Below are 115,343 nucleotides of genomic sequence, written 5' to 3' on the forward strand. Positions count from 1 at the left end.
GGGCACTTCATTCACAATCCGGACCTGGAGTTCCCGGCCCAACGTCTTGAGAAGGACATCGAGGGTGCCGTGGGCAAGCTGGCGATGCATCCGCTCGATGCGACACGATTGGCCGAACGACTGCTGGGCGATGCCATAGCGGCCAACGCGCTGCTCCTGGGCCATGCATGGCAACTGGGCCTCCTGCCGTTGCAACGGGAATCGATCCTGCACGCCATCGAGCTCAACAATGTCGCCGTGGACCTCAACAGGGAGGCCTTCGAATGGGGCCGGTATGCCGCCCATGATCCTGATGCGGTGGCACGATATGCCGGGCTGGAGACGCAGGCATGCGAGCAGACCCTCGATGACATGATTGCCCAAAGAACATCTTTCCTGCTGGCCTATCAGGATCGGGCCTATGCCGAGCGCTATTGCAACCGGGTGGCAGCAGTCCGCCATGCCGAGCGCAGTGTCGACGATTCGAGCGAAGCGTTGTCACGAACCGTGGCCCGCTGCCTCTTCAAGCTCATGGCGGTCAAGGACGAGTACGAGGTGGCGCGCCTCTATACCGACGGTTCGTTCCAGCGCCAGCTATCAGCACAATTCGAGAGCTACGAACGGTTGGAGCTGCATTTGGCTCCGCCACTCCTGGCCAGCCGGGATCCGGCCACCGGCCACCTCCTCAAGAAGCGATACGGTCCCTGGATCTTCAGGGTGTTGCCACTGTTGGCGCATATGCGTCGCTGGCGCGGCTCATGGTTCGACATCTTTTCGCGCACGGCCGAGCGTCGTCGCGAACGTGCGCTCATGGCCGGATACGAGGTTTTGCTGGATCGTCTCATGCGGGAACTCACATCGCGAAATCTCGCCGCAGCCATCGCGCTTGCCGGCGTTCCCGAACAGATCCGGGGCTTCGGCCATGTGAAGGAACGCCACATCGAGCGTGCGAAGAAGCGGGAGGCCGATCTGCTTCGCGCTTTCGATGAGGCGAACCGGCCCGCTCCATATCGGTGCAGTCAATCCCTGCAATCGTGAACGTCCGTCAAGCGGGGTAATTCACTCCCGGTCCTTGCGACTCAGTTCGTAGAGAGCAACGGCGGCGGCCGTGGCGACATTCAGGCTTTCCATGCGCCTGTCCATCTCGATCCGGACGATCTCGTCGCAACTCTCCCCGACCAGCCGGCGGATGCCGCTGCCTTCGGAGCCCAGGACCAGCACCCGTCGCCGGCTCGGCCCGGTTTCGGCCAATGTCCGGTCACTTTCGCCGTCCAGGCCGGTGATCCAGAAATCCGCCTGTTTGAGGCGTTCGAGCGCACGTGACAGATTGACCACCTGAACGATGGGGACCATGTCCAGTGCACCTGCGGCGGCTCGGGCTGCTGCACCGTTGAGTTCGGCGGACCGGCGTTCAGGAACGATGACTGCGCGAACGCCGAAACCGGCCGATGCGCGCAGGATCGCTCCGAAATTTCGGGGATCGGTGATCTGGTCGAGGGCGAGGAACAGGCTGCGTTCCGGCTGGATGGCGATCACTCGTTCGAGCGTGAGTGTCGGCAGTGGCTGGACTTCCACGGCCACACCCTGATGAACGGCATCGCGTGGCAGTCGGCGGGCGAGATCTTCCGGCGAGACGGGGGTGATGCGTAGTCTGGCCTTGTGCGCCGCGTCACCCAGCCGGCCCATGCCTTCCTCTGTCGCCAGCAAGGCCTGAACCTGCCGCCGTGGATTGCGGATGGCGGCGGCTACCGCGTGCAGCCCGTAGAGCAGGAGGCTGCCGGATGAACGTTCCCGACGTTGTCCGCCGGCGGCACCGGTGCGCCGCCCCTGATGGCGTGGAGGCGCGGTTTCGGCATTGCCGGACCGTGGTGATGCTCTCGGTCCGGTTCGGTTGCCACCGGCATCACTTCGCTTGCCCGGGTGATCGTGAGGAGCGGATCTCCTCCCGGTTCGGGAGTTTTTGTCTCTTGTTCTGTTGTTATCGGCCATTGCGGTTGACATCTCTGTGAGAACGGCGATATTCCGCGCGCGTTTACGGCCCGGACCGGGAACGGAGGGGTGGCCGAGTGGTTAAAGGCAGCAGACTGTAAATCTGCCCGCGACAGCGTACGTAGGTTCGAATCCTACCCCCTCCACCAACCGGAACCATGCCGGGCCGTTCGTCGGTCATCAGCGGGTGTAGCTCAATGGTAGAGCAACAGCCTTCCAAGCTGAAGATGAGGGTTCGATCCCCTTCACCCGCTCCAGCTCGACGAAACTGACAACGTCATTGCGCGAACGCAGGTAACTCGGGAAACCGGCCATGGCCAAGGAAAAGTTTGAGCGAACGAAGCCGCATGCGAATATCGGGACGATTGGGCATGTGGACCACGGGAAGACGACGCTGACAGCGGCGATCACGAAGGTTCTTGCGGAGTCGGGCGGTGCGGCGTTCACGTCGTATGACAACATCGACAAGGCTCCCGAGGAGAAGGCTCGCGGCATCACGATCAACACGGCGCATGTCGAGTACGAGACGCCGAGCCGCCACTATGCGCATGTGGACTGCCCTGGCCATGCGGACTACGTGAAGAACATGATCACCGGTGCGGCGCAGATGGATGGTGCCATCCTGGTGGTTTCGGCGGCGGACGGCCCGATGCCGCAGACGCGCGAGCACATTCTGCTGGCCCGCCAGGTTGGTGTGCCGGCGCTTGTGGTGTTCATGAACAAGGTTGACATGGTCGACGACGAGGAGCTGCTTGAGCTGGTGGAGCTCGAGGTTCGCGAACTTCTGTCGGCGTACGAGTTTCCCGGCGACGACATTCCGATCATCAAGGGTTCGGCGCTGGCCGCTCTCGAAGGCAGCAACAACGAGATCGGGCACGATGCGGTCCTCGAACTGATGAAGGCGGTGGACGAGTTCATTCCGCAGCCGGAGCGTGCCGTGGACGGGACGTTCCTGATGCCGATCGAGGACGTGTTCTCGATTTCGGGTCGCGGGACGGTGGTGACGGGCCGTGTGGAGCGTGGCGTGATCAAGGTCGGCGAGGAGATCGAGATCGTCGGCATCCGTCCGACGACCAAGACCACCTGCACGGGCGTGGAGATGTTCCGCAAGCTGCTGGACCAGGGTCAGGCCGGCGACAATGTCGGCGTTCTGCTGCGCGGCACCAAGCGGGACGATGTCGAGCGTGGCCAGGTGCTGTGCAAGCCGGGTTCGATCAAGCCGCACACGAAGTTCAAGTGCGAGACCTACATCCTGACGAAGGACGAAGGGGGGCGTCATACACCGTTCTTCTCGAACTATCGTCCGCAGTTCTACTTCCGGACCACCGATGTGACGGGCTCGATCAAGCTGCCCGAGGGCACGGAGATGGTGATGCCGGGCGACAACGTGACGATGGAAGTCGAACTGATCGCCCCCATCGCCATGGAACAGGGCCTTCGCTTCGCCATCCGTGAGGGCGGACGTACCGTCGGTGCCGGCGTCGTCGCCAGCATCGAGGATTGATCTTGAATAAAAAGCCGTAAAAATCAGGGCTTTTTGTCAGGCGGGGCTTGCAAGCCCCGCCGTGAGGCCCTAGAAGACGCCGGCGTCGGCGACCGGAATGTCGTCGACGGTTGCCGTTCGGGCGCTTAGGAGTGTAGCTCAATTGGTAGAGCACCGGTCTCCAAAACCGGGGGTTGGGGGTTCGAGTCCCTCCACTCCTGCCATGGCGTCCAAGAGAGTCCCTGTTGATCGGGGTGGCTATTCGGGTGGGAGACGATGGTAAAGACATCGCCGGCAAAGTTCGTCCGTGAGGTTCGTCAGGAACTCGCGAAGGTCACGTGGCCTTCGCGGCGCGAGTTGACGTTCACGACGATCAGTGTCTTCGCCATGTCGGCGTTGGCCGCATTGTTCTTCTTCGTCGTCGACCAGCTCATAGCCTTCGGAGTACAGTTGATCCTGGGATTTGGCGGCTGATGGCGATGCGTTGGTACATCATCCATGTGTATTCGGGTTTCGAGAAGAAGGTAAAGGAATCCATTCTCGAACAGGCCGAGCAGAAGGGCATGAGCGATCTCTTCGATGACGTGCTGGTGCCGGTCGAGGAGATTGTGGAAGTACGTCGCGGCAAGAAAGTCAATGCAGAGAGAAAATTCTTCCCGGGCTACGTTCTGGTGAAGATGCAACTCAATGACGAGACATGGTCCCTCGTGCGCAATACGGCAAAGGTGACGGGTTTTCTCGGCGGCGGTGGCAAGCCGCAGCCCATTCCCGATGCCGAGGCCGAGCAGATCATGAGCCAGGTCAAGGAAGGTATCGAGCATCCGAAGATGTCGGTCATGTTCATGGCTGGCGAACGGATCAGGGTCACGGAGGGGCCGTTTTCCACTTTTGAAGGTGTTGTTGAGGAGGTGGAGGAAAGCAAGGCGCGCCTCAAGGTGTCGGTATCGATCTTCGGGCGGGCAACTCCCGTCGAACTGGAATATTCGCAGGTCGAGAAGCTCTAGGCCGGGCTTTCGACAGTGTGTCAGCGGGAGCGTTCACGCAGGTGGGCGCGCTCGAACCGCAAGCAGGAGTAGTACATGGCCAAGAAGATCCTCGGTTACATCAAGCTCCAGGTGCCGGCTGGCAAGGCCAATCCTTCGCCGCCGATCGGTCCGGCTCTCGGTCAGCGCGGACTCAACATCATGGAGTTCTGCAAGGCGTTCAACGCGGCGACGCAGGGCATGGAGCCCGGTATGCCGATCCCCACGATCATCACGGCGTTTGCCGACCGCTCGTTCACTTTTGTCACCAAGACCCCGCCGGCGAGCTACTTTCTCAAGAAGGCAGCTCAGCTGCAAAAAGGTGGTCAGACGCCCGGTCGGGCGGTCGCCGGCAAGGTGACGGTTGCCCAATGCCGGGAAATTGCCGAGCAGAAAATGAAGGATCTGAATGCCAATGACGTCGAGGCCGCAACCCAGATGATCATCGGCTCGGCTCGATCAATGGGCCTTGAGGTGGCGGAGGGCTGAGAGCATGGCGAAAGGCAAGCGTTTCGAGAAGGCGGCTGCATCCATCGATCGGGCGAAAGTCTACGCGATCGATGAGGCGGTTGATGCGGTCAAGAGTGCCGCAAGCGCCAAGTTTGACGAGACTGTCGAAATCAGCGTCAATCTGGGCGTGGATCCACGACATGCTGACCAGATGGTGCGCGGTTCGGTCAATCTGCCGCACGGTACGGGCAAGACCCTTCGGGTTGCCGTCTTTGCTCGTGGCGACGCGGCTGACGCCGCTCAGGCAGCCGGTGCCGATATTGTCGGTGCCGAGGATCTTGCCGACAAGGTCCAGGCTGGCGAGATCAACTTCGACAGGGTCATCGCGACACCGGACATGATGCCCTTGGTCGGGCGTCTTGGACGTATCCTGGGGCCGCGTGGGCTTATGCCCAATCCCAAGCTCGGGACTGTGACGCCCAACGTCACGGAGGCGGTCGAAGCCGCGAAAGGTGGTCAGGTGCAGTTCCGCGTTGAAAAAGCCGGGATTGTTCATGCCGGTATCGGCAAGGCCAGTTTCGATGCCGACAAGCTGGTCGAGAATGCCCGTGCATTCGTCGACGCAATCAACAAGGCGAAGCCTTCGGGAGCCAAGGGCACCTACCTGAAGAAAGCGCATCTCAGCTCCACGATGGGGCCGGGCGTCAAGGTCGAGGTGGCCAGCGTCGTCGGCGTTTCCGCATAATCGGGCATTGCTGGCGAAAAAGAACTTGCGTTGCGTTGCGTGGTTATTATGGTGCGGTGGTTCAGAACAGTGACAGTAAGCACCTGCCTTGATTCGCTGCAGGCGAATGGAGGGGTTTGCCGTGCTCGCACGTTTCCTGAAGCTTCAAGGAGAACTCGGCGGGCGGCATAGTCAGCTGGTTCAACATTCGGTGTTTGGAGGCAATCGGTGCTTCGAGGCGAGAAGGCGAAGATCCTCGACGGTCTTCACGAGGTCTTTGCAACAAGTGGCGTGGTCGTGGTCACCCATTACATGGGGCTGTCGGTGCCGGAGGTCACCGGGTTGCGCGGTTCGATGCGTGACGCCGGAGGGGTATTCCGGGTTACCAAGAACACTCTGGCCAAGAGAGCCATCAAGGGAACTGCGTTCGAGCATCTCGAACCCCTGTTCACGGGCCCGACCGCCATCGGCTTCTCCAGCGATCCCGTGGCTGCTCCGAAGGCCATCGTGGATTTCGCGAAGAAGAACGACAAGTTGAAAATCATTGGCGGCGGGCTGGATGGTTCGTTGCTGACCGAAGCTCAGGTCAAGGCGTTGGCCGAATTGCCGTCGCTTGATGAGCTCCGGGCCAAATTGCTGGCTCTGCTCAATACTCCGGCGACACGCATCGCCGGCATTCTGCAAGCACCTGGCGGCCAGATCGCCCGTGTGCTCAAGGCGCATGCCGAAAAGGTGTAGGCGCCGCGTTTCATGAACACGATCCGGTACGGGTCACAAGGTTTTCGCGTTGGAGGAATGAAGATGGCGAACTTGGAACAGATTGTAGAGGATCTCTCGAGCCTTACCGTTCTCGAGGCAGCTGAGCTGTCGAAGATGCTCGAGGAGAAGTGGGGTGTGTCGGCGGCTGCCCCGGTTGCTGTCGCGGCCGCTGGTGGTGGTGCTGCAGCCGCGGAGGTGGTCGAGGAGAAGGACGAGTTTGACGTGATCCTTGCCGCTGCCGGTGACAAGAAGATCAATGTCATCAAGGAAGTCCGCGCAATCACCGGCCTTGGCCTGAAGGAAGCCAAGGATCTGGTTGAAGGTGCGCCCAAGGCTGTCAAGGAAGGTGTGTCCAAGGACGAGGCTGCCAAGCTCAAGGAGCAGCTCGAAGGCGCGGGTGCCACTGTCGAGGTCAAGTAACTCGCGATTACTGGCGTCGACCTGGTCGCTCGCTCGGTTGGTTGGAACGAGAGTTCGAACCGACCATTTGAGTGGGCGGTAAGAAAACGCATCGATCTTCATGGAAGGCGGCCGGATAGTCCCATCTCTGGCGCGCCTTCTTCGTCGTGAAAATTTCACCGGTCCGACGTCCGATGTAGCAGGCGCGGACCCGAGCGAGCGAGAGCAAGCCATGCATCAGTCGATCACGGCCAAGAAGCGTATCCGGAAGAGTTTCGGGCGCATTCCGGAAGTGACGACCATGCCGAACCTCATCGAGGTGCAGAGGCAGTCTTATGAAAACTTCCTGCAGATGCTGGTGGCGGCCGCGGACCGGACGGTTTCAGGTCTGGAAGAAGTCTTCCGAAGCGTGTTTCCCATTCGTGATTTCGCGGATCGTGCAGCCCTTGATTATGTCAAGTACGAGCTGGAGCCACCGAAATACGATGTGGAGGAATGTCACCAGCGCGGCCTGACCTTCGCTGCTCCGCTGCGTGTCACCTTGCGGCTGATCGTGTGGGATGTCGATGAGGACACCGGCGCCAAGAGCGTTCGGGACATCAAGGAACAGGACGTCTACATGGGCGACATGCCGCTCATGACGGCCAACGGGACCTTTGTCGTCAATGGCACGGAACGGGTCATCGTGAGCCAGATGCACCGGAGCCCCGGTGTCTTCTTCGATCATGATCGCGGCAAGACCCACAGTTCGGGCAAGTTCCTGTTTTCGGCACGCGTCATTCCCTATCGCGGGTCATGGCTGGATTTTGAATTCGATGCCAAGGACCTGGTCTATGTGCGCATTGATCGGCGGCGGAAGCTTCCGGCAACATCCCTGCTTCTTGCGCTCGGTTTCGATCAGGAGGGTATCCTGTCGGCCTTTTATCACGAGCTTGTCATCAAGCGTTGCGGCGAGGGCTGGAAGATACCGCTGAGGGGAGACCGGCTGCAGGGACAGAAGATCGTCAGCGATCTGACAGATGCCGAAAGTGGCGAGACACTTGCCGAAGCGGGAACGAAGATCAGTCCGCGACTGTTGAAGCGGATTGCGGAGAAGGGAGTCACCGAACTCTACCTGAGTGCCGAGGAGGTGGTCGGTCGCTTTGTCAGTCGTGACCTGGTCAATGACGAGACCGGCCTGATCTTTGCCGAGGCCGGCGAAGAGGTCACCAGCGAGATGCTCGGACGGCTGGCCGAGGCGGGTATCGACGAGCTTCCCGTGCTGGACATCGACCATACCACGATCGGACCCTATCTCCGCAATACACTGGTCCTCGACAAGAGCAGCAATCGCGAGGAGGCCCTTCTCGAGATCTATCGCGTATTGCGGCCCGGCGAGCCGCCGACGCTGGAGACTGCCGACACATTGTTCTCCGGTTTGTTCTTCGACCCCGAGCGTTACGACCTGTCACCTGTCGGTCGCGTGAAGATGAATGCCCGTCTCGGTCTGGAGACCGACGACACGGTGCGGGTCCTTCGCAGCGAAGACATCCTGTCCGTTGTCAAGCACATGGTCGAGATCAAGGACGGTCGGGGAGAGATCGATGACATCGATCACCTGGGCAATCGTCGCGTCCGTTCCGTGGGTGAGCTGATGGAAAATCAGTTCCGCATCGGACTGCTCCGCATGGAGCGTGCGGTACGTGAGCGCATGAGTTCCGTCGAGATCGACGCGGCGATGCCGCATGACCTCGTCAATGCCAAACCTGTCGCGGCGGCTGTCCGGGAGTTCTTCGGATCCTCGCAGCTTTCGCAGTTCATGGACCAGACCAATCCTCTATCGGAAATTACGCACAAGCGGCGCCTTTCCGCGCTTGGTCCCGGCGGTCTGACCCGCGAACGGGCGGGCTTTGAGGTGCGCGACGTGCATCCGACTCACTATGGCCGCATCTGTCCGATTGAAACTCCCGAAGGGCCGAACATCGGGCTCATCAACAGTCTTGCGACTTATGCCCGTATCAACAAATACGGTTTCATCGAGAGCCCCTACCGGCGGATTGTCGACGGAAAGGTGGAAGGCGATGTCATCTATCTTTCGGCCATGGAAGAGGGGCGGTACACGATTGCTCAGGCGAATTCGGCATTGACGCCGGATGGCCGCTTCGCCGATGAGCTGGTGAGTTGTCGGGAGAATGGCGACTATCTGCTTTGCCGGCCGGAGACGATCGATTTCATCGATGTTTCGCCCAAGCAGCTGGTTTCGGTTGCGGCAGCGCTCATTCCATTCCTTGAGAACGATGACGCCAATCGTGCGCTCATGGGTTCGAACATGCAGCGGCAGGCCGTTCCCCTTCTCTGTGCCGAGGCGCCATTTGTCGGTACTGGCATGGAAGAGGTCGTGGCACGCGATAGTGGTGCCGCCGTCGTGGCCCGGCGGACAGGTGTCGTCGATCAGGTCGACGGGGGGCGCATTGTCGTCCGGGTAACGGATGAAACGGCCCGAGCTGATGCCGTTGTCGATATTTACAACCTGCGGAAATTCCAGCGGTCAAACCAGAATACATGTATCAATCAGCGACCTTTGGTGAAGGTTGGCGACAAGGTTGATGCCGGAAGCATTATTGCCGATGGCCCCTCCACCGAGCTGGGCGAACTGGCGCTCGGTCGCAATGTCCTTGTCGCGTTCATGCCGTGGAATGGCTACAATTTTGAAGATTCGATCCTGATTTCGGAGCGGATCGTCCGCGATGACGTCTTCACCTCGATCCATATCGAGGAGTTCGAGGTCATGGCGCGCGATACCAAGCTCGGACCGGAGGCGATTACCCGCGATATTCCGAACGTTTCGGAAGAAGCACTTCGCAATCTGGACGAGGCGGGCATCGTTTATATCGGCGCAGAGGTGAACGCAGGCGATATTCTTGTCGGCAAGGTTACACCCAAGGGTGAGACTCCGATGACGCCGGAAGAAAAGCTGCTGCGCGCCATCTTCGGCGAAAAGGCGGCCGATGTTCGCGACACGTCTTTGAAGGTGCCGCCCGGGGTGACCGGCACGATCGTCGAGGTGCGGGTATTCAACCGTCGTGGTGTCGACAAGGACGAGCGCGCCATTTCGATCGAGCGCGGTGAAATCGAGCGTCTGGCCAAGGATCGCGACGACGAGCGGAACATCCTGGAGCGGAACATCTACGGCCGTCTGCGCGAAGTTCTCGATGAGCAGACCACCACGGCAGGTCCGAAGGGGATCAAGGCTGGCGTGAAGATCGATGGTGGGTTGTTCGAAACCCTCCCGCGCCGTCAGTGGTGGGAACTCGCTGTCGGCGACATCGACCGGATGACCGAGATCCAGAACCTCAAGCGGCAACTCGATGATGGGCTCAAGCATCTTGAGGAACGCTTCGAGAACAAGGTCGAAAAGCTGCAACGTGGCGACGAGATGCCTCCGGGCGTGCTCAAGATGGTCAAGGTCTTTGTCGCCGTTAAGCGCAAGCTGCAACCGGGCGACAAGATGGCCGGGCGTCACGGAAACAAGGGGGTCATTTCCAAGATCGCCCCGCTTGAGGATATGCCCTATCTGGATGATGGTACCGCTGTGGATATCGTTCTCAATCCGCTGGGTGTGCCATCGCGGATGAATGTCGGGCAGATCCTGGAGACCCATCTGGGCTGGGCCTGTTCGAACACGGGCCGGCAGTTGGGGCAACTGGTCGACAGCTATCAACGGCAAGTCGAGCGCGAGGCCTTCGTCGAGCGGATCACGGCCATTTACGGTAACGAGACGGGGCGTGAGGTCGCACATTACAGTGACAGCGAGTTGCTGGAACTGGGCGAGAACCTGCGCAAGGGCGTGCCGATTGCTACCCCGGTTTTTGACGGCGCCCATGAGGCCGACATTGTCCGGATGCTGGAAGATGCGGGGTGTGACGCCTCGGGGCAGGTGACACTGGTCGATGGACGAACGGGCGAGCCCTTCCACCGCCAGGTAACGGTCGGGTACATCTACATGCTGAAACTCGGCCACCTCGTGGATGACAAGATCCATGCCCGTTCGGTCGGTCCCTACAGTCTTGTCACGCAGCAGCCGCTGGGTGGCAAGGCGCAGTTCGGTGGTCAGCGTTTCGGCGAAATGGAGTGCTGGGCATTGCAGGCCTATGGTGCTTCCTACACCTTGCAGGAAATGCTGACCGTCAAGTCGGACGATGTTTCGGGTCGGACCAAGATCTACGAGGCGATCGTTCGCGGCGAGGATACGTTCGAGGCCGGAGTTCCCGAAAGCTTCAACGTTCTCGTCAAGGAGCTGCAGGCGTTGGGCCTGAATGTCGAGCTCCAGCAGGAAATGACGGCAGACTGACCGGTCATTTTTTTCTTGATGGTGACGGGAGGGTCGGCAAGTCCTCCCGTCGATTTTCCGTTCTATTGCCGGCGACAGGACGCAGGATCTCATGAACGATTTGATGTACCTCTTTGGCCAGCCCGCTACCGGACAGAAATTCGACCAGATCCAGATCTCGATCGCGAGCCCCGACCAGATTCGCGAATGGTCCTATGGCGAGGTGCGCAAACCGGAGACCATCAACTATCGGACGTTCAAGCCGGAACGGGATGGTCTGTTCTGTGCCAAGATCTTCGGGCCGATCAAGGACTACGAGTGCCTGTGCGGCAAGTACAAGCGCATGAAGTACAAGGGCATCGTCTGCGAGAAATGCGGCGTCGAGGTCATTCAGTCCAAGGTGCGTCGCGAGCGCATGGGCCATATCGAACTTGCCGCACCTGTGGCGCATATCTGGTTTCTGAAGTCGGTTCCGACGCGTATCGGCATCTTGCTCGACATGACGCTGCGCGATCTGGAGCGCGTTCTCTATTTCGAGAATTTCGTGGTCGTCGAGCCAGGGCTGACGCCGCTCAAACAGCATGAGCTCCTGAACGAGGAGCAGGTGCTTCGTTATCGCGACGAGTTCGGTGATGATTTCCAGGTGGGGATTGGTGCCGAAGCTGTGCAGTCGATGCTCAAGTCGCTCGACCTGCCGCGCGAGCGCGAACAGATGCGTGCCGACCTGGTCGAAACGACCTCCGAGGCCAAGCGCAAGAAGCTCGTCAAGCGCCTGAAGCTGGTGGAGACGTTCCTGGAGTCGGGAAACAAGCCGGAATGGATGGTTCTTGAAGTCGTTCCGGTCATTCCGCCGGAACTGCGTCCGTTGGTGCCGCTTGACGGAGGCCGTTTCGCGACCTCGGATCTGAACGACCTCTACCGCCGTGTCATCAACCGGAACAATCGCCTCAAGCGCCTCATGGAACTGCGTGCGCCTGATATCATCGTGCGTAATGAGAAGCGCATGTTGCAGGAAGCCGTGGATGCGCTGTTCGACAATGGTCGTCGCGGGCGCGTTATCACCGGTGCGAACAAGCGGCCGCTCAAGTCGCTTTCCGATATGCTCAAGGGCAAGCAGGGCCGTTTCCGCCAGAACCTGCTCGGCAAGCGTGTCGATTATTCGGGGCGTTCGGTGATTGTGGTCGGACCGGAACTGAAATTGCATCAGTGCGGCCTGCCGAAGAAGATGGCGCTCGAACTGTTCAAGCCATTTGTCTACGCAAAGCTGGAACTATACGGCAAGGCGCAGACGATCAAGGCGGCCAAGCGCATGGTCGAGAAGGAGCGTCCCGAGGTCTGGGACATCCTTGAGCAGGTCATTCGCGAGCATCCGGTGTTGCTCAACCGCGCGCCGACGTTGCATCGCCTGGGCATTCAGGCATTTGAGCCGACGTTGATCGAGGGCAAGGCCATCCAGCTGCACCCATTGGTTTGCACGGCCTTCAACGCCGATTTCGATGGCGATCAGATGGCGGTGCATGTTCCGCTGTCGCTGGAGGCCCAGCTGGAAGCCCGTGTGCTCATGATGTCGACCAACAACATCCTGAGTCCGGCCAATGGCAAGCCGATCATCGTGCCGACGCAGGATATCGTTCTCGGCCTGTACTATATCTCGCTGGAGCTCGAAGGGGAGCCGGGCGAAGGTCTCGTGCTGGGGGATGTCGACGAGGTGCAGCATGCCCTGCTGGCCGGTCAGGTGTCGATGCATTCCAAGATCAGGTGCCGCATCACGGAGCTGGATGATCGGGGCGAGGAACATACAAGGGTTGTCGATACGACTCCCGGTCGCATGATGCTGTTCGAAATCATGCCGAGGCACCCTGCACTGAAGTTCGAACGGTTGTTGAACCGTACCTTGACCAAGAAGGAGGTCAGCCAGGTCATCGACGAAGTCTACCGTTTCTGTGGCCAGAAGGAGACGGTCATCTTTGCCGACAGGTTGATGACGCTTGGTTTCGGGAATGCTGCCAAGGCGGGTATTTCCTTCGGCAAGGACGACATGATCATCCCGATGGGCAAGGAGGCGCTGGTTTCGAGAACCCAGGATCTCGTCAAGCAGTTCGAGCAGCAATATGCCGACGGTCTGATTACCAAGAACGAAAAGTACAACAAGGTTGTCGATGCCTGGCAAAGCTGTTCGGACAAGGTTGCCGATGAGATGATGCTCGGTATTCAGGCGCAGCAGAAAGTCCGCCGCGCTGACGGTCGCCAGTCGCAGCCCAATGCCATCTGGATGATGGCTCACTCGGGTGCTCGCGGTTCGGCTGCGCAGATCAAGCAGTTGGCCGGTATGCGCGGCCTGATGGCCAAGCCATCCGGTGAGATCATCGAAACGCCGATCATTGCCAATTTCAAGGAGGGGTTGTCGGTTCTCGAATATTTCAATTCGACCCATGGAGCCCGCAAGGGATTGGCTGACACCGCGTTGAAGACGGCAAACTCGGGCTACCTCACCCGGCGGTTGGTCGATGTCGCGCAGGATTGCATCATCGTTGAAGATGATTGCGGTACTTCGCGTCACCTGACGATCACCGCCGGTACGGACGAGGATATCGGCGAAAGAGTGCTGGGCCGCACGACTGCCGCGGATGTGCTTGATCCCCGGACGGAAGAAGTCCTGATTCCCGCGCAGACCATGATCGTCGAAGAGATGGCGAGGCGTATCCAGGAGGCCCATGTCGATACCGTCCTGGTCCGTTCGGTGCTGACGTGCGACAGCAGCGGTGGCGTTTGCGGTCGATGCTATGGTCGTGATCTTGCACGAGGAACGCCGGTCAATATCGGCGAGGCGGTCGGCGTCATCGCGGCGCAGTCCATCGGCGAACCAGGAACGCAACTTACCATGCGTACCTTCCATATCGGAGGTGCTGCCCAGGGGCAGGCCGAACAGTCGCAAGTGGAAGCACCGGTCAACGGCTTGATGAAAATTGTCAACCCGCGGTTGGTGAATGATAGCCAGGGTCGTCAGGTGGTGCTGGGACGCAACTCCGAACTGGTGGTTTATGACGAGGTCGGTCGCGAGAAACTTCGTCACAAGCTGCCAAATGGTACCCGTTTGAAGGTCAAACCCGACAGTGCGGTCGAAAAGGACCAGGTACTGGCCGAATGGGATCCGCATACGTTGCCAGTGGTTACCGAGACCAATGGTACGGTGGTATTCCAGGACATGGTCGAGGGAATCTCCTTCCGGGAAGTGGTTGACGAGACCACCGGCAAGGCCAGCAAGGAGTTGATTGACTGGCGTCAGTCGGCTCGTGCCGGCAATTTGCGCCCATCAATCCTGTTGCAGGATGACGATGGCAACCCGATCATCCTGCCGTCGGGCAATGAAGCTCGCTACTATCTGCCAGTCGCGGCCTTTCTCAATGTTGATGCGGGAGCGAAGGTCCATGCGGGTGACGTTCTTGCCCGCTTGCCCAAGGAAGCCTCGAAGACCCGTGACATCACGGGTGGTCTGCCACGCGTGGCAGAGTTGTTCGAGGCGCGCAAACCGAAGGATCCCGCGATCATCGCCGAGCTCGAGGGCAAGATCGAGTTTGGCAAGGACTACAAGAACAAGCGCCGTCTCAAGATCATTCCTGCCGACGAGGATCTTGAGCCGGTGGACTACCTGATCCCGAAGGGGCGACATGTCATCGTGCAGGAAGGTGATATCGTGAAGCCGGGCGACCTTATCGTCGACGGCAACCCGGTCCCGCACGATATCCTGAGGGTCCTTGGTGTAGAGGCGCTGTCGGCCTATCTCGTCGATGAAATCCAGGAGGTCTACAATCTTCAGGGTGTGCGTATCAATGACAAGCACATCGAGGTCATCGTCCGCCAGATGTTGCAGAAGATCGAGGTCGTCGATCCGGGCGAGACGACCTTCCTTGTCGGTGAGCAGGTTGACCGTGTCGAGTTTGATCGGGTCAATGAACGTGCCATTGCCGAGGACAGACGCCCTGCCAGTTGCTTTGCGGTACTTCAGGGTATCACCAAGGCGAGCCTGCAGACCCAGTCTTTCGTTTCGGCTGCCTCCTTCCAGGAAACCACTCGTGTTCTCACCGATGCGGCATTCTCGGGCAAGATCGACCGGCTTGCCGGACTCAAGGAGAATGTTATCGTCGGCCGATTGATACCGGCCGGCACGGGTGGAGTATTGCCGAGGTTGAAGAAGCTCAAGGCGGGCGATGACCGCTTTGCAGCGCCGATGGAACTCGAAATTGATGAACCACCGATGCGCATCCCCGAAATGACCGACTTCCCGCCCGCGGAGTAGGCTGGCTGGGTTGATCGGTTAGATGCTGTTGGCTGTTCACGAACCGATCCAGGCCTTCGCCTCGCAGGCGAAGTGCTTCGGCGTGAAAGAAGAGGTGTTTATATCCCGGGACCGAGGATTCAGGCTTCGCCATCCTCGGTCCCGGGAGATGGGATTTTGCAACCGCATGGCTTGCACAGATGCGGCGCATCGTGTTCCTCCGCTCAAATGGTCCAAGGGGAGGTTTGACGAAAAATCAGCCATAAACAAACGCTACAAAATCAGTAGAATCATCACTGTATCGGGATCGGTGGGTCGTCGGCTTCGGTTTCCCACCATTCATGAAGATCGACAGTCCGGCGTGCGCCGAGGCGCTCCAGCCCCCGGACCAGAGCCATGCCGGTTCGTGACGCCACGAAATGGGATGGGTGTCTCTTGCCCAGAAAATGAAACTCGTGCATGAGGGTGGAGGCCTGCGCTCTCAGCCCCGAGACGCTGGAGGCCGTCATCAATGGCACCACGTCCTCAATCGGTTCGACACGTTCCCATGTGGCATGAGAGCGCTCCCTCGCAGCCCGATAGCCGGTGCGGTCCTGTTCATTGATGATGGCGCGATGCAGCTCGGGGTCGGAAACCCAGAGGACGCCACGCGCCCAGTCGGGGATGTCAATCTCGTCGACAGCTCTGAGGGCGGACCTCACCTCGTCCAGGGCTGCGTGCCAGGCGTCGCAGGTCGAGATAAGCCGAGCATCCGAAGCGGCATGGTGTGCCACCGTCGGGCCGAGGAAACCGAGTCCGAGAATGAATCCGTCCATCAATCGGGGCAACAGTTCGGGGTCAAAGTACACGGTGCGGGTAGCAAGGGCTTGCGCCTGAACCATGAGTCCGGCCAGGTCGGTCGCGACCTCCGCACAGATTCCTCTGGATGCCGCCCATTGTCGCTTCAATGCCTCGCTTGCCTTACTTTCGGCGTGGTCAAGACCATTCAGGCGGCACCATTCGTCGACGGCGGCCTTTGCCGCATCATCGCCCGGTGACAGACGCTCGGAAAGGTCCGAGGGAATGGCGGAATCGATTTGCAGCGCCCGCTCGTTCCACCACTCGTATTCGTCCATCGCCTGCACCAGCTCTCTTCCCAGCTGGGCAAGCGGGGAAGAAGAGGCCGGCGATGAGGTGCCGAGCCAGGCTGCAGCCGGCACGCCGGCACCAACCATCGTCAGTGCCGCGCGGCGGGTCAGATATCCGCATCCGGCCCCCTGCCTGTCACTAAGGGAATCACTCGCGGACATCGTACCGCTACTGTGTTCCGTCAACGCTGCCGTACGGCTGGTTTTCTTGCGGTCGCGCATTGGATGCAGGCCCTTTGTTGATGGAGTGGAATTCTACCAGATCAGCCGGTCCGGGCCAAATATGACCGACTGCAACCATTTGATTCGCCGTCTATTTTAGCGATTTTTCGACATGAATTTTTCTTTTCTCGTGGTGGGACGGAAGTGCTGAAGGGCAGGAAAACCCTGCCCCGATGGGTGTACCGGAGGCTCCAACTCCTGAGGCTGAGACAGTGGGGAGCAGCACGGGATTGCCGGTCGGGTCAGGCGGATAGCCTGCTGACCTGGACGAGGGCCCTTGCCATGTCCCCGATCATGTTCCCCATGGTGGGATCGTTGAACGATCCATCTTCGCCAAGCACTTCGTAGACATTGCCAACTGCAACCTGTTGCGGAATGACGAGCACTCCCAGATTGACCAGTATCTGGCGCAGATGGACGAGGCCGCGCATGCCGCCGAACTTGCCGCCCGATGCGCTGACGATGGCAGCTGTCTTGCCAGCATAGGCCACCAGAGGTGCCGGATCATCGGTTTCCCTGCGGGAACACCAGTCCAGGGTGTTCTTCAGCAGTGGCGTGAATCCGCCATTGTACTCGGGCGATCCGATGAGGAGACCGTCATGTTCGGCCATCAGCCTCTTGAGGCGCCGGGCGCCCTCGGGCACGCCGTCGCGTTCCTCAAGATCGCCGTTGTACAGCGGCATCTCGTAATCCTTGAGATCAACCGGGGTGACATGCGCACCCTCGGCTTCAAGCAGCGGCACGATGGCCTCGACCAGTCTGCGATTGATTGATCCGGCTCGCGTGCTTCCGGCAAAGGCCAGAATCTTCGGCATCCCATCCTCCTTCGGCAATTCCTGCCAGAAACGTAGGAGCCGGCTGACGTGTTTGCGATGTCCGTTACGCGAACAATATGTTGCCAGTGAAAGAAAAAAGGGATGCGCAGGCACGATTTCCACGCGCATCCCCGGTTCAGTCAAGGTCAGGCGAACCACCAGCGCTCGACGCATTTCTGCCCGTCGAGATCCCAGTTGCTGCCCATTTGCTCGTCGTGGGCGATCTTGCTCGAATGGGCGAACACGTAGTTGGCGAACATCGAGCAGACGAGTCCCCCATCGTCGCGCAGGATTGCCTGCATCTCATAATACATGTCGCGACGACGCGCTTCATCGAGCTCGGAACGGGCTTCGTGCAGCAGCGTATCGAAACGCTCGTTCGACCAGAAGGTGTCGTTCCATGCCACTCCGGTTTCGTACGCGGTCGAGAACATCCAGTCCTCGGTGGGACGGCCACCCCAGTAACAGGCGCACCAGGGTTTCTTCATCCACACATTCGACCAGTAGCCGTCGTTCGGTTCACGGACGATATTGATGTCGATGCCGGCGGGCGCCGCATGTTCGCGATAGAGCGTGGCGGCGTCGACAGCCCCGGCGAAGGCGGCATCCGCCGCGGACAGGTTGACTGTCAAATTGGTCAGTCCTGCTTCCTTGAGGTAGAATTTCGCCTTGTCCGGATCGTAATGCGTCTGTTCCAGTTCACCATTGTGGAAGCGCATCGTGGGTGCGATCGGGTGATCGTTCCCGACGACTCCGTGCCCACGCAACACGGTCTCCACCAGCGCTTCCCGGTTCAGGCCCCACTTCAGCGCCCGACGGACATTGGCATTGTCGAACGGAGCCGTGTCGGTCCGCATGGGGAAGGTATAGTGGCGCGTGCCGGTCGTTTCCTGCACCTTCACATTCGGATTGCGCTTGAGGAGGTGTACCGTTTTCAGGTCGCAGCGATCCATCACGTCGATTTCGCCCGTGGACAACGCATTGGTGCGGGCTGTGACGTCGATGATCGACAGGATCTCCACCTCGTCGAAATGAGCGCGGTTCTTCTTGTGGTAATTGGGGAATTTCTTGAAAAGGCCACGAACGCCAGGCTCGAAACTGTCCAGCACGTAGGGTCCGCAGCCGATGCCGGAAAGGTCAGGCTTGCCATCGACGGCCGGCATGATCGGCAGGTGGTAATCGGAGACGATATAGGGGAAATCGGCATTCCCGCCATCGAGCACGAAGCGGACGGTGCGGTCGTCAACCTTCACGATCTCCTTGATGGGGGCCACGATCGGCTTGGCCGCCGATTTGCTGTCCTCTCCCCGGTGATGGTTGAAGGACACGACCACATCGTCAGCCGTGACCGATTTCCCGTTGTGAAACTCCAGCCCATCCTTGAGTTTGAATGTCCACTCCGCAGCATCGTCGCTGGCTTCCCAAGTCTCGGCCAGCTCCGGCACCAGCGTGTCGTTTTCATCCACCTCGGTGAGATAGTTGTGGATGGTGTAGGTGAGCTGCAACATGTAGCCGTTTTCGAAGGTCGCAGGGTCGAGCGTGTCGGTGGTCGACCCGTGGCCCATGCCGATGCGGAACCGGCCGCCCTGATTCGGCTCCGCCCGGACGGCACGCGGCAGGCTGACGGCGATGCCGAGCGCACTGGCACCAGCCAGGAATTCACGTCGCCCGATACGGCCCCGATGCAGCGAATCGAGGAGATGATCATAGGACAGGGTCATGTTTTTGCCTCCTTTGATTGTACCTGCATCTCGTCAAGCCATTGAAACAACGACTTTCGAGCCGCAATTTGGCAGTTTGATGGCAGGAACTTAGCCACAGGGAGAAATAAGGCAAGGCGCACAACCCCAAATGACCGGAGACCCACCGCGGATTCGGGCAGGTTGTGTGTCCATCAGAGCGCTTCCCGATCAGGTGCGATCGGTCTGACGCTCCATCCCGTTGTTTCGCCGCATTTCCTTGCCGCTCATGTGTTTTGTCTGAGCGGGAAAAGCTTGTCGTTGAGAGTCGGCCGAAGTCCGGTTCATTCCTCTACCCTCCAGTCCTCGACCTGAAGGGTGACGGGAGCGAGGTGGCCGGTGGGAGTGATGTTCTTAATCCACCGGGGCCAGATGTGGGCATCCGAGCGAAAATACAAAGGGATGGCGGGCAGGTCTTCGGCGTAGATGCGCTGGAGTTCGTGCCACATTTTCGCGCGCGAAGGACGGTCGAGTTCGACCTCGATGGCGTCGATCAGTTCGTCCATGCGCGGATTGGCATAGCCCGTGTAGTTCTGTCCGGACCAGCCATTGGCCTCGCTCGGGATCTCGTCGGAGTGCAGGGTCGAGCGTGGTACGTTTTCCGGAGGTGAAATCCAGGCGAACATCGCCATGTGGGGAAAGGCGCGCCTGCTTACAGTCTGCCCGAAGAAGACCCGTGCCGGCTCGTTCTTGATGGAGACGGCGATGCCAAGCGGCTTCCACATGCTCTGCAGCACCTGCTCCACCAGTTCACGGGTACGGTTGCCCGCAGTGGTCATGAGCGTAAACCGCAGGGCTTCGCCTTGCGCGTTGTGACGCACACCGTCATGCATGACGTTCCAGCCGGCCTGGTCCAGCAAGCTGGCGGCGGCTATCGGGTCATAGGCGTATTTGGGCACGTTCTGATCGTAAACCCAGTCCAGTGGATTGATACTGGTATCGGCCACCGGCTGTCGTCCGGCGAACAGTTGCTGGCTCAGCGCTTCCCGGTCGATGCCAAGGACCAGTGCGTGGCGGACCCGGACGTCGGCGAGGATCGGATTGTCGAGCATCAGGTCGATATGCTCATAGACCAGTCCCGGCTTGTAAAATACCTGCCATTCCTGTCCGTGACGTTCATCGAAGGCCAGGGCCTGATCGAGGGAAAGGCCGAGGGAGCCCTCGATCATGTCGATTTCCCCGGAAAGGAGATTGGCTTCAAGTGCCGCTGTGTTTTCAATGGTCTTCACGACGATTTCATCAAAGTCAGGCGTCTTTCCCCACCAATAGGGATTGCGGCGCATGACGACATGACTGCCATTGACGACTTCGGCGATGACATAGGGGCCGAGCCACAGTCCTTCATGGGTGGTATCGCTCTCGTAGAGCGAGCGGTTGCGATAGGTTGCGGGATCGGCCTCGAAGATCTCGCGTTCGAGATGGGCCGGCAGCAGGCGAAAATCGTCTATGCCCTGATAGTCGAAGGTGAGCTTTGAGATCGTGAGCGTGAATGTCTTGTCGTCGACGACTTCGATATCGGTGATGCGGCGGTAGAGTTCGGCGTTGGAAACGCCGCTTTGCGGGTTGCTGCCGACCTCGCGGGTGAAGAGGACGTCCTGGGTCGTTACGGGCACGCCATCGCTCCAGCGGGCCTCGGCGGGGAGGGTGTAGGTGAGGCGGATGCCCTTGGTGCCGTCAGGGTTGTCGATCACCACCGCGTCGCCATCCTCGATCGAGGGCAGTTTGACGCAAAGATAGCATTGCAGCTCCCAGGCGGCATTGTCGCGGGTGATCGGGCGATGGGTGAGGCCATGGATATAGGATTTGGCCGCCATTGAATCGATGTTCGGATGGAAGGTCGAGGGAAACTGGGTGATGCCGATGACCAGCCTGTCGCGGGCCGAGGCGGGCAGGGCAAGGGAGATGAGGGCCAGTACGAGCAGGAGTCGTTTCATCGGAGATGCTCCACGTCCGGGACATGTTGCCGACCTGTAACTCAATCCGGGGGCATGTTGAAAGGTCCACCTGCCGGGCTCAGTCGTGATCGCTGCCCAGATAGATCTCCCGGACCATGCGATCGGCCCGGACTTCGGCGGGCGATCCGGTGGCGATCAGTTCGCCGCGCGCCAGTACGGTGATCCGGTCGCTGTGATTGAACACGACATCCATGTCATGCTCCGTGAACAACACCCCGATTCCGCGTTGCTTGCAGAGGCGTGCGGTCATGGCCATCAGCTCCAGCCGTTCGCGCGGGGCCATGCCGGCGGTGGGCTCGTCCATGAGCAGCAGTTTGGGCGCATTGGCCATTGCGATGGCCAGTTCCACCCGCTTGAGGTCGCCATAGGCCAGCACCGAGCAGGCGCGGTTGGCATGTTCGGCTATGCCGACATCATCGAGCAGGCTGCGTGCCTCATCGACAAGCATCTGGCTGGCGCGACCCCGCAGCGAGCTGGTCAGGCGTCGGTATGACAACAGTGCCATCTGGATATTCTCGATGACTGTCATCGAAGCAAAGGTGGCGGTGATCTGAAAGGTGCGGCCGACACCCAGGCGCGATATCCGTCGCGGTGGCCACCCGGTAATGTCCTTCCCGAGGAGATGGATGCTGCCGCGATCCGGTGTCAACTGGCCGCCAACCATGTTGAAACAGGTACTCTTGCCGGCGCCATTGGGACCGATCAGGGCCAGCAATTCGCCTGCGGCGAGGTCGATATCCACACCGTTGACCGCCTTTACTCCGCCGAACACCTTGGTAAGGCCGCGTACTTCGAGAAGATTGGTCATGCCGATCGTCCGGGGCCGATCGTCCGGCGCAGATAGCCGACAATGCCCTGTGGGAAGGCCATCACCAGAAGGATGATGACCAGTCCCAGCAACAGCCGCCACATGGCGATGCGTGCCAGCCAGTCATGCAGCGCCGTGAACACGCCGGCTCCCACCCACGGTCCCGACAGGGTCTGGATACCACCCATGAGCACCATCATCAGCGCGTCGAACGAGCGGGGAATGCCCATCTCATCCGGAAAGACGCTCCCCTTGGAGAAGGCAAACAGGGCACCGGCAAGGCCCGCCGCGGCACCGGCAAGGATGAAAGCCATCCATTGCTGTCGGGCAACGTCGATGCCGATGGCTTCGGCGCGCAGGATACTGTCCCGCCCCGCTCTCAGGGCGAAGCCGAACGGCGTGAAGACCATGTGCCGCAACAGTGCTATGGCAGCCACGGTCAGGGCCAGTGTGATATAGTAGAAGTCGAGTGGCGTCTTGGCCCATTCCGCCGGCCAGATGCCGAGCAGACCGTCGTCGCCGCCCGTGACCTCGGTCCATTGGAATGCCACCGACCAGCATATCTGCGCGAATGCCAGTGTCAGCATGGCGAAATAGACCCCGCGCAGGCGCACGCAGAACCAGCCGATCACCAGCGCCAGCATGGCGGCGGCCAGGGGGGCGGCGAACAGCGCGATCTCCATGCGTGCATCGAGCCAGGTCACGAGCAGGGCTGCTGCATAGGCTCCGCCACCGAAATATGCCGCATGGCCGAAGGAGACCATGCCGCCCGGTCCCATGATTGCATGTAAACTGGTAGCAAACAGTGCCATGATGAGAATTTCAGTCGTGACCACCAGAGTGAAGGGATCGGCGACCGACGGCAGGGCAATGAGGGCAACGACGATGCCGGTGAACAAGGCCCGAACCCACGGTCCGAGCGGCCGCAACGGTTCATCCGGTATCTCGTGAGAGGCTCCATGCGGGACTTCCGGCTTGCCCAGGAGACCCCACGGGCGAAAGATCAGCACGACGGCCATGACCAGGAACATCAGCACCAGTGTGCTTTCGGGGAACAACAGGATGCCGAAGGCGCGCAGCTCGCCGATGATGACCGATGCAAGAAATGCGCCCGTGATGCTGCCCATGCCGCCGATGACCGTCACGACAAAGACATCGGCAATGATGCCGAAGTCCATGAGCAGATTGGCCCCGCCCTTCGGCAGCTGGATGGCTCCGCCGAGCCCGGCGAGGCAGGATCCGAGGAAGAACACGGAGGTGAACAGCCAGCGCTGGTTGACGCCGAGAGCGCCGACCATTTCCCGGTCGGCGGTTGCTGCCCGAACGAGAATGCCCCAGCGTGTTGTCTTGAACAGAAGGTTGAGCAGGATGAGCACGACCGGGCTGATGACGATCAGCACGATGTCGTAGAGCGGCATGCGCTCACCGAGAATGCCGATCGAACCCCTGAGCCCCAGTGCGCGCGGGCCGAGTTGGTCCTCGGCACCCCATATCCACAAGGCGGCATCCTGAATGACGAGAATGACGCCGAATGTTGCAAGCAGTTGAAACAGTTCCGGTGCACGGTAAATGCGCCTGAGAATGGTCATCTCGACAAGGAGGCCGATGCCCCCGACAGCCAGTGACGCGAGGATGATCGATGCCCAGAAGGGAACGACTCCGCGTGGCATCCAGTCGATCAGCGACAAGGCGATATAGGCACCCAGCATGTAAAATGAACCATGAGCGAAGTTCACCACGCGGGTAACGCCAAAGATGATCGACAGTCCCGATGCGACAAGAAAGAGGGCGGCAGCACTCGAAAGACCGGTGAGAAACTGTACAAGGTAAAAGCTCAACGATCCGGTCCCGATTCGTTCAATGGGCGCTCAGGCAGTCATGCCGCGTTCTCGCGAACGCCGGCCATCAGCAGGCCGATGCGACGTTCGTCGGCCTCGTCCGCCGACAGTTCTCCGGTAATCATGCCGTCGAACATCACGATGATGCGATCGGCCAGTGAACGGATCTCATCCAGTTCGACGGACACGACAAGGATGGCCTTGCCGGCATCGCGCATTTCGATGAGCCGTTTGTGGATAAACTCGATCGCGCCGATATCGACTCCACGGGTCGGTTGCCCGACGAGGAGAAGTTGCGGGTCGTGTTCCATTTCACGCGCGAGCACGAGCTTTTGCTGGTTACCGCCGGAAAACGAGGTGGCTTCGAGAAGGGGATTGTCCGGACGGACATCGTAGCGGTTCATCCAGTCATGGCAAATGTGCTGGATATATCGCAACCGGAGGAAGCCGTGGCTGGAATAGTCCGGCTTGAGCTGGTAGCCGAGAATGGCGTTTTCATAGGCGCTGAAGCCCCGCACAAGGCCGCAGCGCAGCCGGTCCTCGGGTACATGTCCGAGTTTGCTGACCCGCGCCTGATGTGCGGAAACGACCGGCACGCCGTCGATCCGCACCGACCCTTTCGCCCCATGACGGATGCCGGAGACCGCGTCGAGCAACTCCGACTGGCCATTGCCGGCGACCCCCGCAATGGCGACGATCTCGCCTGCGCGCACATCGAAGCTCACATTCTTGACACGGCGGACGCCCATCTCGTCGACGACATCAAGGTCCTCCACTTCGAGGATTTTACGAGTCGGGGAGGGTGGTTTCTTGTCGACCCTCAACAGCACCTTGCGGCCGACCATCAGTTCGGCGAGTTCCTCCGTCGAGGTGTCGGACGTTCTGCGATGAGCAACCATCTCGCCCCGACGCATGACGCTTACCTGATCGGTCGCTGCCATGATCTCGCGCAGCTTGTGCGTGATCAGCAGCACGGTACGGCCCTGGGAACGCAGGTTGTCGAGAATGCGGAAGAGATGGTCGGCTTCCTGCGGTGTCAGCACACCGGTGGGCTCGTCGAGGATGAGAGTCCGTGCACCGCGGAACAGGGCCTTGAGGATCTCCACACGCTGCTGGATGCCGACGGGAAGATCTCCCACAACTGCATCGACATCGACCTCCAGCGCATAATCCTGCTCGAGACGGACCAGTTCGGCCCGAGCCCGTTCGGCTCCGGCCCTCAGGGTGAAGCCACCTTCCGCCCCCAGCAGGATATTCTCCAGCACGGTAAAGGGCTCCACCAGCATGAAGTGCTGGTGGACCATGCCGATCCCGGAAGCGATGGCATCCTCCGGACGGGCGATCTTGCGGACCTTGCCGTCGACGCTGACCGTGCCGCTATCGGCCTGATAGAAGCCATAGAGGATATTCATCAGCGTCGACTTGCCGGCACCATTCTCGCCGATAATGCCGTGAATGGTTCCGGCAGCAACCGTAAGGTCGATGTTCCTGTTGGCGTGATTGTTGCCGAAACTCTTGTTGACGCCGCGAAGTTCGACAGCTGCCGGCGTGCCCGCCTTCATGGGTCAGTTCTGCGTCGAGTAGTAGTCCTCGACCTTGATGTCGCCGGCGATGATCGCGGCCTTCGTCTCTTCCAGCTTTGCTTCCATCTCCGGTGTGATCAGTTCGCGATTGTCGTCATCGAGCGCGTAACCGACTCCATCCTCAGCGAGGCCAAGATTCTGTGCCCCCGGCGTCCAGGTGCCGTCCATCGCATCCTTCATTGCATTGTACACGGCAACATCGACACGCTTGACCATTGAGGTCAGCACGCTGCCCGGGTGCAGATGGTTCTGGTTGCTGTCCACGCCGATCGAAAGCTTGCCCTGGTCGGCGGCGGCCTGCAGCACACCGAGCCCGGTCGCTCCCGCAGCCGCATAGACGACGTCCGCTCCACGGTCGAACTGGCTTATGGCGAGTTCCGCCCCGCGCGCCGGATCGTTCCAGGCAGCTGGCGTGGTGCCGGTCATGTTGACGAAGATCTCGTCGTCGGGAGCGGTATATTTCACGCCTTGTTCATAACCGTAGGCAAAGTTGCGGATCAGGGGGATATCCATGCCGCCGACAAAACCGACCTTGCCGGTTTCGGAGGCGAGGGCTGCGGCCATGCCGACGAGAAACGAACCTTCTTGCTCCTTGAATGTCACCGATTGCACATTGGGTTTGTCGACCACCATGTCGATGATGGTGAATTTCTTTTCCGGTTCCTCGTCGGCCACGGCTTCCAGCGGTGTGGCGAAACCGAAGCCGACCACTACGACAAGGTCGGCTCCCTTGCGAATCATGCGGCGCAAGGCCTGATCGCGCTGGGATTCATTGGTGATCTCGAACTCCAGATAGTCGATGCCCGTTTCGGCCTTGAACTTTTCAGCTCCGTTGTAGGCGGCTTCGTTGAACGACTTGTCGAACTTGCCACCCATGTCGAAGATGATGGCAGGCGTGAAATCCGCCGCGTGGACACTGGTCGAAAGCATGAGACCGGCGGCAAGTGCCGCAAATGAACGAAGCATATCGGGCGCTCCCGGCGTATTGATTGAGACCTCGTCAAGCCTAGGTGCGCTCCCGCCAATTGCAAGGAGGATTCGCGGCCTGTACCGGTCGGCCGGAGTGTCGCGCGGTTCAGGCGGCGTCGGCCTCTTCGGCGGGAACGGCGGCACGGCGCAGGCGGTCGTTGATGGCTTCTCCCAGCCCCTCCGGCGGAATGGGCATCACTGCGATGCACCGGGTTCCGCTGCTGTCGAGCCGTCGCAGCATGTCGTAGAGATGGTTGGCAGCCTCGGCCAGATCGCCTGAGGGGCTCAGATTGAGCGTGACTGCGGCGCCTTCCACCGGTGCCGGCCCGAAGGCGAGCAGGGCTTCGTCGTCGGCCACGCGGGTCGCATCGAGGCGCACGCGGGTTGCCGGCGAATAGTGGCGCAGCATCATTCCCGGCGCGCGTAGCGGGGCCAGCGGGTCGGCCTTGCCAAGCGGGCCGGTCAGTGCCTCGATCCGGGCCCGGTCAAGTCCGCCGGGGCGCAGCAGGCTGACCGATCCGGAGTGGCTCAGATCGACCACGGAGCTTTCCAGACCTACCGTACAGGATCCGCCATCGAGAATCAGGTCGACGGCATCGCCGAGGTCCTGGGCGACGTGGGCGGCGGTGGTCGGGCTCACGTTGCCCGAACGATTGGCGCTGGGAGCCGCCACCGGCAGTTCGACGGCTTCGAGCAGGCGTCGGGCTACCGGATGTGCAGGGGCGCGTACGGCTACGGTGGAAAGCCCTGCCGTCATCACCCGCGAGATGGCTGACGGCACCTTCAGCGGCAGCACCATGGTGAGCGGCCCCGGCCAGAAGGCTTCGGCCAGCCGGTCGGCATGCTCGTCGAAATCGGCAAAGATGGCTGCCGAACTGCGGTCGGCGACGTGGGCGATCAGCGGATTGACGCTCGGCCGTCCCTTGGCGGCGTAGATACGGCCCACCGCACGGTCGCTCGAGGCCAGGGCGCCAAGGCCGTAAACCGTCTCGGTGGGGAACGCGACCAGGGCACCATCGAGGATGGCCTTGGCAGCGCGACTGACGGCGCGCGGATCTCGGGCATCGATGATGGCAGTCATGGGAGTATCAATCCTTGGTGCAGGGGGCGACAGGGTTCGGTGAGAACCTAGCACAGGGAATAAATGGATAGAACCCGATGGCGAGGCTGCCCTCTCGGTGATCGTCCGGATCGGCACACGACGATCTCCCGGACATGTTAACTCTTTGAGCTTCGTCTTCTTTCGAGTGCGCGCCAGCCAATGTCGTGGCGAAAGAAGCCGCCAACCCAGTCGATGCCTTCGATGGCGGCATAGGCGCGGTCGCGGGCCTGCCGCAGATCATCGCCCAGGCCGGTAACGCTGATCACCCGGCCGCCATCGGCGTGCCATATATCGCCATCACGGCGTGTGCCGGCGTGGAAGACCATCACTTCGTCATGAATGTTGACGGTTTCCAGGCCGCGAATTTCTCCGCCTCGCACATAAGTGCCCGGATAACCTTTGGCGGCCATGACCACGGTGAGCGCATGACGGTCGAACCAGCGGATGTTCATGCGTCGCAACTGGCCATCACAGGCACCCACCAGCAGCTGCGCCAGGTCGGTCATCAGCCTGGGCAGGACCACCTGGCATTCCGGATCGCCGAAGCGGACGTTGAATTCGATGAGCTTCGGCCCGCTCTCCGTGATCATCAGCCCGGCATAGAGGAAGCCCCTGTAGGGCGTGCCTTCGGTCGCCATGCCGTCCAGTGTCGGCCGGATGATCTCGCGCATGACCCTTTCGACCATGACGGCGTCCAGCACGGGTGCCGGTGAATACGCGCCCATGCCGCCGGTATTGGGGCCGCGATCGCCATCGAAGGCGCGCTTGTGGTCCTGGGCCGTGCCGATCTCGAGTGCGGTCGTGCCGTCGCACAATGCGAACAGGCTGGCCTCCTCGCCAATGAGGCATTCTTCGATCACCACATGTTGCCCGGCGTCTCCGAAGTGGCCATCGAAAGCGTCATTGATCGCTTCACGGGCGGCCTCGGGTGTCTCCGCGACGACCACGCCCTTACCCGCGGCAAGGCCGTCCGCCTTGACGACGATGGGTGCTCCCTGTGCCTCGGCATAGGCAAGTGCCACCTCGCGTTCGTCCCGGCCGAAAGCGCGCCAGGCCGCGGTGGGGATGCCATGGCGCTCGGCGAAGGCCTTCATGAAGACCTTGGAGCCTTCAAGCCGGGCAGCAGCCTTGGACGGTCCGAATACTCTGACTCCGGCAGCTTCGAGACGATCGGTCAACCCCAGCACCAGCGGCAATTCGGGTCCGACGACCACCATGTCGATGCCATTGCTGATGGCGAATGCGCACAGGCTCTCGATATCATCGGCACGAACGTCTACAGGTTCCGCGACGCATGCGATGGCGGCACTGCCGGGAGCGCAGTAGAGTTGATCGATGAGGGACGATCCGGCAAGCGACCAGCACAACGCATGCTCCCGCCCGCCCGATCCGACGACCAGGACTTTCATGGATCCATCCGATGCCGGGAAGCGAATGAAGGGATTTCATGGCAGGCTTCATCAACATGCGCAAGGGAGCCATGGACAAGGGAGTACCAAGGCGATGAGACGACCCCGGCTTGCCGATATCGAGGCAGCGGCGCGCGCGCTGGACGGACAAATCGTGTCCACGCCGATGCTGCCGTCGCGTACTCTCGCGGCGATGACCGGCGCCCGTGAGCTGTGGCTCAAGTTCGAGAACGGCCAGTACACGGCCTCGTTCAAGGAGCGCGGCGCATTGAACCGGCTTCTCAAGCTGACGGACGAGGAACGTTCGCGCGGCGTGATTGCAATGTCCGCGGGCAATCATGCGCAGGGTGTGGCCTATCACGGCACGCGTCTGGGGATCGAGACCACCATCGTCATGCCCGAGGCCACGCCGTTCGTGAAGGTCGACAACACCGAACGTCTTGGTGCCCGGGTGGTGTTGTACGGCGAAACTGTCGACGATGCCGCCACTCATGCGTTCGAGCTTGCGGCCGAGCATGGCTGGACCTTCATTCATCCCTTCGACGACCCCGACATCATTGCCGGACAGGGCACCATCGGCCTTGAAATGCTGGCGGCTGCCCCGGAACTGGACATGCTGGTCGTTCCGGTGGGAGGCGGTGGGCTCATCAGCGGCATCGCCACTGCTGTCCGCGCGATCAGACCCGGCATTGGCATTCTGGGAGTCGAGGCCGAGCTCTATCCGGCCGTGCGCCAGACCCTGCACGACGAGCCGGTGATGGCCGGTGGCAACACCATTGCCGACGGCATTGCCGTCAAGCGACCGGGAAGACTGACCCTGGAAATCATCCGCGAGCAGGTGGACGATGTCCTGCTGGTGAGCGAGTCTGCGCTGGAACGCGCGATCCTCGACCTGCTGGAAATTGAAAAGACAGTGGCCGAAGGTGCCGGCGCTGCCGGATTCGCCGCCGTGCTCAGCCATCCCGAACGGTTCCGCGACCGCAAGGTCGGACTGGTGATCAGCGGTGGCAACATCGACAGCCGGTTGCTCAGTGCGGTTATCATCCGTGGTCTGGTGCGCACCAATCGCCTCGTGCGCTACGCCATCGCCGTACCAGACAGTCCCGGCAGTCTCGCCTCGGTGGCTTCCACAATCGCCGAGGCGCGCGGCAATGTCGTCGATGTCGCTCACCACCGTGCCTTTTCCGGCCGGTCGGTACGCGAGGCGGTGGTCGACTTCACACTCGAGACCCGAAATGAAGCTCATGCCCGCGCGGTCTCCCGCCACCTCGAGCACAAGGGTTTCATGGTCGTTGCCCGCAAGCGCATCGAAGAATAAGGGCCGCACGCGACGATCTTGACGATGCCGGAATGTTGGCTCAAAGGGCTTTGGATGGAAGTGTCCGGGCGATCCCGGAGGCTTGTGGGAAACCTGCCGACGGGAGAATTCCGCCGATGGCGATCAGGGTCACGGTCTGGAACGAGAATGTTCACGAACGGGAGAACAGGGTGGTTGCGGAACTGTATCCGCAGGCGATCCATGGAACGATCGCGGCGGCCCTGAATGCCGATGATGACATCGTGGCCACCTGCGCCACCTTGCAGGAGCCGGAACACGGCCTTTCGGCGGAACGTCTGGCAGCGACCGATGTGCTGGTCTGGTGGGGGCATGCCGCCCATGGCAAGGTCGAGGACGCGGTGGCCGAGCGCGTCTGCGAGGCCGTCTGGAGTGGCATGGGGATGATCTTCCTGCACTCCGCGCATTTCTCCAAGCCGTTCAAGCGGCTGATGGGATCGCCTTGCAACCTTACCTGGCGCGAGGCAGGCGAGCGCGAGCGGTTGTGGGTCACGTCGCTCAATCATCCGATCACTGCCGGCATCGATCGCTTTTTCGAGCTCGAGAACGAGGAGATGTACGGTGAGCCGTTCGGTATTCCCGAACCGCTGGAAACCGTCTTTGTGAGCTGGTTCCAGGGTGGGGAGGTATTTCGCTCGGGTCTTACCTACAAGCGCGGTGCCGGCAACGTCTTCTACTTCCGTCCCGGTCACGAGACCTACCCCACCTATCACGACGCCAATGTCCAGCGCGTGCTGCGCAATGCGGTGAAATGGGCCTGCAATCCGGCTGTCCGGGTGAGCGAGCCGACCAAGGCGCCCAACGTGCCGGTAGACAAGGCACATGAGCCCATCGAGGAGCGTGGTCCGCAACTGCACAAACCGGGCGAAGCGGGGTTGCGCTGACCATGGCGGAGGGCTCCACGCGACCGGTCCGGATAGCCGTGCTCGGCACGGGGCGCATGGCCGCCAATCACGTGGACCATTTTCGCTCCATCGACAGCGTGACCGTTGTCGCCGGCATTGACACCCGCCAGCCGCAACTCGCGAGCTTTTGCGACCAGTACGGTATCGCCAACCGCTTTTCCTCGCTTGAGGATGCCCTGCATTGGGGAGAATTCGACGCGCTGGCGAATGTCACCCCCGATGCCGCCCATCATGCCACCACCCTGCCGGTGCTGGCGGCGGGCAAGCACATCCTGTGCGAGAAACCGCTGGCGACCAGTGAGGCCGATGCGATCGAAATGGCCGAGGCGGCCAGACACGCCGGCGTGGTGGCGATGGTCAATCTCAGCTACCGCCGGGTCGAGGCGCTCCAGAAGGCCGCGCGCATTGTCGCTTCCGGTGCGCTGGGTACGGTGCGTCACTTCGAGGCGAGCTACCTTCAGAGCTGGCTCACCCAGCCGGCCTGGGGAGAGTGGAGCGAGCAGCCGGAATGGCTGTGGCGACTGTCCACAGTGCACGGCTCCAAGGGCGTACTCGGCGATGTCGGTATCCATATCCTCGACTACGCCACCTATGTGGCCGGTCAGCAGGTGAAGGAAATCTCTTGCAGGCTCGCCAATTACGACAAGGCCCCGGGCGGCCGGATCGGCGAATATGTGCTGGATGCCAATGACAGTGCGACCATGCAGATCACGCTGGAAAACGGTGCCCTCGGAACCCTTTCGGCTACGCGCTATGCCTCCGGTCACATCAACGACCTTCGTCTGCGAATATATGGCGAGAAGGGAGGGCTTGAGGTGATGTTCGAAAAGTCGTCCAGTACCCTGAATGGCTGCTTCGGCGAGAATCTGCTCACCGGTACATGGGAGGCCATCCCCACCGAACCGGTGCCGACCATCTATGAAACCTTCATCGCCGCCATTCGGGGCGAAGCGTCGGCTGATCCCGGCTTCGAGCGGGGAGCGCAGTTGCAACGACTGCTTGACCGGGCCGAGCGTTCTGCCGAACAGGAGGGACTTACCCTCCTGGTCTGATCCCGTCCGTCTGACCTGCCGGACAGGAACGGGGCTTTGTCAGTATCGGGTGACGGCGAAGCCCTTTTTCTTCAGCATGGATGGTACGCTGTCCTTGCCGATGAGATGTGCGGCACCGACGACGATCAGGGCTTGCCCCTTGCCCTCCATCAGTTCGGAAATTTTGTCGGTCCAGTTGCTGTTGCGGTCGACAAGCAGGGCGTCGTAGACCGAGGGACTCATGGGCTCCTCCTGCAACAGGGCTTCCATTCCGTTGGCGTCGCCCCGGTGCCATGCCGTGACCAGCCGGTTGAACAGGTCGTTGCGGCTATCTTCGTCAATCGTGTCGAGGTATTTTTCGAGGTCGGCCAGGGCTTCGCTTTCAGGGGCGGCGGAAATGGCGCTGATCTGGTCGTCCGCGGTCTCGAGATAGCGGATGTCCTTGTGTGCGGCACCGGCCTCGCGCTTGATGACGTAGTCGACTCCATACTGGGTCCTCGCGCCGGTATCCTCTGCCCGGGCGTCCCGTATCAGCTTTTCAGCGTACCATGGCTGGACGAAGTAGAAATCGGCAAGGTTGAGCCCTTCCTCTTCGACGACCTTCTCCAGTTTGCGCCAGCTTCCCGGCTTGAGCTTGTAGCTGAGGTCGATCACCCTGCGGTCGTTGCTGTAGCGCAGCCAGGCATCGCTGATCGACCTGTAGGCGGTCTTGTCGACGTCGGTTTCGAAATAGACGATGGGCGATGTGCGGATGAGCTCGTCGATCTTCGGTGTCCGCCATTCGACCTCGCGGGGCAGGGCATGAACCGAACCCAGCATCCAGACCCGGGAATCGCTGTCGGAGACTTCCCACAGGATCGGCCTGGCCGTGGCGCTGGCCAGGGAAAGTGCGGGTGTCGTGGCCCGGCCCTGCGACAGTGCGCTCAGGATGAATGCAAGGGCGATCACGATAACTCGCATGTGAGGCGGCTCCGGACTGACTGCGACAATGCGGACCAGAATAGCATCCGGCCGGTTAACCCGGGGTAAACGAGGAGCCGGAAAAACAGTGCCGGGTCGTCATCCGGCCGGCGGTCATCAGGCGCCGGAGCGGGTCATTACCCAGGCAACGAAGCCCGGAACGCCGGAGACGATGAGGAAGTAGGGCAATTCTTCCATGAAGCTGTAGCCCGCCGAGATCATGCCAATGGCCATGTTGATGGCCGAACATGTGAACCATGTGGCGAGAAACCTGTTCAACCATGGGCCGAAGGCATGTCCCTTCGAGTGAGCGATGAACCAGAAGACCGCGAGCAGGGCAAGGCCGGCGACAATCAGGGCAAGTGTATGCATGAACGCGCGTTTCTCCGGGATGCGGGGGCCGGGCGGGCTTGTTCGTCCGCCTCATGGGTTACCACGTGGAGAGGCGTTTTTCCTTCCATTTTCGCGTGTACGTATAACAACTGATCACCTTCAGGTACGGCTGGCAGTGCTCGCCATGAGCCCGTGGTGGACACTTGCACATTGGTTGAATATCTGTTCGACGACGAGAGACGCGGCAACTTGTTGCATCCCGACGCGGACGGATCGCCAGGGTGCCATGTTCAAGCGCGAGAGCTTTTGGGGAAGCGTCGTTGTCATCTGGATCGGAACAGCCGCCATCGACCTATCTGACGACCCGCGAGGTAGCCGAGCTCATTCGGGTCAAGGAGCGCAAGGTCTATGACCTTGCCGCGGCGGGAGAAATTCCCCACCGCAGGATAACCGGCAAGCTGCTCTTCCCCCGTGACGAAATCCGGGCCTGGCTGCACGGAGACGTCCCCGAGGACAGTCAGCAGCGTCCGTCCGTCATCACCGGATCGCACGATCCGCTGCTCGAATGGGCTATACGCGAATCAGCTTGCGGTCTCGCAACATTGTTTAACGGCAGTTCCGACGGGCTCGACACCTGGATCTCCGGGAAGGCCGGCGCCTGTGGCCTTCACCTTCGCGAGAATGACGACTGGAACATCTCCAGGCTGGATCGCGCAAACCTGCATGGCGCGGTCCTCGTCAACTGGGTACACCGCCGCCGTGGCCTGCTGCTGGGTGAAAGCGCTCGGGACAAGGTGACGGGAATCGCGGACCTGCGAGGTTGGCGTGTCGCACGGCGGCAGGAAGGGGCCGGGGCGCAGATGCTGTTTGAAGAACTCCTGCGACGAGAGAATATCTCGGCAGAGGAAATCCTGCCCGTCGCGGGTCCTGCCCATACCGAAAGCGATGCCGCCGCCGCCGTGGTCTCGGGCGAGGCCGATGCCACCCTTGGCATCGAGGCCATGGCACGACGTTTTCGCCTTGAATTCGTCCCGGTCATTGATGAGGTCTTTGACCTGCTCATCGATCGGCGGACCTATTTCCAGCCTCCCATGCAGGCCCTCCTCGACTTTACCCGCACGCCGAACTTCACAGGCAAGGCCGAAGCCATGGGCGGCTACGATATTGCCGATCTCGGCCGGGTTCGCTGGCTGTCGGCCTGATGGAAGGGAGAGGGAGCAGGGGGTGTGGCCCTTCCCATGGGCCGGCGAGCGAATGACGGCACGGCAGTTGCGGCTCCCGGATCAGACGATTGTGAAGCCTCCGCGCCTACAAATATTGTTGGTTGCGTCAATGCGCGGTTGGGTCTGGTATCCTTGATGGCTTCGTGCTCAATTGTCGATGTGATATGTGGCGGGGTCAACCAGTGTTTACCTGTAGTCGGTTCCCGTCAGGTTGTTAGATGCGCCCTGCTGTCCTCGCAGTGATTTTGCCGGAATGCAGGGAGAGTGGACAGTGCAAAGGGCCCCATGACCTGGTCAATCATCGCTCTTGACAGAAAGAGCGGAGCGCTGGGTATCGCTATCGCCACGAAGGCCCTTGCCGTAGGTGGGCTTTGCCCGCACGGCGAGGGCGGAGTAGGGGTGATTTCGACCCAGGCCACCACCAATCCGATGTATGGCGTCCGCGGGATACGTCTGCTGGCCGAGGGCGTGACCCCGGCCAAGGTGGTGGAGCGACTGGTAGCTGAAGATGAGGGGCGGGAACATCGTCAGTTGCATATGATCGACGTCAAGGGGAGGGTAGCGGCGCGTACAGGCAGTGCTTGCGTTCCGTGGTGTGGTCAGGTCGGCGGCAAGGGGGTGTCGGTGGCCGGAAACATGCTGGCGGGACCGCAGGTGGTCGAAGCGACGCTCGAAAGCTTTCTCGATGATGATAGCCGGCCGTTCGGGGCACGTCTGCTCAAGGCGCTGCGAACGGGTGAGGCCGCAGGTGGCGACAAGCGCGGGCGACAGTCGGCGGCCTTGCGCATCTACGGTGATCGGCCTTATCCGCTGCTCGACCTGCGCGTCGATGACCATCTTGATCCCCTGCGTGAACTGGCAAGGTTGTATGTAAGCGCTGCCGATACCTATCTGGGGTTCATACAGGCCATGCCATCCGTGGATAATCCCAGCGGCGTATTCGAGCCAGAGGCGCTGCAGGCGAGCATGCGCAATTACCGGGAACATCCGGAAAAGACACCGCTTGCCTGGATCTGAAAAAGGGATCTACCGAAGTCACATCGCTATATTCGAAATTGAAATCAAATATTTCGAAAACGAAAAATCCATCTCCCGATATTATCATGCTACGTTGACGAAACCTGGGCTCGCTGCCATAACCGTCCGGTTATTTCTTCGATGAAAACGGGGCAGTCATGGGGGAAACAGTTTACGATCTGGCAGTTGTCGGCGGTGGCATCAACGGGTGCGGTATCGCTCGCGATGCGGCCGGTCGCGGTCTGTCCGTTTTCCTTTGCGAAAAGAGCGACCTTGCTCAGGCGACGTCCTCGGCCTCGACCAAGCTCTTTCATGGCGGTTTGCGCTATCTCGAACATTACGAGTTCCGACTGGTGCGCGAGGCGCTGGTCGAGCGCGAGACGTTGCTGCGGGCGATGCCGCATATTTCCTGGCCGCTGCGTTTCGTGCTGCCGCATCATGCCGGCCTGCGGCCCGCCTGGCTACTGCGGCTGGGGCTGTTCATTTATGATCATCTGGGTGGGCGCAGGATCCTGCCCGGAACGCGCAGCCTTGACCTGACAAGCGACATTGCGGGCAAACCGCTGAAAGATATCTACAAGCGTGGATTCGAGTACTCCGATTGCTGGGTGCAGGATTCGCGACTTGTCGTGCTGAACGCCCGCGATGCGGCAGCGAGGGGTGCGACCATCGCGGTACGCACAGCGATGGTGACCGCCAGGCGCGAAGGCGGTTTGTGGCAGGTCGAACTTGAAGATGCGTTGACCGGCGAGCGCCGGCAGATCCGTGCGCGCGGTCTGGTCAACGCCGGCGGACCCTGGGTCAGCGAGATCATCGACGACCGGTTGCACCTGCATGCGGGCGACCGCATACGGCTGGTGGGTGGGAGTCATATCGTCGTCAGGCGGATCCATGACCATGATCGGGCCTACATCTTCCAGAATGCGGACAATCGCATCATCTTCGCCATTCCCTACGAGCAGGACTTTACCCTGATCGGCACGACCGACCGCGATCATGAGGGGGATCCGGGAGAGGTCGCATGCAGCGCGCAGGAGGCGGCCTATCTGTGCGCGGCGGCATCGGAATATTTCAGCAAGCCGTTGTCCACTTCAGACATCGTCTGGCGCTATGCCGGAGTGCGGCCGCTCTATGACGATGGTGCCAAGTCCGCGACATCGGCGACGCGCGACTATGTGCTGCGGGTGAATGACGAGGGCGGCAAGGCTCCGCTGCTCAACATCTTCGGCGGAAAGATCACCACCTACCGGCGGCTGGCAGAATCGGCATTGGCCAAGCTTCAACCGTATTTCCCGCGGATGAAGGCACCGTGGACCGCCGGCGTGGCGATGCCTGGCGGCGATTTTCCGGTCGACGGAGTGGAGGATCTGAAGCAACAGGTTCGTGCGCGTTACGACTTTGTCGATGCGGCTTTTGCGGACCGGCTGGTCCGTCACTTCGGTACCGAAGCCTTTGATGTCCTGGGTACAGCGCGGCGGTTCGAGGATCTCGGACGGCATTTCGGCTTCAATCTCACGGAGGCGGAGGTGCGGTGGATGATGCAGCGCGAATGGGCGTGGCGGGCGGAGGATGTGGTCTGGAGGCGCACGCGACTGGGCCTGCGGTTGACGAAGGAGGAAATCGAGAACCTCGATCGGTGGATGATGGAGCAGGTCGTAACTGTTTCAGCCGGACAGGCGACCGATAGCTGACGCCGTTGCCCGGTACCGGCAATGCTGGCCGTGGCAGAGATGCCTCAACGTGTAAGATGCCGGTTGCGACGGGCGATAATCGCTGGTTGTCTGAACCGGAGGCAGCGTGCAGTCGCTTGACCGCTGGAAGGGAGGCCGCCTGATGGACAAGCCGTGGAACAATCGCGCATGGTTCATGGTCGTGCCGGTTCTGCTGATCTTTGCCATGAACGCAGTCGTTCCACTGATGACTTTGGTCAACTACTCGGTACAGGGTGCTTCGGGCAGCAGTGTGTTCTCCTTCGAGCACGTGCGCTGGTATCGTGAGGTTCTGTTCTCGGACGGCTTCCATGGTGCGCTGTTGCGCCAGTTCGCCTTTACCGCGATCATTCTGGCCATTGAGATCCCGCTGGGTGTTGTCATTGCCCTGAACATGCCCCGTTCCGGTCCGTGGGCATCGGTTTGTCTGGTATTGACGGCATTACCGCTGTTGGTTCCGTGGAATGTCATCGGAACGATGTGGAACATCTATGCCCTGCCCGATCTGGGATTGCTTGGGTATGCGTTGAATGCCCTGGGATTTCGGTACGATTTCACCAGCGGGCCGATCGCCGCGTGGTTGACCATCGTGCTCATGGACGTCTGGCACTGGACTTCGCTGGTGGTGTTGCTGGCCTATCTTCGGTTGCAGGCAATCCCTTATATTACTTATCGGGCGGCGCAAATCGACGGTGCCTCGCGCTGGGTTGTGTTTCGCCATGTCGAGCTGCCGAAGATGGGCCATGTGCTGGCCATAGCCTTTCTGCTGCGTTTCATGGACAGTTTTGTGATCTACGCCGAGCCGTTCGAGCTCACGCGCGGCGGCCCAGGCAATTCGACAACCCTGCTGTCTGCCGATCTGCTGACGGTGGCGACCGGTGAATTCGATCCCGGCTTTGCTGCCGCCATGAGTATCATCTACTTCCTGATGACACTGCTGGCGTGCTGGTTTTTCTACAGATTCTCGACACGGGAAGAAAAGTGGTGAAAATCCATAAATTTATTGTCCTTCTAGCCTATATCATTTTCCTGATGCTGCCGATCGTCTGGTTGGTGACGATGTCGTTCAGGGCAGTCGACGGGATTCATGCCGGATTTTCCCTGTTTCCGAGGGAATTCTCAGTTGCCAACTATATAGCGATCTTCACTGATCCCGTCTGGTACAATGGCTACCTGAACTCGATGACCTATGTTGTGTTGAACACGCTGATTTCGGTCATTCTTGCCTTGCCGGCAGCCTATGCCTTTTCTCGTTACCGCTTCCCTGGCGGCAAGCACCTGTTCTTCTGGTTGCTGGTCGGTCGCATGGCTCCCACGGTGGTATTCGTTGGGCCATTCTACCAGCTCTATTCGGCACTCGGCCTGTTCGGTACACCCCTCGCCGTGGCCTTGGCCCATTGTCTGTTCAGCATCCCGCTGGCCGTATGGATCCTCGAGGGGTTCATGTCGGGCGTGCCCAGGGAGATCGACGAGACCGCCCGTATGGACGGCTATCGCTTCCCCCGTTTCTTCATCCGCATCTTCGTGCCGCTGATCGCGGGCGGGATCGGTGTCACGGCGTTCTTCTGCTTCATGTTCTCCTGGGGCGAGTTGCTGCTGGCCACAAACCTGTCGGCTGCCGCAGCCAAGCCGATCGCGGCGGTGATGACCCTCGCCACGAGTGGCTCCGGTTATGAGCCCGGCCTTGTGGCCGCAGGTGCGGTACTCACCATTGTTCCGGGTGCGATCGCCATCTGGTTCGTCCGCAATCACATCGCCAGGGGTTTTGCCCTTGGTCGGGTCTGATCGCGGGAGGTACCGATGGCCGGGGATCTTTCCCGGATGGCGTGGACCTGGCAGACGGCACTCTTCGCCGAATTTCCTCCTTCCGTATTTCTTCCTTCCGTTTTCCTCGTCGCGAAGAGGCAGGATCCACGCGGAGAAATGACCGTCCGTGAGGAGCACACCGGGCGTTGGCGGCAAACCCTGAACCGCGTGTGACAATGGTGGCAGTCAGGAAATTTGCCAATGACCGGCCGCCTCGCTTTCCCACGGCTGTCATTCGTGCAAGCTTCGCCGGGCTGTGCCACAATCTGTCCGCGACCGGCGGCGAATGTTTACCGGGCTGCTCGTGAATAGGGAGAATGCGGATGTTGTCGAGTGAGACCGTTGCCGAGATCATGAGAGGTACGCACGGCAATCCGTTTTCCGTGCTTGGACCGCACACCGATGGTGATGATCTTCTGATCCGCGCTTTCGTTCACGCTGCCGAGCAGGTCGACGTGGTCGAAAAGGCCACGGGTGAGGTGATCGGCAGCCTTGACCGGCGCCACCCCGATGGGTTTTTCGAGGGCAGGGTGAGAGGCAGGCCGGTCTGGATCGCCTACAGCCTGCGGGCGAGGCGCGGTGGCGATACCTGGGAGGTCGAGGACCCCTATCGTTTCGGCCCGGTATTGGGCGAGATGGACAACTATCTCATACGCGAAGGCACACATCGTCGGTTGTGGGAGAGATTGGGGGCGCATGTGATCACCCACGACGATGTGCAGGGAGTACATTTTTCCACCTGGGCACCCAATGCCCAGCGTGTTTCGGTCGTGGGCGACTTCAACGGCTGGGATGGTCGCCGCCACCCGATGCGGAACCATCCGGCGACCGGTGTGTTCGAGATCTTCATCCCCGGCCTTGCCGAAGGTACGGTCTACAAGTACGAGATCCGGCGCGCCGACGGCTCGATCCTCCCGCTCAAGGCCGACCCGGTCGGCTTCGCCGCGGAACTGCGCCCGAAGACGGCATCGGTCGTCGCCTCGATCGATTTCGAGTGGCACGATCAGGACTGGTTGCAGCGGCGACAGGAGATGCAGGACGTCCATGCGCCGATATCGATTCTCGAAGTCCATCTGGGGTCATGGCAACGAGGTCCGGACAACCGTTTTTTGACCTATGATGAGCTTGCCGACCGGCTGGTGCCCTACGTCAAGGAGATGGGCTTCACCCACATCGAGCTGCTGCCTGTCACCGAGCATCCGTTTGACGGCTCATGGGGGTATCAGCCGGTAGGGCTGTTTGCGCCGACGTCACGATTCGGCGAACCGGCTGCTTTTGCCCGGTTTGTGGATCGCTGCCATAACGAGAACATCAGCGTCCTGCTCGACTGGGTACCCGGCCATTTTCCCACCGATACTCACGGGATCGCCCGGTATGACGGTACCGCCCTGTATGAACACGAGGATCCGCGTCAGGGCTTCCATCAGGACTGGAATACGCTGATCTACAATTATGGCCGCCCCGAGGTCGCCAATTATCTGCATGCCAATGCCCTGTTCTGGCTCGACCGCTATCATCTCGACGGGCTGCGGGTCGATGCCGTCGCCTCCATGCTCTACCTCGACTACTCTCGAAAGGAGGGGGAGTGGGTGCCCAATCGCTATGGCGGACGCGAGAATATCGAGGCCATCGAGTTCCTGCGCCGGATGAACGAACTATGTTACGGCGAGGATGGTGGCATCGTGACGGTCGCCGAGGAAAGCACCTCGTGGCCGGGGGTATCCAGACCGACCTGGGTTGGCGGCCTCGGCTTCGGCTTCAAGTGGAACATGGGCTGGATGCATGACACGCTCAATTTCATGAGCAAGGAGCCCGTGCATCGCCGCTGGCACCACCACGAACTGACCTTCGGCCTGCTCTACGCCTTTTCCGAGAATTTCGTGCTGCCGCTCAGCCATGACGAGGTGGTCCACGGCAAGGGATCGATCCTTGCGCGCATGCCCGGCGACGCATGGCAGAAATTCGCCAATCTGAGAGCCTATTACGGTTTCATGTGGGGACATCCCGGCAAGAAGCTGTTGTTCATGGGGCAGGAATTCGCTCAGGGAGCCGAATGGAACGCGGAGCATTCCCTCGACTGGCATCTGCTGGACAGTCATTGGCACAAGGGTGTGCAGATGCTCGTGAGGGACCTCAATCATGCCTATGCGGCCACGCCGGCACTGCACCGGCTCGATTGCGACGGGCGCGGGTTCGAGTGGCTCGAAGCGAATGATGCCGAAAACTCGGTATTCGCATGGCTACGCAAGAGCGATGGCGACGATCCGCCCGTGCTGGTGATCTGCAATCTTACTCCGGTGCCACGCGAATATCGTATCGGACTGCAGGATGCCGGCCGCTGGCGGGAAATCCTCAACACCGATGCCGAAGTCTATGGCGGTTCCGGCCAGGGCAATCTGGGCGCTGTCCATACCGAGGATATCGCCAGTCATGGCCGACCCTGTTCGGCACTCATCAACCTGCCGCCACTTTCCACGTCATGGTTTGTTCTCGATCGTGAGTGAGCGGTGAATGGCTGATTTTCCCCATACGATCGATATTGCTCCGGACATGATTCAGCGCTGCCAGACCGGATTGCGGCTGGGTGCGGTTGCGGCCCGGGTCGGGGTATGCGACAGCCCCGCCGACCTCCGCGGCGAACTCGACCGTTGCCTCGAACAGGCGCGGGAACGCTATGCGACCTTGAGACCGCAGGATCAGGCTGCCATTGCTGCCACCCGCGCTGCCTACAGGGCCTGCGGCAAGGATCCGAGCCGCTATCGTCCCGCCGCCGAGGCGCTGGCCCGGCGAGTGGCGCAGGGCAAGGGACTCGACTCCATCAACAATATTGTCGACATCAACAATATCCTGTCGCTGGAGACCGGTCTGTCGATCGGGACCTACGATTCCGGAACGCTTCATGGGGGCGTCACCCTGCGCGTCGCGGGAGCCGGGGAGAGCTACGAGGGTATCGGCCGCGGCCCGCTCAACCTCGAGGGCCTGCCGGTGCTGGCCGACGGGGTTGGCGCGTTCGGTTCTCCTACTTCCGATAGCATCCGTTCCATGGTGACATTTTCTGCCCGGCAATTATTGCTGGTGGTTTATGATTTCGGTTCCGGGCTGCTCGACCGATCGCTTGTCGAGCATGCCTGTTCGCTTCTGGTCCGCTTCGCTTCGGCGGACGATATCGGATCATGCCTCATCGACAGGAATGCCAAATGATCGAGGTCCTCTCCGTCACATCCGAACTGTTCCCCCTCATCAAGACAGGCGGCCTTGCCGATGTCGCTGGAGCGTTGCCTGTGGCGCTGAAAAGGGAGGACGTGCACATCCGCACGCTGATTCCCGGTTATCCTGGCGTCAGGGCCGCTCTGAAGGCGGCCGAGGCGGTGGCGGAAATCGATGACCTGATGGGAAGGCCGGCAACGATTCTCGCCGCTGACGGAGTTGCGGGAGGTCTCGACCTGCTGGTGATCGACGCCCCGCATCTATTCGATCGGCCGGGCAATCCCTATCTGGGACCGGATGGCAGCGACTGGCCGGATAACGCCCAGCGTTTTGCGGCCCTCTCGCTGGTGGCCGCGATGATCGGCCAGGGGCTGGTCAGCGGCTATGACGTCGATGTCGTGCATGGTCACGACTGGCAGGCGGGGCTGGCGCCGGCCTATCTGGCGTTGTCGGGCAGGCCACGTCCGGCGACGGTGATGACGGTGCACAACATCGCCTTTCAGGGACAGGCCGCTCCGAATCTGCTGGATGCATTGCATCTGCCTTCGGACGCGTTCCACGTCGATGGATTGGAGTATTATGGTACAATCGGCACGCTCAAGGCCGGGCTGAACTATGCCGACATGGTGACCACGGTAAGTCCCACCTATGCCGAGGAAATCCTCACGCCCGTCTACGGCATGGGGCTCGACGGACTCCTGCGCAAGCGTCGGGCCGATCTGGTCGGGATCGTCAACGGCATCGACGAGGAGATCTGGAACCCGGCATCGGATCCTCACCTTGCCGCAACATACAGTGCCACTTCGCCGGCGCCGAGGGCCGCCAACAAGGCATGGTTGCAAAAACGCATGGGATTGGAGGTCGATCCCGACGCGACGCTGTTTTGTTCGGTGACCCGGCTGACCTGGCAAAAGGGCATGGATGTGCTGCTCGATGTCCTGCCGCATCTGGTCCGGAGCGGTGGGCAGTTCGCACTCCTGGGCGCGGGTGATCCGGGACTGGAAGCCGGCTTCGTCGCGGCGACGTTGGCGTGGCATGGGCGGGTTGGCTGTGTCATGGGTTATGACGAGCCGCTGTCGCATCAGTTGCAGGGTGGTTCCGATGCCATTCTCGTTCCCTCGCGCTTCGAGCCCTGCGGTCTGACCCAGCTCTACGGACTGCGTTATGGCTGCGTACCGGTGGTGGCGCGAACGGGGGGGCTCGCCGATACCGTCATCGATGCCAATGATGCGGCGCTTGCGGACGGTGTGAGTACCGGCATCCAGTTCGGACCCGTGAACAATGATGCGCTGTCCTCAGCCATCAGCAGGACCATCCGATTGCATCGCGAGCCGGGAGCCTTCGAAACACTGCAGCGCCGCGGCATGACCCGCCCTGTCGGCTGGGAGCGGCCGGCGCGACAATATGCAGCGCTCTACAAGGAGGCGATCCAGCGCTCGAAGGCTGTTGCCTGAGCCGTTGGGTTGACTGGCGCAATGCGAAGGACTGTCCGCCATATCTGCCGGCCAGCGGGCCTGTGGGTCACTTGGTGATGCCGGCAGCCGCCACGATCAGGAGATCCGGTTGCAAAGACGCAGCATGAGCGTGTGGATCTCGCTGTCATGCGAAGGCGTGCCGGAAAAATAAATGTCGCAGGCCCGCACCGGCTTGATGCGGTCCAGTGCCGGATCCCGATCCGCCGCAGCTTCGGGTGTCTCGCTCCCGATCTGCGGGGCACTGCCGATTGTCGCCGACGGACCAGGCGATGTTGGCTCTCGGGTGGTCGTCGCGGCCGCCAGCGAGGTCACGGCGGCCGCCGCATGAGTCGGCATTTCCGCGGTCGTGGCGATCGCCACCGAACGCCGCACGGCATTTTCCACGTCCGCCAGACGGGTGAAACCCGGTCGGTGGGTATTCCTCTTTTTCGTGGAGGTCCGGGTTCCGGCACCGGTGGGATGCCGGTCCATGAGGAGTTCGGCCATGACCTGCCAACTGATTGTCCTGTGGGAGGAATGGGCGGCAGGCCACGTCGTCGTGAAGTCGAACATGGCATCCAGGCGCCGCGCGATGGCCTCTTTCGATGAGATGGCCAGGGGTGTGGGGCCGCTGGTGGCGACAGCCGCTGACGCGTTCCTGTTTCCGGATGTCGTATCTTCAGGCGTTCGGGAATCCTGCGTGTTGAGCATGGCCGTGGTTACGGGAAGGTCGGCCGTGGCATTGTCCTGTCTGGGGGCAATGGTGGCCGCAGGTGTCGTGGCGGTTGTCGCCATCGCGGTCGTGACCGCCGGTTCGGTCCTGGCTACCGCGAGCGCAGTCATGGATGATCGCGGGTGGCCGGCAGGCCTGGCCAGATCGATTGTCGGCTGGACTTCGATTGCAGGCTGTACGGGCGGTGCCAGCAGCGCGTGGGAACGGCGGGGAGCGGGCAGACGGTCCATGGCCAGCGGCTGCCGTCCGATGACAGGCTTGCGCGGCTGCCCGACGGAGTTCGCCACCGGGGCCGCCTGAGGCTCCGGGCCGGCCAGCGGATCACTCTCGTGCTCGATCACCGGACCGAGCGAGTTCGGGTTGAGTGCCCGCATTTTCGAACGCATCTCCTCACTGGCGTCACGCGCATCGATCGGATTGCGTACGATGCGCGGCGTGATGAAGACGATGAGTTCGGTTCGTACCGCCTGATTGTTGTTGCTTCCGAAAAGCGCACCCAGCATGGGGATGTCGCCCAGCATCGGGATCTTGTCGTTGGAGTGGGTAGTGGCATCCTGAATCAGTCCGCCGAGGACAACGGTCTGCCCTGATTGAACATTGACATGGCTGGTAATCTTGCGTTGCGAGATGATCGGGGTGAGGTTGTCGGAGCTCGTCGATTCGGTGGCGACACGAGACACTTCCTGGGAAATATCGAGAGCGACGATTTCATTCGAACTGATACGCGGCTTCACTTCGAGAATGACACCGGTGTCACGATATTCGATGTTGTTGACGACGGGAGCATTGGGATCATCAACGCTGACCGCACTTCTCGTCGTGATCGGAACCTCGTCGCCGACATTGAGCACCGCCTCGCTGTTGTCCTGCACGACCACCGAAGGCGAGGAGAGCACCTTGACATTGGTGATGCGGGCGAGCGCGTCGATGGTGATGTTGGAGCTTCCGGGAGTGGCGACGAGATTGAAACCCGGCAGCCGTGCCAGCGGATTGAGCAGGTTGGGCTCTATGACGCCTGTGCTGGGTGTGGTGTTGTTGAAGCCCGCCTTGATCGCGCCCGCATCGAGATAGTACTGGACACCATAACGCAACGTATCATTGAGCGTCACTTCAGCAATCGTGGCTTCGATCAGCACCTGCAACGGCGCAACATCGAGGCGCCGCAAGGTTGACTCGATCATTCGGTAGGCTTCCGGAGTGGCACGAATGAGCAGGGTATTGTTGAGCGGGTTGGGGACGATCCGCACACCCTTGAGCGGGTTGCCGGTGCGCGAGCCGGTTGTGCCGAGCCCTGTTGTCGTGATCGCAGTATCGGTGAACTCACCCTCTTCGGGCACATTCGGTGAATTCGGGGTCATGCCGATCAGGGTTTCGCCCGAGCTGAGCTCGCCTCCTTCGCCAAAGGTATCCGACAACACCTTGGCAACATTTTCGGCGGGCACATGTTGCAGCTGGTAAACGAAGAACTGGATGCCGCTGACGTTGCCGCGATCCAGCCGTTCGATCCAGCGGCCAATGTCGGTGATCTGCTCCGGCCTGTTGGCGATGGCCAGAATGGCGTTCAGCCGGTCCATGGCCATGAAGTGGATCGTCGAGCCGGCGCCGGGGCCAGCGTCGAATGGGGTCGACAAGACCTCGAGTTCCGGAATGATGACATCCGGTGTTGCGACCTTCAGTGGGAAAACCCCGGCTGACCGGCCGGCCATCCAGTTGACGTCGACCTCGTCGATGGTGTCGATGACCATCTGCCGTTCCGATGTCGAACCGGTGAACAGGATCAGGTTGTGACTTTCGTCGATGCGCATGTTCTCGGGATGGCTGAGCAGCGGCTGAACGAACTGGGCGGCTGAACTCGCCTTGACATAACGCAGCGGGACAATGGTCACTCCCTTGCCGGGAGCCACCCGCGGTGGTGTCGGGCCACCGAGCCAGGCGGTCTCGACGGCCCCGCCAACCTTGTCGCTGGGCGTGATGGCGTAGGCATTGTGCCCGGTTCGGATCAGGGTGGCGCCATTCATTCGCAGCGCCATTTCGAGCATGCTGACGAGTTCGTCGTCGTCGAGCGGCGCGCTCGATGAGAGCATGACGTCGCCGCTGATTCCCGGAGCCATGGTGTAGGTGGCACCGAGAATGTCACCCAGGACAACCTTTACCGCTTCGGAGATGCTGACCCCATCGAAATTGATCTTGACTCCCTTGTCATCCCGTTGTGGCGATTGTGCGCCTGACTGCCTTTGGGGATTGCCGGCTCCCAGATAGAGGCTGGGCTCCTTGTCGGATAACGGAACGGTGGCAGCGGGAATGGGCCGGTTGTCGCGGGAGATCGCTTTCGGATCGGCCGGTGGCGGCTCGAACGACACGGCGCGTAGGGTGTCTTCCACCGTCGTTGAATGCGGTCCATAGCCGTCGCAGGCCGAAAGGGCGAGGCTGGTTGCCAGCGCCGTTACGCCGAGTGCCGTATTCCGCCATGAATGACGTTGATGACCGTGATTCATCGAGTGGCTTTTCATCTACCGTGGGTATTGAAATACGGTATGAGAAAAACCCATTGGTTGCAACAACCTTCAATCAAATCTCTGGATGGTTGAATTCTGCCAGTGATGTTTTTTCACGTCAGGAGAAATCATTCGAATGGCTGCATGGCCATGTCCCAGAAGCCGATTTCCAGCCTTGTCGCAGCGTCGAATGTCGCCTGTAGTCCGGCCATGCGCGGATGAGCATCGTCGACCGCGCCAAGCCGCATACCGGCCACCCGGTCGAGCTGGTTGACACTCGCTTCGACGATGCTGCCATATTCGTCCCCCGAATACATGGTGATCCAGGCCGAGTAGGGATTGCCATCGCGCCGGGTGGCCGGATCGCGGGCAAGTCGCTGACCGATGTCACCATAGCCGACAACGCACGGTGCCAGTGCCGTAAGCAGGTCCAGAAGATCTCCCGACAGACCGCGTTCCATGACGAAGCGGGTATAGGCCATGTTCGCCGGTTCTTCGGGTGTCGCTGCCATTTCGTTCTCACTCAGTCCGAATTGGTGGCAATAGTCGACATGCAGGCGCATTTCGTCGTGGATCAGTCCATGCATCACGGTTGCGCAGGCGCGGATTTCCTCGATCTCGCCGGCCTTGAATGCGGCCAGGGCCCAGGCCCGGCTGAAATGCACGAGAAACAGGTAGTCCTGAACGAGATAGTGGCGAAAGCAAGCCATCGGCAACTCGCCCGAAGCCAGCCCGCAGACGAAGCGATGATGGGTATAGGCGTGCCAATGGGTGCCGGATCGCCGGATGAGGCGGGTAGCAAAACTTTCAGAAGGCAGGGCAGGCATGCGGGCATCCTCGAACGGTGTCGGGTGGTGAGAGTCCTGAAACGTGGAGTTCGTCCCGGTGAGGGACATCTCAGGGTAGCTGTCCCCGATTCTATGGCTGTGCGGTGGTATCGTCATCGGCTATTCAGTCGATGTCACGGCAATGAGGGCGGTCATCATGGATGCGCAGACACTCAAGACCCTGCAGGCGCCGTTCAAGGCGCTTTATCGTGACGATCCGTCGGCGGCCATCATAACATTGACGGCGGAAGGCGTGGTCGGCGAGGACGTTTCCTGCTCGGTCCAGACGGGGCGCGCTTTGGTGGAGGCCGGGCTGCATCCTGCCACGGGCGGCAGCGGGATCCATGCCTGTTCCGGCGACATGCTGCTCGAAGCGCTGGTCGCCTGCGCGGGTGTGACCCTGTCCGCCGTGGCGACAGCACTGGAAATCGAGCTTGAGCACGCGATCGTGCGTGCGGAGGGCGATCTCGACTTCAAGGGGACGCTCGGGGTCGACCGCGAGGCACCGGTGGGTTTCGCGGAAGTACGGTTGATTTTCCAGGTCACCAGTCCGGCGCCACAGGATCGTATAGACACCCTGATCAGGCTGACCGAGCGCTATTGTGTCGTTTATCAGACCATCCGCAACGCCACACCGATCAGCCACGCGCTTGAACGCGTGTGACCGGCGATCATGAGTGACAGGCGAAAAAGGTACCATCGCACAGCAGGGCGGCAGTTTTGCTGACATCCACCGCAACAGCCATTTCGACATCATCCGGATAGCCCATTGCCTGCAACTCGCGCCCGGAGTGCGATTGACGGATGGTGTCGGCTGCAGTCATCGACATTGCACGCCAGCAGGTCATGGCCAGACGGGCTTCGGCGCTGCCGGCCATTTGACCACGAAGATCCGCCAGATGGTCGAGGATGGCCCCTGCTCCGAGAAGGTCTTCAATGGAGGGGCGCAGGGTATCGTCCGGCCATCGTTCGCCGGCAGCGATCACCGCGATCATATCGTCGCCGGCCATGCGATGCGCGGCCACGGCCGTAGCCCTCGCATTGCGCAGGCAGCCTGCGAACAGCGTCGTCGAACCGGCTGCGGCACTAAGCCTCGAACCGTTGGGCGAGGGGAGGATGATGCGTTGTCCCGGTGTCGCCTGGTGGAGGCTCCGGGGCGACAGGCTGAAACCGTTTCCCGCGAGGTGGCGCGGTCTGGCCGCCACGGCTCCGAGGCGGCTGGCCTCGGCCTCGGCAAGTGCGTGGTCGCGATGGGCGAAGGGGTAGATGCATGCGCCTCGGGATACAGCAACATCGACGCAAGTGGTGAAGGACAACACGTCGACGACGACCAACACCTGGGTGCGCCCCTTCAAGGCGTGCAGACCCCCAAGGCCCCATTCCAGCATCAACCTCCCGTCCTGCATCGGCGGCCCTTTCGTTGCAGCGTGAATTCCCGCGATTCGCTTCATCGTTGCCGGCCTGCTAGGCTGGTTTGTACGTGGGAGCAAGGTTCGGCGACCTCGGACAGGGAGTAGCGATGCGTCAATTCGTCCGCCTTTTTGCACTGCTCATCATGTTGACCGCCGGTTTCGCGCAGGCGGGAACGCAGGAGGTCCGCAATTTCGCCATGCTGATGGGCCTCCATGACATTGATGGTTTTGTCCAGGCTGTGGAGAGTATCCGCGATAGCGGACATTTGCCGGATCGCTATCTTACCAAGAACGAAGCGCGCCGGATGGGCTGGGATCCGGGCGAGGATCTGTGTGACAGCGCGCCGGGGCACAGCATCGGCGGCGATCGATTTGGCAATCGCGAGGGCCGCCTGCCGGATCACCGGGGACGGCGCTGGACGGAGGCCGATCTCGACTTCGATTGCGGACGACGGGGGGCCAAGCGGCTGGTCTTTTCCAGTGACGGTCTGGTCTTTGTCACGATCGACCACTACGATACATTCTACGAGGTGCCGAAATGAAGATCTCCCGTCTGGATGGCCGGCAGCGCAGCAAGCGCGCGGTCATGAGGCGCCTCGCCCGTGATCTCGACTTTCCCGCTCATTTCAGCGGCAGTCTCGATGCGCTGTTCGATGTGCTGACGGGTGACGTCAAGGGGCCCCTGACGATCCATTGGCGCCCGACGGATCGGGCGCGAACGACCATGGGAGCCGACTACGACCGCCTTGTCGCGACACTCGAAGATGCCGCCCGCGAAAGAAAGGACATCACATTGGATCTGATCGCTTGAAACCTGCGTGAGATTGTCCTAGATCACGAGACGTCGGGCGCGTAGCTCAGCGGGAGAGCACTACGTTGACATCGTAGGGGTCACTGGTTCAATCCCAGTCGCGCCCACCATCCATGGATTTCCACCCGACATTAGTCCATCTCCGGGCCTTTTTTGCTTGCCGCCATGCCTGCGGAAGGAACGCCGGTGCTGACGCATGTCGGCGCCTTGGTCACCGCGTTGGGACTGCAGATACCATCTCGTCTTCATCCCGAAATGTCGGCGCGAAGCGCTGTACAGCGGCTCGTATCCGGGTTCGGCGTTTCGATGGCTTGGCGGACACAAGGAGAGCAGGGGAATTGAAGGTCGCCTGCTGCCGGGTCATGCCCACATGAACAGCAATGGTTTTTCCGCTGGCTTACTTCGGCCGGTTTGCGCCGAGTGTACATGTGCGAATGATGTTTGCTTGTTTTCATGCTTTTGGCCAGACTGACCGCAGCGACAATGAACGTTCGTACAGGGGGAACGCATGACGACCCGCGATCCGAGGGGCTCCATTCTTGCTCGTAACTCGATGGCCTATGTACTTGCTGGCGGTCGGGGGTCGCGGCTGAGGGAACTGACGGACATCCGGGCCAAGCCTGCCGTCTATTTCGGTGGCAAGACCCGGATTATCGACTTTGCCCTGTCCAATGCCATCAATTCGGGTATCAGGCGGATCGGTGTCGCGACCCAGTACAAGGCCCATTCGCTCATACGCCATCTGCAGCGGGGCTGGAATTTCCTTCGGCCCGAGCGGAACGAGAGCTTCGACATCCTGCCGGCAAGCCAGCGTGTGTCGGAAACGCAGTGGTACGAAGGCACGGCGGATGCCGTCTATCAGAATATCGACATCATCGATGCCTACGGTGTCAATCACATCATCGTGCTGGCCGGTGATCACATCTACAAGATGGATTACGAACTCATGCTGCAACAGCACGAGGCGACCGGTGCGGATGTCACTGTCGGTTGTCTCGAAGTTCCGCGCATGGAGGCGACGGGTTTCGGTGTGATGCATGTCGATGACGACGACCGCATCATTTCGTTCCTCGAAAAGCCTGCCGACCCGCCCGGTATGCCTGACAAGCCTGACATGGCGCTCGCCAGCATGGGGATCTACGTGTTCTCCACCAAGTTCCTGTTCGAACGCCTGTGTGAAGATGCGGAAAATCCCGATTCGAACCACGATTTCGGCCACAATATCATTCCTGCCATTGTCCAGGGCGGCAAGGCTGTGGCGCACAGGTTCACCGAAAGCTGCATCAAGAGCCCGGAAGAAAAGGAAGCCTACTGGCGGGACGTGGGGACAATCGACGCCTATTGGGAGGCGAATATCGACCTGACATCGGTTACCCCTGCACTTGATCTCTATGATACGGACTGGCCGATCTGGACCTATGCAGAAATTACTCCGCCGGCCAAATTCGTTCATGACGAGGAGGGCAGGCGAGGGCTGGCCGTGGCCTCACTGGTCTCGGGCGGTTGTATCGTTTCCGGTGCCGGTCTGAAGCGCTCGCTGTTGCACACCGGAGTTCGTGTAAACTCCTATTGCATGCTCGAAGGTGCAGTGGTTTTGCCGCAGGTTGTTGTCGAACGTGGCGCAAGGCTGCGCAATGTGGTGGTGGATCGAGGTGTGCGCATTCCCGAGGGGCTTGTCGTCGGCGAGGACCCCAAGCTCGATGCCGAGCGTTTCCGCCGCTCCGACAAGGGCATTTGTCTCATCACAAAGGCGATGATCGACAGGCTCTGAAAGTCGCCATGAAGCCGCATTCGTCGCGCTCCACGTCCACGAATGCGGCCAGGCAGGTCAGGCGACCAACTGCACCTTCATGGCACGGTTGCGGTCAAGGGCCAGTTCGAAGGCTTCGTGCGCCCGACCAAGGGGCAGACTGTGGCTCAGGAGCGGTGTCAGGTCGACCCTGCCCGCCGCCATCAGCGCCAGTGCCGCGTCGAACTCCGGATCGAAGCGGAAGGATCCGCGAAGGTCGATCTCCTTGGCCATGATACGGTTGCCCAGAATCGGTTGCGGCCCGCCCGGGAGAGCTCCCACCTGTACGATCACGCCGCGAGGGGCCGTCGCCGTCACGGCCGCTTCAAGCGCCTTCAGTGAAGCCGAACATTCGATCACGACATCGACACTGCCCTTGCCGTGTCCCAAGGCTCCAAGGGTGTCGGCATCCCGTGAAAGGTCGATCACCTCATCCGCGCCGAGCATTCGTGCCGTTTCCAGTGGGGCTGCCATCAGATCGGTGGCGATGATGCGGCTGGCTCCGGCAAGGCGGGCTGCGGCAACGGCCAGACAGCCGATCGGTCCGGCTCCGGTTATCATCACCGTCTTGCCGAGGATGGGACCGGCGCGATTGACCGCATGCAGGGTGACGGCGAAGGGCTCGGCCAGCGCTGCCAGCGACAGGGGCAGATCATCGTTCACCGGCCGGCACTGTCGCGCCTCGACCAGCGTCAGTTCCTCGAACAACCCCTGTGTATGCGGCATGTACATCGCCGAACCATTGAACAGCATCCGTTCGCAATGATTGCGCTTGCCGGCCAGGCAATATCGACAGGCATTGCATGGGCGTGACGGGTTTACCGCCACTCTCATCCCCGCATGGAGGTCTTCCACACCGTCTCCGACGGCATCGATGACCCCGGCCATCTCATGTCCCAGCACCAGGGGCTCGCGCAGGACGATCTCACCCACCGCGCCACTCTTGTAATAGTGCAGGTCGCTGCCGCAGATGCCGCCGGCCGCCAGTTGCAGGCTGACCTGGCCGGGACCGGGTCGAGCCGGAGTCCGTTCCTCAAGTCGCAGGTCCTTTGCACCGTGAATGACGCATGAGATCATGACAGTTCCTCGCCCGATGGTGATTGTCCAATCATAGCCCGTTCTTCGGCGGCCGTCCTGTCGATCCATGGAGGACCATGTTCCACGACATAGTCGGCGAACACCCGAACCTTGGCCGGCAGCAGGTGACGGTGCGGACAGAGCACGGCCAGCGTGACGGGCTCCGGCGGCAGGTCGGGCAGAATGGGTACCAGCCTCCCGTTCTGGAGATGTTCGGCCACCTCGAACACGGGCTTCAGGACAATTCCCAGTCCCAGCAAGGCCCATTCCGTCAGTGTATCGCCATCATCGGCATCGAGCGCGCCTTGCACCGGCAGGGTTCTCGGGCCCTCCGCCGTCTGCAGTGTCCAGCGGAATTGACGTGAGCCCGGAAAGCGAAGGAGCAGGCACTGGTGCTGCATCAGTTCATCCGGGTCACCGGGTACTCCGTGCCGGTCGAGATAGTCCGGCGAGGCGCACAGGATCCGCTCGCAATCGGCAATCTTGCGCTGGATCAGGCTGGAATCCTCAAGATTTCCCAGTCGAATGGCAAGGTCCACTCCCTCACCCAGCAGGTCCAGCAGGTGATCGGACAGGCGCAGGCGTACCGCGACCTCGGGATAGATCGAGCGAAATCCGGCGATCATCCTGGGCAGGAAGCGGCGCCCGAAGCTCAAGGGTGCGGTGACGCGAAGATTGCCGGAGGGTCTCGTGCCGGCTTCGCTGACGCTCGCTTCGGCGGCATCCAGCGCCGCGATGACATCCGTACTCGACTCGTAGAATATCCGGCCATGCTCCGTAACCTGCACCTTGCGGGTCGTGCGGTTGAGCAGGCGCACGCCCAGATGCTGTTCGAGCTGCATCATCCGGTGGCTGACCACGGCTGGCGACACGCGATGGCGGCGGCCGGCTCCGGACATCGAACCGACCTCGACCACGGCCATGAACAGACGGATATTCTCAAGCAGTGACATGCCGCGAAGTCTCGGACTTTTCGGGATGGTTTGAAAGTCCTAAGCCTGATCCATGGTTGGTCACCGTGTTGCAGTCCGGCTAACAGCGTAACGATGAAGAGCCGATGGCTGTGCTGCTGGACGAGGGAGCGTTGGAAATGGATGCGATCCTGTTCGAATGGTTGAGCATGGGGGTACGCTGGCTGCACGTGATCGCGGGGATCGCCTGGATCGGCAGCTCATTCTATTTCGTGCATCTTGATCTCAGCCTGCGCAAGAGGCCGGGTTTGCCCGAAGGTGCGGGCGGCGAAGCGTGGCAGGTCCATGGAGGCGGTTTCTACAACATGGTCAAGTACATGGTGGCGCCGGCCAGAATGCCGGAGGAGCTGACCTGGTTCAAATGGGAAGCCTATACCACCTGGCTTTCCGGCTTTGCCATGATGATCATCGTCTATTACTTCTCGGCCGAACTCTATCTCGTCGACCGCAGCGTGCTCGATATTTCGCCCGCGACGTCCATAGTCATCAGCCTTGTCGGGCTTGGTGCCGGTTGGGTGGTCTATGATGTGTTGTGCAAATCGCCGCTCGGGCGCAACGATGTGGCGCTGGCGGCCGTAGGCTTCGTCTTCCTCGTGGTGTTGTCGGTCATCTTCCAGCATGTCTTCAGCGGTCGCGGTGCATTCATGCAGATCGGTGCCCTGATCGGCACCATGATGGTCGCCAATGTCGCCCACGTCATCATTCCCAACCAGCGCAAGGTCGTCGCGGCCCTCAAGGCCGGCGAGGCACCCGATCCGAAGCTCGGCCAGGAAGCCAAGCAGCGCTCTCTACACAACAACTATCTCACATTGCCGGTTATCTTCGTGATGATCGGCAATCATTATCCGCTGGTCTTTGCCAGCCCGTGGATGTGGCTGATGCTGGCCATCGTGCTCGTGATGGGTGCCGTCATCCGTCATTTCTTCAACACCAGGCACAGGGGACTGCCGACTCCATGGTGGACAGTCGGTGTCGCGATCGCAGGCATGGTGGCCATCATCGTTTTGTCGACATTGCCACCTCCGGGAGAACTCGTCGGGGATGATAGTGAACCGGCATCGGCAAGCATGGATGACGTGGAACTGGTCGTGGCGTCACGTTGCTCCATGTGCCACGCCCGCGAACCGCTCTGGGAAGGCATTCATGTCGCGCCCAAGGGGGTTTATCTTGAGACGCGGAATGACATCAGGTTGCATCGACATGCCATCGGGGTGCAGGCGGTGCGCACCCATGCCATGCCGCCCGGCAATGTTACCGGGATCGACGACGACGAGCGGCGCGTGCTGGCCGCATGGCTCGATGCGGGAGCGCCCGTGAAATGACGTCGAGGGCGATGCGCGGGCGTTTGGTATCCTTTGGAGACGGTCCCGAAAGGCCGTTGCTGATCGAAAGGGGAACGTTGCTCGTCGAGGATGGCCGGATTGCCGCCATCGGGCAGAACATCGACATTCCAGGAGGGGTGGAAGTCGACGACCATGGCGATCTGTTGATCATGCCGGGGTTTATCGACACCCATCTGCATTACCCGCAGACCCAGGTGATCGGCTCCTACGGCGCTCAACTGCTGGACTGGCTTCAGCGTTATACATTCGTGGAGGAACAGCGATTCTCCGACGAAGCCCATGCCAGGTATGTCGCCCGCTTTTTCTTCGACGAGCTGCTGCGCAACGGGACGACGACCGCCTGCGTGTACTGCACGAGTCATGTCCAATCGGCGGAAGCGTTTTTCGCCGAGAGTGAGCGACGCGGCACGTGCATGATCGCCGGCAAGGTGATGATGGACAGGGGCGCACCGGATGGCCTTCTCGATACCCCGGAGCGAGCCCATGACGAGAGCGCTGCCCTCATCGGACGATGGCATGGCCGGGGGAGGCAGCTCTATGCCATCACTCCGCGCTTTGCCATCACCTCGACAGAAGCCCAGCTTGAGGTTGCGGCAGCGCTGTTGCGCGAATATCCGCAATGCTATCTGCAAACGCACCTGTCCGAGAACCTTCGCGAGATCGAGACAATTGCCGAGCTGTTCCCTTGGTCAAAAAATTATACAAACGTGTATGACCATTACGGTCTGCTCGGTGAGCGCTCGATCTTCGGTCACTGCATCCATCTGGATGCCGAAGAGTGCTCCCGGCTTGCGGCGACCGGCTCGATTGCCGCCTTCTGCCCGACATCGAACCTTTTCATCGGCTCCGGGCTGTTCAATCGCCGCAAGCTTGTCGACGCTGGCATGGTTGTGACACTTGCCACCGATATCGGTGGGGGGACAAGCTACTCGATGCTGCGCACGGCGGCGGAAGCGTATAAGGTTTTGCAATTGCAGGGACAGAACCTGCCAGCCTTTGAAATGTTCCACATGATGACGGCCGGCAACGCGAAAGCCCTCGGGCTCGACTCCGAAATCGGAACTCTGGCAGCAGGCAGTATTGCCGACCTGGTTGTCCTCGACACTTATGCGACACCCGCCATGGCCCATCGGATGGAGGCGATCGTCACGGATGATCCCCTGCAACGCTTTTCCGAAGAACTGTTCATACTGGCCACCATGGGCGATGATCGTTCTGTCAGGGAAGTATACATTATGGGAAATTCTTGTTTGCCAGCAAGGGGTCAGGCAACTGCCGTTTCTGGCCCGTTCGCGTTGAAAGGATCAACATCGCCGCGTTGAAAGCGGATCGCGACCAGCTTTGGGCCGAGGCCGTTTCCGCCTGCGGCCGCGCAGGCTGTGAATGATTCCAATGCAGTGAACCACTGCACCACTCATTCTGCAATTTTTCTGTTGCCCACGAAAATTGCGCGTCTGCGCGTTGCGATTGTAAAATGGGTACCCCCTGCGAGCATGGCAACCCGTCAGCAATTGGGCATCTCGTCAATGCGCGGCTATGCTCAATGAAAGTCCCGGCTTGGGAATAATCGCTTGGCTTGGTCACGCGGATGCATGGCGCGGGGAGTGGGCAGCGGTCTTGATGGTGCACTGTCGGTCCGGGTCGTGGCCTGGTCGATGGCATCACTCATCGGGTGGCCCAGATCGGCAAGGCGGTGGGATACATCCTCAATTCGTTCGGCAATAAGATGTGTCACGATGCCTTCGCGCTGCAGACGGCCGGTTGTGCGCAGTAGCCGGCCACCCATGACCTCGCGGCGGAAGCGTTCGAAGACCTTGTTCCAGACCACCACATTGCTGACACCGGTTTCGTCCTCGAGCGTCAGGAAGACCACGCCCGAGGCCGTGCCGGGCCGCTGACGGGTAATGACAAGACCGCAGACGGTAGTACGTTGCAAGGGTGCCTCGATCAGCTTGTCATGCGTGGTCAGGCCCGGCATCGAAGGGCGCAGCAGTTCCATCGGGTGGGCGCGCAGGGTCAGGCGGGTGGCTACATAATCTTCCACCACCTCTTCCCCCAGATGCATGGCCGGCAGGTTGACCCGTGGTTCGGCGATGGCTTCGCCGTCGATGGGGTCACGGAACAGGGGCAGCGGCATCTGACCACGAATGGCGCGCACCTGCCACAGTGCGTCGCGGCGGGTCAGGCCCATGGCGGCAAAGGCGTCGGCCTCGGCCAGGCGTTCCAGCACGGCGGGCGAGATACCCGCACGCAGCCAGACGGATTCCGGGTCGGGATAGCCATTGCCCCGCGCTGCTGCGATCCAGTCAGCGTCATCTTCGCGAAACCCCTTGATCTGGCGGAACCCGAGCCGCAGCGCCAGCATGCCATCGGCCCGGCGTTCCAGCGCATGATCCCACGCGCTGGAATTGACGCAGATCGGGCGGATCTCGACCTGATGATCGCGCGCGTCGCGGACGATCTGGGCCGGGGCATAGAACCCCATGGGCTGCGAATTCAGCAGCGCGCAGGCAAAGACCGCCGGATGATGGCGCTTCAGCCAGGCCGAGACATAGACCAGCAGCGCGAAGGCCGCCGCGTGGCTTTCGGGGAAACCGTAATCGGCAAAACCCTCAATCTGGGAAAAGCAGCGCGCAGCGACTTCGGTGCTGTAGCCGCGCGTCAGCATGCCGTTGATGAACTTGTGGCGATGTTCGCCAATCGTGCCCATGCGCCGGAACGATGCCAGCGCGCGGCGCAGGTGATCGGCCTCTTCCGCGGTATAGCCTGCGCCAACCACGGCGATCTGCAAGGCCTGCTCCTGAAACAGCGGCACGCCAAGCGTGCGGCGTGTAACCTGTTCCAGTTCCGGGCCGAAGGGTTCGGGTTTCTCAAGCCCCTGACGGCGGCGGATATAGGGCTGGACCATGCCGCCCTGAATCGGGCCGGGGCGGACGATGGCGACCTCGATCACCAGGTCATAGAATTCGCGTGGCTTCATCCGGGGCAGGAAATTCATCTGCGCCCGGCTTTCGACCTGAAATACTCCCACCGCATCGGCCACCTGCAACATCCTGTAGGTTTCCGGATCCTCGGGCGGGATGGTGGCCAGCGTCAGGCGCTGCCCCTCATGTTCATCCAGCAGGTCAAACGCCTTGCGGATGCAGGTCAGCATCCCCAGCCCCAGCACATCGACCTTGAGGATGCCAAGCGTGTCGATATCGTCCTTGTCCCACTCGATGACGGTCCGATCCTCCATCGCGGCGTTCTCGATGGGGCACAGCTCGTCCAGACGCCCCTTGGTGATGACGAAACCGCCGACATGCTGGGACAGATGGCGGGGAAAACCGATCAGTTCGCCGATCAGACGCAAAGTCTGGGCAAGCCGGCGGTCATTGGTGTTCAGGCCCAGTTCGCGTACGCGGTCCATATCGGGGCCATCGCTGGAATAGCCCCAGATCTGCCCCGACAGACCAGCGATGATATCCTGCGACAGGCCCATGACCTTGCCCACCTCGCGGATCGCGGCGCGGGACCGGAAATGGATCACGGTCGCGCAAAGCCCGGCGCGATGACGGCCGTATTTTTCATAAATCCACTGGATCACCTCTTCGCGGCGCTCATGTTCGAAATCCACGTCTATATCGGGCGGCTCGCCGCGATAGCGGGACACGAACCGTTCGAACACCATGCCGATCATGTCGGGCGAAACATCGGTGATGCCCAGGAGGTAACACAGGATCGAATTGGCCGCCGACCCGCGCCCCTGACACAGGATCCCCTGGCTGCGCGCATATTGGACGATATCATGGACGGTCAGGAAATAGGCCGGGAAATCCAGTTCGGCTACCACAGCCAGTTCCTTGGCCATCAGTTGCCGCGGTCTGTCCGGTGCGCCATTCGGGTAGCGACGGACAAGACCTGCCTGCGCCAGCCGGGTCAGACGGTCCATCGGTGTTTCGCCTCCTGACGCAATTTCGTCGGGATATTGATAGCTGAGCTCGCCGAGGCAAAAGGAGCAGCGCGAGGCGATCTCCAGCGTGCGGCGCAGGGCGGCCGGATAGTTGCGGAAGACCCGTTCCATATCCGCGCGGCCTTTCAGCCGCCTTTCGGCATTCGGCAAGGCCCGGGTGCCGATATTGTCGATGGTGCAGCCCTCGCGCATGCAAGTCAGCACATCGGCAAGGGGCCGTCGGCTGGCGCGGTGCATCAGCACATCGCCCACCGCAACCATCGGGGTCGCACAGCGCAAGGCCATCTGCGCGCAGGCCTTCAGCCAGGCCTGATCCGAACCGTCATAGCGCGGCGCGGCGCCCAGAAAGACATGGCCGGGAAAGCGGCGCTGGATGCGTTGAATATCGCCTGCGGCCTGATCCAGCCCGCCTTGCGGCAGTGCGATCAGGATCATGCCGATGCAGCCCTCCGGCAGATCGGCCAGATCCAGGTGGCATTCGCCCTTTTTCGCGCGCCTCTTGCCCAGGGTCAGCAACCGGGTCAGGCGTTGGTAAGCGGTCAGGTCCGTGGGCAGGGCCAGCCATTCGACCCCACTGTCGCGCAGGATCAGCCGACAACCCACAATCAGCCGGGGAAGGTGCGGCTTCTTGGGGCGGGCGATATCGTTCGGAGTGCTGATTTCCTGCCGCGAACAGGTGTCGATTCGATGTTGAGAACGGATCCGTACGGCTTCATCCGTCTCGCGCTGCAGTCCTTTCAGCGCAGCATGGGCCCTGACCACTCCGGCCAGCGAATTGCGATCGGTGATGGCGATGGCGGCAAGGCCCAGATCAGCCGCCCGCGTGACCAGTTCCTCGGGATGCGAGGCACCGGTCAGGAAAGTGAAATTCGTGGTGACACAGAGTTCGGCATAGCCACAAGCCTGCCACGCCCATTCGCGCCTTGCAGCTTCGCCCGGGCGGTGTTCGTGGTTGATCTCGATCATGCGAACTCCCCCTGTACGAACCAGCCGGGGGCTTGCGGCGTATGGAACAACCATAGCCGGCGGCCCTGCCGGGTCTGCACGCGCCAGTAATCGCGGACCCCGCTGCGCCAGTTCGGATCGTCAAGCCACCATTCCGGCGCGATCCGTTCGGGGCCTGTGGCGTTCAGGGTGGCCATGCTCATCCGCCGCCAACGGAATTGGGACGGCGGATGCGGGCCAGCGGCCGCAATGGGTTCGGGGGGGAACAGGATCAGCGGACGCGGGCGCGGCGCTGAGGGGAAAGGCTCGGGTCTGGACCAGGCGGCGGGCACGATGACAAAGCTGCGTTCGGGGATGTTGCTGTCAACGGGCAGGAAACGCTGCACATTCTCCAGCCCGATGCGGACTCCTATCCGGGTGATCAGGTCGTCTGTCCGGTCCGACGGGGGGGGCTTGTCATGATCGATCTGCCGCATCTCGAGCGGCTCGACCTGCACGGCCTCAAGTCGCAACCGGTCGATGCCAAATCCGGCATCGACCTCGCCGACTCCGCGCGCGAATAGTGGCAGGATACGGGCCGGATCGCGCATTGGCCGGGCCAGGCGCAGTTCCACATCCTGCGCCTGGCTGTCGACACGCTGCAGGGTCAGGTTCAGCACCCGCGCGCCGGTGCCATGATTTGCCATCTTGTCGCACAGCCGATCCAACAGGCGCCCGGTGGCGGCCATCACATCGGTCTCCAGTCCGATTGGCTCGGGCAGGCTAAGCCGCACGCCGTAATGCGGCGGTTCGGCATGCGGTGAGATCTGTTCCGGTTGCACGCCAAGCGCCTGATCCAACCGTATCATCAGCCCCGGCCCGAACCGACGTGCCAGCGGGGCACGGGGCGTATCGGCCAGTTGCGCGATGCTGCGTAGCCCCAGCCTTTGCAGCGCCGTGACGGTTTCGGCCTCCAGCCGCAACCCGGCCACCGGCAAAGGGCCAAGCGCCGCCAGCGCCGCACCCGGGCTGGCCACACCTTCGCCATGCCGGGCCAGCGCCCAGGCTGCACCACGCGTATCGCCCAACCCGACCTGTACCGTCAGCCCGGAACGCCTCAGCCGCTGGCGCAGATCATCCAGCATTGCCGCCTCGCCCCCCGACAAATGGGCCGAACCGGTGATGTCCATCACCAACCCATCATCGCCTTCCAGCCCGACCCAGGGGCAATAGCGCGTAGCCCATCGCCGCAAGACGCCAAGAAAGCGCCGATCTCCGTTCAGATCCGCCGGGCGGCTGTGCAGATCAGGGCACAGCGCGCGGGCATCAGAAAACATCATGCCACGATACAGCCCCTGCCGTTCGGCCGCCGCATTCAGGCAATGGATCCGGTCGGTGTTGCTGTTCCTCAGCATCAGCGCGAACGGCCCGTCCAGCGTCAGCGCGCGCAAGGCCCGGTCACTTGCCAGCCGGGGAAACCACAGTGAGACGACGCGCTTCTGCATTCCATCGAACATGCCAGGCACCTAATGTTCCTGATTTGTTCTTTATAAGTTGCCATATTTGCAGAGTCGAGTCTTCATTCCGCTGGTCAGGGTCCGCCACCGGGCTGCAACGCCATCGCGTCTCGACCGCCGGGCTGCCCATCCCTTCGGGGATCAGGCACAACCCGGTCGTCTGCCCGGCCTGCGCGGCCAGCTGCAACCTGCGTCCGGCGGTCAGACCGATCGGCGCGGTCAGTTCCATCACCACCAGCGGCAGCGCCCGATCACGCAACCCTTCCTCGGCAACCGCCAGGACTTCCGTCTGACCAGCCGCCTGCGCCAGCAACAGCCGGGACGGATCAAGATAACTGCCCAGCCCCGCAGGGGTGATCGTCTCGGATCGCCAGCCCGCCCGAACCCAGAGGAGGGATCCCCCCGCCTGCACCGCCGATACGGCAGCAAATGCAATCGCCAGGGAACCGCAAGCCTCGTGAACACGGGTCGGGCGAAGCGGAAAGGCTGTGATCTGATGCAACATGCGATCAAGATACCTGTCGGTTCAAACGAGTTCAAACTGACGATGCGGTCCAAAGCGGCTGGTCGCGCCAGGCCCAACTTCCCGGACCAGGGCCGCTGCTATCCTCGCAATCCGGTGGCTCGCACTGTCCGTCGGTAATCGAACCGTTATGCTGGATGCCACGATCTTGATGAGCTCGGGCCCAGCAGTCGCGCGCTCATTCTCATCCGCGCCACCCTCTGGCCCGTCATCCATCACCAAGGACGCAAAGCCGATCTCATCGCCGGACAGAACCAACCGTTCCTCCCGCGCCTGACGCCGCTATTGCGAAAGGTGCTGCGGCCGAAGACTATATGGCACCGCGCAACATCCGCCACACGCGCTCCCGGCCGCAGACTTTCCGCCACCACCCGTGCCTTGAACTCATCCGTCCAGCGCCGACGGTCCGTCGGACCCGACACAAGCTCTATACGATTGATCTGCAATGAAACTTCCACTACCAAATGGACTCATTTTGGTAGGCGACAGACGTTCTGGAACGCGCCTGCTCATGACCACCGAAACCCTCGAACCAACAACCGATAACGCAAATAATCCGGCCGAAAACCCGGATAACGCAACCGAGACCGGCAACAGTGCCGCCGCGGCCCTCTCGCAGCCGCCGGCGGACGATCCCGCCACGCCCGCGCTGCCCGACTGGGCGCAGGCGCTGGGCGACGCCGACCGCGAATGGCTGGGCAAGGCCGGGCACAAGGATATCGCCGCCGTCGTGCGCGGCTATCGCAGCCTTGAGACCTTCCTCGGCGCCGACAAGGCTGGCCGCGGCCTGGTGCGCCCGGCCGACGAGGCCGACGCCGAGGCATGGGACGAGTTCTACAAGGCGCTCGGCCGCCCCGACGATCCGGCAGGCTACGGCCTCGCCGAGCGCGAGGGTGCCGACCCGGAGTTCTCCGCCGCCGCCGCCAAGGCCATGCACGAGGCCGGGCTGACGCCGGCGCAGGCGAACGCGCTCACCGACTGGTTCAACGGCCACGGCTCCGGCCACAAGGCCGCCGTCGAACGCTTCGCCCGGCTGATGCAGGTCGCAGCGAAGGGATGACGGCTCAGGCGGGCTCGTTCAGGGCGTCGGCGATCTGGTCTGGCATCTTTGCCACGACCCGCAAATAGGAACGAACCGCGCGGGCAGGAACCCGGCGCCCCTGTTCCCAATCCCGCACCGACGCCCTCGAAAAGCCGTAGCGCGCGGCGAAGAGTTGCTGCGACAATCCAGTCGCCGCGCGCGCCCGCCGCGCCAGCAACGCCGTTCGGCCGCGCTCGAACTCCTCATCGGTCAACGGCTCGTCAGCTCTATCGAGGTTCTTCGAAATAACGTCGGATTTCACGTTCCTCTGCCTTTCGCACGCTGATGATGCGAGCAGTATTGCCGCGCATCGTGAAAGCACAGACACACACCGCCCCCGATGTCATGCCGTAGGCGATGATCCGCTCCTCACCATAGTCGAAGCGCAGGTCGAGCACTTCGAGCACGTTCGGGTCGGCGAGTACGGACGCACCGAGGGACAGCGAGAGCCCGTGCTTGCGCACGTTCTGGCGTTCCTTGTCGGAGTCGAACTCGATCTGCATGGAAAGATAGTACGTTATTGCCGTACTTTTTCAAGCGCAGTTGCGGCGATGCCGTACTTGATCGCGCTACAATCATCGTCGAACAGCTGCTGGCCGGCGAACGCCCGCGCCTGCCCATGGCTGACCGCCGTGCCGGATCGAAACCGGCCCGCCCGCAGCCGCCACGCGATGGCCAGCAGAGCCTCGGGCTGTGATGCCCTTCAATACACACTCCATACACACAAAACCTTGACCCAATACCTCGCGATGTGTATTCAATACACATAGTCGGGAGGTGTGATGGACAGTCGCCGGGTGTTGAAGCTGCTGCGCGAAGACGGCTGGGAAGTCGTCACGGTGCGCGGCTCGCACCACAAGCTCAGGCATCCCTCGAAGCCCGGCGCGGTCACGCTCCCGCATCCGAAAAAGGATCTGCCGGCGGGAACGCTCAAGTCGATCGAGCGTCAATCCGGCCTGAAGCTGACATAAGGGGCAATCTCATGGCCGTTCGCCATTACCGGGCTTTTCTCCATCGAGGCGATGACGGCGCCTTCGGCGTCGTGTTCCCGGAGTTTCCGGGCTGCGTCACCTGCGGTGATACCGCAAGCGCCGCGCTCGAAGCGGCCGCCGAAGCGATCGCCCTGCACGTCGAGGATATGGAGGCGATTGCCGAACCCGCCGATATCAGCGCGCCCGTTCCCGACTGGTGCGACCCGCCGGACATGGTGGCACTCGTGCCGCTGGAGGTTCCCGGCCGGTCGGTGCGTGTCCAGGTGACGATGGATGAGGGACTTCTCGCCCGTATCGACATGGCCGCGAAAGCCGGTGGCATGAGCCGTTCCGCCTTTCTCGCCGAGAGCGCGCGGGCCAGGCTGTCCGCATAGGAGGGGATTATGACTGCAAATCGCGCCGGCCACACGACCGTCACTCTTGGAGCGACAAAAGAAGTCGCCTTGCGCCTCGTCGCCGAGGGGCATTTCGAAAGTATCTCCGAAGCCTGCCGCGAGGGGTTGCGCCGGCTTGAAACCGAGCGCCGGATCATCGACAGGCTCGTGGCGCTCGGCGAGGAAGGCATGGCGAGCGGGATCGACGAGACCTTCGATATCGACCGCATGATCGAGGATATGGAAGAGGCGGGGTGAAGCTGGTCTGGTCGAACCGGGCCGTTGCCGAACTGCGGGAGATCCGCCGCTATTCGATCGAGCGGTGGGGCTGATCCGTTGCGGCAGCCTACATGCGTGATCTGCGCGATGCCGCCAGGGCCGCCGCGAGCGATCCGACGACGGCGAGACCGTTGCGCGGCCCATGGAAACGGGTGCGGGCACGCTCGCACATCCTGATCTGTTTCACGGATGAACAGGGCGACCGGTTTATTGTCGCCCGCGTCCTGTATGGCGCGATGGACATCGAACGGCATCTGCCGCCGGACTCTCGCAGCTGACACGATAGCCCATCCCGCTCATTGTCCCAAAAGGAACACCCGCAAGAGCCGGGCGCGGGCCGAAGCCGAACGCAGGGCGGTGCTCGATGCGATCATCCGGGGCCATACCATTCAGGCGGCGGCGCAAATCGCCGATGTGCCGCGCTCGACTGTCTATCACTGGAAAGAGCATGTACCCGGCTTCACGCAGGCGCTTGAGGAGGCGCAGGCCGTCGCCCTCGAAGTCTACGAGGAGGAAACCCGCCGACGTGCCATCGAGGGAATTCGCAAGATCCGGACGCACGACGGCCAGCCGATATTCGTGTGGGTCGCCCCCGACGGCAATGTGATCGAGGCACCACCGTTCGAGACGCGCGAAGAGGCGCTTGAAGCCGGCTACCGCCGCGAGCCTGTCTACGATGTGGCCTATAGCGACACTCTCGCAATCTTCCGCATGAAGGCCATCGCGCCGGACAAGTATTGCGACCGGCAGCGGATCGAGGCCAGCGTTGCCCCCAGCGAAGCACTCGCAGCGGCACTGGCGAAGGTCAGGGCGAGCGAGTGACTTTGCCGCCCGCTCTCTCCGAACAGACACAAGCGTGAGCGGTGAAAAGTATGGCATGGCCCGTAATCGCTCGGAAACGGCTGTCGTGGCGTGATTTCATCGTTTGTGCTATCGCAAGGCGGAATCGGGGCGAACGCGCTCTACGGGGCTTGCAGGCGGACTGGTGGCGATTTTGCATTTCAGGCGGCCACCACCTGCACGTCAGCAGTCATGCCGAACAGTGACAATGCCCGTTCGAGTTCTCCGGCCTTTGTCGTGTGGCGCAGACTGAGCAGTCGCCGCGCCGCGGTTTCGGATTTGTAGTCCATGCGGCGGGCCAGCTCGGCGACCGGCATCTGCTCTCGTGCGACGAGGCGGGCGAGTTCGAGTTTCAGGGTGGTCACGGCGTCCAGCGTTGTCATGCGCTCGCCGCGCCGGGCCTTCGAGGCGGCGGGCCAGTCGCGGCCGTCTTCGGCGTAGATTTCAAGCGCGGTCGCCAGTGCATCGGCAGCATTGGCCAGCGCCTCGTTCTCGTCGTCGCCTTCGGTGACGGCTTCCGGAACATCGCGGAACGTGACGGTGAAACCGCCTTCCTCGCAGAGCTCGAAATGGGCGGGGTAGCGCATGGCAGCCTCCTACAGCTCGTCGGGATCGACGCCAAGCCGCTCACAGATGCTTCGCATGGTGCCGCTCTTCAGCTCGCGCTTGTCGACGATGAGCGTTGAAACGCGGGGCCGTCGAACCAGACGCGACCGTGAGAACCGGCACCGGCCGATTTATCGAGCAGGAATTCCACGTCCTTCCTGCGGGCCAGTTTGCGAAGCCTGCGAATGAACTCCTGCGTCTTCATGGAGCAAGGCTCGCACAAAAGTGTGTATCCGTTCAACACAAAAACGTGCATATTACGCGTGATGGAAGGGGCCGATTCTGGTACAATCGGTGGGTCGGCACGGGCGAGTAGCGGGTTGGCTTCGAAACCGAAAAAACCTATTCCACAAAGGAAATTCGAAGATGACTACCCATTATCTAGAGGACGGAACGATAATTCGAGCAAGCTCAGCGGAGGAAGTGGAGGGGCGAGTGGAGGCGATGCGTTCACTAGCATCGAAGGGGCTGATCTCAGTGCACCCCTCGTGGCTGGGAGGCGATCCCGAGGAGGACCGGATGAGGGACTTGGCTATGGAGAAATACGCGAAGGGGTGGCGGAGAGACTCATCGACGGAATCGCAAAAGTCCCAAGAAAAGAACTCCTCCGAGGGGCCAAAGGGTCCTACATCAGACGAGTGAATGAAGACCGAACCGAGCGGGTCAGGATCGGGCGCTCGAAACGCTGACCTGAACCATCCCGTTCCAGCACGCCCCGTCATCGAAAGGTGGCGGGGTTTTTCATGTCCCGACATTCCCCCGAATTCCATCCGCGTGGCGACATGGTGGCGACACGGGCGATTTTGGGGATTTGCGGATAACAGCTATGTGCTTGATTTTGTTGGTGGACGTTTGGGGACCAACCTCGAACTCCCTTTTTGACACCTTGACCAAGTGGGAAGCCTACCTCAAGTCCGAAAACATCGACTTCGACACCCTTGTACATGATTCGACGGACGAGCCACCATCCCAAGACATCCAGACCGGTTCTGACCGGCATCCTGCGGCTGTTTCCACCTTCGTACCGCGAGGGCCTTCGCTATGAGTGGCCCGGTAGAATATTTGTCTGGCGCCGCTCACCCGTTCGCCACGGCCGCACACAATTACCGCCTCGGCCGGGGACGCGGTTCGGTGCGGATCACGTTGCGGCTGACCGACGAGGAGGCTGCAAAGCTGGAACGGATGAGCGCCGGGATGACCGTCAGCGCGTTTGTCCGGGGATGCGTGTTCGGTGACAGGAGTGCGCGGCGGAGACCGCGCGACCGGCGGCCAGTTGCGAGCGAGATCGAACTGGCGCAGGCGCTCGCGATGCTTGGCCAGTCGCGGATCGCGAACAATCTCAACCAGCTCGCCTATCAGGCCAACACCGGCACACTTGCCCTTGACGAGGGCGTGCACAGGCAGATCGAGGAGGCCTACGCCTATGTCGCGGCCATGCGGAAGTCGCTGCTGCACGCGCTCGGCCGGACGGTCGACGACCGGCCATGATCCTCAAGGGCTCACAGCGCGGCGGGGCGATTCAGCTTGCACGCCACCTCCTCAACGATGTCGACAACGATCACATCGAACTGCATGAGCTGCGCGGCTTCATTGCTGATGATCTCCCCGGCGCGATGAAAGAAGCGGAAGCGATCAGTCTCGGCACGAAATGCCAGCAATTCCTGTTCTCGCTGAGCTTGAGCCCGCCGCCGGGCGAAATTGTGCCGGTCGAGGAATTCGAGCGCGCCATTGCTGAAATCGAAGCGAAAATCGGGCTCGACGGCCAGCCGCGCGCCGTGATCTTTCATGAAAAGGAAGGACGCCGCCACGCGCACTGCGTCTGGTCGCGAATCGATGCCGAACTCATGAAGGCCATCAATTTGTCGCACTTCAAGCTGAAGCTTCGCGACATATCCCGCCAGCTCTTCCTTGAACATGGCTGGACCATGCCACGAGGGTTAGAAGAGAGCGTTAAGCGCGATCCTCTCAACTATGACCATGCCGAGGGGCAGCAGGCCAAGCGGGTCAAGCAAGATCCCAAGGAGCTGAAAGCTCTCTTCCGCCGGTGCTGGGAACGCTCCGACTCGAAAGCGGCCTTCGCGCGCGCCCTGAAGGAACAGGGCTTCATTCTGGCAAAAGGCGACCGGCGCGGGTTCGTCGCCGTCGACCGCCATGGCGAAGTCTATTCGATTTCCCGCTGGATCGGCGAGAAAGCCAAGGCCGTGCGGGCGCGGCTTGGCGAGGCCGACGATCTGCCCCGTGTTGACGAGGCACTCGCCCTGTTCGAGGTCGAGCTCTCCGACGAGACGCGGCACAAGGCCGAAACCGGCGATGCCGATCATGAACGCAAGCTGGCCGCGTTTGCAGCGAAGCGCGACGCGCTCGTCGACTGCCAGCGGCGGGCCAGACGGGAGCTTGGCGCAGCACAGGCCGCACGCCGGATCGAGACGACCGAAAGTTTCCAGACGGATGCGCGAGCCGGTTGGCGCAGGATTTGGAACAAGGTCACCGGCCAGCACAAAAAGAGACTGCAGGAGTGTGCTGCCGCCCATGAGGCGCTTGCCGAGCAGGACATCACCGAACGGCAACAGATGATCGCCGCGCAACTCAAGGAGCGCCGGGCGCTGGGCCATGAGATGCGGCGACTTCGCCTGCATCGATCCATCGAGACCCAGAGCCTGGGACGGTCTCTTGGTGATGATCTGCAAAACGTCGAACTCGATTCAGATCGCCCGCTCCCGGCGATCGATCCGAGGCGGCCGCTATTCATCGAAGATGAAAGCGATGCAGATGACAGCCGCGACATTCGTCGCCGCCCCGAGCGAATCATCGAGGTGCTGTCCCGCACGCGGGACACCTTCACCCGCAACGATATCGTGCGGGAGCTCAGCAAACATATTGATGATCCCCTCAAGCTCCGGCTCGCCATCGATCACGTCCTGCAATCGAAAGAGTTGATCGAGGTCGAGCAGGAACCGCAGCCGCGTTTCACGGCAAGATCGTTCCGCGCGGCGGAAGAGACGCTGAGCGCTGCCGTCGATAGCATGGCGGCGACACATAAACATGCCGTAGCTACCCGGACCATCGCTGCTGCAATCAAGGAACAGAACGACATTCTGGAAAAGCGCGTCGGGGCGAGGCTGAGCAACGAACAGGAACAGGCCATTCGCCATGTTCTCGGCCCTGAGCAGATTTCTGCCGTTGTCGGACTTGCGGGCGCAGGCAAAAGCACGGCGCTGGCAGCCGCCCGCACGGCCTGGGAGCGCCACGGCTACCAAGTTTTGGGTGCTGCTCTCTCTGGCCCGAGTTTGCGGTGAATGGGCATGTTTGGCGTGGTTTCTCGGTGATTTTCGTCAGCAAGCTGTTGAAAATGTTGAATTTGGTTTTCGTCGGTGGTGGATTTTCGTCGAAAAACATGTGGGCACACGAATTGACGTTTTCTGGCTTTTCGGGACGTTCAAGCATGCTATTGTCGTGGGCATGTACTTGCGAACGACCAGGCGGCGGAACAAGGATGGCAGCGAGGTGCGCTACTTCGCACTCGCCGAGAACAGCCGCCATCCTGAAAAAGGCCATGTCGAGGCCCGGGTGGTGCATAGCTTCGGCCGGGCCGACAAGCTGGACCGGGCGGTGCTCAAGCGGCTGGTGGCCAGCATCCGCCGGGTTCTGGTGGAGGAGAGCGGCGGGCCGGCGGTCGAGGGCCGCAGCGCTGACGGGATCGAGATCGAGGCGGTTTTCGAGCTCGGTGTTGTCCATGTGGTCAAGGCGCTGTGGGAGCAGTTGGGCATTGGTGCGGCGATCACCTCCAGGATCGCCACCCAAAAACTGAAAGCGCCGCATCTGGCGGCGTTGCTGGCGATGGTTGTACAGCGTCTGGCACGGCCGGGTTCGAAGCTCGCCTGTCATGAGGATTTTCTGGAGCGGGTATGGCTGCCGGAGGCCAAGGATCTCGCCTTGGGGCAGCTTTACCGGGCCCTCGACCTTCTTGCCGAGCATGGCGACGCCATCGAACGCGAGGTGTTCTGGAACAGTGTCGATCTGTTCAAGCTGGATGTGGATCTGGTCTTTTATGATGCCACCACCGCCTGGTTCGAGACCGATGAGGAGGATGTTGCCCGTCACGAGTGGCGCGGGCTGCAGTTCGAGCCGCTTCGAAAGCGTGGTCATTCCAAGGAGGGCCGGGACAATGACCCGCAGATTGTGATTGCTCTTGCCGTCACCCGCGAAGGCGTGCCGGTCCGCTCGTGGATATTCCCGGGCAATACGCCTGATGTCACCACCGTGCAGAAGGTCAAGGACGATCTGCGCGAGATGCGCCTGGGGCGGACGCTGTTCGTCGGCGATGCCGGGATGTACTCCAAAGCCAATCTCGAAGAGTTGGCCAAAGGTGCCGGGGGCCTGTCCGGAATTTCGTGTACGGGCGATGAATTGATCATGATTTTCAGGCGGCCCGGAGGCGGTCTTCGAAGAGAATGGCGAACTGGGCCTTGGCCATGGCCCATTCGCGTGGCGGCATTCTCCACTCCTTTTCGGCCAGGCGCGAGTTTGCGGTGAGTGGAAAACGGGATGAAAAAGCAGTGTGATTCCAGCGCATTGCAGGAGGGTGGGATTCGGCGTGTGCCTACAGGAATTGGCGGTGCGGGTGGGGTCAGCTGACGTCGAGGATCGTCTTGGGGGTTGATATATCGAGTTTTTTCAGGATATCGCGAGTTTCCGGGCGGATTTTGCTGGCCTGAACAATGGATTGGCCCTCGGCGGTGTAGCGGACGGCCTTGACGGGTTCGAGCGCCACCTGGATCTGTCGCCATGTCATGTCCGTGGCGATTTCGGCGGCGCGCTGGATCATCAGTGCGAGGACGCAGAGTTTGACGTGGGCTGTGATGCGGTGCGGCATCCAGTGGAACATCGGGCGGACTTCGAGACCGGTGGTCTTCATCCGGCGAAAGCAGCTCTCCATGATCCACATGCCCTTGTAGCCGAGCGCGATATCGGCGACCGAGAGCGTGTCGTCATTGGTGGTGAGCACGAACTTGCCGTCGAGATGCTCGGCGCGCTTGATTTTCGCCTGATCGAGACAGGGGCGGCCTGCTTCGTCCTGGCTGAGCCAGGGGCCATGGCGTTTGGAAGCCAGCAGCTGGCAGGCCCGCTTGGGATGGTCCTTTTTGAGCGCCGCCAGTTCGGCCTTCAGCGTCTCCAGAATTTCGGCACGATGCCATTTCTGCCGGTTGGCTTCTTCCTCGTTCAGACAAAGGATATAGCGCCGCCGCCTTTCGCCATCTCCGGCGATGACCTCCTTGGCGCGCAAATTCGGCGCGATTTCGGCATAGCGGCCTGGATGGGAAAGAACCTCGTCCTTGACTTCCTTCACCCGGCGGATGGGCGTGGCGAGAATGTATTTGCCAGCACCCTTGGAAAGCTCTTCGAGATTGGCTTTGGAGTACATCCCGGCATCGCCGACGAACAGCGTCCGCCCCAGGCGCATCTCGCGCAGATCGTCCTTGACCTTCTGCACGGTGGTGACATCAGGCGTATTGCCCGGGAATATCCACGAGCGGACCGGCACGCCTTCGCGGGTGACGGCAAGAGCAATCACAATCTGCGGGTCATTGTCCCGGCCCTCCTTGGAATGACCACGCTTTCGAAGCGGCTCGAACTGCAGCCCGCGCCACTCGTGACGGGCAACATCCTCCTCATCGGTCTCGAACCAGGCGGTGGTGGCATCATAAAAGACCAGATCCACATCCAGCTTGAACAGATCGACACTGTTCCAGAACACCTCGCGTTCGATGGCGTCGCCATGCTCGGCAAGAAGGTCGAGGGCCCGGTAAAGCTGCCCCAAGGCGAGATCCTTGGCCTCCGGCAGCCATACCCGCTCCAGAAAATCCTCATGACAGGCGAGCTTCGAACCCGGCCGTGCCAGACGCTGTACAACCATCGCCAGCAACGCCGCCAGATGCGGCGCTTTCAGTTTTTGGGTGGCGATCCTGGAGGTGATCGCCGCACCAATGCCCAACTGCTCCCACAGCGCCTTGACCACATGGACAACACCGAGCTCGAAAACCGCCTCGATCTCGATCCCGTCAGCGCTGCGGCCCTCGACCGCCGGCCCGCCGCTCTCCTCCACCAGAACCCGGCGGATGCTGGCCACCAGCCGCTTGAGCACCGCCCGGTCCAGCTTGTCGGCCCGGCCGAAGCTATGCACCACCCGGGCCTCGACATGGCCTTTTTCAGGATGGCGGCTGTTCTCGGCGAGTGCGAAGTAGCGCACCTCGCTGCCATCCTTGTTCCGCCGCCTGGTCGTTCGCAAGTACATGCCCACGACAATAGCATGCTTGAACGTCCCGAAAAGCCAGAAAACGTCAATTCGTGTGCCCACATGTTTTTCGACGAAAATCCACCACCGACGAAAACCAAATTCAACATTTTCAACAGCTTGCTGACGAAGATCGTAACCGGTGCAAAAGTCCGGGCGATCAGACCTTGGCGGCGGTGACGAGCTGGGCGAGTGGTGGGATTTCTGTCGTGTATGGTACGGCGAGTCGGTGGCCGAGGAGCTGGAAGAAGGAGACGTCGAGTTTCTGGCAGGTTTTCATGCAGCCGAGCAGGGTATCGCGTGCCTGACGGCCGGCATCGGACCAGGTGCCGCCGGAGATCTTGCGTTTGGTGACGTGGCAGCGGATGTCGTTTTCCGAGCCGTTGGTGTGCAGGGGGATTTCGGGTCGGTCGAGGACCAGGAGGAGTTCCGGTTTGCGGGCATGCAGGCGTGCGAGCAGGCGATCGAGGGTGGCGAAACCGGTCTTGCGCTTGAAGATGCGGTCGAAGCGGGCACGGAGCTGGGCAGCTCGCGACCTTTGCGGGGCTTGTTTGTAAGCCTTGAGATCGGCGTAGAACCACCAGACGAGCTGGCGGAGGAGATCGATGGCACGTCTTTGGCTTTCATTGAAGCCGACGAGCTTGTGGATCAGGCGCTCGGCATGAACCCAACAGAGTGCATGTTGGCCGACGCGGAACTGTCCGGCGCCATCGGAGACGATGACGGTATCGTTCAGCAGACCGTGGTGGTGGATGCTGCCCCACAGTGCGGCCTCGGTGGCGATTTTGACCGGGTCGGGGTGAACATCGAGTTGATCGATACCGAGTTCGCCCAGATGGGCCGAGAAGGCGCCGCGATCGGCGAATGTCCTGGTGTCATGCGCCTCCAGCCGGGCGATCACGGAGCCCGCCAGCGCATGTTTGCGCATGTAGCTGAAGGCGTCGTCATTGAGGACATAACCGCCATGACCGGCGCGCAGCAGTTCGAGAAAATTCACCCGGCTCTTGGAAAACGTCGTCGCGAAGTGGGTGAAGCGGTCATCGCCGATCTGGGTGGTGAAGCCGTTTTTGGCGCCATGCCGGGCGCCGGTGTCATCGACGGTGATCCATTTCGCGCTCTCGAGACCGGCGCGGAACAGCTCCGTGGCCTCGTCATGCAAATCGCCTGGATCATTGTTCAACAGCCGGATGACCTGGCACTTGGAAATGACGATGCCGATCTCGTTCAGCATCGCCGTCAAGCGTTCCGTCGTGACCTGGCCCTGGACGTGCTGCAGAATGATGAACCGCACCAGTTCAGGCCCGAAATGCCCGCACAAGCCCTGGGGCAACGGCGCTGTCACCGTTCGCCCGTCCGGCGTCATCCAGCGCTCCCGGCGATAGCGGATCACCCGGCTCTCCAGCCGCAGATCCTGCACGACAAAATCCTCATACCCCTTGAACCGCGAGCCGGGCGGCGCCTCAACCCCGAGCTTCTGCTCCTCGCTCACCACAGGAACCCGCCGGCTGGCCTTCGACGAACCACCCCGCTTGCCCTTGCCGCCTCGCTTGCCTGTGGCCGTCGATGTTCCGGCCTTCGCTGCCATCCCCGACGGTTTGATCTTCGGCCGCCCTTTCAGCCCCTTGAGCCGGGCAATCTCATCCCGCAATGCTGCATTCTCCGCCTCCAGCAAAGCGACGCGCTCCAGCAGCGCCGCAACCAAATCGCGGAGATCATCAAGGCCGAGTGTGGCGAGGTTGGTGGCATTGGGCTTGGACATAACAAACTTGAATCACGTCCCATCGCTCTTGGGAATCGAGAACATATTCTTATTCCATGCGCGCAGATCAAGCCTCAAAAATCCAGTCCGCCCGGACTTTTGCACCGGTTACCGAAGATCGCCGAAAAATCACACCAAACATGCCCATTCACCGCAAACTCGGGTCAAGGAGGGCTTGCTCCCGCCCGCACCCGTGATTCTGGAGACCGTCACCGCCTCCTGAAAGTGACCGGTGACAGGATATGGGCGAATGGCAATTTTCGTGGCATTGATATTATCTGCGGGCGACGCTCAGGTCTTGTGGATAGTTGCTGAATGCTGAACTCCAGTATTCGATATCCATCGCCTCGCCGAAGTAGAATCCCTGTCCGAAATCGCATCCCATGTTGAGCAGGCAGTTGAGGTCCCTTGACCGTTCGATGCCTTCGCATATGGTATCCATTTCCAGCTCTCTCGCCATGCTGATCAGATGACGTACGATTGCGATATTCTCATTGCTTTCTGATATCTTGTCGACCATCGACTTGTCGATCTTGATGGCATCGAACTGATTTCCCTTCAGGTGCGAGAGGTAGGCAAGGCCAGCCCCGAAATCGTCGAGGAAGATGCGGGTATTGGTGCGGCGAAGTTCGGCCAGGCGAAGGGCGACACCTGATGCTGAACGATCAAGGGCGACATTCTCCGGAACTTCAAGGATCAGCCAGTTGTTGTTCGGATCCGCATTGATAAGGCCAATTCTTTCATGCAGTCGCGAATCGAAGAACATCGACTCTTCGATATTGATAGTGATGTCGATCTTGCGACCCAGGAGATTCTCCAGACGCAGATGGTCCTTTTGCACCTGGTTGAGCATCTCCCAGGTGATTCGCGCGCTGAAGCCGAGTCGCATCGCCTCTTCGAGCCAGCGTTCGGGCAATAGCGGATCGCCACGTCCCGTGGTGATCCTCACCAGCGATTCGAACATGACGATCTGGCCAGTGCGCAGATTGACGATGGGCTGGTAGTAGGCGCGCAGATGGCCGCTATCGAGCAGCCGGGTCAGTTGCCGTTCCTCCTGGTCGATGCCGATGGCTGTCAGGTCCGAAGTTTCCGAAAAATGCTGCCACCGCAATCCCGTGTGCCTTTTCGCGTCCCGGAGCGCACGATCGGCCGCCGCGAATACGGTATCGAAACTGTCATATTCCGATGTGACTCTCACAACGCCCATGCTCAGGTTGACTTCAAAGAAACTGTCCGACCAATGGATGGGCTCCTCGAACTGTTTGAGGATCGATGCAATTGTCTCGTCCAGTTGCTTTCGCGTGACGCTTTCGGGAAACACGATCATGAACTCATCGCCCCCGATGCGGAAGGCGATGCCGCCAATTTCCGCGAATTCCGACAAACGCCTGCTGGTGACGCGAAGCGCCTCGTCTCCAGCCCGGTGGCCAAAATTATCGTTGATCGGCTTGAAGTAATCGAGGTCGGCGAGAACGGCCCAGCCGACCCTGTTCGGGCCATTGTTGTTGAACGTATGGGCGAGGATGGCGAGCAGACAGTCACGGTTTCCCAGTTTGGTCAATCCGTCTATCATTGCTTTCTGGGCGAGAAGAATGCTCTCGTTGAATGCAATTTCGTGGTATTTTAGAATCTTCATTCGAATAGGTCTCATGACATAGTAAATCGTAATTAATATTATCAACAAAGACAATCCGATAAATACAATATTCATATGAAATATCGTTCGAAAAAAATTCTTATGATAATAAATAATTTCTTGAGTATATTCTTGAAGCTTTGAGCTTACAAATAAAAAATATATGGTGAGTGCATCGCCGTGAAAACTTCTTTGAAATTCTCCGTCGCCAAGTTCGATGAATTTTCTGACGCTTTCGATGATTATCCCGATTTCATCGACGATGGCGGCCTTCTCGCGTCGTATGTCCTGCCACGGCGATGTATATTCGGAAAGGTATTCGAATACTCCGAGACTATCGGGAAGGCTGACGAAACGGGCATGAACTTCGAGAAATTTCTCGTAGTCGATCTTCAGATCGCGGAAGATCGATTCGATGTCATGCTGAGAAAAGTTTCTGCTGTCATTCGTCGTGATGAAGAATCCGACTGTTTTCCCCAGATTGTTGAGGGCCATGTTTTCTTCATAAAATACGTCATGTATTTCTTTCGAATTTTGATAGGCTTGATAGGTTCCGGAAAGCAGTATCAGGCAAACGATAAAAACCATGATCGCAGCAATGACGGTGATCACGCTGCTCTTGAAAATGATGGCCGATTCGGGACGGGTTCTTGCAATCCTGAGAAATTTTACGGCAAATTCTTCGCTGAATTCCGCATTCCTGAAGAATGGCCAGAAATCGTCGTTCGGACTGTTCATCATCTAGGGTATTGTGTGAATTGGGCTGGAGCGACCGCGTATTGTCGACGAGCCCGACGGGTCGCGCAGGGCAACCGGAAGGGAGTGACGATATCCGCACTCCGACCATGACGCAGCGTCGTCTTGTGCCCGATGCGAGGCACTATAACAAGGGTATATCATGACGTTCACTTGCGTCCGGCCGACATGCCAATCGATCCGGGAAGCATTCCGGGAAATCGTTCGTACTCCTTGACCTGCTGCTCGGCGGGAACAAAGAGCCTTTCGCGGAGTGCTGCCTTTTCCGCCCATTGAAAGGCGTAGACCGGCGTTCCTGGCTGGATGTTTCGCAGTCGCTTGTTGACGATGAGACCGCCCGGATAGACGGTGAGCCCCACCTGATACACATTTTCGGTGAAGATCTTCTGATAGAGACTGGCCAGTCTGGTGGCCTCGGCAAACGTATCGATTTCGTAGAATTGCCGGATGATGCTGACAAGGTCATTTTCGAAGGGCAGGAGATCGAGCGTACCATCGGAGCCTGCCTGATGCCACAGGTGAGTGCGTGGGCCGATGGGCGCCAGGCGCCGCGTATCCTGGATGAAGGTGATGAAATCGCGTTCGCCGCGATAGATGGACCACTCGAACTTGCCGGCGAATTCCAGTTCGCCAGCCGGTCCATCGACGCAGGCATCATGGAGTTTCAGGCCGACTTCGTCGAGCATGCCGATGACGAGCCCGGCCAGTACCGGTTCCATGGCGCGCGGTGTGTTGCAGGTGACATTGATCTCGACATTTCCCGGAATGTCGAATTCGGCGGGATAGTTGAGATATCCATCACCGTCCGTGTCAAAGAGCCCCGCCTTGGCGAAATTCTCCTTCGCCAGTTCGGGTGAGTAGGGATAGTAGACGGTCGAATCCGCGTCCCCGAAGATCGAATCGACATATATGCCGCCGGGATAGATGGCCGCGAGATTCGCGAAGCTGATTGCCTTGTTCAGCCTCTCTCTATCGATCGCATGGGTGACGGCCAGCCGGAATTCGAGAATTCGATTGAGCTTGCGTATGGCCCTGGCCCGCCGGTCGGGATGACCCCAGTCGTTTCCGGCATAGTTGAAACCAATGAAATAGCCGATGGTCCGTGGTCCGAAATTGATCCGTGCGGGTGAATCCGGCCGCGTGCTTTGCTCTATCGCTTCGGCGAACAGGGGAAGGTTCTCAAGATTGGACCAATCGGCCGTGCCGTTGACCGCCCTTTCGGTACGGTCGGTCCATGTCGAGAACCGATAGTGGACTTCGTCCATATACGGTAGCTGTTGTCCCGTTTCGTCGACTTTCCAGTAATACGGGTTCCTCCGGGCGATCAGAAATTCATCCGGGGTATAATCGACCGCAACGTGACTTCCCAGAACGGGAAAGTTCATCATGTCGACAGGAAAGGCCCCTTGATAACTTTCATAGGTCATGTCCTTGTTGTACCGGGGATGTTTCGACTTCATCACATGGCTCGGCCCGGGGCAGAATGTCGGGTAGGCCATCGCGAACAGGACGCGTGTCGGGCGGGTTTCCCTGAATGTCCATTTTATCTCGTAGGCACCCGTCGCTTCGAGCTTCGTATCGATTCCGAACGTCTTGGGATCGGTGGTGCCGGAAATCTCGCTGGCGATATTGGGGTCGAGGATATGATCCTCCCAGAGGAAGAGCACGTCCTCGCTGTCGAAAGGATCGCCATCGGACCATTTGATTCCCTCGATCAGTTGCATCGTCAGTTCATGGCCGTCATCGGACCACTGCCAGCTCCTGGCGAGATTGGGCAGGGGTTCGAGGTTTTCCCCCTTGACCTGGTAGAGCGGTCCGGTTGCGGTCAGGCACTCCCAGAAGTTCATTTCGGTGCCGCCAAACCCCAGATGCTGTCCGGCCGGCTTGTTCCAGCCCTGAGGACGCCCGCCCGTCACGTGGCGCAGCGTGCCGCCATAGACACCGATACCATCATACATGTTGCGGCTGTTGTAGATCAGCGGTTCCTTCGGCAGGCGCTCCGATACGGGGGGAAGAAGTCCGGTCTTCACGTATCGCTCGGTAACCCATGCGGGTTCGCGGTATTCCGGCAGGCTGCCGATGTGGAGAATATCCGTGGGAGCGACGAACTCCACAGGGTCCTGCCCGAAAACCGCAGTCGATCGTGGCAGGGGGAACGTTTCGGCAAAGGCGGGCAATGCTGCTGTGACGGATGCCAGTATTGCCATGAGCATTGTATTGGACAAAGAAATTCCGTTATTCATGGAAGCCTCCATGTCGGCATTTTGACCGGACGTTGTCCTTACGCATGATACTGTGCAATTTTTAAATTATACTGTCACGTACTCTTTGAAATGCCTCGCCTTTGATGATGACCGCTCTCAATATCCTTGTGCCGGACTGCATCGGAAGATCTTCGTCGGGAGATTTATAATTGATGAGGTTGCAGGTCGACCAGTGCCGGAATGGCCGATCGAGCCACTCCCGGGCTCTTTCGCACCAACTTGCGGTGGCGCTTGTTGGTATAGAGATTCTTGTCGGCTCGCTCGTAGCAGGAAATCGCCGTCGGATCGGTACGCGAGCCCTGGGCCAGGCCGATGGAAATACCCATCCGGGTATTCCCGAAAACATTGGCAAACAGATTGCGGAACATGGCCTCCGCGCCTGTCTGGAGTTCGCGCGCCATCCGTTGCAGTCGTGATGTGTTGAGTTCGAAACCCGAAAAGATCAGGCAGAATTCATCGCCTCCCAGGCGGTAGCCCTTGATGTCATCCGATGTCATGCTGGTGATCAGCTTGCCTAGGGCCTGCAGATAGCGATCTCCCACGGCGTGCCCGAGGTGGTCGTTGACTTTCTTGAAATTGTCGACATCGATGATGCCGAGGGTGTACTCGAACGATGCGTGCGCCTGTAGCTGTGCCTGGCATGCATCGAGGTCGCGGTCGAAGATGTGGCGATTGAGAAGGCCGGTGAGGGGATCGATGAAGCTGCGTTCGATCTCCTTGGCGATTTTCGGCATGACGATGGTGGAGCCATGCAGCTTGGCCCGATGCGTCCTCGGGAAGTCGATCTGGTGGCAGATGGTCCTCGTGAGGGCAAGGTCTCCCTGACCCGTCCACACCCTGTAGGTCACGTCATATTTCGTGCCCTCATCCATTGCGGCATGGCTGGCTCGCTGGATGGCCTGGCGGTCTTCGGCAAAGATGGTCTCCATGTGGACAAGGGGATTGCTGAAGATGTCCGGGTCGTCGGGAAGCCCGAGGAATGCGACCTGGTCTTCCGAGATTTCCAGTATCCCCGTGTCCTGGCTGAACGACCATTGGAATATCTTCAGGTTCTTCATCATGTCGACGGTGAAATCGACGGCCGGCGGGGAAAACGACGGCAGCTCCGACTCGCGTTCCGTCCCCTGATACCTGAGGTGGTTGATCGTCGCGATGAAGTAGCTCTGGTCCTCGTTCAGGCACGGGCGATATTCGTAGAGGATAATGGGTCGATCGTACGGATCGAGGGAAAATTCGCCAAGCCGCTTGGTGTGTCCGCGACGCAGGTGAACCTCGTTGAACGACGCGCTGAACAGGGCGGGCATATGGAGTGCCACATGTTGCCGGTGCGTGCCGATCCACTCCCTTTGGGCATCCCCTGATAATTTCCTGGCGAGCCATGGGACGCACCACAGCAGATGGTGGTCGTGCGAGAATTTCATCAGGGGTGTCAGGACATCCTGCCATCCGAGGCGACGTATGTCGTCGGGCAGGTCGGGCGGGGCATGGAAGAGCTTCTTCTCTTTGAATATTATGGACATGATGCAATCCCCCGGGTGCCACGTTTCGTTGATGACAGGGGTTGTCGTGGTTCGCCACAATCAACTCCATGGCGCGATTTGCCGTCTCCGGCGACAGATGGAATGCCTGAGGCAGCGGTGTCCGATGATGTCATCCCGGAAAGAACCAGCGCAACCCCCACGGCAAGTTCCACCGCGGCGCAGACGATCACCGCCGTCATGAGCAACGGGATCGGATCGTTACCCATGATGACTGCAAGGGTCTGGATGGCCGCCGCCGACACCAGGCCGACGGTGCAAGTCATCACGCCGACGCTCGTGCCGGACATCCCCGGCACGAGCCACATGCACCAGTTCGGTGCGATGGCAAGGATGATGCCGCATGACATGGCAAAGATGCCGGCCGGGAAGAACAGGGCGGCCGGATGGTTGAAAAGCTCCACCGAGGTGAGAAAGACGGGGACTGCGACGACCGAAAGGGCGATGGCCAGAAGCGCCAGCAGGCTGTCACGACCGGGCATGGGAAAGCGTGCCGGAATGATGCAGCCGATGGCCATCGAGGTGGAAAGAACCACCCGCCACATGCCGATTTCACTCGGCGACAGGTGATGAACGTTGCTTGCCCACTGCGGGGTCCAGATCGCCTCTGCCAGGATCAGGGTCGAACTTGCCGTATGAAGGATGACCACCAGCGCGAATGCCGGCATCAACAGGACGCTGAACTGCTGCTTCAGGGGCACGCGGCATGCGTCGTTGTCGGGCATGACCCACGCCGTCGCGCGGGAAGGCAGGAAGTGCCGGCGGTTGAGGATGATCAGGCAGGGCAAGGCGAGCAGGGCCTCGATCACGAATATCAGGCGCCAGCTGTACAATTCAGTGATCCATCCGCCCATCACGGGGGCCACAATGCCGCTGGCGATCATCCAGAAGGCGTAGAAGGAGAGAATGCGCATGGAGCGGCGGCGATCGAACATGATGCGGATCGCGACCCGTGCGGCCGTAAGGCCGGCCGCACTTCCGGCTGCCTGCATGGCCCTGCCGAAAAGCAGCAGATATGCATTGCCGGCCAATGCCGCGAGGATGCCGCTGACGATGAAGATGCCGAGGCCGGCATTGATCAGCGGTCGGACACCGAACCTGTCGACCAGCGCACCGGTGACAAGGCTGGTCAGCGCGATGAGGGTGAGCGCACCCGTATACAGGAATGAAATGGTCGTCTGGGACAAGGAAAGGTCGGCCATCATGGTCGGGACGGCGGGAGACAGGATCCCGAAACCGATCGAGACGAAGACGGAGATCGCTCCCAGCGCCACGATGACGGGGCGGTCGTGCATTTTGTCGATTCCCGCAACAGGACTGTTGTTTTGCCTCGTCACGTTTTCATGCGCTCCTGCACTCGACCCAGATCACACCGCAAAATGGCAATATCAACCTCAGATTTAATTTAATGAGTTCATATCACCTTGTAGGACAAGATCCGCAAGGTGAAACTATTCCTGAACATAAATTGAATTTCGACAATCATCCAATGCCAACATATTCAACGTATGATATTAGACTTGCAACTCATAATTTTGCCAGAACATATATAAAATATGCGAAACTGTGACCGATCGGTACTCCGGATTGAGCGGGTTGCATGAATTTTTTTGAGGAATCTTCAGTATCGTTGTCGATTGTTCAATGCTGGAACTATTTTATTTCCCAAAATGCATCTGACGAGCGAATGTTCATGCGCGAAAAGGGAAAAAAGACAGCTTTCTGTAGCGAATTCAGAAAAAATAAGTTCGCCTACGATTTGTTCGCGCAATTACCATATAAAAAGAAGCGAACAGGATCATCCAGGATGCTGAATTGCGAAGGAAAGAAGCGAAATGTTTCGGCATGCCGCCCCGTCACCTTGACCGGTCGTGCCCATCCCGCCCCGAGCTTGCCTTTTTGTCGCGGCCATGTCACCTGGTCTATCAACCACTGGCTGACCATTGATGATCGCAGCCTGTCGAATTTCTTGAAGTGCAGCCTCAGTCGATGAAGCGCTCGGGCCGCATGGCCTCGACGACGGCCCCGCTCACCAGGGATGAGTTGCCGCCCGAGGCCAATGCTGCGGCGACGATCGCCATGGCCGGTGCTGTCTGGATGCCGTAGCCGCCCTGGCCGGCGAGCCAGAAGAAGCCTCTGGCGCGGGGATCGAAGCCGACGACCGGGCTCTTGTCGCTCGCAAAGCTGCGCAGCCCGGCCCAGCTTCTGCGGATATGGCGAATATCGACATCAAGGGCTTTCATGATCCGGTCGGCGGCAATGGCGATGTCGAGTTCCTCGGGTTGCGCATCGCATGGTTCCGACGGCGTCTCGTCGGCCGGCGAACAGAACAGACCGCCGGACTCCGGGCGGAAGTAGAACTGCTCGTCGATATCGGCGATGGCGGGCCAGCGGCTGCAGTCCGCACCCTGTGGCGGATCGATGATGAAGGCCGTGCGTCGCTTGGGGGTGATCCCGAGTGCTCCCAATCCAGCCATTTCGGCCACCGGATCGGCCCAGGCGCCGGCGGCGTTGATGACGACGGGAGCCCGCATCCGACCCGTCCTGGTTTCCACGGTCCAGCCGCCGTCATCCGCGCTCATGGCAAGCACTTCGCTGTCGGTGAAGAGCATACCGCCCAGCTTGCGGAACCGCCGCAGATAACCCTGCAGGATGGCATCGACATCCATGTCCTCGGCCTGGGGGTCGATGAAACCGCCGGTGACATAATCCTCCTTGAGCTGAGGTACAGACGTGAGGATTTCCGCCGATGTGAGGGCGCGGGCATCGCTGACGAAGGGGCGGACGAGTTCGAGTTCCTCATCGATCCGGTAAAGCTGGTCCTGCCTTGCGATCATGATCATCCCGCGCGGATGCAGCAGCGGCACCTCGCTGAAACCCTCCGGCGGGTTGTGGTAGAAATCCTCGCTGGCGCTGGTCATCGCCTTGATGACGGCGTTGCCGTAGGACTTGAGATAGACGGCCGCCGAACGGCCGGTGGTGTGATAGCCCGGCCGACTCTCGCGCTCGATGATCGCGACCTTGCCGCTGCGTGCGAGCTCCGCTGCGACGGAAGCCCCTGCCATTCCCGCTCCGATGACGATGAACTCGAACTGCAAGTTTCTCTCCCCCGAGGTCGTGTTGCCGACAATTCAGCGCTGGACAAGCTCCAGCAGATGCCCGACCCGCTTCCTGTTCACGCCCATGTCCGAATACCCGAGCTCGCTTCGGCTGTAGACGGCGAGAAGCCGCCCCAATGAAGACATGGGTCGTTCATAGACCCGAGAAATTGAGTTTGAGGCCCGGTCGCCGCCAGTCCATGGCAACCAGCCTGCCACTTTGTGACAGGGTGATGTAGGCCGTGCGCATGTCTGCACCGCCAAAACAGATGTTGGTGGTGTAATGGTCAGGCATGGGGACGAACTCGACCAGATCGCCGGCCGGCGAGATGACGCTGATCCCGCCGTTCATGAGCGTCGCAACGCAGATGTTCCCGGAAGCCTCGACCGCGAGGCTGTCATAGCGTTCGTAGGATTGGCCGGCCGTGTACACCAGTCGTCCGCCATGCGGGCTCGGCCATGCGTGCTTGTTCACCTTGCCGGGGCCGGCAAGGTCGAAGGCCCACAAGCGCCCGCCCTCCGTCTCGGCCACATACAGCACCTTTTCGTCAGGCGACAGGCCGATGCCGTTGGCGCTGATGAAGGGCTGAATCACTTCGGTGATCGAGGACCCGTCCGCGGCGGCGTAGTAAATCGCGCCGTAGTCGAGGCTGCGTGCGCGACGCTTGCCCAGATCGGTGAACCAGATACCTCCTTGCCGGTCGACCACCAGATCGTTGGGGCCTCTGAGACTGTGGCCATTGCCAATGTCCGAGTACAGTGCGCGAACGCTACCGGTCTTGCCGTCGACGCGCTCAAGCCTGCCGCCGGAGTAGTCGATCGCTTCCACGGTCGGTCGTATTCCCGATTCATCCTTGTGGAATTCGAAGCCGCCGTTGTTCGTGACGTAGAAGGCACCGTCCGCACCGACCGCAAGCCCGTTGGGCCCGCCGCCGGTTTCGGCGATCACCGACGTGTCGCCATTCCTGCCGACACGGGTGATTGTCCGTCGTTCGATCTCGACCAGGGCGACGCTGCCATCGGGCATGGCCACCGGGCCTTCGGGAAATCTCAATCCACTGGTGATTTCGCGCATGTCCATCTCCTCCCCCTGCACCCGTTCACGGTATCGGCTGCACGTAATCGTGAAAAGCCCTTGTGACGGGCTTGACACGCGAAAAGCCCCCTGCACCCTGTCGCCGCATGGATGAAGTGAACGGGAAGCGGAAGGCGATGGCGTCGGATCAGCATGCAATTCTCGTTGTCTGCACGGGCAATATCTGCCGTTCGACCATGGGGGAATGGATGTTGCGGGACATGGTTCGTGCCCGTGGGCTCGACCTGCACGTTGCGAGTGCCGGAACCAGTGCGGAAGAGACTGGCAACCCTGCCAGCCGCTATTCGGTGGAGGAGGCGCGACGGCGCGGTTATCGGGTCCCCGATCATTCCGCCCGGCAGGTGCGCGACGAGGATTTTGCCATCTTCGACGTCATGCTCGGCATGACCCGCCGTCACATGGATCTGCTTGAGCGTCGCCGACCTGCCGGCGTGACGATGCTTGTTGGACACTTCATGGAACATTCTCCACGCTGGCCGGGTGAGGATGTTCCCGATCCATGGGGCGGCAGTCGCGCCGATTATGCCCATGCGGCCGACATGATCGAGGACGGCGCGAAAGGGCTGGCGCAATGGTTGCTGCAACAGGTGTCGATGCCGGTTAGACGCTGAAGCGGTTTTCTCCACAGCCGCGAATGTTGGTCTCGATGGCGAAGAGGCTTCCCGCCAGGCGGTCTCCGGGTGCCCGGCGAGCGCTGGCGGTGGTGATGAAGAGCGTGGAGAGGTCTTGCCCGCCGAATGTGCAGGTGGTGATGTTGAGGACGGGTATGTCGATGACCTGATCGACACTGCCATCGGGAGCGACGCGGACGATGCAGCCGCCACCGTAGCGGCAGTTCCACAGATAGCCGTCCGCATCGATGGCCGATCCATCCGGCAGGCCGCGGTCGAAACCGGAGAAATGCGAATGCTCGTTGGCAATGGCTCCTGTCTGCGGGTCGACATCGTATGCGCGGATTTCGTTGCGCAGGGTGTCCCCGCAGTAGAAGCGCCGGCCATCGGCACTCCAGCACAGCGTATTGGTGATGCCGATGCCATCGCGCCACTGTCGGGGACTGTTGCCGGAGCGGATCGAGAACAGCCGGCCGAGACCGTCGACCAGGTCCAGGTCTTCGCCATCCGACGCGACGTTGTTGCCCATCGAGCCGATCCAGAACGTGCCGAACGGATCGCTGCGCCCATCGTTGAAGCGGGCGGCGGGATAATCGTCGAGGGCGAAGCCATGGTCGCGGCGTTCGTCGGTGGCAGGCCACCAGTCGATCAGCCGGGAGCCCAGAGCCACGAGCCAGCGGCCCCTTTCGGTGGTGAGAGACAGGGCGACTACCGGTTCCTCGAACAGCCAGGACCGGGTCAGGCCGGTACGGATGTCATGGCAATGAATGAGGAAGCGGTTGATATCGGTCCAGTAGACCGTGCCTTCTTCATCACACCACGTTGCGGCTTCGCCACACCAGTCGCCTTGCGGTACCACGCATTTCGGCTCGCCGATGACAAGACCCATGATTATCCTCCCCGACTTGCATGAGAAATTCCCGACTAGAGCCTCATCTCCTTGCTGGCAAGCCTGACTTCAGGCAACCGCCTGTCCGAGCCGCTCTTCGGCAAGCTTGCGGCAGGCTGTGAAGTCGGTCTTGCCCGAACCCAGAAGCGGGATCTTCTCAAGGGTGATGATATCGGCCGGAACGCTGAGCTCGGTGCGACCCGTCGCCCGGCCGTGCTCCTGAATGGTGCGGCGATCGGCATTCTCCTTGGTGGTCAGCAGCACCAGCCGTTCTCCCTTGCGGGCGTCGGGCAGGGCAACGACGGCGTGATGTTCGTCCGGCCAGACCTCGCCCACCATGGCTTCCACTGCCGACAGCGAGATCATCTCGCCCGCGATCTTTGCAAAACGTTTTGCCCTCCCCTTGATGGTGACGAAACCATCCCGGCTGATGTCAACAATGTCGCCGGTATCGAACCATCCATCCTCGAGCGGCTTCAATACGCCCGGATCGTCGGCCAGCAGGTAGCCCTTCATGACATTGGGGCCATGGACGACGAGCTTGCCGCCCTCGTCGATGCCGGGAACCGGTTCGAGGCGGTGGTCGATCAGGGGGAGGAGGCGGCCCACCGTACCGCTGCGATTGAACATCGGCGTATTCAGGGCCAGTACCGGCGACGTCTCCGTAAGGCCGTAGCCTTCGAGTATGCGATGGCCGAACTTTTCCATCCAGAGCCGCCGGGTCTCGTCCTTGACCGCCTCGGCTCCCGCAAAGACGTAGCGCAGGCTGCGGAAATCGTAGGGATGGGCCTTGCGGGCATAACCGGCGAGGAAGGTGTCGGTGGCGAACATGATGGTCGAATTGGTCGCGTAAACGGCTTCCGGGACGATCCGGTAGTGCAGCGGCGATGGGTACATGAAAACCGGTACGCCGTTCATCACCGGCATCAGCACTCCACCCAGAAGGCCAAAGCTGTGGAAGGTCGGCAGGATGTTGAAGACCTTGTCCTGCATGTTCACGTCGATGCGCGAGATGACCTGTGCGCAGTTCGACAGCAGGTTGCGATGCGACAGGACCACGCCCTTCGGCGTTCCTTCAGAGCCCGATGTGAAGAGAATGGTGGCGGCATCCCCGGCCAGGCCCCGGCGCTTGATGGAACGCGGACGCATGGCGCCCAGGAGGCCGGAGAGCCGATCGCCCAATCCGATCGAAAGGCGCACGTCCTCAAGCCAGAGGAAGCGGAAGTCCCTTTCGAGCGTATTCACCAGACCCTGCAGCCTGGCCTGCTCGACGAAGGCTCGGGATGAAACGATCAGCTTGACCCGGGCCGCACCGCAGCCGGCGCTGATGTTGGCCGCACCCGCCGTGAAGTTGATCATCGCCGGCACTCGTGCCGTTGCCTGCAGCGCCATAAAGGCGACGATGGCCGCAACGGCATTGGGCAGCATCACGCCCACGTGTTCACGCTCGACGGTATGCGCTTCCAGCTTGCGGCCGAGGACGAGCGAACCTGCTATCAGCTTGCGATAGGAAATACTGCTGTCCAGTACGTCTTCGGCGATAATGGTTCCCATGCCGTGCCGTTCGCCGGCTGTCAGCACCGCATCGAAGATGGTGGTGTCGAAGTTGGCCGTGCGAACCGCAAGCTCGGTCATGATGTCGTAGAGCGCATTGCCGGAAGCGGCCCGCCGTTCGCGCGGAGTCAGATCGTCGTCGAGTTCGAGCTTGCGCGGCTCCATGAAGGTGACCCTGATCTTCGGGAACCATCGACGGCGGATCTGGCTCGGGGTGAGCCGCGAGAACGGCGTCTGTTCGGAACCTTCGATGCGCACCGCGACGATACTCGCATCGGCCTTGTCGGCAATGAGCGCGGGTCCGTCATAGACCTTCATGAGTGCGCCGGTGACGGTTATGCGCCCTTCGGGGAAGATGATCAGTCGGCGACCTTCCCTTACCTTTGCGACCAGGGACTTGACTGCCATCGGATTGGCCGGATCGACGGGCATGGCCTCGACCAGCGTCAGGAATGGCTTGACCCACCAGCGTTTGGCCATGCCGCTGTAGATGGCGAAAAGCGGCTTTTCATGCAGCAGGGACAACATGAGCGGTGCGTCGAGGAAGCTCAGGTGGTTGACCACCACCACGGAGCGCGGGCCCGCCCTGTCGAGATTCTCGATGTCCTTGACCTCAAGCCGGTAGAGGAGGGTGAACAGCGTCCGTGCGGTCCCGCGCAGCAGGTCGTCGGGCAGCAGCCGGGCGATGTAGATCGCGACGGCGACGTTGGCGATGCCGGTCACGAGGAAGATCTGGGCGATGTCGAGACCGATGGCCTGCAACACCAGGGTGAGTGCCGCCGATGCGACCATGAAACCTGCATTGACGATATTGACCGCCGCGATCACGCGCGACCGCTGCTCCGGTTCGGCCCATGCCTGAATAGCCGCAAACATCGGCACGACGAAAAGACCGCCGGAAAGGGCGATGCCGACCAGATCGACCATGATCCGCCAGGCAAAGGGTTCGCTGACGAAGGCCATCAGCGTCAGTACGCCGTTGGCCGGTGGTACCGCCCGGGTGGCGAAGAACAGGTCGACCGTGAAGATGGCCATGGCGATGGCCGCGAAGGGAACGGGCGTCGTGCTTACCCGGTTGCCGGTGATACGGGCGGCCAGGATGGAACCCACACCGATGCCGATGGAGAACAGGGTCAGGAACAGGGTGACGACATGTTCGTCGGCGCCGATGAGCACCTTGGCGAAGGAAGGTACCTGCGCGAGGAAGATGGCACCGACGAACCAGAACCAGCTGACGCCGATGGCCGCCAGCTTCAGCCTCCGGTCCGCGAACAGGTAGGCCATCAGGCGACCGGTCTCGCCGATGATGTTCCAGTCGATGCGCAGGTCCGGGTCCGCCGGCTCCTGAGCGGGGATCATGCGGCTGGCGAGATAGCCGGCGATGGCTATGGCGATGATGCCGGCCGAGACCCAGGCGATGCCGCCCGGCATGGCGATGAGGAGGCCGCCCGCGATGGTGCCGATGAGGATGGCGAGGAAGGTGCCGCCCTCGATCAGGCCGTTGGCGTTCATCAGGTCGTTCTCGTCGACGAGATCGGGAATGATGCCGTACTTGATCGGACCGAACAGCGTGCTCTGGGTACCCATGAGGAACAGCAGCGCCATCAACAATGTGACATTGCCGAGCAGGAACCCGGCTACGCCGCCGATCATGATGATGATTTCGCCGACCTTGATCATCCGTGTCAGCCATGCCTTGTCGTGGCGGTCGGCAAGCTGACCCGCGGTTGCCGAGAAGAGGAAGAACGGCAGGATGAACAGTCCCGCGGCGATGGTCACCAGCTTCTCGCCTTCGGGCCCCTTCATGAGGTCGTAGAGGATCAGGATGACGAGCGCGTTCTTGAAGAAATTGTCGTTCATCGCACCCATGAACTGGGTCCAGAACAGGCCGGCGAAACGTCCGCCGCCGAGCAGGGAGGTTTTCATGGGGCTTCCCCTTCTCGATGATGCGGGGCATGTGCGCCCTGCAGGAATCGGGTGATGAGCGAAACGGTCGAGCCTGCACGGTAGATCAGCCCGTGAGGTCGTGGAACGCGGGCCTGGTGGGTCGCCGTGGCCAGATGCATCTCGTCCTCGGCCAGGACGAGGTCGTTGTCGCGGCCGAAGCCCGGATTGAAGCCGGTGCGGTAGCCCGTCAGGCCCAGTATGTTGAGGATGGGCAACCCGTCGGTCCGGGCCAGCCGCTGGCGGCCGGGCAGGCAGTCCTGCAGCGATGGCCCGAGCAGCCGGGCCGCAAGGGGGTGGCGGGCGACCCGTGCGCCGAGGCGCGAGCCGTTGTGGGGAACGGTGATGAGCACGGCGGCGCGCAGATCGAGACGGTCCTTCCATGCCCCCGGCTCGTCGATGAGCCGATGCACGATGAGTCCGCCGAGGCTGTGCCCGACAAGGGAGATGTTGCCCGTATGTGACAGGTGATCGAGGACGCTGCGCATGTCCCTGGCGTGATCGTCGAGCGACTGGCGCAGGGAGGGGTAGCTGGGCGCGATGACCTCGAAACCGGCGGCAGTCAGGGAACGGCTGATGCGTCTGTAGATCCGGCCGGTGCGCGATAGCCCGTGCAGCAGGAGAACGCGGTCGACGGCTACGCTTCCGGCAACGGCATATCTTCGCCAATCCTTGATTATCTCGTTTCGAGGACCTTTCGCGATGACGAGGCCCCGGGGATTGACCAGGCGGCAACAGCCATCGCCCACGTGATGCTGGACGCGCCAGCCTTCCTGCATGGCAATGTCGCTCCAGGCCGTATAGCCATGACGGATGGCCGGCAGCGGGATTTCAGTGCGTGCCGGCATGGCTGGCCAGCGAGCGCAGGGCGGCATCGGCAACGGCATCGGCCCGATCGCTGAGCGGTCCGTGCAGGCGTCCATAGACGGTAAATACAGCCGGTTGCAGGGCAATGCCGAAAACCAGCGACGCGGCGAATTCCGGATCGCATTCGGGAATTTCGCCATCCGTCATGGCGTCGATCAACAAGTCGCGAACGATGTCGACCGGAGATGGTTGATGTTCGCTCACATCCTTCAGATGGTCATGCTGACTCAGCAGCAGGAAGCCGAACAGGTCGGGATTGTCATCAAACAGGCGATAGGCATCGGCGATGACGGCCCGCAACCGCTTGCCGACCGGCCGGTGCGGGGCCGCGCTGGCGGCAAAGCTGCGCGCGAGGTCGCCATAATGCCGCTCGAACAGGCACCGCGCCATCTCTTCTTTGGAATTGTAGTGCCGGTAGAGTGTGCCATCGGCAATCCGTGCCGACTGGGCGATATCGCGAACCGATGTTCCGGCAACGCCATGTCGCGCGAACAATCGGATGGCGGCGTCGTCGAGGCGGGTACGGGTCGTCATGTCGCTCATGATGATGGACCGGATATGAATGAACGTTCATTCACATAACCAATTCAGTGCAAGCTTGTCCAGAAAAATTGTCCGGAGCATGACTGTCGAACATGAAGACATGGTTTACGGGCGGGCATCGATTTGGCCATGGCGGGGCGAGTGGCCGCGACCATGTCGAACTCGCGATGGCTGCATGGTCACAGCCACGGATGGATGAAGTCTCTGGTCCGGCAGTTCGACGCGAGCGTGGATATCCCCGATTTTGCACCAGTGACGATCGAGCAAATTCTCACTCGTGACAACAGGATCAGAAGCGGAAAGTCCCGCTCAGGGCAATGAGGTCGATGTCCGAATCGTACCTTGCGTCGAGATTGCCGCGTGTTCCATTGCCGGGGTCGGTTGCCTTGAGGCGGATATTGGCATCTTGCACGAAGATATGGGTATAGCCGAGGCTGACCGAAACAGAATCCGTGTAGTCATAGCTCATGCCGGTGGACAGCCAGAACCGGTCATTGTCCGGTATTCGCGGTGTACGATATTCAGTATCCAGCGCTTTCTGGTCGAAGGCGCCGCCCGCGCGCAGGGTCAGCTGATCGTTGGCCTTGTAGGTGGCACCGACCGCAAACGACCACTGATCGTCCCATTTTTCCTCGGTGACATTATCGGGAAGGTCGCTTTGGAATTCTATTCGCAGTTCGTCGAAATTCGACCATTTCGTCCAGGTGGCGCCTGCCATCAATGTCAGCTTGTCGGTTACATCCTGGGCGATTCCCATCGTCACGCTCGCCGGCGACTTGAAGTCCGCGTCGATGTTCGTGTGGGCAAAGGTGGCGCCCAGTGCCGGCTGCAGCACGGCAGGTACGTCGAAATCGACGTCGCCGCGAAGGGTATGATTGACGGATGAGCGATAGGCGATCCCGAAACGCAATCCCTCGACCGGCTCGGTGATGGCCCCGAGGTTGTAACCGTAGGCGATATCGTCGCCCTTGAGGTCGGCAAATCCGTCGAACGCACCTGCTCCCAGACCCGAGATCGTCCCGAAATCGACGGCATTGGTCAGCTTGGCCTTCATGTACTGAACCTGCAGGCCGCCGGCGACGCTCAGCCAGGGGGTCGGATTATAGGAAACCACGGGATTGATGTTGACCGACTGGAGTTCCGACATGACGCCGTGATACCGGCCCACCCAGCCCCCGTCATATTCCGTCTTGAGGCCGAAGGGTGCGGTGATGGCGATCCCGATCCGCCAGTCATCATTCAGCGGTGCAACGCCGTAGAGTGCCGGAATCATGCCTCCTTCACCGATATCGTTGGCGTCGCCCGAACCCGTGAACGGTACACCGGTTGCCGACGATGCGTTGGCCCGCTTGAGCTTGCTTGTGGGCGAGATGTAGGTGACCGAGGCCGTCGCCTCCATCCTTTCCAGCCGGCCCAGTGCCGCCGGGTTGAAGAACATGTAGCTCGCATCCGCGGCTTCGGTCGCCGCACCCGCGAATGCGTTGCCCTGCGCGGTTGCCGACTGCTCCTTGAGCGCAAACCCTGCGGCCCGGGCGTCCGGGGCACTCACGGTCGAAACGGCAATGGATAGTGTTGTTGCAACGGAAAGCCGGGTCTTCAATATCGTGTCCCTGACCATGCTCTGTCCCGGTCTGCTCCCGTGCATGGAGACCATGCCCCGGAGGTCGGGATCGTCAGGGGCGCAGTCTAGGTTCTTGCGTCAGGCATGCAAGCCATTACCATTGCCCGTTGTTGGTTCATCGGGATGAATCGGGGGAGGACAAATCATGAAGGTCAGCGAGAGACGCAAGCTCGGCAGTGCCGACCTGAAGGTACCGGTCATGGGCTTTGGCGGTGCGCCGCTGGGCAATCTCTATGCCGGATTCAGCGACGAGCAGGCGCACGAGACGGTGCGTACCGCCTATGATCTCGGCTTGAGATTCTTCGATACGGCACCGCTTTACGGGTTCGGCCTGTCGGAACATCGCATCGGCGAGACGTTGCGCTGGCTTGACCGGGACAGTTATGTGCTGTCCACCAAGGTCGGGCGATTGCTGCATGCGAAGGATCCGAAATCGCTTGATGGCGGCCTGTTCAAGGACACCCTCCCGTTCGAGGGCGTCTATGACTACTCCTATGATGGTGCGATGCGGTCGATCGAGGCCAGCCTTGCGCGCATCGGTACCCATCGCATCGATGTCCTGCTGATTCACGATGTCGACATCTGGACCCATGGCAGCGAGGAGGCGCGGCTTCAGCGGTTCCGCGAATGCATGGACGGAGGCGCCTACAAGGCCCTGGTCGAGATGCGGGAGCAGGGCGTGGTCAAGGCCATAGGTGCCGGCATCAACGAGGTCGCGGCCTGCGAGGCGTTTGCCCGGGCCGGTGATTTCGACACCTTCCTGCTCGCCGGACGGTATACCCTGCTGGAACAGGGAGCACTCGACAGCCTCCTGCCGCTCTGCGCGGAAAAGGACGTCTCGTTGATGATCGGCGGTCCATACAACACCGGCATTCTCGCCACCGGTGCGGTCGAGGGAGCCTACTACAATTATGAGCTGGCTCCTGCCGACGTCATGGAGCGGGTCGCCCGCATCGAGCGGGTCTGCAAGGCTCACGGGGTCCGACTGGCCAGCGCCGCGCTCCAGTTCCCGCTGCTGCACCCACGGGTGGCCTCGATCATTCCGGGGGGGCGCAACAGGGATGAGATCGTGCAGAACAAGGCGATCTTCGAGGCGCCGATCCCGGTCGACTTCTGGAAAGAACTGAAGCATGAGGGGCTGTTGCGCGAGGATGCGCCTGTCGGCTGAAGCTGTGGGGCGGTTCTTCGGTGGAGCGATGGCCGGCACATAGGGGGCAAATCACATGTTCGATGCCGAAAAACTGTTGCGTGGTCTGGCATCCGGCGGGTTGTCGCGGGGAACGATGGCCAAGGGGGGCGGCATGGCTTTGCTGGGTGGCCTCGCCATTGCTGCCTTCGAGCATTTCAGCCAGCAACAGTCGCGGAGGCAGCCGGACCAGGGGATGTCTCCCGGTCAGCCACCGGCGGCGCCCGGCGGCCATCGCCCTCCTCCCTTGCCTGGAGGAGGCGGGGCGCCGCCACCCTTGCCCGGATCGGTCCTGCCCGCATCCGGTTCGCCCGCCATGCCGCCACCGCTGCCCGGTCGAACGGCAGCTGCCATGCCGGCTTCTCCGGATGAACGGCACACATCGTCGGCGCAAGTATCGGCCGGGGCGGCGCAGGATCGTGCAATCCTGCTCATCAGGGCGATGATCGCCGCGGCCAAGGCTGATGGAGCCATCGACGATGAGGAGCGTGCGGCGATCCTCGGCCGGATCGATGAGCAGGAACTGGGACAGGAAGCGCATGACTTCGTCGAGGCGGAGATGAACAAGCCCCTCGACCTCTACGAAATCACCAGTGCCGTGCGCGATGAGGCGACGGCTGCCGAAGTCTACGCTGCATCCCTGCTGGCCATTACCGTCGACACGGATGACGAGCGCCGCTACCTCAACAGGCTGGCCGCACGTCTCGGCCTCGATGAGGGGACGGTTGCGGCCATCGAGGCCCGGTTGACCGAACCGGGTCAACCCCCGGCGAGTCGGTGAACGCGACCGTCCATAGTTCGTCGCTTCAACCGTTGGGTGTTCAGATGCCCGAACCATCGACATGAAGGTGGATGCCACACTCGGTCTTGTCCATTCCCGACCAGCGCCCGGCGCGCGATCCTTCGCCTTCGCTGGGGTTTGTGCACGGGGCGCAGCCAATGGAAGGGTAGCCCTGGTTCACCAGCGGGTGCAGCGGCAATTGGCGCAGCCGGCGGTAATTCCGGATATCTTCGGTCGTCCAGTGGGCCAGTGGATTTAACTTGACCTGACCTGTGGAAGGAACGGGTTCGACCGTCATCAGCCTTGTCCGTGTGCCGCCCTGGAAGCGCTTGCGGCCCGTGATCCAGCCTTCGAAGCCATCGAGTGCCTCACTCAGGGGGTCTGTCTTGCGCACATGGCAGCACAGATCGGCGTCTTCGGCGTGGAGTTGTCCATTGGGGTCGTGTCGCCCCAGGTCCCTGGCGTGCGGTTGGGCGGTCTGTACGTGCCGCAATCCCAGCAGGGCGCAAAGCTCGCGCTGATAGTCAAGCGTCTCGGGGAAATGGCGACCCGTGTCGAGAAAGACCACGGGTGTGGTCCGGTCGATGCTGGCGACCATGTCGAGCAGTACCGCACTTTCCGCACCGAAGGACGAGACCAGCGCCACCTTGCCCGGTGAGGCTTCGAGCGCACTGCGTATGAGGGCCATGCCGTCGAGTCCGGCATTCAATGTTTCCAGTCCCATCGACGTTCCCCGGTTCAGGTAAGTGCCATGCCATAAAACAACAATGCTATTTGTAATATAAAATTCAATACATTTTATATTTGTGAATAAATTTTCCCGCCTTTGTGCCCGGCAAAGGGTGAAGAAGGACGTCGGAAAGCCTTTACGATTTGTTTGTCAATTTACCATACGGTGAGTTGATTCTTTTTGATCGAAGGCTGACGAATGTCGACAAAATTCACAAGGCGAAAATTGTTCGGTCTTCGAACCGGGGACACCGAGGGGGGCACGGCGATCGAGTATGGCCTGATCGCCGCCCTGATCGCTCTGGTGCTGGTCGGCGTACTCGAGCTCATCGGCGACCGGCAGGCGCAGTCCTACCGGAAGATCAAAAAGGAGCTCCAGAAGAGTGTCCGCGACGGTCGATCTCCTTGAAAGCGGTTTGAGGCAATTCCAGCACCCATCGGTGCAACAGTTCAGGTTCTCGTCGATGGCCGGACGATGCATGTACGCTGGATTCCTCGCATGCGTCTTGCTACTCGAATGTCATCAGGCAGTTGAGGAGCGGGTGCGATGAGCCAGTGGCATTTCAGTATCGATGGCAATCAGGTGGGGCCGATGGATGATGCCGAGGCTCGGCAGTATGCCGCGGCCAATCCGCAAGCTTATTGCTGGCGTCCCGGCTTTGGCAACTGGCAACTGGTCTCGGGCACGCCCGAACTGCTGGGCATTGCTCCGGTCGCTGCCGGCGGACCTCCTCCCGGCCGGCCACGGGCCAGCGACGATATCGACTTCCAGATCCGGGGCGAGGACCTGCAATATGTCGAGGTCGAGCTCGACCCGGGCGAGAGCGCTGTCGCCGAGGCCGGTGCCATGATGTACAAGGATTCGGTGGTGGAGATGCACACCATCTTCGGCGATGGCTCCGGCCAGGATGCCGGGGCGGGGTTCATGGACAAGCTCATCGGCGCCGGCAAACGCGTGCTGACTGGCGAAAGCCTCTTCACGACGGTATTCACCCATCAGGGACATTCGGGCAAGGCGCATGTGGCCTTCGCGGCACCATTCCCCGGGACCATTCTTGCGCTCAAGCTATCAGAATACAACCATCGGCTCATATGCCAGAAAGACAGCTTTCTCGCTGCGGCGAAGGGAGTGCAGATCGGCATACATTTCCAGCGCAAGATCCTTACCGGGCTGTTCGGCGGCGAGGGCTTCATCATGCAGCGGCTCGATGGCGATGGTTGGGTATTCATTCACTTCGGTGGCAAGCTTTACCAGCGCGACCTCAAGGCGGGCGAGGAGTTGCATGTCGACACTGGCTGTCTCGCCGCGCTGACGGACACCGTTGATTTCGACATCATGCAGGCCGGTGGTATCAAGAGCATGCTGTTTGGCGGTGAAGGGCTGTTCTTCGCGCGGCTCCGTGGTCCCGGGCATGTCTGGCTGCAGAGCCTTCCGTTCTCGCGACTCGCCGGGCGCATGCTGACCGCTGCACCGCAGCGCGGCGGCAGTCAGGGCGAGGGTTCGATCCTGGGCGGACTGGGCGACCTGTTCGGCGACAGCCGCTGAGCGGAATTCACGCAACTTCTCATTGTGACCGGTATATTCCGTGGAACTGGAAAGTCCCTACTTGTTGGCAGCTGCCAGGCCGATCTTGTGTCGGCCACGACGCTGCTTGCGCTTGAGTTTGCGTGATTCCAGAAATACTTCGAATTTGCGGCCCAGATAGAGGCCGAGAGGAATGCTCGCCAGCATGAAGGGAATGGAACCCAGCAATACCGCCCACAGTATGGTCGAACCCAGTTCGGCAATCGAGCCCAGGTTGGCGAAACGATCGACACTCATGTCGACGTGACAACTGACGCTCAGGCAACCGATATTGTAGTAGAGGTAGTAGGTCGGGCCCATGGTGATCGGGTTGACGACCATGCTGCCGATGACCATCGCCGGCAAGTTCAGTCGCAAGTTGGAAATCCGGTTCCACAGGAAGCCCACCACGATGCAGATCAGCATCTGCAGGCCAACCGTCGGCGAAAAGCCGATGAACATGCCCGATGCAAGCGAAATGCCGAGAGTGCCGGGGCGATAGCCCTTGTCCCGCCAGATACGCAGGATCGGTCTGAGGATCCTGAACTTCATGGGCTCCCTAATCGCTCTTTTGTGAGGCAGCGAAATGCCCGCTTCGTCATTGATGGAGCATAGCACCGAGCCGTTAGTGATTGGTTAACCGGCATAGACCGTTGAAACCCTTTTGACCAGCGATGACCGGGATAAATGTCCTCTGACGTACGCGCGAACGGCAACCGGACATGCTGCTTACCCCTTGTTTGCAACAGTATCGCGAATGTCCACCGATCGCAGGAAACCAATCGTGTAATCGACTGCCGACCAGGCCGTCACCAGCGTTGCGATCAATAGCCCAGCATACACCAGCGAGCTGACCCATGCTTCCGGGTGCAATCCGAAGATGAAGAATGCCATGACGGTGGCAATCTGAATGACACCCTGGACTACCGCCTTGATCTTGCCGCTCATTCTCGCCGACAGGGTAATGCCATTCTGCTGTGAGAAGATCCGCAGATAGGAAACGAGAATATCACGACTGACGATGATCGCCACCATCCAGAGTGGCATCCAGCCGGCATCGAGGAAGGCCAGGAACACCATGGCCCGATAGAGGCTGTCGGCCAGCGGATCGACGATCTTGCCGAAGCTGGAGGTGGCCGAATAGCGTCGGGCTATATGCCCGTCGGCGAGATCCGATGCCTCCGAGATCAGCATCACCACGATGGTGAAGGCGAGGGCCGTCTGCGATTGCAGGGCAAGCAACATGATCACCAGCGGACCGCAGAAGATGCGGCCGAGGCTAAGAAGATTGGGCAGCATGCGCATGGCTCAGATCCGAGCTCGAAGAATTCTGTCGGCGAATTCCGCGAAACCGATACCACCGCGGCCCTCGCAGATGAAGGTCGGGCAGATACGCAGTTCGCTCAGGAAATCTTCTAGATTGCGAACTCCGATTGAGCAAGGGAAAGTCCCGAACATGGGCTCATCATTGGGCGAGTCCCCGACGAACGCGGCTATGGTGGTTGCCTCGTCAAGCGTCATCTCATGTTCGTTCGCGAGGTAGCGCTCGCACATTGAGCATTTGTCATAATCTCCGAACCACCCGTTGACGTGGATCGAGCTGATCTTGGCGGTGGCCCCTTGCCGCTCGAACAGGGCCTTGATTGCCAGGACCTGATCGCGCGGCAAGGGGCCGACGTCCTCGGCGAAATCGATGGCGAGATCGGCTTCACGATAGGCCTGATCGGAAGCGACGCCGCACCCTTTGACGGATGCAAGGATCTCGACCTTGACCTGCTCCAGTTTCTCCCGATCGAGCCGGCGTGCTTCGTCGTTGCGCCAGAAGACCCGCTTCACCTTTCGCTGGTCGCGCAGATAGGTGAAGTAGAACGCGCCGTTTTCCCCGATGACTCCGCGCACCGGCCAGAAGCGGGCGATCATGTCGCACCAGCCGGCCGGCCGGCCGGTCACGGGTACGACATCGATCCCCGCGTCCGCGAGCTTCTCCAGTGCCGTGTAGGCGATTGCCGGCAACCGGCCATCGAGCGTGATGGTATCGTCGATGTCGCAAAAGATGATCCGTATCGCCCGGGCCTGTTCTTCGGGCATGGTCGCAAGGTTGCGCATGTTCATGTCATGGACTCGATGGTTCGCAGGTCGTGCTTCATGGCTAACGACACGGATCGCACTTGTCCATCGACAGGCTGGATTGGGAGCAGATCGCGTCGTGCAGACGTGGAATGAACGGCTCCCGACCTGCAATCCTGACCTACGTAATCGTTCGTATTGATTGAGAAGAGACGCAAACATTAAATTGCATAACCAGTAAATATTTTCCTATTAAGCTATAAATTTTCCTAAATTCAACTGATTTTTAGTAATTTTCAGAAAATGTTGATTTTTCAGGTAAATTCAGGATGCAATCTTGATTGTCAGTCTTCATTGTCTTGTTGAGCAATATTCCAAGTAAAAACTTCCATTGCATCGGTCGTTGGATTTTCTGTCCTGCTGGCGTGTAACCTGCCGTTACGGCATCGAATTTTTCGCCCGCATGATCCTGCATGACGTCGGGCGAAGCCTGCGAAGCCGCTGTCAGGCGCAAAAGCGCGCCATATTGCCGGATGCATGATTTGCCATTTCTCATCCCTGGACAGTATTGCCCGTTTTCCACCTTGTGGTACGTGAAAAAATATTTGCTTCGACAACCATTACGCGATTGAATAACGAAATATTTACGTATAAGGTGACCTCAATTGGTGGTGTAGAAACCTACCCGCAGGATTGCGTCTGAGGCAGGGCCGTTTTGCGCTTATATCAAGACATGGATGGCGACGTGCGTCGAAATCAGCGCGTCGCGGAAGAGGAAAGGGGCATATCGGACGATTACCGCATCGCAATTGCGGTGCTGGTTCTGGCTGTTCTTCTTTTGCTCACCTCCGATCTCGGTTCCGAATGGTTGCAATGGGGCTCAAGGCTGTTTGCGATGAGCGCTGTCGTATTTGCGACAGTCTGTGTCGTCCTGCCCATTCGCTTCCTCGACGGGTGGCGGCAGGAGGGTGAAGCTTCGTCGCCAAAAAAATCCACGATTGTAATTCGTGCCCGTTCCGATCGTCTGACCGGCCGATCGCCCTTGGAAAGGGACGCCCTGACCGATCTTCCCGAGATGCGATCGCTGAGGCCGGCCCTCGAAGCGGCCTGCAATCGTGCCGGGACGGGCGGCAGCAAGGTTGCAATCCTCAGTTTTGACGTCGACCGTCTTACGGACATCAACGGGTGTCACGGATTTTCGGCGGGCGACGAATTGTTGCGCCAGGTCGCATGGAGACTGGCAAGCATGGCTCCCGAGGCAGTCGTGCGCACGGCCGGGGACCGGTTCGTCATGCTCGTCGGCGAAGTCGAATCGGCCGATACCATCGAGCTTGCCGCTGCCGGCACGATCAAGCAAGTCAGCGCGGCGATGGAACTCAGTGCCGATCCGCCGGTCGTCGTCCGCCCCTCGCTTAGCGGTGGTATGGCGCTCTGGCCCGATCACGGAAGGGATCTCGACGATCTGTTGCGTCGCGCTGAAATGGCCATGAATGAAGCGAAGCGATATGGCGGCGGCAAGGTCCGGATGTTCGACGAGGGCATGATCCGCAGCCTGCGCAAGCGCAGCGAGATGGAGCGTGATCTTGAGGAGGCCATACAGCAGAGTCAGCTGTTCCTGAATTTCCAGACCCAGGTGAATCTCGCCACGGGCCGCGTAAGCGGCTTCGAGGCCCTCATGCGCTGGCACCACCCCGAACGCGGGAATGTCCCCCCGGGCCTGTTCATCCCGGTCGCCGAAAAATCCGGCCTCATCCGTCCCATCGGCAAATGGCTGATCGACGAGGCCTGCCACTTCTGCAGCCTGTGGCGTCAGTATGGCGTCGACCTCACCATGGCCATCAACATTTCCGCTGCCCAGTTGCGCCAGTCCGACCTGCCGGAGGTCATATCGCGGAGCCTTGCCACCCATGGTGTTCCGCCCAGCTCGATAGAACTCGAACTGACCGAAAGCCTGTTCGTCGATCCGACCGAGATCATGATGCGGCGGAATATCGAACAACTGGCACGAATGGGGCTGAAGCTGGCGATTGACGATTTTGGTACCGGCTACTCGTCCTTGGCCTATCTCAAGCGTCTGCCGGTTGGGAAAATCAAGATCGACAAGTCGTTCGTGAGCGGTATCGGGCAAGGCTCCTTCGACGAGGCGATCGTTCGGGCCATCATTGGGCTTGCCGACACCTTCGGCAAGACGGTGGTGGCCGAGGGAGTCGAGACGGAGGAGCAGCGGGCTTTCCTTGCGCGGGCAGGGTGCGATCTTGCCCAGGGCTATCTGTTCTCGAAACCGATGCCCTTCCGTCAGGCCCTGCGGCTGGTCGACACCGACATCGGATCCGAGCCCCGGATCCGTCGTGACGAGCGGCGGGTCCAGCCGACGGTCAACTGACTGCGCCGCTTCATCAACACGTTGTTAACCCTTGGTTAAGGTCTGACCGGTACAACTGGAGGTCGGGTCACAGGTCATCCCGCTGATGCGGGGATCGACGAATCCTGAGCGGGGGTGAAGCGCATGGCATTCGACTACCTGGCGCACGACGCGCAAATGACCGCCGAAATCCGCCAGGAGGTCGTCGATGCCTGTCACGAGTTCGAGCTGTTGCTTGCGAGCATGCGGCGGGGCGATGATGTCGAGGCCGGTCTGGACCTGCTGAAACGGCAGGCCAACAATCTCCGCCTGCTATGTGTCGGCATGGACGACAGGCTGCTCGATCTGGCGGTTCAGCGCTTTTCGAACTACCTGCTGCTGCTCTCCGATCCGACCGCCTTGCGGCTCGATGATCTGGCCGTCTTCATCGACATGATGAACGCGCTTGCCACGGGCGAGGTCGACGGCCCGCAGGATGAAGCGGAATTCGTCCGCTCGCTTCCCGTCCTCCGTCCGGCCAGTCTCGACGACGTGGCCCATCTCGAACTTGAGATATTGCTGGTGGATCCCAAGAAGACCAGCGCGCGTTTCGTCGCTCGCGAACTGCAGAATTGCGGTTTCCGGGTCAATATCGCCACGCGTTCCTACGAGGCCCTCGAACTTGCCGCCCGCACGCGCCCGGACCTGCTCATCACCACTGCCGTACTGGATGAGATCGATGGGGTCGAACTGTGCTGCATGCTCAAGGCGGCAGGTATCACCCGCGGGATCACACTGGCAGTGCTCACCAGCTTCACGGCTGACGACGAGCGTCTGCAGGGATTGCCCGAAGGAGTGACTTACCTCGGAAAGGGAACATCCTTTTCGGATGATCTGGGCGATCTGTTGCAGAAGATACAGGAAGGCGCCCACGATAGGGCACCTGTCCTGACCTGAGCGCAGGTGTCCTTACTCCCGCGGCCCGGTCATTGTCGCCGAACCGATTATTGACCTCTCTACCGGTTTGATCTCTGGACGGCCGTCGAGCGGACGTCCACACTCGCGGTGCAGCGCATCCGGGATGCGGTCGTCGTCATGGCTGGCTTCTTGTCATGGGTACGCCGCCTTGGAGGGGTGGTTCTGTCCGGGTGAAACGGCCGGGATATCGTGAACATGCTGCAAAACGGGTCGATACAGCCGGTCTCCCGATATCGGCGGGGCGCGGGTGTCGGCTTGGCGATTCCGTAGGGAGGGGAACCATGGCGCGACCACGCAAAACCATCATTACCTGTGCTGTTACCGGTTCGATTCATACGCCCAGCATGTCGCCGCACCTGCCGGCGACGGCCGACGAGATCGCGGCAGCGGCCATCGGTGCGGCGGAGGCGGGAGCGGCTATCATTCATCTCCATGCCCGTGAGGACGAGGATGGACGGCCGGTCCAGACGCCTGAAGCCTTCATGCGCTTCCTGCCACGGATCAAGCAGCAGTCGAACTGCGTCATCAACATCACCACGGGCGGCGCCCCGTCGATGACTGTCGAGGAGCGCGTTTCGCCCGCTGCGGCCCTGCGTCCCGAGGTGGCATCGCTCAACATGGGTTCGATGAACTTCGGTCTCTATCCCATGCTGGAGCGATTCAAGGACCTCAAACACGAATGGGAACGCCAGCACCTCGAACGAAGTCGCAATCTCGTCTTCCGCAATACCTTCGGCGATATCGAGTACGTACTGAAGACCTGTGCCGGCAACGAGACGCGCTTCGAATTCGAATGCTACGACATCAGCCATCTGTATAATCTGGCACATTTCCTGGACCGTGGACTGGTCAGGCCGCCACTCTTCGTGCAGTCGGTATTTGGCATCCTTGGTGGCATTGGTGGCCATCCCGAGGATGTTGCCCATATGAAACGAACTGCGGACCGGTTGTTCGGCGACAGTTATCGCTGGTCGGTGCTGGGTGCCGGACGCAACCAGATGGTGATTGCGGCTCAGGCAGCGGCCATGGGCGGCAATGTCCGGGTCGGCCTCGAAGACAGCTTGTGGCTGGGGCGGGGCCGTCTTGCCGAAAGCAATGCCGCCCAGGTCACGAAAGTGCGCCAGATCATCGAAGGGTTGGGACAGGAGATCGCGACGCCCGACGAGGCGCGGGAGATTCTCGAACTCAAGGGCGGCGATCAGGTGGGGTTCTGATCGGCATTTCCGAAAGCCCGGCTCCGGACCCGGGCTTTCGGGCTGTGATCGCTACGGGAAGTCGACGCTGACGATGGAACCCAGGTCGGTGAAATCAAAGGGCTGATCGGGTCGGACCACCACGGTCGTCAGGCGGTTGGCATCTCCGCCAGTGCCGAGATCCGGCTTGAAGTTGATCGACTGGATCTGACCAAGCTGGGTACCGGGACGCCCGGGAATGGTGATTTCGGCAACATCTCCCTCCTGCATCCTCAGGGCGTCGGCAAACGCCACGCGGGCGCGCACGAGCAGAGGCGAGTCGGCGGATGCAAGAACGGCCACCTCCTCGCCCTGCGCGACAAAGCCGCCGGCAGTGGCCTTCCAGTCGAGAAGGACGCAAGCGCACGGGCTTTCGATGAAGATGCTGGAGTCTCCGCTGACTTCGAGCCTCGCGATTGCCATGCCCGGTTCGAGGAGCGGAGGCGTGTCGACGGGGCGCAGGGTGCCTGCCTGAGGCGCGCGGAGACGGGTCATGGGTGCATGGATGACCGCCGACTCCGCATGGACGGTGAGGAAGCGGTCCTGAAAGCCTGTCGCCACGACGAAAAGCAGCCCCGCACCAAGCAGCAGAAGTGCACCATAACCGAGAACCCGGCGGATCCTGCGGCCCGTCGTTTCCTCTTCGGCGAAGGGCAGGAAGCTCAGGGGTTTCTCGCGCGCGTCGGCGGTGTTCTCGCGTCCCGCAATGTGGAGGATATCGCCACCGCTGACCATCTCGCCGGAAAGATATGCGTCGACCAGATAGCGGAACAGCGAAATCTGCCCGCGGGACATCGACAGGAACTTGCAGCCGAAGCGGGTGCTGTCATCGAGGATGTAGACCATCTGGCAGTCGAGCCGCAGCGACACCTCGAAGTCCTCGAACGGGAATATCAATCGAGTCGGGAAATTCTCGCCGGGCTGTCGCGACGACATTTCGCTGAGTATGCCGAATCCACCCATCGACCAGTCGTCGACTGCAAAGCGCGAACCGTCGATCTCGACGACGATCGGGATCTTGAGGCGGACATGCTGGCGATGGACCTCGGCTTCATGGACGACTTGCGGTTGCATGGTCCGATCCTGTCATGGCTTGAAGGTGAAAAACGAGGAAGGCAGGGTCAGCAATCCGGTGAGGAAGCCGATGGCCGCGAACAGCGCCAGAAGAGCCAGCGCATGAACATACGCCGATCCGATGGCCTGCAGGGCGCCTTCAAGGCGGCTGCGCCCTGTCACCGGGCTGGAGATCTGCTGGCGGGTCCAGGTCTGCCTGTCCAGCCGGAACAGCACGTAGGTCTTGATGAAGGCCCCGTAGACCTGATTGTAATAGATCAGAAACGGATAGAGCCCGCTTACCGTGTCCCGGAACGCCAGCAGCATGAGCGTCTGTGCGAAGCGGGTGATGAGGATCCAGGCGACAAACACATAGAGAAAGAGCGGCGATATCAGGATGGCAAAGCAGATGGCTGTCAGCGGCCCGATAAGCGGGGTCCACATCGAGACGCGCTGATCGATCAGGCACCACCAGGTGAACAGGCCCACCTGGCGCGGGCCGAGGTCGATGGCCCGGCCGCTTGCGCGCAGCATGTTGCCGAACCAGCGCTTCATCAATCTGGTGGAGGCCGTGAAGAAGGACTTTCCAGGCGGATGCTCGATGGTGATGATACGCACATCGGGAATATACAGCATCTTCATGCGGTTCTTGAGCAGCCAGAACCAGGTGGATTTGTCCTCGCCGGTGAGCAGCTTGATCCGCCCGAGGCGCCAATGGTCGATGGCGTCGTCGCGGATCTGTGCGATGAAGTCCGGGTCGGTGGCCACCTGGCTGCGGAAAACCGACATGCGGCCGGTCATGGTCAGCAGCTTGCGCGACAGGCCCATCGAGCACATCAGCACCTGGCGCTGGGCAAAGCGCAGGCGATGCCATGCGCGAATGACAAGGCTTCCGTCGACCACCGCGTCCTCGTCGGTGGTGAAGCCCGCGACATCGGGCATGATCCGCAGGAAGGGCAGGCTGCGGCGCAGTGTGCCCGGCGGCAGAACGGCATCGCCGTCCATGACCATGACCGCCGAATCGAGGGGAGGACGCATCCGGCCGATGGCGCGCAGCGCTGTCGACAGGCCGTCGCGCTTGCCCGATCCGGCCACGCGGACGATTGCAAGGCGAACATGCGATGGCGGCTGCATTTCGCGGAAGAACTGTTTGGCCAGCCGCTCGTCGGCCATTTCCACGACCGAGGCGACAATGGTCACCGGGCGGGGATAATCCCTTGCTTCGAGCAGGGCGGCGCGCAGCACCGCCACCACCGTCTCGGTGCGGATGCGGAACGCCGTGATGACGATGAAGGCTTCGGGATACAGTTCGGCCGGGTCGACCTCGCCCTCATCGCTGGCGCAAAGCAGGCGATCGGCATAACGGCGCCATCGGGGGAACGAGATGTTCTTGTAGATCAACGCACGCAGGAAATGGACGAAACCCCAGGAATATCGCCAAATCCCCACAATTCCGATGATGAAAACGAACTCGCGTGCGTGGGGGTCGAGAAGTTCGGGCGGCGCATGCAGCAGGACAGCGGCCAGCAGGAGGATGTAGAGAGCCAGATACACGCAATCACCTCCCGCGCCGTGGCGGGGCTGGATGAGTCGATGCGCACGTGTCGAATGTCTGATCCGGGAACATGGGCAGCCGATACACGTTGCACTGCAGTACGGCAAGCTGCCGCGAACCGAAGGCGGGATCAGTGTTGCAAATGATTCCGGCCATGGGGACCATTTCAGTTCGCATCAATGCCACAATGGGAGACATCGTTTCCTGTCGCATCATATCATGGAGCCTGTCCGCCATCGCGGCCGTTCCCGATTCATCCTTGATCGCCGGCCAATCGCGCGTGTTCCGTTCAGTATCCCGGCACGCACATGATAAGCCCCGGGAGTTAAAATATCTCCCGGGGCCGGTATCCTTACTTGACGCCAAACCGGATAGTTATCCCGGCACCATTCCCGTTGTGGTAAAAGGTGCCAAGTCAATACCGATCGGCTCAGGACGTCACTTCTGGTTCAGCAGCATCCGCAGCACATAGTGCAGGATGCCGCCATTCTTGTAGTAGTCGACCTCGTCCTGCGTATCGAGGCGGCAGGTCAGCGGGATGGTCTCGCTCCTGCCGTCCTTGCGCGTGATGGTGCAGTTGAGGTCCATCCGCGGGCGCAGACCGGCTTCGAGGCCGGTGATGCTCACCGTTTCGCTGCCATCGAGACCGAGTGTCTTGCGCGTGGTACCTTCCTTGAAGTTGAGCGGCAGGACACCCATCCCGACCAGATTCGAGCGATGGATACGCTCGAAGCTCTCGGTGATCACCGCCTTGACGCCCAGCAATACGGTACCTTTCGCCGCCCAGTCGCGCGACGAACCGGTGCCGTACTCCTTGCCGCCGAAAATTACCAGCGGTGTCCCGTTCTCCGCATATTTCATGGCTGCGTCATAGATGGACATGACCTCACCATCGGGCTGATGCGTGGTCCAGCCGCCTTCCGTACCGGGCGCCATCTCGTTGCGCAGGCGAATGTTGGCGAAAGTACCGCGCATCATGACTTCGTGATTGCCACGGCGGGAGCCGTAGGAATTGAAATCCTTCTGCATGACCTGGAACGAGCGCAGATATTCCGCGGCCGGGCTGTTTTTCGCGATCGAGCCGGCCGGGCTGATGTGATCGGTGGTGATGCTGTCGCCGAGGAGTGCGAGCACACGGGCATCCCTGATATCCTTGACGGATTCCGGCGCTTCGCGGGTCATGCCTACGAAATAGGGTGGCAGGCGGACATAGGTCGACCCGTCATCCCACTCATAGGTCATCTCGGTCTTGTCGGAGCCGATGTTCTGCCAGCGTTTGTCACCGGTGAACACGTCCGCATAGGACGACATGAACATGTCGCGGGTAACGGCCGTGCGGACGGCCTCGTCGACCTCCTGCGGGGTGGGCCAGACATCGTCCAGCATGACCGGGCCGCTGCTGCCTTCGCCGAGCGGTGCCTCGGTGATGTCAGTGAGCAGCGATCCCGCCAGCGAATAGGCGACGACGAGGGGCGGCGACGCGAGGTAGTTGGCTTTGACCTGCTGATGGACACGCCCCTCGAAATTGCGGTTGCCCGACAGGACCGAACCGACCACCAGCTTGCCGCTGTCGACGGCCTCGCTGACGGCATCCGGCAACGGCCCGGAATTGCCGATGCAGGTGGTGCAGCCATAGCCGACGAGGTCGAATCCCAGCTGGTCGAGATAGGTCTGCAAACCCGCCTTGGCCAGATAGTCGGTCACCACCTTCGATCCCGGAGCGAGCGAGGTCTTGACCCAGGGCTTCGGCTTGATGCCCAGTTCGACGGCCTTCTTCGCGACGAGACCGGCGGCCAGCATCACGCTCGGGTTCGAGGTGTTGGTGCAGCTGGTGATGGCGGCAATGACGGCGTCACCATGCTTCAGCTCCGCATCCATGCCCTTCAGGGCCACGGAGGCATCCTCGGCGGACTCGCCACGCAGGTCGGAGATCGCCTCCTTCATGCTGGCCGGGACATCGGTCAGCAATTCGCGGTCCTGCGGCCGCTTGGGACCGGCCATCGACGGCTCGATTTCCTCCAGATCGAGTTCGAGGATGGCGGAGAAGACGGGATCGGGCATGTCGTCATGGCGCCACATGCCCTGTGCCTTGGCGTAGGCTTCGACCAGCTTGATGCGCTCCGGGTCGCGCCCGGTCAGTGCCATGTATTCCAGGGTCACCCTGTCGATGGCGAAGAAGCCGCAGGTCGCACCATATTCGGGGGCCATGTTGGCGATCGTCGCGCGGTCTGCCAGCGGCAGGTTGGCCACACCGGGGCCGAAGAATTCGACGAACTTGCCGACCACGCCCTGCGCACGCAGCATCTGGACGCAGGTCAGGACCAGATCAGTGGCGGTAGCCCCGGCCGGAAGCCGGCCGTGCAGCTTGAAGCCGACCACCTCGGGAACCAGCATCGACACGGGCTGGCCCAGCATCGCCGCTTCAGCCTCGATGCCGCCGACACCCCACCCGAGAACCGCGAGGCCATTGACCATGGTGGTATGGCTGTCGGTGCCGACCAGCGTATCGGGATAGGCGACCTCGCGTCCCCCTTCCTTCGCCGTCCAGACCACCTGGGACAGGTGCTCGAGATTGACCTGGTGGCAGATGCCGGTTCCGGGCGGGACCACGCGGAAATTGTCGAACGCATCCTGACCCCAGCGCAGGAAGGCGTAGCGTTCGCCATTGCGCTGGTATTCGAGCTCGACATTGCGCTCGAAGCTGTCGGTGCCGCCGAAGTTGTCGACCATGACGGAGTGATCGATGACCAGGTCGACCGGTGACAGCGGATTGATCTTCGTCGGGTCGCCGCCCAGCTTCACCATGGCCTCGCGCATGGCTGCCAGATCGACCACCGCCGGAACGCCGGTGAAGTCCTGCATCAGCACGCGGGCAGGACGGAAGGCTATTTCCTGGTCGCTTTGCCGCTTCTTCGTCCACTCGACCAGTGCCTTGATGTGGTCGGTGGTGACGGTATTGCCGTCTTCGTAGCGCAGCAGGTTTTCCGCCAGCACCTTGAGCGAGAAGGGCAGACGGCTCAGATCGCCGATCTTCTGGCTCGCTTCGGAGAGCGAGAAATAATCATAGGATCGACCATCCACGTCGAGCTTGCGGCGTGCGCCGATACTGTCATGACCTGAAACGCGCAAAACGATTCTCCTCTCTCCTGCAACACGTGAGCTTGCAACAACAGCGCCTGCGGTGTGACCGCACCTATAATCCGTGACGATTGCAAGGCAAAGGCGGTGGCTTGTCTCAACCCCCGCTTCCTGTCCACCCCGACCGGAACCGCGCCGGTTTCAGCGTCCCCTGAAGACGGGCGCACGCTTTTCCATGAATGCCCGGCGCCCTTCGATGTAATCCTCGCTGGAAAAGCACTCCCGCACAAGTTTCGCACAAAGGTCGGGATCACGTCCATCACCATCGACCAGCACATGCGCAGCGATCTGCTTGATCGACCGGACGGTCAACGGGGCATTGGCCGCGATGGTCGAAGCCGTGGAAAGGGCTGCCTCCGCCACTTCGCCGTCATTGACCACATGATTGACCAACCCGATACGCTGGGCTTCTTCACTTCCAAACCTTCGACCAGTGAAGAAAATCTCCTTGGCGACGGCCGGTCCGACCAGATCGATGAGCCGTTTGACGCCGGCAAGGCCATAGCCGACTCCGAGGCGTGCTGCCGGAATGGCGAATTGTGAGCCTGTGCCGCATATCCGCAGGTCGCAGGCAAGGGCAATGGCCATGCCGCCGCCGATGCACCAGCCGTCGATCCGGGCTATTGTCGGCAAGGGGAATCCTGCCAGGCGTTCCTGGGCTTTGTCGGTAACGGCCTCGTAGCGTTCGACATCGGCGGCGCTGGAGCGTTCGCTCTCGAACTTCGAGATGTCGGCTCCCGAAACGAATGCCCTGCCGCCGGCTCCGGCAAGCACCAGAACGCGAAGGCCGGGTTCCTTAGAGAAGCGGTCGAGCGCGTCGATCAGGCCCTGCCACATCCCGAGCGACATAGCGTTGCGCTTTTCGGGATTGTTGAAGGTGATGTGGCCGATCGCCTCCTGGCGCTCGACGAGAATTCGCTCGGTCATGGTCTGTTGTCGCTCCGCTTCTGGCCATTCATACCTTTGGTGCCTGCAGCGGGCGGAAACGCTGGAGAATCCTGCGATGCAGGTCATCGCGCAAGCTGCGGTAGGCATCGAGCTTCTGTTCCCGGCTGCCCTGCACATGCGTCGGGTCCATGGTCGGCCAGAACTCGATTTCGCAGCTCGAATGACGCGTCAGCTCGACGGCACGGTGCTGGGCTTCGGGCGACAGGGATATCACAATGTCGAAGTAATCATCTTCAAGTTCATCAAACGAGCGGGAACGGTGCCGGGAAAGATCGAGCCCCAGTTCATCCATGGCCGCGATGGCGAACCCGTCGGCATCGCCTGCGGGCCGGACGCCGGCGCTCTGAACGAAAATTCGCGTCCCATGCAGATATTTCAGCAGGATCTCCGCCATCGGCGAGCGGACCTGGTTCATGGTGCACGCAAACAGCACGCTGCCCGGAAGGTCATCCATGGCGGGCAGGTCCGTCAGCCACGCAGGTGCAGGACGCAAACCAGCGTGAACAGCCGCCGGGCCGTGTTGTCATCCAGGCCCACCTTGTCGACAAGTGCATCCTTGAGTACGTCCGACCCCTCATTGTGCAGGCCGCGCCGGGCCATGTCGATTGCCTCGATACGGCTGGGTGTTGCCCCCTTGATTGCGTCGAAATAGCTCTCGCAGATCATGAAGTAGTCCTTGATGATTCGCCGGAGCGGCCGGACCGACAGGGCGATCTCGACATGTTGGCGCGTCCCGTTGTCATTGGCGGCACCGGTGACATCCATGATGAGGGTCGTCTCGCGCAGGGACAGGAGCAGTTCGAACGGCCCCTGCAGGTCGCTTCGCACCTGGAAGTGGTTGTCCTCCAGCAGATCGAAGATGGCCACGTCGCGCTCATGCTCGATTTCGGGGCTCCAGCGAACGATGCTGCGCTCGTCCAGCCTGATGTCGGTGATTCGGCTTGCATCACTCAACGGCGGTCTCCGCCCGTGAAATCAGCCGCTTGCCGTTCGTGGTGCATCAAGTTCCCCTTCGCGCTCGCGCTTTTCCTGCTCCGCCATGGCCTCGGCGCCGAGCAATGTCGCAAAATGATCACAAGGTGTGTTCCTGCTGGCGAGGATCTCGCCGAAATCCTCGAACCGGCAATCGATGCAGTCGCTGCGAAGCTGGATGGCCCGATCCCCCTCGAAGACCAGATTGATATGGAACATCCAGCGTTCGCCCGGCTCCGTGGCGATCGTCAGGAGCGTCAGCGGCTGCTCGGGGGCATCGGCATCGAGCCCGCGGTGCTTCACCTCGTCGATGCAGTCGAACACGAGGGCCGCCTGCGTTTCGGTCAGGCCCTCGCAGGTCGACGGATCATGCGCCTGTTCCCTGCGGTAGCGGACGAAGGCCGCGATGAAGCGATTGTCCTCGGCCGAATACATCATCTCGTTCACCGAGGTGCGGGCATCCTGCAACAGGGCCGCGATCATCGCCAGATCCTCGATGTCCTCCGCCCGCAATCGGATTTTCTCACTCATGGCGTCACCCGCTTCCGCTCGCTTGTTCATGGGCCTGTCTGTTAGCATCCGTCACCGGCCGATCCAAGCGGCTGCCGTGCCGTTGCACCTTCCGTGCCGCCATCGCCGTCACGTTCCGCCCGCTGGCGGGTCTGCTGCTTGCGCTTGCGCAGATTGTCGCGCATCTGCCGCGCCAGGGCTTCGGAACGCTCCCCGTCGCCTCGGCCTTCGGATCGAATTTGTTTGCTCATCGTTGACACCCGGACTTGCACATCCTCAATCCCTATGGCATTAGCACGCCCGCAGCCGCCGTAGCTCAGTGGTAGAGCGCACCCTTGGTAAGGGTGAGGTCGAGAGTTCAATTCTCTCTGGCGGCACCATTTTTCTGACGGGCCTGTTCGCAGGTTGTTCGCACACTGTCAGGATAAAGAGGCGGCGGGAAGGTAGTAGTTCTCGTCGCCTCATGCTTTTCTGGCCTCATGAAGCGAATTGCTCATGCCGCATTCGGCCATATAGTCGTCGATCACGTCGACGCAGGGCTTGCAATAGTCCGGTTCGTTCACCCTCCGCTTGGTGTACCATTCAATCATCTGCTCGGGATTGGCGCGGGCTAACCAGCGCCGCACCCACTGCTCTTCAACCTTCTCGTCAAGAAGCGTGTTAAGAGTATGCCGCCAGATGGTAGGAACAAAACTTTCATCAAGCCCAGCCCTAACACGGGTTTCGCGCCACATCTCATAGATCCAGCGCTTGCGGGCACCAACAATCAAGCCGCCGTCCAGATTCGCGAACCACGGACGAAGTGTCCGCGTGATCTTCACGACTGGATTCCGCTTCTTGTCTCTCGGCTTCTCGCCGGGCTTGCGAAGATCGACCGTGCCGTTCTCAAGGTCAATCTTGTCGGCAGTCAGTTCACAAATGCGCTCGGTTCGTCCACCAGTGTTCGCGTTTATGATCGTGAACCGGGCGAGACGCTCATCTTCTATCGCTTCCCAGAAGGCCAACGCCTGTTCGCGTCCTGCGAAAATGTTCCGGCCATCAAGGGGGCCTATCCATTGCAGTGATATTTTTGGCGCGGACATGAGCCAGCGACGCTCTACAGCGCGGTTGTACATTGTCCTGATGTCGTTGAGGATGCGCTGCACATATCCCGGCGCGCGACCGTCTTCCATCAGCTCCTCGCCCCAGATCTGCAATTCGGGCGATCCGACTTCAAAAACGGTCCTATCGCCGAACCGCTCGACCGCCCACCGAAGCGAGCGCTTGATCTGGTCAACCGAACGGATCTCGCCACGGTCGAGCCATTTGGCCTTATAATCCATAGCCAGCTCGGCAAAAAGCATCGTGTCGGGCTGATGGTCACGCGGCTGGCGGGTCTTGAAATGGCGGGCGATCATCATTTCTCGCGCGGTCTCAACATCCGCAGTGCCGCAGCTTTCACGTTCGGTACGGCTTCGTCCCGGTCGGTTCGGGTCGGCGACCTGCCAGCCAAGATAGATGTTACCGCCGGGCTTGTCCCGGAAGAGGTAGAAGTCTCCGAGCTTGTCGAGTCGTTCTCGGGGCATAGGGACTCCTTGAGCCATTCGGGCGTCGTGTACCAGCGCTTGCCGAGCTTCTTCGCCCTGATTCTTCCCTTTTTCATCTCATCACTGGCCCCGCGCTTGGTCTTGCGCAAGGTCGGCGCGATGTCTTCTGCGAAAAGGAGGGTAGGTAGGTCCAACGCTACACCACACCCTTCGCCAGTCGCTCGATCATCCGCCGCAGTCTGCGACGGGCACGAGCATTCGGGCGCTTGAACGAGACCTTTACGGGACAGGCGACCCACGCGTGGGTGAACATGGGCGAAATGGCCGGTGTGCGTTTCATCAACCCGCCCTCACTGCCTTTGGCTCAGGTGGAAGCACCGCCCTTGGCTCCGCCACGATCCGTTCAAGCATGTCCAGATCGAATTTGAGCGGCCCCATGCCGGCACCGTCCCGATAAACGAGACCAGGAACTTTGCCTGCGTATATGTAGAACTTGCTCCGGCTCCACTGGGGGATGACCTTGCGCGCCTCTTTAAGAGAACCCAGTCTTGGCATCTATGATCCTTTCGGACGATGAAAGATGCCCTACTCATATCGTAGATGATTCGAGAAATCAGCGTACACCCGCCAAGATATGAATTATTTGTATTTTTCAATATGTTATCTGTGATTCGTCAAACGCGGCAGGGGCCCCGCCACCTTTCGATGACGGGGCGTGCTGGAACGGGATGGTTCAGGCGAGTGCTTCGAGCGCCTCGATGGCATTGCGGATCGCGACGGGCGCGGTAGGGAAATGCCAATCGTCGCGGTGCTCACGGTGGAACGCCCGTAACTGCATAATCACGCCTTCGATGGTCGTCGGGCGGATTGCTGCCAGCTGGTCGAAGACACGCATCCATGCATCGCATTCGGCTTCGAACTGCTCGTCGTCGAGCCCGTGATTGCCTGATTGCAGCCACTTGGCCCGGCGGAAGTATTCTTCGCAAAGCGGGATGACCGGATCGACCGGTGCAGCAATAGCCGGTGTCGCCAGCGGCGTAGCGGCTGCGGTGGCGAGAAGAATGCGGCGGGTGGCGGTCATGCCGCTTCCTCCTTGCTCGTGCGCAAGGCGGAAAAGCCCTGATGTAGCTCGTCGAGATGCTGATATAGCCGGCTGACGATATAGGCGATCTGATCGCCCAAGGCTTCGCAGTCGTCGCTCTTGGTAAGCTTCTCGATGATATGCAGGCCCGTCTCGATATCCACTGTCGTGAATTCAAGCTGCCTGATCTGCTCTAAGCGGGAAAAGGTTGCGGTCGGGCAGATTCCGCCCGTAGAGATGGTGTCAGCCATCGTTGACTCCTTGTAAGTCGATGGTGGTTAGGGGCGGACGTGGCGCGCCAACGCTCGTCCGTCCTGCCCCGCTACGCCAATAGCGAGGCAACCCCAACCATGCGCCCGGGCGGCGAATGCGTCAAGATCGGTTCAGATCGGGGGTGAATGGCGGATGTTCGGCGGGCGTTGGAGTAATTGACAACATGCCTTTGTGTTGTTACATTCTCCAACATGAAAGCCGAGCTTCTTTTCCACGAACGCCACCAGCTCGAAACGACGCTCTTCGTGGAAATAAAGGTATGGCGGGTGCCGAAGCCTGTTCGCGGATCGAGGCACGATTTCAAATATTCCTTGGCGCTGGTCTCGAAAGGCGAATGCGTTCTGCGTTTCGACAATGAGGCGGGCAAGGGCGATCACTTTCATATCGGCGAGCTTGAACGGAGTTACCGTTTCACCGACGCCGAACGGTTGCTGGCCGATTTCTGGCGGCAGGTCGA

General features: G+C 60.9%; 104 protein-coding genes, 5 tRNA genes and 1 pseudogene (2 of these 110 running past the window's edge). 53 read left to right on the forward strand and 57 right to left on the reverse strand.

Features of this window, described 5'->3' with window-relative positions:
* Positions 1–1,017, forward strand: partial view of an indolepyruvate ferredoxin oxidoreductase family protein gene (locus H6851_06985; GenBank protein ID MCB9943353.1) — the final stretch only. 2,475 nt of this gene lie to the left of the window's left edge; the window shows 1,017 of its 3,492 coding nt (coding positions 2,476–3,492); its start codon lies off the left edge, out of view; it ends in the stop codon at positions 1,015–1,017.
* 21 nt (positions 1,018–1,038) lie between these two features.
* Here the strand turns inward: H6851_06985 and rlmB are convergent, their stop codons facing one another.
* Entirely contained in the window at positions 1,039–1,968 is a 930-nt protein-coding gene (gene rlmB / locus H6851_06990) for a 23S rRNA (guanosine(2251)-2'-O)-methyltransferase RlmB (protein ID MCB9943354.1), read from the reverse strand.
* Between the two features lie 63 nt (positions 1,969–2,031).
* Here rlmB and H6851_06995 point away from each other — a divergent pair.
* The 12 genes from H6851_06995 to rpoC all read left to right on the forward strand — a co-directional run bounded on the left by H6851_06995 (position 2,032) and on the right by rpoC (position 15,411).
* Positions 2,032–2,117, forward strand: a tRNA-Tyr gene (locus H6851_06995).
* Between the two features lie 34 nt (positions 2,118–2,151).
* Positions 2,152–2,225: transfer RNA gene (locus tag H6851_07000), tRNA-Gly, on the forward strand.
* Positions 2,226–2,281: 56 nt separating this feature from the next.
* On the forward strand, positions 2,282–3,472 hold the full coding sequence (gene tuf, locus H6851_07005) for an elongation factor Tu (protein MCB9943355.1): 1,191 nt from the start codon (positions 2,282–2,284) through the stop codon (positions 3,470–3,472).
* Positions 3,473–3,599: 127 nt separating this feature from the next.
* Positions 3,600–3,675, forward strand: a tRNA-Trp gene (locus tag H6851_07010).
* A gap of 52 nt (positions 3,676–3,727) precedes the next feature.
* Positions 3,728–3,925, forward strand: coding sequence for a preprotein translocase subunit SecE (secE, locus tag H6851_07015; protein ID MCB9943356.1), 198 nt, complete (start codon positions 3,728–3,730; stop codon positions 3,923–3,925).
* Positions 3,925–4,455: a transcription termination/antitermination protein NusG gene (gene nusG / locus H6851_07020; GenBank protein ID MCB9943357.1), complete on the forward strand. Its 531-nt coding sequence runs from the start codon at positions 3,925–3,927 to the stop codon at positions 4,453–4,455. Before secE ends, nusG begins: the two co-directional genes overlap by 1 nt.
* A gap of 75 nt (positions 4,456–4,530) precedes the next feature.
* Complete coding sequence (gene rplK / locus H6851_07025; protein ID MCB9943358.1) at positions 4,531–4,962, forward strand: 50S ribosomal protein L11; 432 nt, start codon at positions 4,531–4,533, stop codon at positions 4,960–4,962.
* Positions 4,963–4,966: 4 nt separating this feature from the next.
* The gene (gene rplA / locus H6851_07030; protein MCB9943359.1) at positions 4,967–5,668 is read left to right on the forward strand and encodes a 50S ribosomal protein L1; all 702 of its coding nucleotides are present in this window, start codon (positions 4,967–4,969) and stop codon (positions 5,666–5,668) included.
* A gap of 207 nt (positions 5,669–5,875) precedes the next feature.
* Positions 5,876–6,385, forward strand: a complete 510-nt coding sequence (gene rplJ / locus H6851_07035) for a 50S ribosomal protein L10 (GenBank protein ID MCB9943360.1) — start codon at positions 5,876–5,878, stop codon at positions 6,383–6,385.
* 63 nt (positions 6,386–6,448) lie between these two features.
* Complete coding sequence (rplL, locus tag H6851_07040) at positions 6,449–6,826, forward strand: 50S ribosomal protein L7/L12 (protein MCB9943361.1); 378 nt, start codon at positions 6,449–6,451, stop codon at positions 6,824–6,826.
* A 211-nt stretch (positions 6,827–7,037) separates the two neighbouring features.
* The gene (gene rpoB, locus H6851_07045) at positions 7,038–11,135 is read left to right on the forward strand and encodes a DNA-directed RNA polymerase subunit beta (GenBank protein MCB9943362.1); all 4,098 of its coding nucleotides are present in this window, start codon (positions 7,038–7,040) and stop codon (positions 11,133–11,135) included.
* A gap of 91 nt (positions 11,136–11,226) precedes the next feature.
* Positions 11,227–15,411: a DNA-directed RNA polymerase subunit beta' gene (gene rpoC / locus H6851_07050; GenBank protein ID MCB9943363.1), complete on the forward strand. Its 4,185-nt coding sequence runs from the start codon at positions 11,227–11,229 to the stop codon at positions 15,409–15,411.
* A 272-nt stretch (positions 15,412–15,683) separates the two neighbouring features.
* On the opposite strand, the gene H6851_07055 is transcribed toward rpoC, so the two are convergent.
* The 10 genes from H6851_07055 to purD form a co-directional block, all read right to left on the reverse strand.
* Positions 15,684–16,679, reverse strand: coding sequence for a hypothetical protein (locus H6851_07055; GenBank protein ID MCB9943364.1), 996 nt, complete (start codon positions 16,677–16,679; stop codon positions 15,684–15,686).
* 302 nt (positions 16,680–16,981) lie between these two features.
* Entirely contained in the window at positions 16,982–17,554 is a 573-nt protein-coding gene (locus H6851_07060) for an NAD(P)H-dependent oxidoreductase (protein MCB9943365.1), read from the reverse strand.
* Positions 17,555–17,700: 146 nt separating this feature from the next.
* Positions 17,701–19,275 carry an ABC transporter substrate-binding protein gene (locus H6851_07065; GenBank protein MCB9943366.1) on the reverse strand — a complete coding sequence of 525 codons (1,575 nt, stop codon included), beginning with the start codon at positions 19,273–19,275 and terminating at the stop codon, positions 17,701–17,703.
* Between the two features lie 302 nt (positions 19,276–19,577).
* Positions 19,578–21,227, reverse strand: a complete 1,650-nt coding sequence (locus H6851_07070; GenBank protein ID MCB9943367.1) for a peptide ABC transporter substrate-binding protein — start codon at positions 21,225–21,227, stop codon at positions 19,578–19,580.
* 79 nt (positions 21,228–21,306) lie between these two features.
* Positions 21,307–22,056 (reverse strand): ABC transporter ATP-binding protein, encoded by a 750-nt coding sequence (locus tag H6851_07075; protein MCB9943368.1) that lies wholly within the window; start codon positions 22,054–22,056, stop codon positions 21,307–21,309.
* Positions 22,053–23,894 (reverse strand): ABC transporter permease, encoded by a 1,842-nt coding sequence (locus H6851_07080; protein MCB9943369.1) that lies wholly within the window; start codon positions 23,892–23,894, stop codon positions 22,053–22,055. The genes H6851_07075 and H6851_07080 overlap by 4 nt, the downstream gene beginning before the upstream one ends.
* Positions 23,895–23,932: 38 nt before the next feature.
* Positions 23,933–25,456, reverse strand: coding sequence for an ABC transporter ATP-binding protein (locus tag H6851_07085; protein ID MCB9943370.1), 1,524 nt, complete (start codon positions 25,454–25,456; stop codon positions 23,933–23,935).
* Between the two features lie 3 nt (positions 25,457–25,459).
* Entirely contained in the window at positions 25,460–26,443 is a 984-nt protein-coding gene (locus H6851_07090; GenBank protein ID MCB9943371.1) for a BMP family ABC transporter substrate-binding protein, read from the reverse strand.
* A 109-nt stretch (positions 26,444–26,552) separates the two neighbouring features.
* A complete protein-coding gene (locus tag H6851_07095; protein MCB9943372.1) occupies positions 26,553–27,527 on the reverse strand; it encodes a threonylcarbamoyl-AMP synthase in 975 nt (324 codons plus the stop codon).
* Between the two features lie 137 nt (positions 27,528–27,664).
* Positions 27,665–28,957, reverse strand: a complete 1,293-nt coding sequence (gene purD, locus H6851_07100; GenBank protein MCB9943373.1) for a phosphoribosylamine--glycine ligase — start codon at positions 28,955–28,957, stop codon at positions 27,665–27,667.
* 94 nt (positions 28,958–29,051) lie between these two features.
* Here purD and H6851_07105 point away from each other — a divergent pair, with 94 nt between their 5' ends.
* The 3 genes from H6851_07105 (at position 29,052) to H6851_07115 (ending at position 32,250) form a co-directional block, all read left to right on the forward strand.
* A complete protein-coding gene (locus H6851_07105) occupies positions 29,052–30,275 on the forward strand; it encodes a threonine ammonia-lyase (protein MCB9943374.1) in 1,224 nt (407 codons plus the stop codon).
* A gap of 116 nt (positions 30,276–30,391) precedes the next feature.
* Complete coding sequence (locus H6851_07110) at positions 30,392–31,177, forward strand: ThuA domain-containing protein (GenBank protein MCB9943375.1); 786 nt, start codon at positions 30,392–30,394, stop codon at positions 31,175–31,177.
* A 2-nt stretch (positions 31,178–31,179) separates the two neighbouring features.
* The gene (locus H6851_07115) at positions 31,180–32,250 is read left to right on the forward strand and encodes a Gfo/Idh/MocA family oxidoreductase (protein ID MCB9943376.1); all 1,071 of its coding nucleotides are present in this window, start codon (positions 31,180–31,182) and stop codon (positions 32,248–32,250) included.
* A 39-nt stretch (positions 32,251–32,289) separates the two neighbouring features.
* Here the strand turns inward: H6851_07115 and H6851_07120 are convergent, their stop codons facing one another.
* Positions 32,290–33,189 (reverse strand): TraB/GumN family protein, encoded by a 900-nt coding sequence (locus H6851_07120; GenBank protein MCB9943377.1) that lies wholly within the window; start codon positions 33,187–33,189, stop codon positions 32,290–32,292.
* A 117-nt stretch (positions 33,190–33,306) separates the two neighbouring features.
* On the reverse strand, positions 33,307–33,561 hold the full coding sequence (locus tag H6851_07125; GenBank protein MCB9943378.1) for a hypothetical protein: 255 nt from the start codon (positions 33,559–33,561) through the stop codon (positions 33,307–33,309).
* 281 nt (positions 33,562–33,842) lie between these two features.
* Between H6851_07125 and H6851_07130 the strand changes: the two genes are divergently transcribed.
* The 9 genes from H6851_07130 to glgA all read left to right on the forward strand — a co-directional run bounded on the left by H6851_07130 (position 33,843) and on the right by glgA (position 43,938).
* Positions 33,843–34,724 carry a helix-turn-helix transcriptional regulator gene (locus H6851_07130; protein ID MCB9943379.1) on the forward strand — a complete coding sequence of 294 codons (882 nt, stop codon included), beginning with the start codon at positions 33,843–33,845 and terminating at the stop codon, positions 34,722–34,724.
* A gap of 306 nt (positions 34,725–35,030) precedes the next feature.
* Positions 35,031–35,762 carry a DUF1028 domain-containing protein gene (locus H6851_07135; GenBank protein MCB9943380.1) on the forward strand — a complete coding sequence of 244 codons (732 nt, stop codon included), beginning with the start codon at positions 35,031–35,033 and terminating at the stop codon, positions 35,760–35,762.
* A gap of 158 nt (positions 35,763–35,920) precedes the next feature.
* The gene (glpD, locus tag H6851_07140; protein MCB9943381.1) at positions 35,921–37,453 is read left to right on the forward strand and encodes a glycerol-3-phosphate dehydrogenase; all 1,533 of its coding nucleotides are present in this window, start codon (positions 35,921–35,923) and stop codon (positions 37,451–37,453) included.
* 142 nt (positions 37,454–37,595) lie between these two features.
* A complete protein-coding gene (locus tag H6851_07145) occupies positions 37,596–38,459 on the forward strand; it encodes a sugar ABC transporter permease (protein MCB9943382.1) in 864 nt (287 codons plus the stop codon).
* On the forward strand, positions 38,456–39,256 hold the full coding sequence (locus H6851_07150) for a carbohydrate ABC transporter permease (GenBank protein MCB9943383.1): 801 nt from the start codon (positions 38,456–38,458) through the stop codon (positions 39,254–39,256). The genes H6851_07145 and H6851_07150 overlap by 4 nt, the downstream gene beginning before the upstream one ends.
* A gap of 15 nt (positions 39,257–39,271) precedes the next feature.
* Entirely contained in the window at positions 39,272–39,451 is a 180-nt protein-coding gene (locus tag H6851_07155) for a hypothetical protein (GenBank protein ID MCB9943384.1), read from the forward strand.
* A 149-nt stretch (positions 39,452–39,600) separates the two neighbouring features.
* Positions 39,601–41,781: a 1,4-alpha-glucan branching protein GlgB gene (gene glgB, locus H6851_07160; protein ID MCB9943385.1), complete on the forward strand. Its 2,181-nt coding sequence runs from the start codon at positions 39,601–39,603 to the stop codon at positions 41,779–41,781.
* 7 nt (positions 41,782–41,788) lie between these two features.
* A complete protein-coding gene (locus H6851_07165) occupies positions 41,789–42,478 on the forward strand; it encodes a hypothetical protein (GenBank protein MCB9943386.1) in 690 nt (229 codons plus the stop codon).
* Positions 42,475–43,938, forward strand: a complete 1,464-nt coding sequence (gene glgA / locus H6851_07170) for a glycogen synthase GlgA (GenBank protein MCB9943387.1) — start codon at positions 42,475–42,477, stop codon at positions 43,936–43,938. Before H6851_07165 ends, glgA begins: the two co-directional genes overlap by 4 nt.
* A gap of 96 nt (positions 43,939–44,034) precedes the next feature.
* Here the strand turns inward: glgA and gspD are convergent, their stop codons facing one another.
* The gene (gspD, locus tag H6851_07175; GenBank protein MCB9943388.1) at positions 44,035–47,166 is read right to left on the reverse strand and encodes a type II secretion system secretin GspD; all 3,132 of its coding nucleotides are present in this window, start codon (positions 47,164–47,166) and stop codon (positions 44,035–44,037) included.
* Between the two features lie 128 nt (positions 47,167–47,294).
* Positions 47,295–47,993 (reverse strand): thiaminase II, encoded by a 699-nt coding sequence (gene tenA / locus H6851_07180; GenBank protein MCB9943389.1) that lies wholly within the window; start codon positions 47,991–47,993, stop codon positions 47,295–47,297.
* Positions 47,994–48,150: 157 nt separating this feature from the next.
* On the opposite strand from tenA, the gene H6851_07185 reads away from it, so the two are divergent.
* Positions 48,151–48,657, forward strand: a complete 507-nt coding sequence (locus H6851_07185) for an OsmC family protein (protein MCB9943390.1) — start codon at positions 48,151–48,153, stop codon at positions 48,655–48,657.
* A 7-nt stretch (positions 48,658–48,664) separates the two neighbouring features.
* Here the strand turns inward: H6851_07185 and H6851_07190 are convergent, their stop codons facing one another.
* Complete coding sequence (locus H6851_07190; GenBank protein MCB9943391.1) at positions 48,665–49,381, reverse strand: 2-phosphosulfolactate phosphatase; 717 nt, start codon at positions 49,379–49,381, stop codon at positions 48,665–48,667.
* Between the two features lie 131 nt (positions 49,382–49,512).
* Between H6851_07190 and H6851_07195 the strand changes: the two genes are divergently transcribed.
* From H6851_07195 to glgC, 4 genes are all read left to right on the forward strand, one after another.
* Positions 49,513–49,947: a hypothetical protein gene (locus H6851_07195; protein MCB9943392.1), complete on the forward strand. Its 435-nt coding sequence runs from the start codon at positions 49,513–49,515 to the stop codon at positions 49,945–49,947.
* Positions 49,944–50,216, forward strand: coding sequence for a barstar family protein (locus H6851_07200; GenBank protein MCB9943393.1), 273 nt, complete (start codon positions 49,944–49,946; stop codon positions 50,214–50,216). The genes H6851_07195 and H6851_07200 overlap by 4 nt, the downstream gene beginning before the upstream one ends.
* Positions 50,217–50,251: 35 nt before the next feature.
* Positions 50,252–50,326 (forward strand) — tRNA-Val (locus H6851_07205).
* Positions 50,327–50,724: 398 nt separating this feature from the next.
* Positions 50,725–51,987 (forward strand): glucose-1-phosphate adenylyltransferase, encoded by a 1,263-nt coding sequence (gene glgC / locus H6851_07210; protein MCB9943394.1) that lies wholly within the window; start codon positions 50,725–50,727, stop codon positions 51,985–51,987.
* A gap of 57 nt (positions 51,988–52,044) precedes the next feature.
* Here glgC and H6851_07215 read toward each other — a convergent pair whose 3' ends face one another.
* Positions 52,045–53,082 (reverse strand): L-idonate 5-dehydrogenase, encoded by a 1,038-nt coding sequence (locus tag H6851_07215; GenBank protein MCB9943395.1) that lies wholly within the window; start codon positions 53,080–53,082, stop codon positions 52,045–52,047.
* Positions 53,079–54,035 (reverse strand): LysR family transcriptional regulator, encoded by a 957-nt coding sequence (locus tag H6851_07220; GenBank protein MCB9943396.1) that lies wholly within the window; start codon positions 54,033–54,035, stop codon positions 53,079–53,081. Before H6851_07220 ends, H6851_07215 begins: the two co-directional genes overlap by 4 nt.
* 131 nt (positions 54,036–54,166) lie before the next feature.
* Between H6851_07220 and H6851_07225 the strand changes: the two genes are divergently transcribed.
* Entirely contained in the window at positions 54,167–55,375 is a 1,209-nt protein-coding gene (locus H6851_07225; GenBank protein ID MCB9943397.1) for a urate hydroxylase PuuD, read from the forward strand.
* On the forward strand, positions 55,372–56,718 hold the full coding sequence (guaD, locus tag H6851_07230) for a guanine deaminase (GenBank protein ID MCB9943398.1): 1,347 nt from the start codon (positions 55,372–55,374) through the stop codon (positions 56,716–56,718). The genes H6851_07225 and guaD overlap by 4 nt, the downstream gene beginning before the upstream one ends.
* 218 nt (positions 56,719–56,936) lie before the next feature.
* Here the strand turns inward: guaD and H6851_07235 are convergent, their stop codons facing one another.
* The 4 genes and pseudogenes from H6851_07235 to H6851_07250 all read right to left on the reverse strand — a co-directional run bounded on the left by H6851_07235 (position 56,937) and on the right by H6851_07250 (position 62,770).
* Positions 56,937–60,314 carry an error-prone DNA polymerase gene (locus H6851_07235; GenBank protein MCB9943399.1) on the reverse strand — a complete coding sequence of 1,126 codons (3,378 nt, stop codon included), beginning with the start codon at positions 60,312–60,314 and terminating at the stop codon, positions 56,937–56,939.
* Positions 60,311–61,789: a DNA polymerase Y family protein gene (locus tag H6851_07240; protein MCB9943400.1), complete on the reverse strand. Its 1,479-nt coding sequence runs from the start codon at positions 61,787–61,789 to the stop codon at positions 60,311–60,313. Before H6851_07240 ends, H6851_07235 begins: the two co-directional genes overlap by 4 nt.
* Positions 61,731–62,294 (reverse strand): hypothetical protein, encoded by a 564-nt coding sequence (locus H6851_07245; GenBank protein MCB9943401.1) that lies wholly within the window; start codon positions 62,292–62,294, stop codon positions 61,731–61,733. Before H6851_07245 ends, H6851_07240 begins: the two co-directional genes overlap by 59 nt.
* Positions 62,295–62,594: 300 nt before the next feature.
* Positions 62,595–62,770: pseudogene (locus tag H6851_07250) on the reverse strand (transposase).
* A 53-nt stretch (positions 62,771–62,823) separates the two neighbouring features.
* On the opposite strand from H6851_07250, the gene H6851_07255 reads away from it, so the two are divergent.
* A complete protein-coding gene (locus H6851_07255; protein MCB9943402.1) occupies positions 62,824–63,372 on the forward strand; it encodes a hypothetical protein in 549 nt (182 codons plus the stop codon).
* A gap of 4 nt (positions 63,373–63,376) precedes the next feature.
* On the opposite strand, the gene H6851_07260 is transcribed toward H6851_07255, so the two are convergent.
* Both H6851_07260 and H6851_07265 read right to left on the reverse strand, forming a co-directional pair.
* On the reverse strand, positions 63,377–63,640 hold the full coding sequence (locus H6851_07260) for a helix-turn-helix domain-containing protein (GenBank protein MCB9943403.1): 264 nt from the start codon (positions 63,638–63,640) through the stop codon (positions 63,377–63,379).
* A complete protein-coding gene (locus tag H6851_07265; GenBank protein MCB9943404.1) occupies positions 63,621–63,896 on the reverse strand; it encodes a BrnT family toxin in 276 nt (91 codons plus the stop codon). The genes H6851_07260 and H6851_07265 overlap by 20 nt, the downstream gene beginning before the upstream one ends.
* 17 nt (positions 63,897–63,913) lie before the next feature.
* On the opposite strand from H6851_07265, the gene H6851_07270 reads away from it, so the two are divergent.
* The 6 genes from H6851_07270 (at position 63,914) to H6851_07295 (ending at position 65,860) form a co-directional block, all read left to right on the forward strand.
* Complete coding sequence (locus H6851_07270; GenBank protein MCB9943405.1) at positions 63,914–64,090, forward strand: hypothetical protein; 177 nt, start codon at positions 63,914–63,916, stop codon at positions 64,088–64,090.
* Between the two features lie 85 nt (positions 64,091–64,175).
* A complete protein-coding gene (locus H6851_07275; GenBank protein ID MCB9943406.1) occupies positions 64,176–64,364 on the forward strand; it encodes a type II toxin-antitoxin system HicA family toxin in 189 nt (62 codons plus the stop codon).
* Between the two features lie 11 nt (positions 64,365–64,375).
* Complete coding sequence (locus tag H6851_07280; protein MCB9943407.1) at positions 64,376–64,759, forward strand: type II toxin-antitoxin system HicB family antitoxin; 384 nt, start codon at positions 64,376–64,378, stop codon at positions 64,757–64,759.
* 9 nt (positions 64,760–64,768) lie between these two features.
* A complete protein-coding gene (locus H6851_07285) occupies positions 64,769–65,017 on the forward strand; it encodes a type II toxin-antitoxin system ParD family antitoxin (protein ID MCB9943408.1) in 249 nt (82 codons plus the stop codon).
* A 92-nt stretch (positions 65,018–65,109) separates the two neighbouring features.
* Positions 65,110–65,316 (forward strand): hypothetical protein, encoded by a 207-nt coding sequence (locus tag H6851_07290; GenBank protein MCB9943409.1) that lies wholly within the window; start codon positions 65,110–65,112, stop codon positions 65,314–65,316.
* Between the two features lie 79 nt (positions 65,317–65,395).
* Positions 65,396–65,860: a hypothetical protein gene (locus H6851_07295; protein MCB9943410.1), complete on the forward strand. Its 465-nt coding sequence runs from the start codon at positions 65,396–65,398 to the stop codon at positions 65,858–65,860.
* Between the two features lie 179 nt (positions 65,861–66,039).
* Here the strand turns inward: H6851_07295 and H6851_07300 are convergent, their stop codons facing one another.
* Both H6851_07300 and H6851_07305 read right to left on the reverse strand, forming a co-directional pair.
* Positions 66,040–66,465, reverse strand: coding sequence for a type II toxin-antitoxin system HicB family antitoxin (locus tag H6851_07300; GenBank protein MCB9943411.1), 426 nt, complete (start codon positions 66,463–66,465; stop codon positions 66,040–66,042).
* Between the two features lie 68 nt (positions 66,466–66,533).
* The gene (locus H6851_07305) at positions 66,534–66,689 is read right to left on the reverse strand and encodes a hypothetical protein (GenBank protein MCB9943412.1); all 156 of its coding nucleotides are present in this window, start codon (positions 66,687–66,689) and stop codon (positions 66,534–66,536) included.
* Between the two features lie 989 nt (positions 66,690–67,678).
* Between H6851_07305 and mobC the strand changes: the two genes are divergently transcribed.
* The 3 genes from mobC to H6851_07320 all read left to right on the forward strand — a co-directional run bounded on the left by mobC (position 67,679) and on the right by H6851_07320 (position 71,017).
* The gene (mobC, locus tag H6851_07310) at positions 67,679–67,972 is read left to right on the forward strand and encodes a plasmid mobilization relaxosome protein MobC (GenBank protein MCB9943413.1); all 294 of its coding nucleotides are present in this window, start codon (positions 67,679–67,681) and stop codon (positions 67,970–67,972) included.
* A complete protein-coding gene (locus H6851_07315) occupies positions 67,969–69,780 on the forward strand; it encodes an AAA family ATPase (protein MCB9943414.1) in 1,812 nt (603 codons plus the stop codon). The genes mobC and H6851_07315 overlap by 4 nt, the downstream gene beginning before the upstream one ends.
* Positions 69,781–69,880: 100 nt before the next feature.
* On the forward strand, positions 69,881–71,017 hold the full coding sequence (locus H6851_07320; protein ID MCB9943415.1) for an IS1634 family transposase: 1,137 nt from the start codon (positions 69,881–69,883) through the stop codon (positions 71,015–71,017).
* 94 nt (positions 71,018–71,111) lie between these two features.
* Here the strand turns inward: H6851_07320 and H6851_07325 are convergent, their stop codons facing one another.
* From H6851_07325 to H6851_07350, 6 genes are all read right to left on the reverse strand, one after another.
* Entirely contained in the window at positions 71,112–72,776 is a 1,665-nt protein-coding gene (locus H6851_07325) for an IS1634 family transposase (GenBank protein MCB9943416.1), read from the reverse strand.
* Positions 72,777–72,936: 160 nt separating this feature from the next.
* Positions 72,937–74,535 (reverse strand): transposase, encoded by a 1,599-nt coding sequence (locus H6851_07330; protein MCB9943417.1) that lies wholly within the window; start codon positions 74,533–74,535, stop codon positions 72,937–72,939.
* A 274-nt stretch (positions 74,536–74,809) separates the two neighbouring features.
* Positions 74,810–76,912 carry a bifunctional diguanylate cyclase/phosphodiesterase gene (locus tag H6851_07335; protein ID MCB9943418.1) on the reverse strand — a complete coding sequence of 701 codons (2,103 nt, stop codon included), beginning with the start codon at positions 76,910–76,912 and terminating at the stop codon, positions 74,810–74,812.
* A gap of 164 nt (positions 76,913–77,076) precedes the next feature.
* Positions 77,077–79,182 carry an ABC transporter substrate-binding protein gene (locus H6851_07340; protein MCB9943419.1) on the reverse strand — a complete coding sequence of 702 codons (2,106 nt, stop codon included), beginning with the start codon at positions 79,180–79,182 and terminating at the stop codon, positions 77,077–77,079.
* Positions 79,183–79,334: 152 nt separating this feature from the next.
* Positions 79,335–80,711, reverse strand: coding sequence for a GGDEF domain-containing protein (locus tag H6851_07345; GenBank protein MCB9943420.1), 1,377 nt, complete (start codon positions 80,709–80,711; stop codon positions 79,335–79,337).
* On the reverse strand, positions 80,702–82,024 hold the full coding sequence (locus H6851_07350) for an MFS transporter (GenBank protein ID MCB9943421.1): 1,323 nt from the start codon (positions 82,022–82,024) through the stop codon (positions 80,702–80,704). The genes H6851_07345 and H6851_07350 overlap by 10 nt, the downstream gene beginning before the upstream one ends.
* A 305-nt stretch (positions 82,025–82,329) precedes the next feature.
* Between H6851_07350 and H6851_07355 the strand changes: the two genes are divergently transcribed.
* Positions 82,330–82,722: a hypothetical protein gene (locus H6851_07355; protein MCB9943422.1), complete on the forward strand. Its 393-nt coding sequence runs from the start codon at positions 82,330–82,332 to the stop codon at positions 82,720–82,722.
* Here H6851_07355 and H6851_07360 read toward each other — a convergent pair.
* The 3 genes from H6851_07360 to H6851_07370 form a co-directional block, all read right to left on the reverse strand.
* Positions 82,712–83,794: an FAD-binding oxidoreductase gene (locus H6851_07360; GenBank protein ID MCB9943423.1), complete on the reverse strand. Its 1,083-nt coding sequence runs from the start codon at positions 83,792–83,794 to the stop codon at positions 82,712–82,714. The genes H6851_07355 and H6851_07360 overlap by 11 nt on opposite strands.
* Positions 83,795–83,860: 66 nt before the next feature.
* A complete protein-coding gene (locus tag H6851_07365; protein ID MCB9943424.1) occupies positions 83,861–83,974 on the reverse strand; it encodes a DUF1499 domain-containing protein in 114 nt (37 codons plus the stop codon).
* A 7-nt stretch (positions 83,975–83,981) separates the two neighbouring features.
* Positions 83,982–84,908, reverse strand: coding sequence for an SMP-30/gluconolactonase/LRE family protein (locus tag H6851_07370; protein ID MCB9943425.1), 927 nt, complete (start codon positions 84,906–84,908; stop codon positions 83,982–83,984).
* A gap of 131 nt (positions 84,909–85,039) precedes the next feature.
* Here H6851_07370 and H6851_07375 point away from each other — a divergent pair, with 131 nt between their 5' ends.
* Positions 85,040–85,534: a low molecular weight phosphotyrosine protein phosphatase gene (locus H6851_07375; GenBank protein MCB9943426.1), complete on the forward strand. Its 495-nt coding sequence runs from the start codon at positions 85,040–85,042 to the stop codon at positions 85,532–85,534.
* On the opposite strand, the gene H6851_07380 is transcribed toward H6851_07375, so the two are convergent.
* The 5 genes from H6851_07380 to H6851_07400 form a co-directional block, all read right to left on the reverse strand.
* Entirely contained in the window at positions 85,524–86,423 is a 900-nt protein-coding gene (locus H6851_07380) for an SMP-30/gluconolactonase/LRE family protein (GenBank protein MCB9943427.1), read from the reverse strand. The genes H6851_07375 and H6851_07380 overlap by 11 nt on opposite strands.
* A gap of 69 nt (positions 86,424–86,492) precedes the next feature.
* Complete coding sequence (locus tag H6851_07385) at positions 86,493–89,903, reverse strand: acyl-[ACP]--phospholipid O-acyltransferase (GenBank protein MCB9943428.1); 3,411 nt, start codon at positions 89,901–89,903, stop codon at positions 86,493–86,495.
* A complete protein-coding gene (locus tag H6851_07390) occupies positions 89,900–90,769 on the reverse strand; it encodes an alpha/beta fold hydrolase (GenBank protein MCB9943429.1) in 870 nt (289 codons plus the stop codon). The genes H6851_07385 and H6851_07390 overlap by 4 nt, the downstream gene beginning before the upstream one ends.
* The gene (locus H6851_07395) at positions 90,753–91,331 is read right to left on the reverse strand and encodes a TetR/AcrR family transcriptional regulator (protein ID MCB9943430.1); all 579 of its coding nucleotides are present in this window, start codon (positions 91,329–91,331) and stop codon (positions 90,753–90,755) included. The genes H6851_07390 and H6851_07395 overlap by 17 nt, the downstream gene beginning before the upstream one ends.
* Positions 91,332–91,620: 289 nt before the next feature.
* Positions 91,621–92,949, reverse strand: coding sequence for an outer membrane protein transport protein (locus H6851_07400; protein MCB9943431.1), 1,329 nt, complete (start codon positions 92,947–92,949; stop codon positions 91,621–91,623).
* Between the two features lie 148 nt (positions 92,950–93,097).
* Between H6851_07400 and H6851_07405 the strand changes: the two genes are divergently transcribed.
* Positions 93,098–94,120, forward strand: a complete 1,023-nt coding sequence (locus tag H6851_07405) for an aldo/keto reductase (GenBank protein MCB9943432.1) — start codon at positions 93,098–93,100, stop codon at positions 94,118–94,120.
* 55 nt (positions 94,121–94,175) lie between these two features.
* Positions 94,176–94,919 carry a tellurite resistance TerB family protein gene (locus tag H6851_07410; GenBank protein ID MCB9943433.1) on the forward strand — a complete coding sequence of 248 codons (744 nt, stop codon included), beginning with the start codon at positions 94,176–94,178 and terminating at the stop codon, positions 94,917–94,919.
* Between the two features lie 40 nt (positions 94,920–94,959).
* Here H6851_07410 and H6851_07415 read toward each other — a convergent pair whose 3' ends face one another.
* Positions 94,960–95,643, reverse strand: a complete 684-nt coding sequence (locus H6851_07415) for a phosphoadenylyl-sulfate reductase (protein ID MCB9943434.1) — start codon at positions 95,641–95,643, stop codon at positions 94,960–94,962.
* A gap of 204 nt (positions 95,644–95,847) precedes the next feature.
* Here H6851_07415 and H6851_07420 point away from each other — a divergent pair, with 204 nt between their 5' ends.
* Both H6851_07420 and H6851_07425 read left to right on the forward strand, forming a co-directional pair.
* Complete coding sequence (locus H6851_07420) at positions 95,848–96,057, forward strand: Flp family type IVb pilin (GenBank protein MCB9943435.1); 210 nt, start codon at positions 95,848–95,850, stop codon at positions 96,055–96,057.
* Positions 96,058–96,195: 138 nt separating this feature from the next.
* The gene (locus H6851_07425) at positions 96,196–97,194 is read left to right on the forward strand and encodes a TIGR00266 family protein (GenBank protein MCB9943436.1); all 999 of its coding nucleotides are present in this window, start codon (positions 96,196–96,198) and stop codon (positions 97,192–97,194) included.
* Positions 97,195–97,251: 57 nt separating this feature from the next.
* Here H6851_07425 and H6851_07430 read toward each other — a convergent pair whose 3' ends face one another.
* The 4 genes from H6851_07430 to H6851_07445 all read right to left on the reverse strand — a co-directional run bounded on the left by H6851_07430 (position 97,252) and on the right by H6851_07445 (position 99,835).
* Positions 97,252–97,764, reverse strand: a complete 513-nt coding sequence (locus H6851_07430; protein MCB9943437.1) for a DUF2062 domain-containing protein — start codon at positions 97,762–97,764, stop codon at positions 97,252–97,254.
* Between the two features lie 177 nt (positions 97,765–97,941).
* Entirely contained in the window at positions 97,942–98,517 is a 576-nt protein-coding gene (pgsA, locus tag H6851_07435; protein MCB9943438.1) for a CDP-diacylglycerol--glycerol-3-phosphate 3-phosphatidyltransferase, read from the reverse strand.
* 3 nt (positions 98,518–98,520) lie between these two features.
* Positions 98,521–99,318, reverse strand: a complete 798-nt coding sequence (locus H6851_07440; protein ID MCB9943439.1) for an HAD-IIB family hydrolase — start codon at positions 99,316–99,318, stop codon at positions 98,521–98,523.
* 247 nt (positions 99,319–99,565) lie between these two features.
* Complete coding sequence (locus H6851_07445) at positions 99,566–99,835, reverse strand: hypothetical protein (GenBank protein ID MCB9943440.1); 270 nt, start codon at positions 99,833–99,835, stop codon at positions 99,566–99,568.
* 189 nt (positions 99,836–100,024) lie between these two features.
* On the opposite strand from H6851_07445, the gene H6851_07450 reads away from it, so the two are divergent.
* From H6851_07450 to H6851_07460, 3 genes are all read left to right on the forward strand, one after another.
* Positions 100,025–101,662 (forward strand): bifunctional diguanylate cyclase/phosphodiesterase, encoded by a 1,638-nt coding sequence (locus H6851_07450; protein ID MCB9943441.1) that lies wholly within the window; start codon positions 100,025–100,027, stop codon positions 101,660–101,662.
* A gap of 123 nt (positions 101,663–101,785) precedes the next feature.
* Positions 101,786–102,577 (forward strand): response regulator, encoded by a 792-nt coding sequence (locus H6851_07455; protein MCB9943442.1) that lies wholly within the window; start codon positions 101,786–101,788, stop codon positions 102,575–102,577.
* A gap of 302 nt (positions 102,578–102,879) precedes the next feature.
* Positions 102,880–103,812 carry a 3-keto-5-aminohexanoate cleavage protein gene (locus H6851_07460; GenBank protein MCB9943443.1) on the forward strand — a complete coding sequence of 311 codons (933 nt, stop codon included), beginning with the start codon at positions 102,880–102,882 and terminating at the stop codon, positions 103,810–103,812.
* Positions 103,813–103,863: 51 nt separating this feature from the next.
* Here the strand turns inward: H6851_07460 and H6851_07465 are convergent, their stop codons facing one another.
* From H6851_07465 to H6851_07500, 8 genes are all read right to left on the reverse strand, one after another.
* Positions 103,864–104,904: an alginate biosynthesis protein Alg44 gene (locus tag H6851_07465; protein ID MCB9943444.1), complete on the reverse strand. Its 1,041-nt coding sequence runs from the start codon at positions 104,902–104,904 to the stop codon at positions 103,864–103,866.
* A 12-nt stretch (positions 104,905–104,916) separates the two neighbouring features.
* Entirely contained in the window at positions 104,917–106,437 is a 1,521-nt protein-coding gene (locus H6851_07470; protein MCB9943445.1) for a glycosyltransferase, read from the reverse strand.
* 439 nt (positions 106,438–106,876) lie between these two features.
* Positions 106,877–109,567, reverse strand: a complete 2,691-nt coding sequence (acnA, locus tag H6851_07475; protein ID MCB9943446.1) for an aconitate hydratase AcnA — start codon at positions 109,565–109,567, stop codon at positions 106,877–106,879.
* A 150-nt stretch (positions 109,568–109,717) separates the two neighbouring features.
* Positions 109,718–110,503, reverse strand: coding sequence for an enoyl-CoA hydratase/isomerase family protein (locus H6851_07480; protein MCB9943447.1), 786 nt, complete (start codon positions 110,501–110,503; stop codon positions 109,718–109,720).
* Positions 110,504–110,531: 28 nt separating this feature from the next.
* Complete coding sequence (locus H6851_07485) at positions 110,532–110,978, reverse strand: arsenate reductase ArsC (GenBank protein ID MCB9943448.1); 447 nt, start codon at positions 110,976–110,978, stop codon at positions 110,532–110,534.
* Positions 110,979–110,992: 14 nt separating this feature from the next.
* A complete protein-coding gene (locus H6851_07490; protein MCB9943449.1) occupies positions 110,993–111,478 on the reverse strand; it encodes a UPF0262 family protein in 486 nt (161 codons plus the stop codon).
* A 21-nt stretch (positions 111,479–111,499) separates the two neighbouring features.
* The gene (locus tag H6851_07495; GenBank protein MCB9943450.1) at positions 111,500–112,027 is read right to left on the reverse strand and encodes a DUF2948 family protein; all 528 of its coding nucleotides are present in this window, start codon (positions 112,025–112,027) and stop codon (positions 111,500–111,502) included.
* 41 nt (positions 112,028–112,068) lie between these two features.
* Positions 112,069–112,257, reverse strand: coding sequence for a hypothetical protein (locus tag H6851_07500; GenBank protein MCB9943451.1), 189 nt, complete (start codon positions 112,255–112,257; stop codon positions 112,069–112,071).
* Between the two features lie 54 nt (positions 112,258–112,311).
* Between H6851_07500 and H6851_07505 the strand changes: the two genes are divergently transcribed.
* A tRNA-Thr gene (locus H6851_07505) sits at positions 112,312–112,386 on the forward strand.
* Between the two features lie 81 nt (positions 112,387–112,467).
* On the opposite strand, the gene H6851_07510 is transcribed toward H6851_07505, so the two are convergent.
* From H6851_07510 to H6851_07525, 4 genes are all read right to left on the reverse strand, one after another.
* Positions 112,468–113,571: a hypothetical protein gene (locus H6851_07510; GenBank protein ID MCB9943452.1), complete on the reverse strand. Its 1,104-nt coding sequence runs from the start codon at positions 113,569–113,571 to the stop codon at positions 112,468–112,470.
* Between the two features lie 157 nt (positions 113,572–113,728).
* Positions 113,729–113,872 (reverse strand): hypothetical protein, encoded by a 144-nt coding sequence (locus H6851_07515; GenBank protein ID MCB9943453.1) that lies wholly within the window; start codon positions 113,870–113,872, stop codon positions 113,729–113,731.
* A gap of 393 nt (positions 113,873–114,265) precedes the next feature.
* Entirely contained in the window at positions 114,266–114,613 is a 348-nt protein-coding gene (locus H6851_07520) for a hypothetical protein (protein MCB9943454.1), read from the reverse strand.
* On the reverse strand, positions 114,610–114,864 hold the full coding sequence (locus tag H6851_07525; protein ID MCB9943455.1) for a hypothetical protein: 255 nt from the start codon (positions 114,862–114,864) through the stop codon (positions 114,610–114,612). Before H6851_07525 ends, H6851_07520 begins: the two co-directional genes overlap by 4 nt.
* 213 nt (positions 114,865–115,077) lie before the next feature.
* On the opposite strand from H6851_07525, the gene H6851_07530 reads away from it, so the two are divergent.
* Positions 115,078–115,343, forward strand: the 5' portion of a protein-coding gene (locus tag H6851_07530) for a hypothetical protein (protein MCB9943456.1). Its footprint extends 28 nt past the window's final position; only the first 266 of its 294 coding nucleotides appear in the window; it begins with the start codon at positions 115,078–115,080; its stop codon lies off the right edge, out of view.

It is taken from the genome of Geminicoccaceae bacterium (assembly GCA_020638465.1).
Taxonomy (GTDB): Bacteria; Pseudomonadota; Alphaproteobacteria; order Geminicoccales; family Geminicoccaceae; genus JAGREO01.

What these genes read in the sequence shown, in the direction of transcription:
- rlmB (MCB9943354.1), bottom strand. Translation starts at nt 1,968, where the DNA reads ATGGCCGATAACAACAGAACAAGAGACAAAAACTCCCGAACCGGGAGG.
- tuf (MCB9943355.1), top strand. Translation starts at nt 2,282, where the DNA reads ATGGCCAAGGAAAAGTTTGAGCGAACGAAGCCGCATGCGAATATCGGG.
- secE (MCB9943356.1), top strand. Translation starts at nt 3,728, where the DNA reads ATGGTAAAGACATCGCCGGCAAAGTTCGTCCGTGAGGTTCGTCAGGAA.
- nusG (MCB9943357.1), top strand. Translation starts at nt 3,925, where the DNA reads ATGGCGATGCGTTGGTACATCATCCATGTGTATTCGGGTTTCGAGAAG.
- rplK (MCB9943358.1), top strand. Translation starts at nt 4,531, where the DNA reads ATGGCCAAGAAGATCCTCGGTTACATCAAGCTCCAGGTGCCGGCTGGC.
- rplA (MCB9943359.1), top strand. Translation starts at nt 4,967, where the DNA reads ATGGCGAAAGGCAAGCGTTTCGAGAAGGCGGCTGCATCCATCGATCGG.
- rplL (MCB9943361.1), top strand. Translation starts at nt 6,449, where the DNA reads ATGGCGAACTTGGAACAGATTGTAGAGGATCTCTCGAGCCTTACCGTT.
- rpoB (MCB9943362.1), top strand. Translation starts at nt 7,038, where the DNA reads ATGCATCAGTCGATCACGGCCAAGAAGCGTATCCGGAAGAGTTTCGGG.
- rpoC (MCB9943363.1), top strand. Translation starts at nt 11,227, where the DNA reads ATGAACGATTTGATGTACCTCTTTGGCCAGCCCGCTACCGGACAGAAA.
- H6851_07055 (MCB9943364.1), bottom strand. Translation starts at nt 16,679, where the DNA reads ATGTCCGCGAGTGATTCCCTTAGTGACAGGCAGGGGGCCGGATGCGGA.
- H6851_07060 (MCB9943365.1), bottom strand. Translation starts at nt 17,554, where the DNA reads ATGCCGAAGATTCTGGCCTTTGCCGGAAGCACGCGAGCCGGATCAATC.
- H6851_07065 (MCB9943366.1), bottom strand. Translation starts at nt 19,275, where the DNA reads ATGACCCTGTCCTATGATCATCTCCTCGATTCGCTGCATCGGGGCCGT.
- H6851_07070 (MCB9943367.1), bottom strand. Translation starts at nt 21,227, where the DNA reads ATGAAACGACTCCTGCTCGTACTGGCCCTCATCTCCCTTGCCCTGCCC.
- H6851_07075 (MCB9943368.1), bottom strand. Translation starts at nt 22,056, where the DNA reads ATGACCAATCTTCTCGAAGTACGCGGCCTTACCAAGGTGTTCGGCGGA.
- H6851_07085 (MCB9943370.1), bottom strand. Translation starts at nt 25,456, where the DNA reads ATGAAGGCGGGCACGCCGGCAGCTGTCGAACTTCGCGGCGTCAACAAG.
- H6851_07090 (MCB9943371.1), bottom strand. Translation starts at nt 26,443, where the DNA reads ATGCTTCGTTCATTTGCGGCACTTGCCGCCGGTCTCATGCTTTCGACC.
- H6851_07095 (MCB9943372.1), bottom strand. Translation starts at nt 27,527, where the DNA reads ATGACTGCCATCATCGATGCCCGAGATCCGCGCGCCGTCAGTCGCGCT.
- purD (MCB9943373.1), bottom strand. Translation starts at nt 28,957, where the DNA reads ATGAAAGTCCTGGTCGTCGGATCGGGCGGGCGGGAGCATGCGTTGTGC.
- H6851_07105 (MCB9943374.1), top strand. Translation starts at nt 29,052, where the DNA reads ATGAGACGACCCCGGCTTGCCGATATCGAGGCAGCGGCGCGCGCGCTG.
- H6851_07110 (MCB9943375.1), top strand. Translation starts at nt 30,392, where the DNA reads ATGGCGATCAGGGTCACGGTCTGGAACGAGAATGTTCACGAACGGGAG.
- H6851_07115 (MCB9943376.1), top strand. Translation starts at nt 31,180, where the DNA reads ATGGCGGAGGGCTCCACGCGACCGGTCCGGATAGCCGTGCTCGGCACG.
- H6851_07120 (MCB9943377.1), bottom strand. Translation starts at nt 33,189, where the DNA reads ATGCGAGTTATCGTGATCGCCCTTGCATTCATCCTGAGCGCACTGTCG.
- H6851_07125 (MCB9943378.1), bottom strand. Translation starts at nt 33,561, where the DNA reads ATGCATACACTTGCCCTGATTGTCGCCGGCCTTGCCCTGCTCGCGGTC.
- H6851_07135 (MCB9943380.1), top strand. Translation starts at nt 35,031, where the DNA reads ATGACCTGGTCAATCATCGCTCTTGACAGAAAGAGCGGAGCGCTGGGT.
- glpD (MCB9943381.1), top strand. Translation starts at nt 35,921, where the DNA reads ATGGGGGAAACAGTTTACGATCTGGCAGTTGTCGGCGGTGGCATCAAC.
- H6851_07145 (MCB9943382.1), top strand. Translation starts at nt 37,596, where the DNA reads ATGGACAAGCCGTGGAACAATCGCGCATGGTTCATGGTCGTGCCGGTT.
- H6851_07155 (MCB9943384.1), top strand. Translation starts at nt 39,272, where the DNA reads ATGGCCGGGGATCTTTCCCGGATGGCGTGGACCTGGCAGACGGCACTC.
- glgB (MCB9943385.1), top strand. Translation starts at nt 39,601, where the DNA reads ATGTTGTCGAGTGAGACCGTTGCCGAGATCATGAGAGGTACGCACGGC.
- H6851_07165 (MCB9943386.1), top strand. Translation starts at nt 41,789, where the DNA reads ATGGCTGATTTTCCCCATACGATCGATATTGCTCCGGACATGATTCAG.
- glgA (MCB9943387.1), top strand. Translation starts at nt 42,475, where the DNA reads ATGATCGAGGTCCTCTCCGTCACATCCGAACTGTTCCCCCTCATCAAG.
- gspD (MCB9943388.1), bottom strand. Translation starts at nt 47,166, where the DNA reads ATGAATCACGGTCATCAACGTCATTCATGGCGGAATACGGCACTCGGC.
- tenA (MCB9943389.1), bottom strand. Translation starts at nt 47,993, where the DNA reads ATGCCTGCCCTGCCTTCTGAAAGTTTTGCTACCCGCCTCATCCGGCGA.
- H6851_07185 (MCB9943390.1), top strand. Translation starts at nt 48,151, where the DNA reads ATGGATGCGCAGACACTCAAGACCCTGCAGGCGCCGTTCAAGGCGCTT.
- H6851_07190 (MCB9943391.1), bottom strand. Translation starts at nt 49,381, where the DNA reads ATGCTGGAATGGGGCCTTGGGGGTCTGCACGCCTTGAAGGGGCGCACC.
- H6851_07195 (MCB9943392.1), top strand. Translation starts at nt 49,513, where the DNA reads ATGCGTCAATTCGTCCGCCTTTTTGCACTGCTCATCATGTTGACCGCC.
- H6851_07200 (MCB9943393.1), top strand. Translation starts at nt 49,944, where the DNA reads ATGAAGATCTCCCGTCTGGATGGCCGGCAGCGCAGCAAGCGCGCGGTC.
- glgC (MCB9943394.1), top strand. Translation starts at nt 50,725, where the DNA reads ATGACGACCCGCGATCCGAGGGGCTCCATTCTTGCTCGTAACTCGATG.
- H6851_07215 (MCB9943395.1), bottom strand. Translation starts at nt 53,082, where the DNA reads ATGATCTCATGCGTCATTCACGGTGCAAAGGACCTGCGACTTGAGGAA.
- H6851_07220 (MCB9943396.1), bottom strand. Translation starts at nt 54,035, where the DNA reads ATGTCACTGCTTGAGAATATCCGTCTGTTCATGGCCGTGGTCGAGGTC.
- guaD (MCB9943398.1), top strand. Translation starts at nt 55,372, where the DNA reads ATGACGTCGAGGGCGATGCGCGGGCGTTTGGTATCCTTTGGAGACGGT.
- H6851_07235 (MCB9943399.1), bottom strand. Translation starts at nt 60,314, where the DNA reads ATGATCGAGATCAACCACGAACACCGCCCGGGCGAAGCTGCAAGGCGC.
- H6851_07240 (MCB9943400.1), bottom strand. Translation starts at nt 61,789, where the DNA reads ATGTTCGATGGAATGCAGAAGCGCGTCGTCTCACTGTGGTTTCCCCGG.
- H6851_07245 (MCB9943401.1), bottom strand. Translation starts at nt 62,294, where the DNA reads ATGTTGCATCAGATCACAGCCTTTCCGCTTCGCCCGACCCGTGTTCAC.
- H6851_07255 (MCB9943402.1), top strand. Translation starts at nt 62,824, where the DNA reads ATGACCACCGAAACCCTCGAACCAACAACCGATAACGCAAATAATCCG.
- H6851_07265 (MCB9943404.1), bottom strand. Translation starts at nt 63,896, where the DNA reads ATGCAGATCGAGTTCGACTCCGACAAGGAACGCCAGAACGTGCGCAAG.
- H6851_07275 (MCB9943406.1), top strand. Translation starts at nt 64,176, where the DNA reads ATGGACAGTCGCCGGGTGTTGAAGCTGCTGCGCGAAGACGGCTGGGAA.
- H6851_07280 (MCB9943407.1), top strand. Translation starts at nt 64,376, where the DNA reads ATGGCCGTTCGCCATTACCGGGCTTTTCTCCATCGAGGCGATGACGGC.
- H6851_07285 (MCB9943408.1), top strand. Translation starts at nt 64,769, where the DNA reads ATGACTGCAAATCGCGCCGGCCACACGACCGTCACTCTTGGAGCGACA.
- H6851_07290 (MCB9943409.1), top strand. Translation starts at nt 65,110, where the DNA reads ATGCGTGATCTGCGCGATGCCGCCAGGGCCGCCGCGAGCGATCCGACG.
- H6851_07300 (MCB9943411.1), bottom strand. Translation starts at nt 66,465, where the DNA reads ATGCGCTACCCCGCCCATTTCGAGCTCTGCGAGGAAGGCGGTTTCACC.
- H6851_07305 (MCB9943412.1), bottom strand. Translation starts at nt 66,689, where the DNA reads ATGAAGACGCAGGAGTTCATTCGCAGGCTTCGCAAACTGGCCCGCAGG.
- mobC (MCB9943413.1), top strand. Translation starts at nt 67,679, where the DNA reads ATGACCGTCAGCGCGTTTGTCCGGGGATGCGTGTTCGGTGACAGGAGT.
- H6851_07315 (MCB9943414.1), top strand. Translation starts at nt 67,969, where the DNA reads ATGATCCTCAAGGGCTCACAGCGCGGCGGGGCGATTCAGCTTGCACGC.
- H6851_07325 (MCB9943416.1), bottom strand. Translation starts at nt 72,776, where the DNA reads ATGTACTTGCGAACGACCAGGCGGCGGAACAAGGATGGCAGCGAGGTG.
- H6851_07330 (MCB9943417.1), bottom strand. Translation starts at nt 74,535, where the DNA reads ATGTCCAAGCCCAATGCCACCAACCTCGCCACACTCGGCCTTGATGAT.
- H6851_07335 (MCB9943418.1), bottom strand. Translation starts at nt 76,912, where the DNA reads ATGATGAACAGTCCGAACGACGATTTCTGGCCATTCTTCAGGAATGCG.
- H6851_07340 (MCB9943419.1), bottom strand. Translation starts at nt 79,182, where the DNA reads ATGGAGGCTTCCATGAATAACGGAATTTCTTTGTCCAATACAATGCTC.
- H6851_07345 (MCB9943420.1), bottom strand. Translation starts at nt 80,711, where the DNA reads ATGTCCATAATATTCAAAGAGAAGAAGCTCTTCCATGCCCCGCCCGAC.
- H6851_07350 (MCB9943421.1), bottom strand. Translation starts at nt 82,024, where the DNA reads ATGCACGACCGCCCCGTCATCGTGGCGCTGGGAGCGATCTCCGTCTTC.
- H6851_07355 (MCB9943422.1), top strand. Translation starts at nt 82,330, where the DNA reads ATGAATTTTTTTGAGGAATCTTCAGTATCGTTGTCGATTGTTCAATGC.
- H6851_07360 (MCB9943423.1), bottom strand. Translation starts at nt 83,794, where the DNA reads ATGGCAGGGGCTTCCGTCGCAGCGGAGCTCGCACGCAGCGGCAAGGTC.
- H6851_07365 (MCB9943424.1), bottom strand. Translation starts at nt 83,974, where the DNA reads ATGTCTTCATTGGGGCGGCTTCTCGCCGTCTACAGCCGAAGCGAGCTC.
- H6851_07370 (MCB9943425.1), bottom strand. Translation starts at nt 84,908, where the DNA reads ATGGACATGCGCGAAATCACCAGTGGATTGAGATTTCCCGAAGGCCCG.
- H6851_07375 (MCB9943426.1), top strand. Translation starts at nt 85,040, where the DNA reads ATGGCGTCGGATCAGCATGCAATTCTCGTTGTCTGCACGGGCAATATC.
- H6851_07380 (MCB9943427.1), bottom strand. Translation starts at nt 86,423, where the DNA reads ATGGGTCTTGTCATCGGCGAGCCGAAATGCGTGGTACCGCAAGGCGAC.
- H6851_07385 (MCB9943428.1), bottom strand. Translation starts at nt 89,903, where the DNA reads ATGAAAACCTCCCTGCTCGGCGGCGGACGTTTCGCCGGCCTGTTCTGG.
- H6851_07390 (MCB9943429.1), bottom strand. Translation starts at nt 90,769, where the DNA reads ATGCCGGCACGCACTGAAATCCCGCTGCCGGCCATCCGTCATGGCTAT.
- H6851_07395 (MCB9943430.1), bottom strand. Translation starts at nt 91,331, where the DNA reads ATGAGCGACATGACGACCCGTACCCGCCTCGACGACGCCGCCATCCGA.
- H6851_07400 (MCB9943431.1), bottom strand. Translation starts at nt 92,949, where the DNA reads ATGGTCAGGGACACGATATTGAAGACCCGGCTTTCCGTTGCAACAACA.
- H6851_07405 (MCB9943432.1), top strand. Translation starts at nt 93,098, where the DNA reads ATGAAGGTCAGCGAGAGACGCAAGCTCGGCAGTGCCGACCTGAAGGTA.
- H6851_07410 (MCB9943433.1), top strand. Translation starts at nt 94,176, where the DNA reads ATGTTCGATGCCGAAAAACTGTTGCGTGGTCTGGCATCCGGCGGGTTG.
- H6851_07415 (MCB9943434.1), bottom strand. Translation starts at nt 95,643, where the DNA reads ATGGGACTGGAAACATTGAATGCCGGACTCGACGGCATGGCCCTCATA.
- H6851_07420 (MCB9943435.1), top strand. Translation starts at nt 95,848, where the DNA reads ATGTCGACAAAATTCACAAGGCGAAAATTGTTCGGTCTTCGAACCGGG.
- H6851_07425 (MCB9943436.1), top strand. Translation starts at nt 96,196, where the DNA reads ATGAGCCAGTGGCATTTCAGTATCGATGGCAATCAGGTGGGGCCGATG.
- H6851_07430 (MCB9943437.1), bottom strand. Translation starts at nt 97,764, where the DNA reads ATGAAGTTCAGGATCCTCAGACCGATCCTGCGTATCTGGCGGGACAAG.
- pgsA (MCB9943438.1), bottom strand. Translation starts at nt 98,517, where the DNA reads ATGCGCATGCTGCCCAATCTTCTTAGCCTCGGCCGCATCTTCTGCGGT.
- H6851_07440 (MCB9943439.1), bottom strand. Translation starts at nt 99,318, where the DNA reads ATGCGCAACCTTGCGACCATGCCCGAAGAACAGGCCCGGGCGATACGG.
- H6851_07445 (MCB9943440.1), bottom strand. Translation starts at nt 99,835, where the DNA reads ATGAGAAATGGCAAATCATGCATCCGGCAATATGGCGCGCTTTTGCGC.
- H6851_07455 (MCB9943442.1), top strand. Translation starts at nt 101,786, where the DNA reads ATGGCATTCGACTACCTGGCGCACGACGCGCAAATGACCGCCGAAATC.
- H6851_07460 (MCB9943443.1), top strand. Translation starts at nt 102,880, where the DNA reads ATGGCGCGACCACGCAAAACCATCATTACCTGTGCTGTTACCGGTTCG.
- H6851_07465 (MCB9943444.1), bottom strand. Translation starts at nt 104,904, where the DNA reads ATGCAACCGCAAGTCGTCCATGAAGCCGAGGTCCATCGCCAGCATGTC.
- H6851_07480 (MCB9943447.1), bottom strand. Translation starts at nt 110,503, where the DNA reads ATGACCGAGCGAATTCTCGTCGAGCGCCAGGAGGCGATCGGCCACATC.
- H6851_07485 (MCB9943448.1), bottom strand. Translation starts at nt 110,978, where the DNA reads ATGGATGACCTTCCGGGCAGCGTGCTGTTTGCGTGCACCATGAACCAG.
- H6851_07495 (MCB9943450.1), bottom strand. Translation starts at nt 112,027, where the DNA reads ATGAGTGAGAAAATCCGATTGCGGGCGGAGGACATCGAGGATCTGGCG.
- H6851_07500 (MCB9943451.1), bottom strand. Translation starts at nt 112,257, where the DNA reads ATGAGCAAACAAATTCGATCCGAAGGCCGAGGCGACGGGGAGCGTTCC.
- H6851_07510 (MCB9943452.1), bottom strand. Translation starts at nt 113,571, where the DNA reads ATGCCCCGAGAACGACTCGACAAGCTCGGAGACTTCTACCTCTTCCGG.
- H6851_07515 (MCB9943453.1), bottom strand. Translation starts at nt 113,872, where the DNA reads ATGAAACGCACACCGGCCATTTCGCCCATGTTCACCCACGCGTGGGTC.
- H6851_07520 (MCB9943454.1), bottom strand. Translation starts at nt 114,613, where the DNA reads ATGACCGCCACCCGCCGCATTCTTCTCGCCACCGCAGCCGCTACGCCG.
- H6851_07525 (MCB9943455.1), bottom strand. Translation starts at nt 114,864, where the DNA reads ATGGCTGACACCATCTCTACGGGCGGAATCTGCCCGACCGCAACCTTT.